The 115343-nt window shown below is 62.8% G+C and carries 97 protein-coding genes and 4 pseudogenes (2 of these 101 cut by a window edge); 23 read left to right on the top strand and 78 right to left on the bottom strand.

Going from position 1 to position 115343, the window contains the following annotated elements:
• Together HWX91_RS07505 and HWX91_RS07500 are read right to left on the bottom strand one after the other, a co-directional pair.
• Window positions 1-216 carry the 5' end (the start) of a GNAT family N-acetyltransferase gene (locus HWX91_RS07505; protein ID WP_028194521.1) on the bottom strand. It extends 312 nt beyond the left edge of the window, so 216 of the gene's 528 nt are visible here — the first part of the coding sequence; its start codon is at window positions 214-216; the stop codon falls past the left edge of the window.
• A gap of 12 nt (window positions 217-228) precedes the next feature.
• Window positions 229-801: a helix-turn-helix domain-containing protein gene (locus HWX91_RS07500; protein ID WP_028194520.1), complete on the bottom strand. Its 573-nt coding sequence runs from the start codon at window positions 799-801 to the stop codon at window positions 229-231.
• Window positions 802-1033: 232 nt separating this feature from the next.
• Here HWX91_RS07500 and HWX91_RS07495 point away from each other — a divergent pair, with 232 nt between their 5' ends.
• Window positions 1034-1741 (top strand): YceH family protein, encoded by a 708-nt coding sequence (locus HWX91_RS07495; protein WP_028194519.1) that lies wholly within the window; start codon window positions 1034-1036, stop codon window positions 1739-1741.
• Window positions 1742-1803: 62 nt separating this feature from the next.
• Here HWX91_RS07495 and HWX91_RS07490 read toward each other — a convergent pair whose 3' ends face one another.
• From HWX91_RS07490 to HWX91_RS07480, 3 genes are read right to left on the bottom strand one after another with little or no spacing between them, the layout of a single operon-like run.
• The gene (locus tag HWX91_RS07490) at window positions 1804-2670 is read right to left on the bottom strand and encodes a MipA/OmpV family protein (RefSeq protein ID WP_081832930.1); all 867 of its coding nucleotides are present in this window, start codon (window positions 2668-2670) and stop codon (window positions 1804-1806) included.
• Complete coding sequence (locus tag HWX91_RS07485) at window positions 2667-3554, bottom strand: alpha/beta hydrolase (RefSeq protein WP_028194517.1); 888 nt, start codon at window positions 3552-3554, stop codon at window positions 2667-2669. The genes HWX91_RS07490 and HWX91_RS07485 overlap by 4 nt, the downstream gene beginning before the upstream one ends.
• Before the next feature lie 3 nt (window positions 3555-3557).
• On the bottom strand, window positions 3558-4328 hold the full coding sequence (locus HWX91_RS07480) for a DUF4118 domain-containing protein (protein ID WP_028194516.1): 771 nt from the start codon (window positions 4326-4328) through the stop codon (window positions 3558-3560).
• 287 nt (window positions 4329-4615) lie between these two features.
• On the opposite strand from HWX91_RS07480, the gene HWX91_RS07475 reads away from it, so the two are divergent.
• Window positions 4616-5350 (top strand): class I SAM-dependent methyltransferase, encoded by a 735-nt coding sequence (locus HWX91_RS07475; protein ID WP_028194515.1) that lies wholly within the window; start codon window positions 4616-4618, stop codon window positions 5348-5350.
• Between the two features lie 19 nt (window positions 5351-5369).
• Here the strand turns inward: HWX91_RS07475 and HWX91_RS07470 are convergent, their stop codons facing one another.
• Window positions 5370-5888, bottom strand: coding sequence for an SLATT domain-containing protein (locus HWX91_RS07470; RefSeq protein WP_028194514.1), 519 nt, complete (start codon window positions 5886-5888; stop codon window positions 5370-5372).
• 106 nt (window positions 5889-5994) lie between these two features.
• Entirely contained in the window at window positions 5995-7056 is a 1062-nt protein-coding gene (locus HWX91_RS07465) for an LLM class flavin-dependent oxidoreductase (protein ID WP_028194513.1), read from the bottom strand.
• Window positions 7057-7231: 175 nt separating this feature from the next.
• On the opposite strand from HWX91_RS07465, the gene HWX91_RS07460 reads away from it, so the two are divergent.
• Window positions 7232-8206, top strand: a complete 975-nt coding sequence (locus tag HWX91_RS07460) for an aliphatic sulfonate ABC transporter substrate-binding protein (protein ID WP_028194512.1) — start codon at window positions 7232-7234, stop codon at window positions 8204-8206.
• A 204-nt stretch (window positions 8207-8410) separates the two neighbouring features.
• On the opposite strand, the gene HWX91_RS07455 is transcribed toward HWX91_RS07460, so the two are convergent.
• The 3 genes from HWX91_RS07455 to HWX91_RS07445 all read right to left on the bottom strand — a co-directional run bounded on the left by HWX91_RS07455 (window position 8411) and on the right by HWX91_RS07445 (window position 11448).
• Window positions 8411-9691, bottom strand: coding sequence for an acyl-CoA dehydrogenase family protein (locus HWX91_RS07455; RefSeq protein ID WP_028194511.1), 1281 nt, complete (start codon window positions 9689-9691; stop codon window positions 8411-8413).
• A 192-nt stretch (window positions 9692-9883) separates the two neighbouring features.
• Window positions 9884-10927 carry a rod shape-determining protein gene (locus HWX91_RS07450; RefSeq protein WP_028194510.1) on the bottom strand — a complete coding sequence of 348 codons (1044 nt, stop codon included), beginning with the start codon at window positions 10925-10927 and terminating at the stop codon, window positions 9884-9886.
• A gap of 122 nt (window positions 10928-11049) precedes the next feature.
• Window positions 11050-11448 carry a hypothetical protein gene (locus tag HWX91_RS07445; protein ID WP_028194509.1) on the bottom strand — a complete coding sequence of 133 codons (399 nt, stop codon included), beginning with the start codon at window positions 11446-11448 and terminating at the stop codon, window positions 11050-11052.
• Between the two features lie 256 nt (window positions 11449-11704).
• Between HWX91_RS07445 and HWX91_RS07440 the strand changes: the two genes are divergently transcribed.
• Together HWX91_RS07440 and HWX91_RS07435 are read left to right on the top strand one after the other, a co-directional pair.
• A complete protein-coding gene (locus tag HWX91_RS07440) occupies window positions 11705-12382 on the top strand; it encodes a heavy metal response regulator transcription factor (protein ID WP_028194508.1) in 678 nt (225 codons plus the stop codon).
• Window positions 12382-13974: a heavy metal sensor histidine kinase gene (locus HWX91_RS07435; RefSeq protein WP_028194507.1), complete on the top strand. Its 1593-nt coding sequence runs from the start codon at window positions 12382-12384 to the stop codon at window positions 13972-13974. Before HWX91_RS07440 ends, HWX91_RS07435 begins: the two co-directional genes overlap by 1 nt.
• Here the strand turns inward: HWX91_RS07435 and HWX91_RS07430 are convergent.
• From HWX91_RS07430 to HWX91_RS07420, 3 genes are read right to left on the bottom strand one after another with little or no spacing between them, the layout of a single operon-like run.
• Complete coding sequence (locus HWX91_RS07430; RefSeq protein WP_375792426.1) at window positions 13955-15439, bottom strand: efflux transporter outer membrane subunit; 1485 nt, start codon at window positions 15437-15439, stop codon at window positions 13955-13957. The genes HWX91_RS07435 and HWX91_RS07430 overlap by 20 nt on opposite strands.
• Before the next feature lie 27 nt (window positions 15440-15466).
• Window positions 15467-16798, bottom strand: coding sequence for an efflux RND transporter periplasmic adaptor subunit (locus tag HWX91_RS07425; RefSeq protein ID WP_028194505.1), 1332 nt, complete (start codon window positions 16796-16798; stop codon window positions 15467-15469).
• A gap of 19 nt (window positions 16799-16817) precedes the next feature.
• On the bottom strand, window positions 16818-20063 hold the full coding sequence (locus HWX91_RS07420; protein ID WP_028194504.1) for an efflux RND transporter permease subunit: 3246 nt from the start codon (window positions 20061-20063) through the stop codon (window positions 16818-16820).
• 291 nt (window positions 20064-20354) lie between these two features.
• On the opposite strand from HWX91_RS07420, the gene HWX91_RS07415 reads away from it, so the two are divergent.
• Complete coding sequence (locus tag HWX91_RS07415) at window positions 20355-20642, top strand: DUF4148 domain-containing protein (RefSeq protein WP_028194503.1); 288 nt, start codon at window positions 20355-20357, stop codon at window positions 20640-20642.
• Between the two features lie 98 nt (window positions 20643-20740).
• On the opposite strand, the gene HWX91_RS07410 is transcribed toward HWX91_RS07415, so the two are convergent.
• The 11 genes and pseudogenes from HWX91_RS07410 to HWX91_RS07360 all read right to left on the bottom strand — a co-directional run bounded on the left by HWX91_RS07410 (window position 20741) and on the right by HWX91_RS07360 (window position 33594).
• Window positions 20741-21502, bottom strand: coding sequence for a hypothetical protein (locus HWX91_RS07410; RefSeq protein ID WP_102857552.1), 762 nt, complete (start codon window positions 21500-21502; stop codon window positions 20741-20743).
• A 66-nt stretch (window positions 21503-21568) separates the two neighbouring features.
• On the bottom strand, window positions 21569-24049 hold the full coding sequence (locus tag HWX91_RS07405; protein ID WP_081832929.1) for a TonB-dependent siderophore receptor: 2481 nt from the start codon (window positions 24047-24049) through the stop codon (window positions 21569-21571).
• 117 nt (window positions 24050-24166) lie between these two features.
• Complete coding sequence (locus tag HWX91_RS07400; RefSeq protein WP_028194500.1) at window positions 24167-25171, bottom strand: FecR domain-containing protein; 1005 nt, start codon at window positions 25169-25171, stop codon at window positions 24167-24169.
• Between the two features lie 11 nt (window positions 25172-25182).
• Complete coding sequence (locus HWX91_RS07395; RefSeq protein WP_028194499.1) at window positions 25183-25695, bottom strand: sigma-70 family RNA polymerase sigma factor; 513 nt, start codon at window positions 25693-25695, stop codon at window positions 25183-25185.
• 105 nt (window positions 25696-25800) lie between these two features.
• Entirely contained in the window at window positions 25801-26703 is a 903-nt protein-coding gene (locus HWX91_RS07390; protein WP_028194498.1) for a metal-dependent hydrolase, read from the bottom strand.
• 73 nt (window positions 26704-26776) lie between these two features.
• Window positions 26777-26959 (bottom strand): annotated as a pseudogene (locus HWX91_RS41190) (SDR family oxidoreductase); the annotation flags it as partial.
• A gap of 170 nt (window positions 26960-27129) precedes the next feature.
• Window positions 27130-28002 carry a M24 family metallopeptidase gene (locus HWX91_RS07380; protein WP_028194496.1) on the bottom strand — a complete coding sequence of 291 codons (873 nt, stop codon included), beginning with the start codon at window positions 28000-28002 and terminating at the stop codon, window positions 27130-27132.
• A gap of 237 nt (window positions 28003-28239) precedes the next feature.
• Window positions 28240-29460, bottom strand: coding sequence for an MFS transporter (locus HWX91_RS07375; RefSeq protein WP_028194495.1), 1221 nt, complete (start codon window positions 29458-29460; stop codon window positions 28240-28242).
• Between the two features lie 22 nt (window positions 29461-29482).
• Window positions 29483-29590 (bottom strand): annotated as a pseudogene (locus HWX91_RS07370) (IS6 family transposase); the annotation flags it as partial.
• Window positions 29591-29724: 134 nt separating this feature from the next.
• Window positions 29725-32670, bottom strand: coding sequence for a putative bifunctional diguanylate cyclase/phosphodiesterase (locus tag HWX91_RS07365; protein WP_028194494.1), 2946 nt, complete (start codon window positions 32668-32670; stop codon window positions 29725-29727).
• Between the two features lie 129 nt (window positions 32671-32799).
• The gene (locus HWX91_RS07360; RefSeq protein ID WP_028194493.1) at window positions 32800-33594 is read right to left on the bottom strand and encodes an N-acyl amino acid synthase FeeM domain-containing protein; all 795 of its coding nucleotides are present in this window, start codon (window positions 33592-33594) and stop codon (window positions 32800-32802) included.
• Window positions 33595-34064: 470 nt separating this feature from the next.
• Here HWX91_RS07360 and HWX91_RS07355 point away from each other — a divergent pair.
• Window positions 34065-34691, top strand: a pseudogene (locus tag HWX91_RS07355) (thiolase family protein); the annotation flags it as partial.
• 216 nt (window positions 34692-34907) lie between these two features.
• Here the strand turns inward: HWX91_RS07355 and HWX91_RS07350 are convergent.
• Window positions 34908-35063, bottom strand: coding sequence for a hypothetical protein (locus tag HWX91_RS07350; protein ID WP_153141799.1), 156 nt, complete (start codon window positions 35061-35063; stop codon window positions 34908-34910).
• Window positions 35064-35652: 589 nt separating this feature from the next.
• Here HWX91_RS07350 and HWX91_RS07345 point away from each other — a divergent pair.
• A complete protein-coding gene (locus HWX91_RS07345; protein WP_028194490.1) occupies window positions 35653-36183 on the top strand; it encodes a hypothetical protein in 531 nt (176 codons plus the stop codon).
• Between the two features lie 108 nt (window positions 36184-36291).
• On the opposite strand, the gene HWX91_RS07340 is transcribed toward HWX91_RS07345, so the two are convergent.
• The 28 genes from HWX91_RS07340 to HWX91_RS07205 form a co-directional block, all read right to left on the bottom strand.
• Window positions 36292-37008 (bottom strand): immunity 52 family protein, encoded by a 717-nt coding sequence (locus HWX91_RS07340; RefSeq protein ID WP_028194489.1) that lies wholly within the window; start codon window positions 37006-37008, stop codon window positions 36292-36294.
• Between the two features lie 8 nt (window positions 37009-37016).
• Window positions 37017-37619, bottom strand: a complete 603-nt coding sequence (locus tag HWX91_RS07335; RefSeq protein ID WP_042273900.1) for a restriction endonuclease fold toxin 5 domain-containing protein — start codon at window positions 37617-37619, stop codon at window positions 37017-37019.
• Between the two features lie 59 nt (window positions 37620-37678).
• Entirely contained in the window at window positions 37679-38347 is a 669-nt protein-coding gene (locus HWX91_RS07330; RefSeq protein WP_052660626.1) for a GPO family capsid scaffolding protein, read from the bottom strand.
• A 386-nt stretch (window positions 38348-38733) separates the two neighbouring features.
• Complete coding sequence (alr, locus tag HWX91_RS07325; RefSeq protein ID WP_028194487.1) at window positions 38734-39930, bottom strand: alanine racemase; 1197 nt, start codon at window positions 39928-39930, stop codon at window positions 38734-38736.
• 19 nt (window positions 39931-39949) lie between these two features.
• A complete protein-coding gene (locus HWX91_RS07320) occupies window positions 39950-41800 on the bottom strand; it encodes a hydantoinase B/oxoprolinase family protein (protein WP_028194486.1) in 1851 nt (616 codons plus the stop codon).
• Window positions 41797-43920, bottom strand: coding sequence for a hydantoinase/oxoprolinase family protein (locus tag HWX91_RS07315; RefSeq protein ID WP_028194485.1), 2124 nt, complete (start codon window positions 43918-43920; stop codon window positions 41797-41799). Before HWX91_RS07315 ends, HWX91_RS07320 begins: the two co-directional genes overlap by 4 nt.
• Window positions 43921-43995: 75 nt before the next feature.
• A complete protein-coding gene (locus tag HWX91_RS07310) occupies window positions 43996-45165 on the bottom strand; it encodes a porin (protein ID WP_028194484.1) in 1170 nt (389 codons plus the stop codon).
• Between the two features lie 189 nt (window positions 45166-45354).
• Entirely contained in the window at window positions 45355-46188 is an 834-nt protein-coding gene (locus HWX91_RS07305) for an ABC transporter ATP-binding protein (protein ID WP_052660625.1), read from the bottom strand.
• Window positions 46178-47020, bottom strand: coding sequence for an ATP-binding cassette domain-containing protein (locus tag HWX91_RS07300; RefSeq protein WP_028194483.1), 843 nt, complete (start codon window positions 47018-47020; stop codon window positions 46178-46180). The genes HWX91_RS07305 and HWX91_RS07300 overlap by 11 nt, the downstream gene beginning before the upstream one ends.
• Window positions 47017-47988, bottom strand: coding sequence for an ABC transporter permease (locus HWX91_RS07295; protein ID WP_052660624.1), 972 nt, complete (start codon window positions 47986-47988; stop codon window positions 47017-47019). Before HWX91_RS07295 ends, HWX91_RS07300 begins: the two co-directional genes overlap by 4 nt.
• Window positions 47985-48920 (bottom strand): ABC transporter permease, encoded by a 936-nt coding sequence (locus tag HWX91_RS07290; RefSeq protein WP_028194482.1) that lies wholly within the window; start codon window positions 48918-48920, stop codon window positions 47985-47987. Before HWX91_RS07290 ends, HWX91_RS07295 begins: the two co-directional genes overlap by 4 nt.
• Window positions 48921-48927: 7 nt before the next feature.
• A complete protein-coding gene (locus HWX91_RS07285; protein WP_028194481.1) occupies window positions 48928-50493 on the bottom strand; it encodes an ABC transporter substrate-binding protein in 1566 nt (521 codons plus the stop codon).
• Between the two features lie 145 nt (window positions 50494-50638).
• Complete coding sequence (locus tag HWX91_RS07280; protein WP_042273897.1) at window positions 50639-51295, bottom strand: cysteine hydrolase family protein; 657 nt, start codon at window positions 51293-51295, stop codon at window positions 50639-50641.
• Window positions 51296-51503: 208 nt separating this feature from the next.
• Window positions 51504-52511: a LacI family DNA-binding transcriptional regulator gene (locus HWX91_RS07275; RefSeq protein WP_244144018.1), complete on the bottom strand. Its 1008-nt coding sequence runs from the start codon at window positions 52509-52511 to the stop codon at window positions 51504-51506.
• Window positions 52512-53025: 514 nt separating this feature from the next.
• Window positions 53026-53802: a GntR family transcriptional regulator gene (locus HWX91_RS07270; protein WP_028194478.1), complete on the bottom strand. Its 777-nt coding sequence runs from the start codon at window positions 53800-53802 to the stop codon at window positions 53026-53028.
• A 36-nt stretch (window positions 53803-53838) separates the two neighbouring features.
• Entirely contained in the window at window positions 53839-54225 is a 387-nt protein-coding gene (hpxZ, locus tag HWX91_RS07265) for an oxalurate catabolism protein HpxZ (RefSeq protein WP_028194477.1), read from the bottom strand.
• Window positions 54216-54911: a cysteine hydrolase family protein gene (locus tag HWX91_RS07260; RefSeq protein WP_028194476.1), complete on the bottom strand. Its 696-nt coding sequence runs from the start codon at window positions 54909-54911 to the stop codon at window positions 54216-54218. The genes hpxZ and HWX91_RS07260 overlap by 10 nt, the downstream gene beginning before the upstream one ends.
• The gene (locus HWX91_RS07255; RefSeq protein ID WP_028194475.1) at window positions 54908-56545 is read right to left on the bottom strand and encodes an ABC transporter ATP-binding protein; all 1638 of its coding nucleotides are present in this window, start codon (window positions 56543-56545) and stop codon (window positions 54908-54910) included. Before HWX91_RS07255 ends, HWX91_RS07260 begins: the two co-directional genes overlap by 4 nt.
• A gap of 3 nt (window positions 56546-56548) precedes the next feature.
• On the bottom strand, window positions 56549-57283 hold the full coding sequence (biuH, locus tag HWX91_RS07250) for a biuret amidohydrolase (protein ID WP_042273895.1): 735 nt from the start codon (window positions 57281-57283) through the stop codon (window positions 56549-56551).
• Between the two features lie 84 nt (window positions 57284-57367).
• Window positions 57368-58294: an ABC transporter permease gene (locus HWX91_RS07245; RefSeq protein ID WP_028194474.1), complete on the bottom strand. Its 927-nt coding sequence runs from the start codon at window positions 58292-58294 to the stop codon at window positions 57368-57370.
• The gene (locus tag HWX91_RS07240; RefSeq protein WP_028194473.1) at window positions 58287-59402 is read right to left on the bottom strand and encodes an ABC transporter permease; all 1116 of its coding nucleotides are present in this window, start codon (window positions 59400-59402) and stop codon (window positions 58287-58289) included. Before HWX91_RS07240 ends, HWX91_RS07245 begins: the two co-directional genes overlap by 8 nt.
• A 47-nt stretch (window positions 59403-59449) precedes the next feature.
• Window positions 59450-60547 (bottom strand): BMP family ABC transporter substrate-binding protein, encoded by a 1098-nt coding sequence (locus HWX91_RS07235; RefSeq protein ID WP_028194472.1) that lies wholly within the window; start codon window positions 60545-60547, stop codon window positions 59450-59452.
• 40 nt (window positions 60548-60587) lie between these two features.
• The gene (gene atzF / locus HWX91_RS07230) at window positions 60588-62459 is read right to left on the bottom strand and encodes an allophanate hydrolase (protein WP_028194471.1); all 1872 of its coding nucleotides are present in this window, start codon (window positions 62457-62459) and stop codon (window positions 60588-60590) included.
• A gap of 242 nt (window positions 62460-62701) precedes the next feature.
• Window positions 62702-63388, bottom strand: coding sequence for a TetR/AcrR family transcriptional regulator (locus HWX91_RS07225; protein WP_028194470.1), 687 nt, complete (start codon window positions 63386-63388; stop codon window positions 62702-62704).
• Window positions 63389-63472: 84 nt separating this feature from the next.
• On the bottom strand, window positions 63473-64390 hold the full coding sequence (locus tag HWX91_RS07220; RefSeq protein WP_028194469.1) for an ABC transporter permease: 918 nt from the start codon (window positions 64388-64390) through the stop codon (window positions 63473-63475).
• Window positions 64387-65505 carry an ABC transporter permease gene (locus HWX91_RS07215; RefSeq protein WP_028194468.1) on the bottom strand — a complete coding sequence of 373 codons (1119 nt, stop codon included), beginning with the start codon at window positions 65503-65505 and terminating at the stop codon, window positions 64387-64389. The genes HWX91_RS07220 and HWX91_RS07215 overlap by 4 nt, the downstream gene beginning before the upstream one ends.
• A complete protein-coding gene (locus HWX91_RS07210) occupies window positions 65502-67154 on the bottom strand; it encodes an ABC transporter ATP-binding protein (RefSeq protein WP_028194467.1) in 1653 nt (550 codons plus the stop codon). Before HWX91_RS07210 ends, HWX91_RS07215 begins: the two co-directional genes overlap by 4 nt.
• A 1-nt stretch (window position 67155) precedes the next feature.
• Window positions 67156-68133, bottom strand: a complete 978-nt coding sequence (locus HWX91_RS07205) for a BMP family protein (RefSeq protein ID WP_028194466.1) — start codon at window positions 68131-68133, stop codon at window positions 67156-67158.
• A gap of 208 nt (window positions 68134-68341) precedes the next feature.
• Here HWX91_RS07205 and HWX91_RS07200 point away from each other — a divergent pair, with 208 nt between their 5' ends.
• The 5 genes from HWX91_RS07200 (at window position 68342) to HWX91_RS07180 (ending at window position 73777) form a co-directional block, all read left to right on the top strand.
• Window positions 68342-69142: a cysteine hydrolase family protein gene (locus HWX91_RS07200; RefSeq protein WP_028194465.1), complete on the top strand. Its 801-nt coding sequence runs from the start codon at window positions 68342-68344 to the stop codon at window positions 69140-69142.
• Window positions 69139-70329: an amidase gene (locus tag HWX91_RS07195; protein WP_028194464.1), complete on the top strand. Its 1191-nt coding sequence runs from the start codon at window positions 69139-69141 to the stop codon at window positions 70327-70329. Before HWX91_RS07200 ends, HWX91_RS07195 begins: the two co-directional genes overlap by 4 nt.
• Before the next feature lie 10 nt (window positions 70330-70339).
• Window positions 70340-71926 carry a gamma-glutamyltransferase family protein gene (locus tag HWX91_RS07190; RefSeq protein WP_028194463.1) on the top strand — a complete coding sequence of 529 codons (1587 nt, stop codon included), beginning with the start codon at window positions 70340-70342 and terminating at the stop codon, window positions 71924-71926.
• 225 nt (window positions 71927-72151) lie between these two features.
• Complete coding sequence (locus tag HWX91_RS07185) at window positions 72152-72613, top strand: GNAT family N-acetyltransferase (protein ID WP_042273886.1); 462 nt, start codon at window positions 72152-72154, stop codon at window positions 72611-72613.
• A 120-nt stretch (window positions 72614-72733) separates the two neighbouring features.
• Window positions 72734-73777, top strand: coding sequence for a 2-dehydropantoate 2-reductase (locus tag HWX91_RS07180; RefSeq protein ID WP_028194461.1), 1044 nt, complete (start codon window positions 72734-72736; stop codon window positions 73775-73777).
• 46 nt (window positions 73778-73823) lie between these two features.
• On the opposite strand, the gene HWX91_RS07175 is transcribed toward HWX91_RS07180, so the two are convergent.
• Both HWX91_RS07175 and HWX91_RS07170 read right to left on the bottom strand, forming a co-directional pair.
• Complete coding sequence (locus HWX91_RS07175; protein WP_028194460.1) at window positions 73824-74159, bottom strand: YbjQ family protein; 336 nt, start codon at window positions 74157-74159, stop codon at window positions 73824-73826.
• A gap of 25 nt (window positions 74160-74184) precedes the next feature.
• On the bottom strand, window positions 74185-74610 hold the full coding sequence (locus tag HWX91_RS07170; RefSeq protein WP_244144017.1) for a MarR family winged helix-turn-helix transcriptional regulator: 426 nt from the start codon (window positions 74608-74610) through the stop codon (window positions 74185-74187).
• Between the two features lie 92 nt (window positions 74611-74702).
• On the opposite strand from HWX91_RS07170, the gene HWX91_RS07165 reads away from it, so the two are divergent.
• Window positions 74703-75866 (top strand): FAD-dependent oxidoreductase, encoded by a 1164-nt coding sequence (locus HWX91_RS07165; RefSeq protein WP_028194458.1) that lies wholly within the window; start codon window positions 74703-74705, stop codon window positions 75864-75866.
• 145 nt (window positions 75867-76011) lie between these two features.
• A complete protein-coding gene (locus HWX91_RS07160; RefSeq protein ID WP_028194457.1) occupies window positions 76012-77331 on the top strand; it encodes a cation:proton antiporter in 1320 nt (439 codons plus the stop codon).
• Window positions 77332-77434: 103 nt separating this feature from the next.
• Here HWX91_RS07160 and HWX91_RS07155 read toward each other — a convergent pair whose 3' ends face one another.
• The 6 genes and pseudogenes from HWX91_RS07155 to betC form a co-directional block, all read right to left on the bottom strand.
• Window positions 77435-77968 (bottom strand): cupin domain-containing protein, encoded by a 534-nt coding sequence (locus HWX91_RS07155; RefSeq protein ID WP_042273883.1) that lies wholly within the window; start codon window positions 77966-77968, stop codon window positions 77435-77437.
• A gap of 259 nt (window positions 77969-78227) precedes the next feature.
• Window positions 78228-79862, bottom strand: a pseudogene (locus HWX91_RS07150) (methyl-accepting chemotaxis protein).
• A gap of 272 nt (window positions 79863-80134) precedes the next feature.
• Window positions 80135-81532 carry an MFS transporter gene (locus tag HWX91_RS07145; protein ID WP_028194455.1) on the bottom strand — a complete coding sequence of 466 codons (1398 nt, stop codon included), beginning with the start codon at window positions 81530-81532 and terminating at the stop codon, window positions 80135-80137.
• 413 nt (window positions 81533-81945) lie between these two features.
• Complete coding sequence (locus HWX91_RS07140) at window positions 81946-83094, bottom strand: porin (protein ID WP_028194454.1); 1149 nt, start codon at window positions 83092-83094, stop codon at window positions 81946-81948.
• A 269-nt stretch (window positions 83095-83363) separates the two neighbouring features.
• On the bottom strand, window positions 83364-84317 hold the full coding sequence (locus tag HWX91_RS07135) for a choline ABC transporter substrate-binding protein (protein WP_244144016.1): 954 nt from the start codon (window positions 84315-84317) through the stop codon (window positions 83364-83366).
• Between the two features lie 62 nt (window positions 84318-84379).
• Complete coding sequence (betC, locus tag HWX91_RS07130; RefSeq protein ID WP_028194452.1) at window positions 84380-85927, bottom strand: choline-sulfatase; 1548 nt, start codon at window positions 85925-85927, stop codon at window positions 84380-84382.
• Window positions 85928-86078: 151 nt separating this feature from the next.
• Between betC and HWX91_RS07125 the strand changes: the two genes are divergently transcribed.
• From HWX91_RS07125 to purU, 4 genes are all read left to right on the top strand, one after another.
• On the top strand, window positions 86079-86993 hold the full coding sequence (locus HWX91_RS07125) for a choline sulfate utilization transcriptional regulator (RefSeq protein ID WP_028194451.1): 915 nt from the start codon (window positions 86079-86081) through the stop codon (window positions 86991-86993).
• Window positions 86994-87071: 78 nt separating this feature from the next.
• The gene (locus HWX91_RS07120) at window positions 87072-87371 is read left to right on the top strand and encodes a type II toxin-antitoxin system RelE/ParE family toxin (protein ID WP_028194450.1); all 300 of its coding nucleotides are present in this window, start codon (window positions 87072-87074) and stop codon (window positions 87369-87371) included.
• A gap of 3 nt (window positions 87372-87374) precedes the next feature.
• Entirely contained in the window at window positions 87375-87674 is a 300-nt protein-coding gene (locus HWX91_RS07115; protein ID WP_028194449.1) for an addiction module antidote protein, read from the top strand.
• A 171-nt stretch (window positions 87675-87845) separates the two neighbouring features.
• Window positions 87846-88721 (top strand): formyltetrahydrofolate deformylase, encoded by an 876-nt coding sequence (purU, locus tag HWX91_RS07110; protein WP_028194448.1) that lies wholly within the window; start codon window positions 87846-87848, stop codon window positions 88719-88721.
• 121 nt (window positions 88722-88842) lie between these two features.
• Here the strand turns inward: purU and HWX91_RS07105 are convergent, their stop codons facing one another.
• From HWX91_RS07105 to HWX91_RS07060, 10 genes are all read right to left on the bottom strand, one after another.
• Window positions 88843-89700, bottom strand: a complete 858-nt coding sequence (locus tag HWX91_RS07105; protein WP_028194447.1) for a glycine betaine ABC transporter substrate-binding protein — start codon at window positions 89698-89700, stop codon at window positions 88843-88845.
• Window positions 89701-89843: 143 nt separating this feature from the next.
• Complete coding sequence (locus HWX91_RS07100; RefSeq protein ID WP_028194446.1) at window positions 89844-91103, bottom strand: FAD-binding oxidoreductase; 1260 nt, start codon at window positions 91101-91103, stop codon at window positions 89844-89846.
• A gap of 33 nt (window positions 91104-91136) precedes the next feature.
• The gene (locus tag HWX91_RS07095) at window positions 91137-92447 is read right to left on the bottom strand and encodes an aromatic ring-hydroxylating oxygenase subunit alpha (protein WP_028194445.1); all 1311 of its coding nucleotides are present in this window, start codon (window positions 92445-92447) and stop codon (window positions 91137-91139) included.
• 73 nt (window positions 92448-92520) lie between these two features.
• The gene (locus HWX91_RS07090; RefSeq protein WP_028194444.1) at window positions 92521-93312 is read right to left on the bottom strand and encodes a drug:proton antiporter; all 792 of its coding nucleotides are present in this window, start codon (window positions 93310-93312) and stop codon (window positions 92521-92523) included.
• Window positions 93309-94487, bottom strand: a complete 1179-nt coding sequence (locus tag HWX91_RS07085; protein WP_028194443.1) for an electron transfer flavoprotein subunit alpha/FixB family protein — start codon at window positions 94485-94487, stop codon at window positions 93309-93311. The genes HWX91_RS07090 and HWX91_RS07085 overlap by 4 nt, the downstream gene beginning before the upstream one ends.
• Window positions 94488-94491: 4 nt before the next feature.
• Window positions 94492-96405, bottom strand: coding sequence for a (Fe-S)-binding protein (locus HWX91_RS07080; RefSeq protein WP_028194442.1), 1914 nt, complete (start codon window positions 96403-96405; stop codon window positions 94492-94494).
• 2 nt (window positions 96406-96407) lie between these two features.
• Window positions 96408-98471: an NADH:flavin oxidoreductase gene (locus tag HWX91_RS07075; protein ID WP_028194441.1), complete on the bottom strand. Its 2064-nt coding sequence runs from the start codon at window positions 98469-98471 to the stop codon at window positions 96408-96410.
• 51 nt (window positions 98472-98522) lie between these two features.
• Complete coding sequence (locus tag HWX91_RS07070; protein WP_028194440.1) at window positions 98523-99059, bottom strand: DUF5943 domain-containing protein; 537 nt, start codon at window positions 99057-99059, stop codon at window positions 98523-98525.
• Between the two features lie 44 nt (window positions 99060-99103).
• The gene (locus HWX91_RS07065; RefSeq protein ID WP_028194439.1) at window positions 99104-100075 is read right to left on the bottom strand and encodes a dipeptidase; all 972 of its coding nucleotides are present in this window, start codon (window positions 100073-100075) and stop codon (window positions 99104-99106) included.
• A gap of 18 nt (window positions 100076-100093) precedes the next feature.
• Complete coding sequence (locus HWX91_RS07060; RefSeq protein WP_028194438.1) at window positions 100094-101368, bottom strand: serine hydroxymethyltransferase; 1275 nt, start codon at window positions 101366-101368, stop codon at window positions 100094-100096.
• Window positions 101369-101799: 431 nt separating this feature from the next.
• On the opposite strand from HWX91_RS07060, the gene HWX91_RS07055 reads away from it, so the two are divergent.
• A complete protein-coding gene (locus HWX91_RS07055; protein WP_028194437.1) occupies window positions 101800-102795 on the top strand; it encodes a GlxA family transcriptional regulator in 996 nt (331 codons plus the stop codon).
• Window positions 102796-102913: 118 nt separating this feature from the next.
• On the opposite strand, the gene fdhA is transcribed toward HWX91_RS07055, so the two are convergent.
• The gene (gene fdhA / locus HWX91_RS07050) at window positions 102914-104113 is read right to left on the bottom strand and encodes a formaldehyde dehydrogenase, glutathione-independent (RefSeq protein WP_028194436.1); all 1200 of its coding nucleotides are present in this window, start codon (window positions 104111-104113) and stop codon (window positions 102914-102916) included.
• A gap of 252 nt (window positions 104114-104365) precedes the next feature.
• Here fdhA and betI point away from each other — a divergent pair, with 252 nt between their 5' ends.
• From betI to betA, 3 genes are read left to right on the top strand one after another with little or no spacing between them, the layout of a single operon-like run.
• Window positions 104366-104953, top strand: coding sequence for a transcriptional regulator BetI (betI, locus tag HWX91_RS07045; RefSeq protein WP_028194435.1), 588 nt, complete (start codon window positions 104366-104368; stop codon window positions 104951-104953).
• A gap of 44 nt (window positions 104954-104997) precedes the next feature.
• Window positions 104998-106467 carry a betaine-aldehyde dehydrogenase gene (gene betB / locus HWX91_RS07040; protein ID WP_028194434.1) on the top strand — a complete coding sequence of 490 codons (1470 nt, stop codon included), beginning with the start codon at window positions 104998-105000 and terminating at the stop codon, window positions 106465-106467.
• Window positions 106468-106479: 12 nt separating this feature from the next.
• Window positions 106480-108165 (top strand): choline dehydrogenase, encoded by a 1686-nt coding sequence (betA, locus tag HWX91_RS07035; RefSeq protein WP_028194433.1) that lies wholly within the window; start codon window positions 106480-106482, stop codon window positions 108163-108165.
• Window positions 108166-108180: 15 nt separating this feature from the next.
• On the opposite strand, the gene HWX91_RS07030 is transcribed toward betA, so the two are convergent.
• The 6 genes from HWX91_RS07030 to HWX91_RS07005 all read right to left on the bottom strand — a co-directional run.
• Window positions 108181-109599 (bottom strand): MFS transporter, encoded by a 1419-nt coding sequence (locus tag HWX91_RS07030; protein WP_028194432.1) that lies wholly within the window; start codon window positions 109597-109599, stop codon window positions 108181-108183.
• A gap of 219 nt (window positions 109600-109818) precedes the next feature.
• The gene (locus tag HWX91_RS07025; protein WP_081832928.1) at window positions 109819-110082 is read right to left on the bottom strand and encodes an SET domain-containing protein; all 264 of its coding nucleotides are present in this window, start codon (window positions 110080-110082) and stop codon (window positions 109819-109821) included.
• Between the two features lie 61 nt (window positions 110083-110143).
• Entirely contained in the window at window positions 110144-110800 is a 657-nt protein-coding gene (locus HWX91_RS07020) for a sarcosine oxidase subunit gamma (protein WP_028194430.1), read from the bottom strand.
• A complete protein-coding gene (locus tag HWX91_RS07015) occupies window positions 110790-113792 on the bottom strand; it encodes a sarcosine oxidase subunit alpha family protein (protein ID WP_028194429.1) in 3003 nt (1000 codons plus the stop codon). Before HWX91_RS07015 ends, HWX91_RS07020 begins: the two co-directional genes overlap by 11 nt.
• Window positions 113789-114115 (bottom strand): sarcosine oxidase subunit delta, encoded by a 327-nt coding sequence (locus HWX91_RS07010; RefSeq protein WP_028194428.1) that lies wholly within the window; start codon window positions 114113-114115, stop codon window positions 113789-113791. The genes HWX91_RS07015 and HWX91_RS07010 overlap by 4 nt, the downstream gene beginning before the upstream one ends.
• A 22-nt stretch (window positions 114116-114137) precedes the next feature.
• Window positions 114138-115343, bottom strand: the 3' portion of a protein-coding gene (locus HWX91_RS07005; RefSeq protein WP_028194427.1) for a sarcosine oxidase subunit beta family protein. The gene runs 39 nt beyond the window's last position; only the last 1206 of its 1245 coding nucleotides appear in the window; its start codon lies off the right edge, out of view; its stop codon occupies window positions 114138-114140.

Raw genomic sequence — 115343 nt, 5'->3', positions numbered from 1 at the left:
CTCGCCATGACGCGCGACGAACAAGACCAGCGCGCCCGCACGCAGCGACGGCAACACCTTGCCGCTCCAGAATGCCTCACTCTCCGCGACGCTGTGCGGCAACACAAAGCCCACGCTCGCGCCGTCATGGACGCAGGCACGCAGCAGCGCGCCGAGTTCGGGCAGATGCCGGACGAGGTCGTCGGCGGAGAAGGTCGTGATTTTGGGGGCGCTCATGGTAGCTGGAACTCAGACGATGAAGAGAATGTAGCGGGCCGCGCTGTGCGCGGGCGTGGCGAAAGCACTGGGGCCGAATAACTGATAGCGCAGACAGTCGCCGGCTTGCAGGTCGTGACTCCGGCCGTCGACGGTGATCTGCAATTGCCCTTCGAGCAGGATCAGATGATGTTCGAGGCCGGCTCGCGGCGATGCGTCGTAATCGATTCGCGCGCCGGCATCGAGTTCGCATTCCAGTGCCTCGCCGCTCAGCGCCTGAGCCGGTGGCGACACGGAGCGGCGCCGGAAGCCGATGCTCGCGTCGGTCCAGACGGCCTGCGCATTGCGCGGCACCAGCGGCGCGAAGTCTTCTTCGACCATGTGCATGAGGCGCGACATCGGCAAGCCGTAGGCGACGCACAGCTTGCCCAGCACGCTGGCCGTGGGGCTCACGGCGGCGTTTTCGAGGCGGGACAGCGTGGCGCGGCTGACGTTGCTGAGTTTCGCGAGATCGTCGAGGGACCAGTTGCGCTCGGCGCGCAGCGCTCGCAGACGCTGGGCAATGCGGCGGTCGATGGCGTTGTCGTCGGAGGGCGTGTTTTCCATATTCGGGAAATTATCTCCAATGTGGGAATTCGTCAACGAGAAAAAAACATCCGAGGGACGCGAACGCGGTCAGGGCGGCCGGTTCATCGCAGAGATTCGTACACCGCGCGTGGCCTGGACGTTTATGATGGTGCCCACCAACTAAAACCCGCCGCCCGGTTGCGCAACGGGGCTGTGCATCGATCACGCACACTGTCCACGAGACCCGGCGGCGCTTGCCGCGACATCCTCTATGAACTCCACTCCCGACGCTGTTTCCCGCCCCTCCATCCGCGCGTTGACCTTGCTTGAAGGGCGCGTGCTCGGCGTGCTGGTCGAAAAGCAGCACACCGTGCCGGACAGCTATCCGCTTTCGCTGAACGCACTGACCTTGGGCTGCAACCAGAAGACCGGCCGATCGCCCGTGATCAACGCGACCGAAGCCGAAGTGCTGACCGCCGTCGATGGCCTGAAGCGCCTGAGCCTCGTGATGGAAGGCAGCAGCAGCCGCGTGCCGCGCTTCGAGCACAACATGAATCGTGTCCTGGGCTTGCCGAGTCAGTCGGCGGCCTTGCTGACCACCTTGCTGCTGCGCGGCCCGCAGACCGCCGCCGAGTTGCGCCTGAACAGCGCGCGCCTGCATGGATTTGCCGACATTTCGTCGGTCGAGGCGTTCCTCGACGAACTGGCGGCCAACGATCCGCCGCGCGTAGTGAAACTGGCCCGCACACCGGGCGAACGCGAAAACCGCTGGATGCATCTGCTATGCGGCGAAGTCAGCGCGAGTGAGCTCGCGCAACCGGGTGGGGAAGACGAGGTAGTGCCGCTGTCGGCGTTCGAGGCGGTAAAAGCCGAGCAGAAACGGCTCGCCGACGAGTTGAGCCGGCTTCAGGCGGTGGTACGGCGCATGGCCGCTGAACTGGGCATTGAAATCGATCAACCGTCCGGCACGGAAGACTGAAGTCCGCTTGGCTGGTCGTGTGCTGCTCGCGCGCTGCGAGTGAGCGCGCGAGCAGCCGGAAACTAGAACTTGTAGTTCACCGAAGCGAGCGTATTGAGCTCGAATCTTTTTTCGGTAATCGGGCTATTGGCCGCGTCGTGTTCCAGCCGCCCGAAAGTCGCGGAAACCGAGCCATTCCAGTGTTTGGAAAAGTCGTACGTCACCATGGCGTTCATGTGGATGTCCCGTACGCCGGCGCTGGTGCTATACGTGGGCAATCCCGAGGCCGCGCTCTGCTGTCCGGATACGCCGAAGAAAGTCCGGGTATAAGTCCCGTTCGCCCACGTAAAGCCCGGGCCCACGGAGAACAGCCAGCCGCCAACCGGCGCGGACGCCACGAAATCCGTGCTGACCGTGGTCCCCTGATGATGGCCGGCGATATCCTGGTACAACGCCACCGAGCCGGTAAACGCCCACCACGTGTAGTCGGCGAAAAGCTTCAGTTTTGGGCCGCCATGCACGTCGCCCAGTCCATGCAAACGCGGGTCGTCGGACTCCTTGCGAGTCTGGAAGTCGAAACTGAACGCCGCGCCCACGTGATAGGCCGGACCGCGCAGCACGTTGACACCCAGCACGTCGGGACCCTGCGAGAAAATCCGGTCGTCGTAGGAGATATCCAGCGAGGGAAACGGGAAGAAGCTTAGCTGTCGCGAGCCCGGGTATTTGGGGGTGATCACGAGACCTGGCCCCACGCCGATTTTCCATTTGCTGTCGGCGGCCGCGCTAGTGCCCGCGTCAGGCGTCGCATTCGGACTTGCATCGTCCGCGTAGGCCGCGCGCGCGGCGCACAGGCCGAGAGCCGCGGCGAGCAGCAACGACCGGCGTGCGGTTTGACCGAATCTGCGCGTGCTGCGCCGCGACGCGCGTGTGGCCTTGGCCGGCGCGGTCATACGCGCTCCTTGCCGAGTGCCGCGAGTTGTCTGAGGCGCCGCGCCAGGGCCTTCGAGACCACCGGTTGCTTGCCGCTGTCGTCGCCGCCGTGGGCCACTTCACTCTCGCGCAGAAACAGCGCGGTTTCACGCGCGACGATTTCGCGCTCGTTGTCCGACGTAATCATGTGATACGAATCGTCCAGCCAGATTGTTCGTAAGAAGGCAGCGCCGATATTCGCGGCGACAAAGCGTGCATTGCGCGGGCTCGACGTCTCGTCGTCGATTGCATGAACAATCAGGCAATCGGTCTTGATGTCGCGCACCTGCGTGCGCACACTCGCGGCGAGGCGGCTTGCCTCGTGCAATGCCGGCAATGAAATCGTCGACGGACCGACTTCGCTGAAGTCGCTGCGCTGCATGGCGCGGGCGATCTTCGCCCTGAGCGCTTCGTTGCGCAAACCGAACGGTGCTTCCTCGCGGTAGCGCCAGCGTTTGCGTAGTGGCGTGAAGTACGCCCAGTTGAGCAGGAATCGATACCAGGGGATCGCCCAGCCGTCGTAAGAGAGCGTCAGCGACAACAGCACGAGCGAGCGCGCCGCGGGACGGCGATGCGCGAGCGCGAGCGCCAGCGCCGCACCGATCGACAGCCCGCAGATCGAGACGTGAGCAAAGCGCGCGGCCAGCGCGTCGTATTCGCGCACGGCGGCGTCGAGCCACGCTTCCATCGCCGCCTCTTCGGAACCGGCGCTATAGCCCGGCAGAACAGGTGCGCAAGTAGTGAAACCCTCGGCATTCAGATAGCGCGCGAGAAAGCGTAATTCGAGCGGCGAACTCGACAGCCCGTGCAGCATCAGCACGGCATGGTCGTCGCCGGGTAAGAACAGGCTCGTAGGCTGGCTCATGGATCAGTCTCCGATCCGCAGCACGAGGAATTCGCCGGCGTGCGTGGTGAAGCGTTCACACATGCACTCGGTCAGCCTCGACGCGCCGTCGGCGCCTTTCATGCGGACGCGATGACTGCCGGGCCACAGCGCCTTGCTGAGCCGCTGGATGTCTTCGGTATCGACGTCGGCAAAACGCGGACCCGGCGCAATTTCGTTGGGCAGACGCGGCAACAGGCCGGGCGTCCTGACGTCGTCCACTTGCTGCAGCGCATCGCGTTCGAGCGCCTGAATGAAAATGAAGGTCCGGTGATGGTGCGACAGATGGCGCAGCAGCCGGTGCGTTTCGTCGACGGCGCGGCGTGCGAGCAAGCGTTCGTTGTCGTGCCGCAGCAGCATTTCATAGCGTGACTGCGCGACCGAGGCGATCAGTTCGGCGCGAAACTGCGACCGGCGCAGACGTTCGATCAAGACGATGACGAGCAGCGTCACCAGCGGATACGAGATCAGCAGAAGCAGGTCGGCGCTATTGAATACGGTGATGGCTGCGTAGGGCGGGACGAACAGATAGTCGGCGATACCCAGGCCGAGCAGCATGACCGCGAGCGCTGGCGCCAGCCCGCAAAAATACTCGACCAGGGCCGCCGCGATGCAGAACGCGGTGCCCGGCATGATCGGTCCGAGTAGCGGATGGAGCAACATGCGCACACCGCTGGCGATCGCCAATGCGGCGGCCGCGGTGAGCCAGACGCGTGTTCCCCGTGGTGCCCAACGACGGGCGTTTTGGACTTCCATAATATTTTTTTTAGGGAGCGATTGCGCTTCCCGATTGAGTGTGGCAATGCGCTTTAAAGCGCAGGTCGGACAATACCATAATCGGAGCGGCGTGAAGGCCCCGAAAGAAGGGCCCCGACAGAAGTAAATACCGGCGGTCCCGGCGGTCGTATTGCGTTGCGAACCGCCGATCGAAAAACGTGCTCGCGAATAGGGGTTATTCTCACTGACAAATCGCACGTCGGCGGGTTTGGCAGGTATACAGCAGGCGGCGCCGTTGCTTCAATTGAAGTTAAGCCAATTTACAAATGGCACAGAACATTTACGACGACCCCATTTTCTTCGAGAACTACAGTCAATTGGGTCGCTCGACGCAAGGCCTTGCCGGCGCCGCCGAATGGCCGGCGTTGCGCGCGATGCTGCCGGAGATGCTTGGCCTGAAGGTGATCGATCTTGGCTGCGGCTATGGCTGGTTCTGCCGGTGGGCGCGCGAAGCGGGCGCAGCCACGGTGCTCGGCCTCGATGTTTCGCAGAAGATGCTGGAACGGGCGGAATCGTCGACGAACGATCAGGCGGTGACCTATGCCCGAGCCGATCTCGAACATCTCGACTTGCCGGAGGCCGGTTTCGATCTCGTCTACAGCTCGCTCGCGTTCCACTACATCGAAAATCTGCGCGGCCTGTTCGACACGGTGCACCGCGCGCTGGTGCCGGGCGGGCGCCTCGTGTTCTCGATCGAACACCCGATTTTCATGGCGCCGCGTGAGCCAGGCTGGTCGGTCGATGCGGATGGCCATAAGCACTGGCCACTCGACAGCTACCAGCTAGAAGGGCCCCGCGTGACGAACTGGCTGGCCGACGGGGTCGTCAAGCAGCACCGCACCATCGGCACCTTGCTCAATCACCTGATCGGCGCGGGCCTCACTATCGCCCATGTCGACGAGTGGGGGCCGACCGAGGCCGATCTTGCCGCGCGGCCTGAACTGGCGGAAGAGCGCGAACGGCCGATGCTGCTACTGGTGTCCGCGATACGCCAGTCTTAAGGCGACGGGGAATGGCCGGTCAGGCGTCGCGGCTTCTGCGCGGTTCGTCGGCGAGGGTTCGCTGCGTGCGGTAAAAGACGCGGGGCGGCACGTTCGGCGAATCTTCAGCGAGCCGGTCGAGTTCGTCGCGAATCGCGCTCAGATAGTGGCCGTCGCGGGCATCCGCGTCGCCGGCGTAGATCGCTTCAAGCTTGCGCCGCACCGCGCCATAGCGCGCGCCGGCCGCGCGATGCTTCTCGGCGCGCTCCGCGTAGCGGAAGAATGTTTGCAGCGCGGCGGAGACCGCCGCCGCCACGCTGACCGCGCCCACGGAAATCCTGAGCGCCGGTGACACAGCTGTCGCATTCAACGACGCAAACACGGCCGTGCCCACAAAGGCCGTCAATACGGTAACCAGCCAGCCGATGCCGCGCTCTCGCGCGCAGAGCAGGTCGGCCATGTCGTAATGGCTCATCTGGGATTCGCGCGCGCGCCGGATCCACTTCAGCAGAAGCTGGTCTTCGTCGACCGGGGGCTCGTAGGCAGTCGGGTTTTTCATGGGGCTCGTCGGGGCTATTCAGTGTCGCCAAGCGTAGCGCATGGGGTTGACGATACTGTGCCACATGCCGGCAACGAACTGATCGCCGCGTAACCGGCGTGGTGGATCAGCCGAGCAGGCGGCGCACCCGTGGAATAACTTCTTCGGCAAAAATACGCATATCGGTCTCGAATGGCTGGAATTGCAGCATGAACAGTTCGATTCCCGCGCGATGAAACGCGGCGATCCGCTGCGCGACGGTGTCGTAGCTGCCGACGAGGCCGGCGGCCGTGCCGCCGTTCGAGCCCACACGTGGGGTTTGCGCGAAGGTCTGGAACATCACCGCCTTCGGGTCGATGTTCGATTTCTGTTGCTCGCGCAACGGGGCGTCTTTCGCGGCCAACGTGAAGAGATGATCGAGGTGTCGATTGGCCGCCTCATCGCTTTGGCGCGCAATCACGAACGCTGACAAACCAAATCGCAACGGCTCGTGCGACTCAGGGCGCTTGCGCCCCGCGACATTCGCAATCAGCGCTTTGACATCGGCGAGGGGCTGGCCGTTGATGAACCAGACGTCGCCTTTGTCCGCGACCAGTTCCCGCGCCGGTTCCGATTCACCGCCGACATAGATGCGCGGACGGCTGCGAAACGGGTCCGCGGGCCGCAATAGATAGTCATCCACATTAAAATGCGCTCCGCGAAACCGGGTGCGTTCGCCACGCAGCAAGGAATCGACCACCGTAATCCACTCGCGCCCGTAGGCATAACGCGCGTCGTGCTCCGCGAAGCCGATGCCGGCACGCTCCAGTTCAGGGCGATTCCATGCGTTGACAAGATTGATGGCGAAGCGCCCACCGCTGATGTGCTCGATCTGCTGCGCCATCTTGGCCAGCACCACAGGGTGATACAGATAAGGCTTGATCGCGGCGATGATTTCGATGCGCCCGGTCAGTGCCGCGAGCGCGGCCGATGCAGTCCACGCTTCGAGTTGATCGAAATCGGAATTGTGCGGGTTGATCGTATGTTGCGCGACCAGCACGGAGTCGTAGCCGAGCCGTTCGGCCTCGAGAACGAGCGCCTTGTTTCTCGCCCATGACGCGTCGTACGGTTCATCGGGGTCCTGCAACGCGGCACGGCTGCCGTGAACCAATGCCCAGATGCCGAAGCGGGGAGGGAGTGCCGAGGTCATGCAGAAATCTCCACGGGAAAGCGTGTCCGTCAATTCGTATCAAACCTCGAATGATGAGCGATGCCGCCGTCACGCGTTCCAATTTCTGCCCATATCGATCGATGAAATCGGTCTTTGGGCGGGCGTCGTTCTTTTATATATTCGTCGATTCCCCCAAGCACTTGAACGTTGATCGATGCCATCCGTTTTCTCCCGCTCGCGAATCCTGCGACGCCTCTGCGTGTGCCTGACCTTGATTGGCGGCGTCCTGTCGGCCAGCGTGGCAAGCGCTAACGAAACCGTGTCGATCAGCTACCAGCGGTCGTCGACGCTGTTCATCCTGCTGAAACGAACCGGCGCGCTGGAAAAGAAACTCAACGCGCTCGGCTATGACGTGAGCTGGCACGAGTTTTCAACGGGCCTGCTGCAATCGCTGAACGCCGGCAGCGTCGATTTGCATGCGGATGTCGCGGATGCGTTTGCGCTCTTCACGCAGGCTGCCAACGCACCGCTTACGTACTACGCCGAAGAAACCTCCGCGCCCACCGCCCAGGCGATCATCGTGCCGCCGGATTCGCCGATTCATTCGGTAGCCGACCTCAAGGGCAAGCGCGTGGCGGTATCCAAAGGCTCGGGATGCAATTTCCTGCTGCTGAGCGCTCTGGCTAAAGCAGGGCTGACGATCAACGACATCCAGGTGCGCTATCTTGAGGCGCCCGATGCGCTCGCTGCATTCCGTGGCGGCAACATCGATGCATGGGCCATCTGGGACCCATTCCTCGCCGCACAGCAGCGTGATGCGCACGTTCGCGTGGTGGCGGACGGCAGCGGCCGGGTCGCCCAATACAACCGTTTTTACACGGCGACCACGGCCTTCGCCGACAAGCACCCGGACGTGCTGCGCGTCGTATTCGATGAATTGAACGCCACCGGCAAATGGGTCAAAGCGCATCCCCAGGAAGCCGCGCAGATTCTCGGCCCGGTGTGGGGCAACATTCCGGGGCCGACTGTCGAATTGGCCAATAGCCGCCGCAGCTATGAGATCGTGCCGGTGAAACGCGATCAGCTGGCTGAGCAGCAGCGCATCGCCGACACCTACCGCGCGGCCGGGCTGATTCCCGCCGCCTTGAAAGCGACGGACATCCGTATCTGGACGCCTCCGGCGAAGTGATCCACGTATCCGGACCGCGCCGTCGAGCCGAGCTTCGGTGTGGGATAAACCAGCGACGCAGCGCTTCTTCCAGGCCTTCGGTGGTGTTTTCTTCAGCGACCCCGGGCCACGCAGGCGTCCGGGCGGATCAGCATAGATTCCCCTCCCTCCCGCCAGCGCTCTTCAGGCCGCTTACGCGGCCTTAGTCGTTTTTGGTGCGCGCTTTTAAAGCTGCGTCGCAGCGGTGGCGGCTTCCGGATTCCGCGCCACACCGAACCTTTCCTGATGGGCTTTTCCGTTCAGGTAGAAGTCACCAATCGCGGCTTCGCGGGTGATCGCCGGGTTGTGCGATGCGAGCACTCGCGCATTGCGCCAGTAGCGATCGAAGCGGCGCGTTTCGCTGGTTGCCGATGCACCGCCTACTTCGAACAGCAGCGTTGCCGCCTGCAGGGTCTGCTCGATGACGATCTGCTGCGCCTGGAAGGTCTGGATATCGAGGCGGATATAGGTTTGCTCGTCGGCCCGGCCTTCCTGCCGCGCCACGGATACCGCATCGATCGAGCGGGCAAGCGATGCGCTGATACTTTGTGTCGAGTAAGCAAGGCTCGCGAGACGGCCGACGACACGATGCACCAATGGATTGTCGCGCGGGCTCGATTCACCGGGAACACCGAAGGTTCTCGTCCTGGCTTGCGTGAACGTCACGGCATCGCGCAGCGCCGCACGGCTGATACCGGCCAGATTGGCGATATGCAACGCCTGATAGTACGCGGTCAGCAGACTGTTGCGGCGAGGTTCGGCCGCGCTATAGCGGCGGTACAGATTGTCGAGCGAGACCGGCACATGCTCGAAACGCGCCGTGCCGCTGCCGGTCAGGCGCTGCCCGAAACCGTCCCAGTCGTCGATTCGCGAGAGGCCTGGCGTGTCGCTCCTGACGAGCACACGCACGTCGCTCTGTCCGTCGTGTGCGGTGACGTCGACCCAGTCCGCGTAGAGCGTGCCGGTGGTGTAGTACTTCTCGCCGTCCAGATACCAGGCGCCGTCGGTTTGCGTGAGACGCACGCTGTTGCTGGTGGTGCCGGTGCGCTCGGATACGGCGCCGCCGATGATCTGTCCTTGTGCGATGCGCGTGAACCAGCGGTCGCGCAGCGGTTCGTCGCTACTTTCCAGCAGCGCTTCGATGAACCCGCCGTGTACGCGCAGGATTTGCGGAAGGTTCGAGTCGGCCTCGCCAAGCCGCGTGACTAGCGCGAGGAACGCTGTAAATGTGACGCCTTCGCCACCGTACTTTTTCGGCACGCGCAGTCTGGTATAGCCGGCCTCGCGCAGCCATTCCACGGGAGCGTACGGAAGTTCGCGATTCTGCTCGCGTTCTACCGCGCCTTCGGCGATGCGGGTGAAGATGGGAATGAAACGCCGGGTCAGCTCGTCTTCAGCGAACAGTTCCGCTGCGTCTGCGCCAAGTTGATCTGGATTCTGGTTTAGCTGCGATTCGGATGCTGGCATGAGTCCTCCAATACGGGTCCGCAAACTGGGAACGGTACGGGAGGGGGGCAGGGACTAGCAACCAAGTATTTGGTCGTTTCTTAGAAGGTGGCGTGAAATGGGTTGTTCGCCGGTGCGCTGGAGCAGCACGGTGCGCTCGATGCGCCTGATGCAAGCAACGCAATGCGTGGCAAAGCAACTGCCACGCCCCTCTCACTCGTACGAAAACGCGCCGCCGAACTTGTCCATCCGCTCCAGCGCCATGCCCGAGCCGCGCACCACGCAGGTCAGCGGCGCCTCGGCGACGAACACCGGCAGGCCGGTTTCTTCGGCCAGCAGGCGATCGAGGTCGCGCAGCAGTGCGCCTCCCCCTGCGAGCATGATGCCGCGTTCGGCGATGTCGGCGCCCAGTTCCGGCGGCGTCTGTTCGAGCGCGATCTTTACCGCCGAGACGATCTGGTTCAGCGGGTCGGTGAGGGCTTCGAGAATCTCGTTGCTGGACACCGTGAAGCTGCGTGGAATGCCTTCGGACATATTGCGGCCCTTGACTTCCATCTCCTTGACCTCGGAGCCCGGAAAGGCAGAGCCGATTTCCTTCTTGATCGCCTCGGCGGTCTGTTCGCCGATCAGCATGCCGTAGTTACGGCGAATGTAGTTGACGATCGCATCGTCGAACTTGTCGCCGCCTACGCGCACCGAGCCCTTGTAGACCACACCGCCGAGCGAGATCACGCCCACTTCGGTGGTGCCGCCGCCGATATCGACCACCATCGAGCCGGTCGCTTCCGACACCGGCAAACCGGCGCCGGTGGCCGCGGCCATCGGTTCTTCGATCAGATAGACCTGCGAGGCGCCGGCGCTATGCGCGGCTTCCTTGATCGCGCGGCGCTCGACCTGGGTCGAACCGCACGGCACGCAGATGATGATGCGCGGCGACGGTGCGAACATTCGCGATTCGTGCGCCATCTGGATGAAGCGCTTGATCATCTGCTGGGTGATGTTGAAGTCGGCGATCACGCCGTCCTTCATCGGGCGGATCGCCTCGATATTGCCCGGCACCTTGCCGAGCATCTGTTTCGCTTCCTTGCCGACGGCCAGAATGATCTTCTTGCCGTTCGGGCCGCCTTCCTGACGAATCGACACCACCGACGGTTCGTCCAGCACGATGCCCTTGCCACGCATGTAGATAAGGGTGTTCGACGTGCCGAGGTCGATTGCCAGGTCGTTGGAAAAATAGCCACGCAGAAAACCGAACATTCAAATTCCTGTCTCGCTGATACCGGACGCGTGAGCGCGCCGCTTAGGAATGCCGCCCGGAGGCGGCAGGCGACCAGGTGGCGGTCGGCAGAGAGGGAAGAATAACAGTTTCGGCAGGCGGACTACCGGGGTGCGCGTACTCGCAGCGCGTTGCCGGCCTGCCATTTGATGCGTTCGCAATTGCTTTTGACCCGCGCCGCGAACTCCGCCGGGCTGTTGAGTTGCAGCGAGCGCATCTGGATCGTATCGCTATCGCCGCGCCGCCAGCCGTTCTGCCAGCGCGTATCGAACTGGCTGGCCTCGGTGAGCACCTTTCTCAGCTTCTCCTTGTATTCGGCCACCTCCTGCGCGGAGACGCCACAGAATTCCCGGTCGAAGCGGGCACGCTGGCCCGCGGCTTCCGCGCTGGCGTTGGCACTGTCCTCGCTGGCGGACGCGGGCCGTGGCTGGGCCAGCAGCAGAAGCGGTAGCAGGAGCACCAGCGCGAGCAGGGGACGGCGGCAAGATTGGTTTTTAGACACGATTGGCTCCTTCTGGCCGTATTCCGGCGCCGCAACGAGTCGCGGGGATCGCGCGAGTAGTGCGCGAGTAGGACGGCAGTAGCTGCTGCCATCCATCTTACCGTGTCTGGCTGGAGCTTCCACCGGCCGGCGCGGCCAGCCTGAAAACGGCGTTGTGCCGCACCGCGGCGTGCTGCCGCCAACATTACCGGATCGTAATCATCTCGCGCTTCGCTTGCCGGTATGATCTAGCGATCAAGCACAGCGGAGCACTCCCATGCGAATCCTGGTGATCGAGGATGAGCTCAAAACAGCGGCTTATCTGAAGAAAGGCCTGGAAGAATCGGGCTACGCGGTCGATGTCGCGAACGACGGCCCACAAGGGCTGATCCTCGCACAGGAAGAAGAGTACGACGTGATCGTGCTCGACGTGATGCTGCCCGGCATGGACGGCTGGACTGTCGTCAAGACCTTGCGCAGCACGCGGACCACGCCGGTGTTGTTCCTCACCGCACGCGACGATGTCGACGACCGCGTGCGCGGTCTCGAACTCGGCGCCGACGATTATCTCGTCAAGCCGTTCGCCTTCGTCGAATTGCTGGCCCGCGTGCGTACGCTGGCACGCCGGGGGCCGCCGCGCGAAAGCGAACTGATCAAGGTGGGCGATCTGGAAATGGACGTCAATCGCCGGCGCGTGAAACGCGGCGGCACGCGTATCGATCTCACGCCGCGCGAGTTTTCGCTGTTGCAGTTGCTGGCGCGCCGTCAGGGTGAAGTGCTGAGCCGCACGCAGATTGCGTCCTATGTATGGGACATGAATTTCGACAGCGATACCAATGTCGTCGAGGTGGCGATTCGCCGGCTGCGCACCAAGATCGACGATAACTTTCCCGTCAAGCTGATTCACACCGTGCGCGGCGTCGGCTACGTACTCGAACTGAAGGATACCGCTTGATGCGTGGCCGCTCGCTCGCCGCAACGCTCGCGCTTGCCTTCGGTGTCACCACGCTCGCGGTTTTCGTGCTCGTCGGGAGTTTTCTGTACCTTGCGCTGGAAAAACAGATCAAGGCGCAAGACGATCTCGACATCGTGCTCGCCGCACGCCACGCACGGCGGCTTGCTGAGGAGCTCGACGCGGCGAAGGGGATCCGCGAGCACGGCGACCGCCTGACCAGTCTCGTGCTGGGTAATGAAGCGATGTCGATGGAGGTGTTCGGTCCCGATGGGCATATGGCGATCGAACACAATGCCGGGGAAACCTTCCCGGCGCCGGGCGGCACGGCCGGCAGCGCGGTTTCGGCGGTTTCCGCTGTTTCCAGTGCGTCGAGTGCTCCCATAGCAGTGGGTGGGGCAAGCGAGCCGGACGACGCGAGCGCGACAAGCGATCTCCAGGATCCCGGCGAGACCGCCGAACCAGGCGGCGTCCAGACGCTCGACGCGTTGCCGCCGCTCAAGCGCATTGCCGCTTCTGCACGCATTACCGACGCGGACATCGGCGCCTGGACCGGCCGGCACGGTGCGCCGATCCGCGGCATTCTCGCGGATGCGCGCCTGCATGACGGCGACACGGCGACCGTGCTGATCGCGCGCAACATGAGCGACCGCTGGCGGCTGCTCGACCGCTACCGCGACAAGCTCCACATCGCCGGCGCGGTGGGTGTGATTCTCGCGGTGCTGCTGAGCTATCTGCTGATTCGCGCCGCGATGCGGCCGCTGCGCGATATCGCGGCGAGCGCGGCCGGTGTCACGGTCAATCGATTGAATACGCGAATCGCGGTGGCGCGCGTCCCGAGCGAACTTGAAGCCCTGGTGAACGCACTCAATGCGATGCTCGAACGCGTCGACCGCGGCTTTCAGCACCTGTCGCGCTTCACCGCCGATCTCGCGCACGATATGCGCACGCCGCTTGGCAATATGCGTGGCGCCACCGAAGTCGCGCTCGCCCGGCCACGCTCCACCGAGGAATACGAGTCGCTGCTCGCATCGAATCTGGAGGAATGCGACCGCCTCGCGCGAATGATCGAAAACGTGCTGTTTCTTGCCCGTGCCGAGCATCCGCAATTCGTCAAACATATGCGCGAGTTCGATGCGGGGCAGGAGTTGACGCGGATCGCCGAATACTTCGAAGGTATTGCCGAGGAAGCTAATGTCAGCGTGCAGGTTTCCGGTTCCGCGATGCTGACGGCGGATCTCGAACTGTTCCGCCGCGCCGTCAGCAATCTGCTTGCCAACGCGATTCGCTATACGCCACGCGGCGGCGAGATCGCGCTCGATGTCCACGCTTTCGCCGACAGGGTACGCGTCACCGTATCGAACCAGGGGCAGCCGATTGCCTCCGAGCATCTCGAACGGATTTTCGACCGTTTCTATCGCATCGATCCGTCGCGCAGTGCCTTGCCTTCGTCCGGCGTATCGCAAGGCTCGCCGGGTTCGACGGGGCTCGGGCTTGCCATCGTGCGCACGATCATGGAATTACACGGCGGCACCGTGCATGCGGAAAGCGACGCGCAGAGCACGCGCTTCGTGCTTACGTTCCGGCGGGTTTAAGGGCGGGCAGCGTCCCGCCCAGCGCCTTTAACAACAACACGCTCGCCTCCAGCCGTCGCGCCGCGATCTGATCCGCCATGCGCTGATTCGTCAACGCAATCGTCTGCGCCGTCACCACGTCGAGATAACTGACCGCCCCCGCATTGAAGCGATTCGTCGTGAGCCGCAACGACAGATCGGCGGCCGTGGTCGCGCGCTGCTGGCTGGCGGCTTCGTCGGCGAGCGAGTGCAGGGCGGACAGATTGTCCTCGACCTGCTGGAAAGCCACCAGCACCGATTGCCGGTAGTCCGCGACCGCGCCGTCGTACTGCGCCGTCGCGCCATGCAGGCTGGCGGTGCGCTTGCCGCCGTCGAACAGCGTGCCGACCAGTTGCGGGCCGAGCGACCAGAACAGGCTCGGTGCGCTCAACCACGGCGCGAAGAAGGTACTTTCCAGGCCCGCGCTCGCCGACAGCACCAGATCGGGGAAGAACGCCGCGTGCGCCACGCCGATCTGCGCGTTCGCCGCCGCCACACGTCGTTCGGCGGCTGCAATATCAGGCCGGCGTTCGAGCAGTTGCGACGGCACGCCGACGGGAATCGCCGGCGGCGTCGCGGCCGAGCCGTTCGGCGGCAGCGTGAAGCTCGAAGCCGGCTCGCCGATCAGCGTGGCAATCGCATGCTGCATCTGCGCGCGGGTGACGTCGATGTCGGTGTCCTGCGTGCGGGTCGCTTCGAGTTGGGTGGTGGCCTGAGCGACCGCGGAGGCGTCGATCGCGCCGTCTTTTAGTTGCTGCTCCAGCAGCTTCAGGGCGGCGGCGTAGGCGGTTACGCTGTCGTCGAGCAGCTTCTTTTGCGTGTCGAGCGAGCGCAGGGAGAAATAGTCGACCGCGAGATCGGCGCTCATCGACAGACGCACGGCTTCGAGATCGGCCTCGCTCGCAGCGGCATCGGCCCGCGCGCCGGTCACGCTGTCGCGCACGCGGCCGAACAGGTCAGGTTCCCAACTCGCCGATACGCCGGCCGAATAGTCCGGTACGGTCTTGCCCGCGAGTGATTTGCCCTCGACGTTCTGTGAGGTCCGGAAACGGTCCTGCGCGGCACCGGCCGTGATTGTCGGGAAAAAACCGGCGCGCTGATAATCCACCATCGAACGTGCCTGCTCGACCTGTGCAACCGCTTTGCGCACGGTCTGGTTCGAGACGTCGATGCGGGCTTCGAGTTGATTCAGCACCGGGTCGTTGAAAATCGTCCACCAGGGGCCACGCGGCGCGGTGTCAGCCGGCGCGGCCTGGGCCCAACCCGGCGCCGTGCCTGCGTACTGCGAGGGCATCTGGACGGCGGGGCGCTGGTACGGCGGCAACGTCGAGCAGGCGCTCAGCAGCGCGCCGATCAGCACGGCCACCAACGAGCGGCGTAACAGCGGACGTAATTGCAGACGCAACAGCGGACGCAACGGCGGGCGTGACGGCGAGTTTGAAGACATTAGGCTCATCCTTTCCATGACAGGCGCTCAGCCATGCGCGGCCGGCGCGATCTGCACGAGCTGACCGGTACTCAGCGAATCGCCGGGGTTGTCGATCACTCGGTCGGTCGCGGCGAGGCCCGTGGTGATCTCCACATGCGTGCCGAAATCGCGGCCGATGTGCACCGTCCTGAGCGCTGCACGGCCATTGCCGTCGACCACGGCAACCGTCACGCCATCCGGACGAAACAGCAGCGCGCTCACCGGCAGATCGAGCGCCGGAGTGGTCGATTGCAACTGCAGATGCACCTGCGCGTAAGCGCCCGGCAGCAGCGCGCCGTCCTTGTTGTCGACGTCCACTTCGACGCGCAATGTGCGGCTCGCCGGATCGATCGAGCCGCTCGTGCGCGCTACCCTCGCCGCGATGTGCCGCCCGGGATACTGCTGGACGCTCAGATACACGCCGGTGTCGGGCGTGACGTAGGGCGCGTCGTTCTGCGGCACGTCGACGAACACGCGCAGCACGCCCGTCTGCTGAATATGAAACAGCTCGCCCGACATACCCGGCGTGCCGGGCGTGCCGCCCGCCGTCACCAGGCTGCCGACATCGACATTGCGCGCGGTGATCGTGCCGTCGAACGGCGCGGTGATCTTTTCGTAGGACACCAGCTCGGCCAGATGCGCGACGTTGGCCTGCGCCGACGCCAGCATCGCGCGCCGCGCCTCCATGTCGCTAACCTTCGTATCCGCATCCTGCTGCGCGACCGATTGGGTTTTCAGCATCTCCTGCCAGCGCTGCGCCGTGGTTTTCGCGAAGTCGAAGTTGGCCTGCGCGGTGGCTTCGTCGGCACGCGCCTGACGCAGTTGTGCGTCCAGATCGGGGGCGTCGATCGTGGCGAGCGTCTGACCGGCTTTCACCTGGGTGCCGATGTCGGCGCTCCAGTGCGCCACGTAGCCGCTCGTGCGCGCGTAGATCGATGCTTCGGCGAAGGGCGTCACCGCGCCGGGCAGCAGCAATTCGTGGACAGCAGGCGCGGGGCGCGGTAAGACCACGGACACGCTGAGCGCGCTTTGCGCTTGCGTCTGTTGCGTGAGCGCGGCGCTGGCATGCAACCGCGGCACGATGCCGGCGATCAGCAGCGCCGCGGCAAGGCCGGTCAATGCCAGCGGCCACATGCGGCGGCGAGGCTTGAGGCTGGTGGGCAAACCGGCGGCGCGTGGGTCCTCGCTGGCGCTCGCCGGCCGGGCCGGCTCGGCGGCATGCGCGGTGTCGGCTGCGCGTGACGCTTCGCTGCCCTCGGCAGCCGTGGCGGCGCGATCAGCCTCGCGGGCCGGTTCAAGCCCGTCGCCGAGATCGGGTGGAAGTGATGAGTTGTTCATGAGCGGGCTCTCGTCGGAGTCAAAGTGTGCGGGCGGGAACGCGGGATTCCTGGGCGGCGGTGCGAGCCGCGCGGCGTTTGTCGAGCCATGCATGCACCGTCCCGTAGACGACGGGAACAAACAGCAGCGTGGATACCGTGCCGAGCGCGAGGCCGCCGATGACGGCGCGGCCAAGCGGCGCATTCTGTTCGCCGCCGTCGCCGAGGCCGAGCGCCATGGGCAGCATGCCGATCAGCATCGCGAGCGCGGTCATGAGTACTGGCCGGAAGCGGCTGAAACCCGCCTCGAGCGCAGCTTGCAGCGGTGGTTTGCCGCCGTGGTGGAATTCGCGCGCGGTGTTGATCACCAGAATGCTGTTGGCCGTGGCAATGCCAATGCACAGGATCGTGCCGGTCAGCGCCGGCACGCTCAGGCTCGTGCCGGTGCTGAACAGCATCCATGCAATGCCCGCGAGCGAGCCCGGCAGGCCGCTGATGATGATGAGCGGATCGAGCCACGACTGAAAATTGACGACCATCAGCAGATAGACGAGCGCGATCGCGAACACCAGACCGCTGGCGAGTCCGCTGAAGGAATCGTGCATCGCCTGCACCTGGCCGCGCATCACAATCGACGCACCGGGCGGCAATTGCGGGCGGATCTGATCGACCAGCCGGGTTACGTCCGCCGCCACGCCGCCGAGATCGCGCCCTTGTGCCGACGCGAAGATATCGAGCACCGGTTGCACGTTGTAGTGCGAGACGACGGCCTGCTGCGTGACGCGCGTCAGCGTGCTCAGCGCGCCGAGCAGGTTCTGCGGCGCGGGGCCGTTGCCGGTCGGCGCAATGGACGCTGCCGTCGCGCCCGTACTGGCAGCGCCGCTCTGTGCAACAGGAATATTGGCGAGCGCCTGCAGCGAGTTGATGTCGTACTGCGGCATCATCGCCATCAGCGGATAGCTGACGCCGTTCTTCGGATCGAGCCAGAAATTCGGCGTGGTTTGCGAACTGCCGGAAAGCGCGATCAGCAGATTCTGCGAGACGTCGCGTTGCAGCAGGCCGGCCTGAATTGCCCGGGTACGGTCGACATTGACGTTGATCGCGGGTTCGTCACCCGGTTGCTGGATGCGCGCATCGACGAGCCCGCGCACACCGCGCAGTTGTTCGAGCAGGCGGTTCGCTACGACACGATTGGCGTCGAGCTTGTTGCCGACGATCTGGATATCGATCGGCGCGGGCAGCCCAAAGTTCAGAATCTGGCTGACGATGTCGGCGGGCAGGAACGCAAACGTAACGCCGGGAAAATCTTTCGATAGCACGGTGCGCAGCGTCGTCACATAGGCGGCCGTGGGTTTGTGGCCGGCGGCGAGCGTGATCATTACCTCGGCGTCTTCCGGGCCAATCGGGTCGGAGGAATCGTAGGTCAGGTTGATGCCGCTCACCGGCACACCGATGTTGTCGAGCATGGCCGCGAGCTCCTGTTTCGGGATCACGCTGCGCACGCGGGCCTCGACTTCATCGGTGATGCGCGCGGTGTCTTCGATGCGCGTGCCGGTCGGCGCACGCAAATGCAGGCGAATTTCGCCGGTATCGACGGCAGGGAAGAAATCGCGGCCGGCGAATGGCACGAGCACGAGCGAGCCGATACACAGCAACAGGAAGATGGCGATGAAACGGCGCGGCGTCGCGATCGCCGAGCCAAGTACGCCGCGATAGCGTTCGCGCAACCGCTCGAAGCGATGTTCGAAGGCGGCCTGGAAGCGGATCAGGCGCGCGATCGGGCCATTACCCTTGACCGGTGCGTTGCTGCGCGCACGCATCAGATACATCGCGAGGGTCGGCACCAGCGTACGCGAGAAGAAATACGACGCGATCATCGCGAATACCACCGCTTCGGCGAGCGGCACGAACAGATAACGCGCCACGCCGGAAAGCAGGAACATCGGCACGAACACGATGCAGATAGACAGTGTCGAGACGAACGTCGGCACGGCGATTTCGCCGGAGCCGTTCAGAATCGCGTCGTGCAGCGGCTCGCCGTTTTCCAGATGATGGGTGATGTTTTCGATCGCGACCGTGGCGTCGTCGACGAGAATCCCCACCGCGAGCGCGAGCCCGCCGAGCGTCATGATGTTGATGGTCTGGCCCAGCGCGGACAGCGCGATCAATGAGGTCAGCACCGCAAGCGGAATCGACACCGCGATGATCAGCGTGGCGCGCCAACTGCCGAGGAACAGCAGGATCATCAACGCGGTCAACGCGGCGGCGATCACGGCCTCGCGCGCCACGCCCATCACCGCCGACTTCACGAACACCGATTGGTCGGACAACGCGGTGATATGCAGCGCGCTCGGCAAACCGGCGGCGATATGCGGCAGCATCGCCTTGACCTGCTGGATGATGGTCAAGGTCGACGTGCTGCCGGATTTTTCGATGGTGAGGAGCGCGGCGCGTTTGCCGTCGCTGCGCACGATGTTGGTTTGCGGCGCGTAGCCGTCGCGCACATGGGCGACGTCGCGCACGTACACCACGCCGCCAGCCACGGTCTTGACCGGCAGGTCGTTCAGCGCGGCCACCGTGTCGGTGCTGCCGTTCATCTGGACGTTGTATTCCTTCGTGCCGATCTTGGCGGTGCCGCCCGGCAGGATCAGGTTCTGTGCGTTGACGGCGTTAACCACGTCGAGCGGGGCAAGACCTTTGGCTTGCAGCGCGCGCGGATCGATATCGACCATGATCTGGCGCACCTTGCCACCGAACGGCAGCGGCACCGATGCGCCTTGCACCGTCGCCAGTTGCGTGCGGATCTGGCTGTTGCCGAGGTCGTAGAGCTGCTGTTCGGACAGCGTATTGCTGGAGAGTCCGAGTTGCAGGATCGGCACTGTCGACGCGTTGTACGTAATGATGTTCGGCGGCAGGGTGCCGGGCGGCAGCACGCGCAGGATCGACGCGGAATTGGAAGCCGCCTCGGCGATCGCGCGATTGATGTCCGCGCCCGGGTGGAAAAAGATCTTGACCACCGAGACGCCATTCAGCGATTGCGACTCGATGTGCTCGATATCGTCGACGTCGGAGGTCAGCGCACGTTCATAGTTCGACGTGATGCGGTTGGCCATGTCCTGGGCGGAAAAGCCGTTGTACGTCCAGACGATGCTGACCACCGGGATATTGATGTTCGGAAAGATATCGGTCGGCGTGCGGAGTATCGTGAGCGGCCCAACGATAAAGATCAACACCGCGAGAACCACGAAGGTATATGGGCGGCGCAGCGCGAGCTTGACGATCCACATGACGGTTTCCTGAAAAGAGGCAGAGGGAGGCGAGCGTCCTGCTGGAGCGCCTGGCGGCACGCGACGCGGGCTTCTTGATGAGTCAGGAGTGTGGAGAAGAGGCGCTTACCGGCGACGGTCCGCTAGATTACGGTTCTGTTATCTGCCGTTCTTCTTTGAGGTCTTTTGTTTAAGCGCGACGTATAGATAACAAAACGGTAATCCGCGGGTCAGTGCTCCGACAGCTGAAATGACAAGAATAGGAAACGTGGTTCAGACCACTCATTTCTTGCACTTCACCGGAGAGACATCATGAAACTGCTTACCGCTATTGCTGTTGCCGCGCTCAGTTTGCCGTTCGGAGCGAATGCGTTTGCGCAATCCAATCCGTCGGGACTCACACGGGCTGAGGTTATGGCTCAGTTGAAACAAGCTCAGGCCGAAGGGCTCGTGCCGACGCCCAATAACGACTATCCCCCTACCGCGGTGGAGATTGCGCGTAATCGGGAGATTTATGACATTCAGCATCACACGGATGGCGCTGGCGCGGTCAAGACGGCTGGCGTACCGGCCGCGGATGCGGGGGCGGCTTCTAACTGATGCCCGGTCTGCTTTCCGACGGGAACTGACGACGGACTACAGCGCGAGGCAAGGTTTTATTATCGCCCAGCGTTCAACGTGAATGGGCAAGGCCTCATTCAGGCTAAACCGAGCGCCCAATCCACGGCCGCATCAAACAGACTGTTACCCGCCGGCGAGAGGTTGCCGAAGGTGTCGTTGTTCAGGAAGAACATCACGCGCCGGGCCGGCGCCAGCGACTCGTAGTCCATCGTGGCGCCTTTCTCATAGGCGAAGATCGCCGCCTTTTCAGGCTGGCCATACAGCGTTGCGATGGTCGTCGCGCCCAAGCCCGGTTTGCCCCAGCTCATCGCGGCCTGCTTGACGTAGACGTTCGTCACGCCCGCCGGCAAGCCGGCCGCAATGGGGTGGGGCGCGTTGACCAGCCACAGGTAACGCTCCTTTTCCGCTTCGCCAAAATCGACGTCGTGACGCTTGCCCGTCATCGCGAAGTCGTCGAGCAAATCGTTTTCCCATGTCAATAACGGCTTGGCCAGGTAGCGCCAGCCTCCCGCCACCTGTTTCGATGAGACCGTCGATGAAATGACGACCAGATCCGCGTCGCCCACCGCCTCGGGCGGTTGCGCCTGATCCAGCATGCGTACGCTGTAGCCGCGCGCGGTCAGGTGCGCCGCGATCTTCTGGTCGACGGCCAGGCTCGGGCCATTCAGTTGCACGAGCATCACGACTTTCTTGCCCGCGCGCGGATCGCTCGATGCGGCGCGCGCGGCGGGTGTCGCGACCGCCAGCACCGCACCGAGGCTCGCCGCGGTAGTGAGAAAGGTCCGGCGTTTGCGGGCGGGCGCCAGACCCTTGTTAGCGCGACGGTTCCAGAGTTTCATCGTGACTCCCATATCCTGTTGATCCATTGAACCCACATATCGTGCGTACGGTGTCCGTGCGCACGCCTAGAACTCGAGCGTCGACAGCAAGGAGACCTGGCGCGCGTCGCCAACCGCGACGAAGTAGCGGTTCGCGCTCGACGGGTAGTAGGTCTTGTTGAACAGATTCTTCACGTTGAGCTGGAACGACAGATGGCGATTGCCGAGTTTTGTTTCATAAGTGGCGAAGGCATCGGCGACGGTGTAAGCCGGCAGCGTGAAGCTATTGGCCGAATCGCCGGGGCGTGGGCCGACATAATGCGCGCCGGCGCCCACCCGCAACTGGTCGCCGCCGAAGATCGTGCCGAAGTCATAGACCGCAGCCAGCGATGCCGTATTCTGCGGCGCATTCCACAGGCGCTTGCCGGCATACAACGGGTCTTCGGTGGTTTTCGCGTCGATGTACGCGTAGCTTGCGATCACGCTCCAGTGCTGGCCGATCTGCCCGGCCACATCGAGCTCCACTCCGCGTGAACGTGCCTTGCCGGCCGTGCGCCAGTCGGTCTGTTTGGTGGCGTCGTTGTACTGCTGCACCAGCACGTTTTTCTTGTCGATGTTGAAAAGCGCCAGCGTGCCGCTGAGGCCATTGGGCATCGCAATCTTGGCGCCGAGCTCCCACGACGTGGCTTCTTCAGGCTGCACCGACGAATCGATCACCACGCCGGTGGCAAGCGGCGCGATCGTCGAGGTCGGCTTGAGCGACTGGGTATAGCTGCCGTATAGCGAGACCGTGTCGGTCCATTTGTAGACCACGCCCGCGCGCGGCAGCCATTTGCTGCCGTTGATGTCCGTATTGACGACAAACGGCCGACCCTTTCCCGCGATCTGGTTGTAGCTCAGAAAACGCGCGCCGCCGATCAGAATCCACTTGTCGGTGAGATGCAAATTGTCCTGGAAGAAGAACGAGCGGTCGTGCAGCGTGTCGGTCTGATCGCTGTCGCTTGCGGACACGGTGGTCGACGGGCTCTCGCGTCCGTAGATCGGATTGAAATAGTTGAACGGATATTTCGTGGCCTGGCGCAGCAGGTCCTTGCGATAGATGCGGCGGTACTCGCTGTCGACACCGACCTGCAAATCGTTGCGCAAACCCGCCAGGTTGAAATGACCGTCCACGTATGCGATCGCGTAGCTGTCCGTGCTGAGCGCGCCATGCGTCGCGTCGTTGCTGCGCGACACCGCGCCGGTCGTGCTGTTGATACCCTGCACGCGCAACTGACCGGCGTCGTAGGTCTCGCGGTTGTAGCTATAGCCGAAATGAGCCTTCCAGTTCGCGTTGATCTGGTGATCGACGCTGATTTGCGCGAGGTTCGATTCGCCGTCCATTTCGTTGAACGGTTCGTCGAGACGTTCGCGGCTCGAAATCGCAAGCGGCTGGTTGGTCTTCGGATCGAGCGCGGTGCCGCGGTCGAACGGATAGAGAAACTTGCGATATTCGTACGACACCACCACCTGGGTATCGCGTCCGTACCACGCGAGCGACGGCGCCACGAGCGTCTCGCGGTGCTCGCCGAAGTTGCGCCAATACTGCTCGTCGGTCTGATCGACCACGAGCCGGTAGGCGAGACCGGAGTCGCCGATCGGCCCGGTTGTATCGAGCGTGGCGCCGGCGCCGTTGCGGCCGTGTCCGTAGGTCGAACCGAGCACGGAGATCGCGTGATAGGGCTGAAGCAAGGGCTGCTTGCTCACCACGTTGACGACGCCGCCCGGGTCCATGATGCCGTACAGCAGCGAGGTCGGGCCTTTGAGCACTTCGACACTGTCGGCCGCCGCGTTCAGCGCGCGCCCTTGCACCAGCGGCATGCCGTTATGCATGATCGAACCGTCGCGATTGCCGCCGAAGCCGCGCTTGAGCAGGGTGTCCTGCGTGCCGGCCAGCGTATTGCCTTGCACGATGCCGCTCACGTTCGCAAGCGCATCGTCGAGATTACGCGGACGCTGGTCATGCAGCACCTGGGACGGCACGATGTTGACGGCCTGAGCGGTGTCGAGCACCGGCGTGTCCGAACGCGTTACCACCGAGTCGGCAGGGGGCCGGTAGCTGCCGGCTTTCACCATTGTCGAACTGACCGTGACGGCGGGGAGGGTGGTGCCGTGCGGGTCGCCGTCGTCCGCTGCCGCCTCAGTGCGCGGGACGAGCGTATAGCCGCCATTGGCCTGCTGCGTCGCGCCGAGTCCTGTGCCGCGCAGGATTCGCTCGAAGCCTTGCCTGACGTCGTAATCGCCGTGCAGGCCTGCGCTCGTGCGCCCGTCTGTCAGTGCCGCCGGAAAGGACAGTAACAGCCCGCTTTCGCGCCCGAAGCGATTGAGCGCCGCTTCGAGCGGCCCGGCCGGAATGTCGTAGTTCTTGCGCGCTGGCGCCTCGGCGGAAGACGGCGCATCGGCCGCCAGCGCCACGTTGAACGGCAGTCCGGCGGAGATCAGTGCGGCCGTTGCAATGTGCCGCGCGCGCATCGCGCCACGACTGCCACGGCGGCTATTGCCGGGGCGGGTGTTTCGATACTGTCCCATGTTCAAAGCTCGCTGGAAGGGTGACGATGTGTTGCTCTCATCTCCCTTGTCACGCGAGATTCGAAAACAGCTCACAACAGACGAAAAAAATTTCAGCGATGCCAGGGCTCGCCGGTTTCAGGCACGCGCTGCGCGCACGGTGCCCCAGTAGCGCGTAATGAATACGACCTTGACCGGCAAGGTTGCGGCCAGGGTGTCGAGCACACGCTCCGTGTCGGCGAGCGGGAAGGTGCCCGAGATCCGCAAATCGGCCACGGACGGATCGCAACCCAGATGTCCCGCGCGATAGCGATCCAGTTCGGCTACGAAATCGCCGAGCCGCATGCCGCTCGCGACGATCAGACCATCCGTCCAGGCCGCGTCGTTCTCGCTGAGCGGCTCGACCGCTCCGACGGTGTCGTGCGTGAAGCGGACGCGTTGTCCGGCACGGACCACCGGCGCAAGGCCGGCTGCGTCGCGCGGGCTGACCCGCACCGCGCCCTCGAATACATCGAGGCGGCTAAGCGCACTCTGCTGCCTGACGGCGAAGCGTGTCCCCAAGGCTTGCAAACGCCCTTGCGCGGTCTCGACAATGAACGGCCGTTGTTCGCCGGCGGGATGGCCGGTCGCGATCATGATTTCGCCTTTGATCAGGCGCACCTGCCGTTCGGTGCTGTTGAAGCCGATATCGATGGCGCTGTCGGTGTTAAGCGTGACGCGGGTGCCGTCGGCAAGTGTGAGGGTGCGGCGCTGGCCGGGCGCGGTGTGCGCATCCGCACTCCATGCGCGCCACGGCAGGTGTTCACCGGCGAGCCATGTCGCGCCGCCGGCGAACAACAAGGTCGCGAGGACTTTGACGCTCGCGCGGCGCCTGGCCGATCCGGTACGCGTCAGCGCCGCGCGAGCGGCCGCTGCGCCGCCTGCGTCCACAACGCCCGTGCCTGCTTCGGTGAGTCCCCTGAAGCGACTGCTGACGCTGCAGATGTGCTGCCACGCGCGTTCGTGATCGGGATGCTCGGCGCACCAGCGCGCCAACGCGAGTTGCTGGGCGCGCGTGTCTTTACCGGATTGCAATTCCATCCACCACTGCACGGCGCGCATGGCGATGTGTTGCGGAATATCGGGTCTGGCGCTCGCGTTCATCCGTCGATCCGTCAGGCCACGTTCAGCGCAAAGAAACACTGTGCGCCGGCGCGCACCAGATGACGTTTCACGGTCGAGATGGAAAGCTTCAGTTGTGCGGCGATCTCGGCGTGGGTCAATCCGTCGAGCTGGGCCAGAAGGAAAGCACGTTTGACGGCGAGCGGCAGCCGTTCCAGCAGGCTGTCGATCTCGCACAGCGCTTCCAGAAGCAGCGCGCGCTCTTCAGGTGAGGGCGCGAAATTCTCGGGCACGAGCGCCAACGCTTCCAGATACGCACGCTCGATCTGCTCGCGACGCCAGTAATTGGCCATCACGCGTTGCGCGACCGTGGTTAGAAACGCGCGAGGCTCTTGCAGACCCAGCGGTTCATCACGGGCGAGCAAACGCAGGAACGTGTCGTGCGCGAGGTCGGCCGCACGATGCGCACAGCCGAGCTTCTTACGCAGCCATGCGTGGAGCCAGCCGTGATGATTGCTGTAGAGCGCCTGCATCTCGTGATGCAGGGCCGATTCGTTTGCCGCCATGGCCCACCGGGCGCGTCAGATCCGTGGATGCGACGCTTTTGTAAATGAGAATGATTCGCATCATAACATGTCAAAATGTAAGGTGGAAAGGCGTCAACTCACGCATTAGCCTGCTTTACGAACCCAGTTGCCCCCGTGAGCCGCGGCTCGCGCTGCCGGCGAGGTCGCGAGATAAGCCAGCGCCTGTTCAGTGGAGCCTTCGTGATGGGGCGTGTAGCGTGGATTGAAATAGCGCAACGCCGCCGCAATCATTTTCCAGAACGACGGCAGACAACGGCGCCGCGCTCCGGCGCGCCACGCGAGAATAAAGCCGTAGTACCTGCCGGCAGCAGGATCGCGTTGATGCATGAAGCGTGCGCCGCGCGTCAGGAAGTACAGCAGAAGCATGACGGTCGAGAGCATATGGAAGCAGCGTTCGAAATAGGTGCCGCCCATATGCCGGAAGATGTCGAAGGCCACCGTGCGATGTTCGACCTCTTCGGCACCGTGCCAACGCAGCAGGTCGAGCATGGTGGGGTCGGCGTGGGCTGCATCGAGCCCGTCGGCATTCAGCACCCAGTTGCCGAGATAGCCGAAAAAGTGCTCCAGCGCGGCGATCACGCCAAGCTGCTGGCGCAGCCAGAAGCGAGTTTTGCCGATCTTCAGCCCAAGCGGCTGTTCGCCGAGCAGCTTGCCGAACAGCCAGTCGAGTTGTTTCGTGAAGGGCTGCGTATCGATGCCGTGTGCCTTGTAGTAATGCGTGAGCACACCGCCGTGCGAGCGCGAATGCACTGCTTCCTGACGGAGAAAACCCTCGGCGTCGTCGCGCAAGGCCGGGTCGGTAATGAGCGGCAGCGCCTTGTTGTAGACGCGGCAGAACCATAGCTCGCCGGCTGGGAACAGCAGGTTCAGCACATTGATGATGTGCGTGCTCGACGGATCGCCCGGAATCCATTGAATCGGTGTTTGGCTCCAGTCGAACTTCACGTGGCGGGCCTTGATCTTGTGCTGGGTTTGCTCCTGGTTCATAACGGTCTCCGACGTCTGATTGGTGAGCCCACTGAGTTCAGCGCGGCATCATGCTGATGCGGGCGATCGCGCGGGTGAGCGGCACCTGGTGCCGTGCGGTCAGTTCACGGCGCCGGTACTTCGGCACCCATCGCGAGAGATCTTCGGATAGCGCCGGACTGACGTATTTGTCCAGCGTCGGCACGATCGCCTGGACTGGGGCGTGCGCGTAATGCTTGCGCGGCATGAACAGGCAGCGGATGAAGTTGGCGCGGTACGGGTAGCCATGCACGAGGACCACGGTCGGCCGGGCGGGGCCGCCCCATGCGCTGGCGGCCAGGGTCACGTCGCCCGGGCGCACCGCGAAACTCGTGCGATGCATCGCGGGCGGCGCCTCGTACAGCGTGAGCGGCACGGGTTCGGTCAAAAGCTGCATATGCGCCTCCGTCATGCCGCGGCCAACGCCCGTCCGCGCTGCGCCCAACGGCGCACATGCGGCAGGTCGTCGTCGAGCCAGTAGGCGTCGTCTTCGGTGATGACGAGCAGTTCTTCGAACTTGGCGCCCACGCCCTGAAAGCCGAGATGCGGCTCGACGGCCCACAAGCCGGGCGTCGGTGCATGATCGGAACGGCGATCGATCGACCACAGCGGCGACCAGCCTTCTTTCCTGCCGGCGCTCACCTGGTCGAGGACCAGATTGCGCGTGGCGTTCAGACCGAAGCGCGCCACGAAGCGCGGCTTGGCGGGGTTGTGCAGTTTCGCGACACGATGCGCCAGCACCTTGAACGGATAGGCCTTATGGCGCGGCTCCACGCCCTGTTGCCTGCATAGCAGGTCGACCGCGCGCGCCACGTCGGCAAGTGTGCGCCGTTGCTTGACCATACTGACGATCAGTTCGCGGTGTTCCGCGAGATCGTCTTTCAGTTGCTCGAGAATCGGATTCGTACCGACGCAGGTGGCGTAGCCGACATCGGCGATCACCCCGTTCAACACGGGTGCCACGTCGAGAATGATCGGCATGTTTTCTTCCAGACGGCGTGAACCCGGGAAGAAGGCGAGATTGAAGCCCGCCATGTGCGACAGCCCGGAGAAGCCCTCAAAAGCGGTACGGTCACCAAACCAGGCGAAGGGTTTGTGCAGCCAGTCATGCACGCCATGGTCCTGTAACCATTCGCTCAGCAGCCGGGCGGCGTCCTTTTCCGTCATGCCCGGTCGAAGCAGGTCGCCGATGCTCTCGACGCACCGGTACGCCAGTTGCTGGACTTCGCGGAATTGCGCCAACTCGTCCACGTTGACGTGTGGAATGGCCTTCTCGCCCATGCCTGCCTCCCAATATGCTGTCCGACAGGCGTACAGCAGCCCAGCACGATGACATTTTTTATTGTTACATTGAATGATGTAACGATTGGATGCTACACCATGAAAAAGACCAGTCCACTGGTTTTTTCCCTGGTGGGTCGTCGGGTGGGGAGGAGTGCGCTCCGGTCGGGATCGCGTCCAGTCGACTGAACTGAAGTCCGATCACCGACTGAAAGCGGGGGCACGCTCGACAGGACGCTAAACGGCCGGTCGATCAAGGTCGCGGGGTATGGATGCAGTCGCGATGGCGGCTATGATTGAAGCGATGCCGGCCATCACGAACGTCGCGGAAAGGGAGGTCGTGATCACCATCCCCGCAATGGCCGATCCCAGCGGAAAGCCGGCGAGATTCAGGCTCATCGAGATGGACAGCACCCGGCCGAGCTGACGCGGATCGGTGCGCCGCTGACGCAAGGTTAGCAGCGCGACGTCGATTGGACCGGACGCCACCCCGGCAAGCATCAAACCGATGGCTAAGCCGCCAAAGCCGAATTCCGCTGCAACCGGCCATGCGGCCAGGGCGGTGACGATCATCCCGGCCGCCATGATGAGGCGTTCACGGCCCGTGGTCCGCAGATGGCCGGCGAGAAGCGCTCCCAGGCCACCGGCCATACCCATCGCGGCCCACAGCAAGCCGGTTACTGAACTGCCCACCGCGCTGGCGTAGTGGTTAGCCACGAATACCGGAACCACCACAACGAGAACGCCCCAGGTGGCCTGATACAACGAATAGGAAATGGCGAGTCCCCGCAGCGTCGGCTGACGCGCGACCATCTGGATGCCCTCGATCGTCTGGCGCAGCAGAGATGTCTGGGTGGAGGCGAGGCCGGGCAGATTCTGGACGTAAGACAAACAGATCGCCGCACCCGCGTAAGCCACGGCGATGACGGACAGCGCGGACTCAGGTCCGAACGAAGCAACGATCAGCCCGGCCAAACCGGGTCCCACCACGTCGACCACGGCGTAGACCGCGGTGTCCAGCGCATTGGCCCGATCGAGCGCGTGGGCCGGCACCAGACGCGGCAGCAGGGTTCGCGTTCCCGCCGCGCCCAACGGACCGGTAAGCGAGAGCAGCACGACCAGCACAAACAGAACCGGTATGCTGGCCCAGCCAACCCAACTGGTCATGCTGATGGCGGCGATGTAGATCGCGCTCGCGATCAGATCGATCCTCAATGCCGTTGTCGGGCCCATACGGTCAAGCAGCGCACCCGCGATGGGGCTTACGACCAAGCCTGGGACAATCGCGGCGAATGTCAGCCATCCGGCCAACGCCGGCGACGAAAATCGCGTCAGCACGAACAGCACTAATGTCAGGGTGAACATGCGCCCGGCGAGGCGCGACAGAGTCGCCGCAAGAATGAGCGAAGACAGGCTGGGGATCTTGAGAAGAGCACGATAGGAATTCTGTTGTTCCATGGTGGCCTGTTGGTGGAGCCGGCTCGACGTCGCGCAGACTCAGGCTGAAACGGAAATACCACCGAACCGCGCACCTGATGACGACGGCAGGGAAGCGGTGACCGTGATAAAGCGATTTCGTTTTCTTCACCACTTCATTCTACCGTCGCCGCTTCATCAACCTGCCAGCGCCGCGAGGCCACCTCGGTTGTATAGAGCCGCCACCCCTTACGCGGCACGGCGAAGAATGCGAACGCGCCAGTGGTCTGGGCGTGGCCAGCCGCTTCAGGCCGCGCTTTCACGCTCCATGCGCTGTTCATCAGCGCCGCCGCGCTGTGTCTGCTGCGCATTCAGATAGCGTGTGAGGTCGGTATTAGTCACGAAGCTAGCGGCCGAGGAGGCCGTGAGAATGTCCTCGGCCTCTTGCGGTTTCGCGATCGCGAAACCTTGCACGTAGTCGACGCCCAGTTCATTCAGCGCGCGCAAGGTCTCGAGGTCTTCGACCCATTCAGCAATGCTGCGCATGCCGAGATTGCGTGCCAGGCTAATGATCGCCTCGACGATCGCGACGTCGGCCGGATGGTTACACATTGTGCGCACAAACTCGCCGTCGATTTTTAGTGCGTCGGCCGACAGCTTCTTGAGGTAACGAAGTGAGGTCTGACCCGCGCCGAAATCGTCGATCGCGATCTTTGCACCCATGTCGTGGACGCGCGCGATGAAGCGCTCCGTATGCTCGAGATCGTGCAGCGCGACGCTTTCGGTGATTTCGATGCACAGGTAATGAACGACGTCTTCGTGACGCGAAAACAGCCCGAACAGCTCGTCGAGAAATTGTTCGTCGTTGAGCGAACCGCCGCTCAGGTTCACGCATACGAAGCGAGTGGTGGAGAGCGACGCGCGGTTGTCCCTGAGCCATGCGAGCGTCGTCGAGAGTACCCATCGGTCGATCGCGGTGATGGTACCGGAGTCCTCCGCGGCGGCGATCAGTTTCGCAGCGGTCGCGACCGAGCCGTCCGGCATGCGCAGACGCAGCAGCACTTCAAAGTCGAGCGCTTCTGTCGGTGCGCGCATCGACATGATCGGCTGCATCACGAGGAACAGCCCCTCGGGTAACCGGCTCTGTCCCAGCGCCTCGATCAGGCTGATCTCGGCGGCGCGCTCCTCAAAGGCCGGCGCGCCCTTGCGCAGTGCGACGAGCCGCGCATTGCCGCCGCGTTTTGCAGCGCGACACGCACGGTCGGCATAGGCGAGGGCGTCGAGGACTCGCTCACCTTGCGAGCACTCGACTACGCCGACCGATCCTCTGATCTGGAACGCTCGCGTGTCGACATTAACCGGTGCGGAGTTTAGCGCCGAGACGAGTTCTCGGCAGCGCGCGACCGCATCGTCGATTTCCATGTTCACGAGCACGCAGACGAATTCGTCCCCGCCGATTCGCCCGATCGGCACGTCGGAACCGAGGCGCTCGACGAGGCGCGCAGCGACATGCCGCAGTATCTCGTCGCCGGTCCCGTGGCCGAACAGGTCGTTTAACAGCTTGAAGCGGTCGAGATCGAGATACGCGAGCGCCCACGGACCGTTTTCGCCGCTTTGCCGGCTGATTGCATGCTCGATACCGCGACGGTTCAGGAGACCGGTGAGTGGGTCGTGCTCGGCCAGGAAGTGCAGCCGCTCCACAGCTTTCGAGCGGTCCGTCACGTCCTCGAGCGAGCCTTCGATGAAGCCGTTCGCGCGAATCGCTCGCAACGAGTAGCGCCGCGCCTCTGTCTTCGTGCCGGCTGTACCCTCGATCTCGATCGACGCCGAGTCGTCGCGCTCCAGGAGTTCAGCGAGCGCGCGCTCGGCGCCCGGGGCGAAATAGTCGGCCCAGCGATGCGCGCCGTGGTGCTGTTGAGGCAGGCCCAACATCGAGTGCAGCGCCGGATTGGCGCGAAGGAAGGCGCTGTCCCCGCTCAGCGTGAAGAGGCCGATCGGCGTGACGTCATACGTGTTGCGCAGTTCGATTTGCATTTGTCGGCGCCGCTCTCGCTCTTCGCGCATACGTTCCGCAATAGCGAACGCACAAAGCATGCTCGACGACAGTGCTGTCACCACGGGGCTCAGCGCGCCGGCCAGCGCCTTCACGCCGAGCGCGGCGGCGAGTACTTGCGACAGCGTCGCGAATAGCACGATGCCCATTGACGCGACATACCAAAGCACGGTCCGTGAGCGGGCCTTGATGAACAACTGTACGAGGAAATAGGTCAGCACCAGTATGCAGAAGCTGGCGCACGCCCAGAGCACGGGAATGAAGTGCGCGTAGCTCAGCGTACATGCGGCGATCATCAGCAGGCAGCCGCCATACCGCACGGCGTGCAGGCTCCAGCGCAGGCCGATTGCTTTCAGCTCGCGGCGAAAAAGCTCCACAAAGAGCGTCGTGGTCAGCACGTAATAGGAAGCGAACGTGAATTCCCGCAACAGTGCGATATGGTCAGGCGGAATGAGCCAGCCCATCCATTCGGTATCGAAGCCCATTGCGTTGGCGCTCAACCGGAGATTGCCGACGAGCCAGGCGGCAAAGATCACGTAAGTCCATTCGCGATTGATGATTGCTGTAACGAATACGAAGATCGCGAGCGTCAGCAGGCCGCCAGTGATCAGCGACGCGCTCTGGGTAAAGTCGAGGGCGGATACCTCGAGCTCCTCGGCGTTCGTTGCGGATGCGGTGATATACGCGGGTCCGGAGAAGGTGCCTCGGCACAAGATCTGCGTTTGAGCGGCGTGCTCGTCGAGCCTCAGCGCAAAGCCGGCCTTGTTGGCGCGCATCTCTCCGCTCGTGCCTTGGCGGTTGGCCGCGCCGAGCAGCGTCAGGACGGGGCCGGTCCGCCAGCAGGACAGCGCCTGTGCGTGCCGCGACGGCAGGTCGATGAATGTCGGGCCTGCGCCGCCCAGAGCAGGCGCGGTGAGCATGAACCAGAAGGGTGTTTCAGCGAGATGGGTACTAAAACGTGCAGTGGGCGCGGCGTCGCGTAGGCGGGCGATGGCGGTGGCGGGTGACAGTGTCGCCGACGGATCCGGAATCACGGGAAAGCTGAGCGCGACCATTCCTGTCGTGTCAAATTGGCGCGGCGCCCAGAACACGACTGCGATGCTGCCGAGCACAATCACAAATGGCGCTACGTATACCGAGAACCGCTGAAAAGCCCAGCCGGTCAGTCGGTCCCGGAGCGCCCACTTAACGCGTGTCATTTGCTGCCCTTCCCCAATGACTTCACTTTGGTTTCATTGTGATGCTGCGATAGTCAGTCGCGAAAGCACGACTGCGCTGACGCGACCGATCTCCTGTCCGCCCGGATTTCTTCGGACGGACATCTTGCTTTACGTTTCGCTCAGCGGCCACAGATGACCTGAGGCGCTGCCCGTCAGGCCACCGCAATCAGCCTCATGGCCCGCTGCGCTCTGATTTGATGCGCTGGTGATGTCGATGTCAATGTGATCCGTTTCAAAAAAGAAGCCGTAGAACGGGTGATTAACCTTCGCCCAACGCTGACGGACCAAAGCAACCGGTTTCGCCATTACGCGATGTGGCAACCCTCCAACGTGCGCCATCGGAAGGAATTCGTTGTGGCCGTACACATCGCCGAATAACATCGCTTCATATTCCCGATCGAGCGGTGAGCGCGCCGTAATTAACATCCAGTCGACCCCATTCTGCGCACAATACATGAAGAACGCTTTGCACAGCGCCACCTTCACCATGCGACCGATCGAACCGCGCGCGACTCCAAGCCTCGTCGCCTCAGCGAGGCTTGCCTGACTCAGCCAGTCCGGCAGACGGACCGATTGTTCGACGGCTAGCGGACCGAATGTATTGGTCTGGACCCGCATGGTGCCGAGCGGGCCACCATCCAGACGCGATTGCGCGAGTAGCACAACGGTGCCGGGCGCGCGGTCCAACGTCTCGACGACCATGGTCTCGGCGAATTCCGGCACGTGACGTCGATAGGCGGCGCGACGCATCTCGACGGCTTTGTCGAGGTCAGCCAGGTTACTTGCCACCTGTACCGTAAACGGCAACCTTTCCGTTTTCTTTACGGTGTTCTGATTGAATCGTTCTTCGAGCGACGTGTAGCCCGTATTTTGCGTTAAAACAACTGAATCGATGCGGTCCATTTCAACCTCGTAGACGGATGAGAAGAAAAGTCTGTCGCCTTGGAAGCGATGGAGTTGCTTCCAAGGCGACAGACTAGATTCTCATGAACGCAAACGAGGTGACTTAAACGGCGGGGAAAATTTGGAGAGGCGGGTTTTGGTGGGAAAGGTTTGGAAACCCGAGAAAATTAGCGCCAACGGTGAGGCGCGGGTGCGCTGCGCTTGCAGCGCGCTGACGGCGCGCGCTGCCCCACCGCGAAATGTCATCGGTCAGGCGCGCCGCCGGCATGGGCACGGATCGCAGGATGTCGATCGCGCGGACCACCGCGGCGGCCTGCCGGGTCCGGCTGGCCGTCTCATCGCCCATCGCGACACAACCCTTTTTCGTACGGCAAGGATTGCGAGACTCTTTTTTAAAATACGGATGGCTGCTGGTCCCGCAGGCGCAAGGCCGGCTGAATCTCTGTCAATCAATCGCAACTGAAGTCATTGTGAGCAAGCGTAATGTAGTGGTGCTGGGCGCGGCCCGGTCGGCGATCGGAACTTTCGGCGGATCTCTTGCCGACATCGACCGGCGGAATTGGCCGGTACGGTCATGAAAGAGACGCTCACGCGCTCCGGCGTCGACCCGGCGGCGATCCATTCCGTGACCGTCGGCAACACGATCCTCACCGAGTCCCGCTTTGCTTACCTGGCGCGGGTGGCGTCTATCCAGGCCGGTCTTCCCATGGATTCGGTGGCGATGTCGGTGAATCGTTTGTGTTCGTCCGGCCTGCAGGCCATCGTGACGGCAGCGCAGAATATTTTGCCAGGCGATTGCGACTATGGCATCGGCGAAGGGGTCGAAGTGATGAGCCGCGGCGGCTATCTATCCACCGCCATGCGCAACGGCGCGCGCTCACCGCCGGGCTGCGCAGGCGATCGCCGAAGGGCGTTTTAATTCGCAAATCGTTCCCATCGTCAAACAGACGAAGAAGGGCGAAGTGAGATTCGACACCGACGAGCACGTGAAGCCCGGCACGACAATGGAGACGCTCGGGAGGATGAAGCCGGCGTTCAAAAAAGACGGCACGGTGACCGCGGGCAACGCATCGGGTATCAATGACGGCGCGGCCTTTTTCCCGATGCGGCAGTGGCCACCGCTGCCAAGGTGTTGGATGCCGTGGACATGGAGGTCGACTGGTCGCTGGGGGAGCCTGAGCAGGCGTCAACTCCGCTACCATCGCCTGGCATGTGAATCCGAAATCAGTAGCTCAAACCCGCCAGTTCTCTTCGGAGCCTGGCGGGTTTTTCCTTGCCTGCGGGGCGCGTGCTACATACGGCGGTGGAGTCGCTCAACCGTTTAGTTGCGATTCGACGTTCAGGACGATCCGTGCCACCGGATTGTTGTCTGCCGATTGCGGAGCGAACTTGATCTGGGCGAAGGTAACAATACCGAGAGCGACGACCAGGAGTGCGCCAGACGCGGCGATACGGGTAAGGTATTTCACAGGGACCTCATTTTGATGATGTAGACAGAAACTGGACGTAGCTGACAGGTGCGGCGACTCAACTTCAGCGGCATCTCGGTCCGCAACCCGGCAACGCCGGACGCGGCTGTCGGATCGCGCTTGCCGATCGGACGAAGTTTGTGCGGTGCAATATAACACAACCATCGGATCACATCTACCGGTCATACGGGCTTGTGCGGTGCACTATAAATGGTTTATCCATATGCCCGGTGCGACATCCCGTCGCGAGCGGATGCTTAATTGCTTGAGCATTTCTTATGTGAAAGTTTTCTGTAAGTCGCAATGGGCCGTCATGCTATGTGGGTGATTCTTGCAGGCATGGACACATGGCCGCCTCCGGAATCTCGCAACGGACCGACCAGCATGCCAGCATTCAAAAACACGACATTTCTATCTGGCTAGAACACGACATTTACATAAAGCTGCTACACACGATTTGTTGATAATTTATATTATGTCAAACCTACTCGCTAACACCCGATCCCCATTTCTTACAATCTTCAACCTATTTAGCGAGATTAATGTGTACGTTAGATTGCGCGCCCTTCAGACTTCAGAGGGTTCTCAGGTGTTCGCAGAACAACGACATGGCGGTCTGCACGAGTTTCTGGCGCTGACCGACGGTCTTTCAATCGCCGAAGTCGCTAGGAAACTGCGCTGTTGCTCGCGAACGATCCGCAACTATGTCGCCGGCCGCTCCCCGATCCCGTGGCACCGCATCGAAATGCTACGCCTGCTTGCGCTTGAGACTAGCGCGGCGCGCGGTAACACCAGCGATGCAACGCCTTCCGCCGAAACTCGCGTAATCCCCAACGTCGAGCCCGATCCGGCGGCTCCGGACGTTCCACCGGCCGAATTGCTCGCGTGGGTCGGTGTTCACGCTCCGCATTTCCTTTCGAGCAAACGCAGCTTCGCGTTGTATGTGCGTGGCTGGAACGTGGTCGACAAAATCCGGCGGGCCAAGCGCGAAGGAACATTCTCGACCGTGCTCGCGCGCTGGCACGCGCTGGCAGTTGAGTTGCCGCGAATGTGGCGCTCAGGTCGAATGTTTGCGGGTATCGGGCCGCCTGCATACGTGCATGGCGAGCGAGAGTCATAACCCGCCACTCGCGGGTTTATGTCACGCGCCTTCCCTACTTCCGCTAGTCCGATCGCGGAGAAGCACGATCGCTTTGCGAACGAATCTTTGGTGCCGAGTCCGCCGCCGTTAAAGGTCAACGTACCTAGGTAAAAGATCTTGGTCGACGAGTCTGATTTCGATGCGGTTAGCCGTCTCTACGTGTTCAGGGTTGTCTGTTGAAAAAGGGCCGTCCGTCACGCTAACGATGATAGTGCCGGCCTGTTTTTTACCCTTCTCAGGGACAGGAAGCAGGGCGTGAGCTTCGGGAACCTGCTGCGCCGTTATGACTTTCGGCAGATACAGCATCCAGCCGACACCAGGCTTGTCGTCGAAGACTTGTTTCGTTGAGTATGCATCCAAGGTTACTTCGACGAGCAAAGGGCTAAAAACCGCAACTATTTCCGAGACAACATCCACGATTGCTGTATACGTGCGCCAAGCGTCCCCATCGATGCGAACGCTAAGGGTGTCGGGAAAGTGTTTGTCCCCAACGTGGCACGAGATAGAAGCACCATCATTGGTTTCGAGATTTCCGTCCCACATTGCTACGTATGTAAAGTCATCCTTACCGCGAAATTCTTCGCGAAGTACCGCAATTGCCGCCGGCGTAGCACTGCCTCCACTATCGTAGACGTGATACATGGACGCTTCTTGCTGCGTGTCACCTTTGAGCATCCAGTTTTCATAGCGCAGGGAATCGTCACGCGTTGTGAGTGCATTGATGATCTTTGAAATGCGCGCGAGGATTTCAGGGAAGTCGCTCGCGCTTAGCGACGGATCGCGGAAGCTAGCAGTGATATTCATTGAGTGTCTCAAGGTTGAAGCACGGAAGAAATACCCAAACGGCGTAATGGCATGGCCATGCGTTGCTGAGCGAGCGGAGTCTGGAAATACCAGATCAAGCGAGCCGGAGGGTTTGCACTCACCGCACGTCCTTGCCGCACTGCCGTTGCCTCCATTGATTCGAATCCCTTGAAAAACTTGTCAGCTTTTGGGATCGAACCGTCCAAAAATTGATCGTAGTTGCCCTTGGTTTCTTGCAGCAGACAGTCGGCCGGTTGAAAGCCGTCAAAATCGATGCCAAGCCAGTTCCATTCATCACTCCACAGGCATTCTTCCACGTCAAATGCAAACCCGGTTATACGGGCCTGGTACCTATAGGCGGGCCAGTTGACACCGTGATTTTTGCGCAGCTTTACCCCGCCTTCTGGCGGGAATTTCTTGCAGCTCTCATCGGTGCGCGGCAGTGCGCGCGCGACAGGTGCGGTCTTGCTGTCGTCTTTCGACGTGTCGCCCGAGACACTAGCTGTTCCCGCTACGGCCGCTCCGCCCAACAAAGCTGTGCCAGCGCGCGCCAAAATCGGCCCAAGTTCCGCGACCGCTCCTTCCACCACTGGAACCAGTATCCCCGCCATTCTGAAATCCCCCCTTGAATTCTGGATGCTCGATGCGCCAACGCATCACACGTAGATAGTCATGAAAACGCTCGTCGGCTGAGCGACCCGGTCAGCTCCGCGACGGTTTGCGTGAGGGCGGCGACGGCGTCGGCCTGTTGCTTGCCGTGCGCTGCGAGCGTCTCGACGGCCTGGCGTACGTCAGCGAATCGCGTTTCGTCGCTCGCGTCTTTCTTCTTCGACATGCCGAGCAGTTCGGCGACGCGTGAGAACAGCACGCCTATGCCCGGCGTCGTGGCGGATTCATCCAGCTCGATCGTCGCCAGCTCGGCCGCCGTGAAGAGGTTCGCCGGCGACAGCTTGCGACTTGCAAATGGCGAGGCGGCCGGGTTCTGAGCTGCGAAGGAAAGAATCCGTGTGCCGAGGCTTGCGGGGCTATTCGAATGTTCCAGCGACCGGATATGCAGGCGCCTCAGTTGGCGCCGCCACCACAGTTCGCACTTCGCACGCAGCACCTGTTGCGCCGGTTCTTCGAATGCCGGCATTGGCACACCATATGCCGCGCAGGCGCGGGCCGCGACTACGGGCGCCTGATTGGCGTCAAGTCCGAGCGCACGAAGTACAAAATCGTTGGCGAGCGTGCGCGCCTTCATGCAGATTTCGTAATCGGATGCATCGGGACGCACTGGCATGGAATCGGGCGCGTGTTCGCCCACAAACGCGGCCATGGTACGCGCGGCGGCATTCATGTCGAAAAGATTCGGCGCACCGTTCTTGCGAGCGCTCTCTCGACCGGCGCCCTCGGCCGTGCGCTATGCTCGGCGATACCATTTGTATGGGAGGCGCTTACGTGCCTTCTGCACATCGGGCAGCTTCGGCAGTTCAGTCGCAACGGCGTTGGCGTAGATTCACATCTCTTGCTTGCCGCGCGCTCAGGCAGGTTTGCCGTTCAGCCACGCCACCCGGCGGGCCGCTTCTTGTGGTGAACCGTGATCGGATTCCGGACGGCACTCGCCGGACGTCCCTGCTCGACCTTTCTCGGCCGTCGGGCGCGTGCGATTCCTACGACTGGTTTCTACGGCGGAGCGGTCATTCGTTTAGTCGCTCAGACGACAACTGTTCCAAAAACCGGTATTCAAGCTTTGGAAGGCCTGACAGGCCTTAAATGCCCGCCTACATCCGTCGCTTCAGCGTCAACGTGCGGCAAGCTCCTCGCCAACCGCGGTATCAATTCCATGACGGGCAGCCGCAACGATGCCGCGAGTTCGTCAATCGTTATCGCGTGATCGCCGTCCCGTCCCAGCAATGTCACAACGCTTCCGGTACGGGCTCGCACGTTCTCCGTTATATCAACGACGGTATGCTGGAAAGAGCGGCGCCCGAGGATACGCGCGGTCTGTCCGTGCACCAGCACACGGCCCAGCGGCGGCACATGATTCAGCCCGTCCCAGAAGCCGATCGGCACCACGCCGATGCGCACAGCGCGCTCGAGCCGGATTGGCTCCGCGTAGCCAATCCCGAGCACGGATCCGGCCGGATGCTCCTGAACGTGAATGATGCGGCCGCGAACAGCCCGCAACATCGGCCGCAGCGGCGCGCGCGCCATCCAGTCGGCGTCGAGCGCGCCGTATAGAAACCGACCAGGGTCGACCGCCCGATACGCCAGATGTGGATGCGCAAGCATAACCCGCGAGCTCGCTAGCATTGTCGTCAAGCTATCGAATCCTGCCGCGCGCGCGTCGGCCAGCGCGGCATCGAAGACGTCAGCCTGAGTGCGCGTCACATCATCGCTTTCTGGCGAACTCAGATGCGTGTACACGCCTTTGAGCCGCACGGTCGATTGATGACGCAGCGCCTCGAATGCGGCTTGCCATTGAGACGGCAGAAAACCGAAGCGCCCGAAGCCCGGATCGATCTCGAGGAACGCATCGACGGAGACGCCGGCATCGATAAACGCGCGCAGACTTTCGTGACTCTGAATTGTCACCGTCAGTCCCAGCGCGGCGACCTGCGCCGCATCCTCCGGCAAGGTCGCGGCGAACAGCAGAATCTCGCGATCGACGCCGGCGTTGCGAATCGCCATGCCCTCTTCCGGACTGCCGACGCAAAAGCCGTCGACACCCGCTTGCGCCGCGAGGCGCGCTACCTTCGCGGCACCGAAGCCAAAACCATCGCCCTTGCAAACGAAGTAGATTTTCGTGGCCTGTCCCACCATCTCACGCGCAAGCGCCAGATTCGCCGCGATGGCGCCGTAGTCGAGCTCGGCCCAACTGGGACGCAGCAAGCGCACGCGTTGCGTCTCAAAGTCTGGCTCGATATTTGAAGCGGACATAGATAACGCCCCGTCGTGGTCAGAGTTTGCCGATAGCCGCGGCATCGGCCCCGGTCGATTGCAGGAATAGCGCCTCCTGCTTCCCGACGCGTTCCTGCCCGGAAAGCGTCTGGAGCCACTCACGCACCTCGGCGGTGCGCCGCGCGTCGATGTCGCGCCCCGCGCCTTCGAGCACGACGCCGTAGACTTCGCGCGCCATCTGCTCCGTGATGCGGTCGTCCAGCAGATCCTCGCGTACGGCTTGCGGCGAGCGCATCAACGGATCGCCATGGCCCGCGCCGCCCGCCGCGATATGGCAGAAGCGGTCGCCCTTGAGAAGCGCGGTCACGGTGCTCGGCATGGTCGGCAACAACGTGCTTCGACCGTCGCGGGTCAGCAGATTGAGCGATGGCGATCCACTCAACCCGCCATGCGAACCCGACGGCCGATGCGCGCGACGGTCCGAGCGCAGCCCGAGCAACGCGTGGTCGCTGCGCAGCTCATAAGCGCGGCGCATGGCGAGGCCGCCGCGCTGCCGGCCCGCGCCGCCCGAGTCGGTGACGAAACCGTACTCGGTGATCTTGAGCGGCAGACGTGCCTCGATCAGTTCGACCGGCTGGTTCGACAGATTGCCGAGCGGATTCGCAATGCCTTCGCAGCCGTCGTTGCGACCGCCGCCCCAACTGCCGAGCACGCCGTCGGTGATCAACCAGTTGCCGCCACGCGCGCCGCCCTCGCCATCCGGATTACGCCCGGAAATCGACACGACCGACGGGCCGCCCTCACCCAGCGCCGGAATCGTGTCCGGCACGATCTGCGCGAACGCGCCTTGCAATACGTCGAACATCCGGTACGCGATAATCCCGCGCGCCGCGCAGGCGGCCGGCTCCACCGGATTCACAATCGAGCCGCTTTCCGCGTAGACCTGAACGGGTCGCGAAAAACCTTCGCAGTTCGGCACATCGACGCCGATCGCGCAGCGCACCGCCGCATAGGCGACCGACTGCGTAGTCGCGAACGGACCGTTGATCGCGCCCTGCACCTGCGCATCGGTGCCGGTCCAGTCGATGCGGATCGTGTCGCCCGCCACCGTCACCTTGACGCGAAACGCGATCGGCACGGGCGTGTCGCCCAGGCCGTCGATGAAATCCTCGTAACGGTATTCACCATTCGGCATCGTGCCGATGGCCTGGCGCGTCAGCCGCTCCGCGTAATCGTGCAGCGCTTCGACCAGCCGGCCGAAACCGTCCGTACCGTATTTGTCGAGCAACTGCACGAGTCCGCGCTCACCGGCCTTGCATGAGGCGACCTGTGCGCGCAAATCGCCGCGCAACTGGCCCGGCATGCGCGAGTTCGTTTCCAGCAGCGTGACGAGCGCGTCGTTGACAGCGCCGGCATCGGACAGCTTCATCAACGGAATGCGCAAGCCCTCCTGATAGATTTCCGTCGCGCCGATCGCCATGCTGCCCGGCGCCATGCCGCCGATATCGGCGTGGTGAACGATGGTCGCGACATACCCCTCGATACGCGCTTCGTAAAACACCGGCTGAATCAGATACACGTCCGGCAGATGCATGCCGCCCGATGTATACGGATCGTTCATGATGTAGATGTCGCCTGGCTTGCCGGCCGTGCCGAAGCGGCGCACCACGTTGTCCATCGCGGCCGGAAACGCGCCGAGGTGAATCGGCAAGGTCAGACCCTGCGCGATCACGCGGCCGGCGCGGTCGAACACCGCGGTGGAAAAGTCCATCGAATCGCGCACGATCGGGGAATACGCCGTGCGCAGCACGACGAGCGCCATTTCGTCGGCGATCGAGCCGAGCGCGTTCTTGACGATTTCAAGCGTGATGGCGTCGGTGCCCGCCGAAGCGGCCTGCTGGGTAGTCATACGGGTTGCTCCAGAAACGTGATGACGATGTTTTCGTAGGCATCGACGCGCGCGCCGGCATTCGGCGGCACGACGCAGGTCGAGTCGTATTCTTCGACGATCAACGGGCCGCTCATCGGCGCGGCGCGCAGATCGGCGCGCGCGATCACCGGGGTGTCGATAAAGCCGTGAGTCTTGCCGAAATACGCCCTGCGCCACACCGGCGTGCGCGCACCCGATGAACGCGCCCGGCTTCCGCCGGCGCGTTGCGCGTCGTAAGCGCGGTCTTTCTGCGAGCGCAGCGACCCGACCGCGCGCAGATTGACGAGCTCGATCACCTCGTCCGCGGAGGCGTGGCCGTAGGTGCGTTCGTGTTCCGCGTGAAACGCGGCAGTGATCGGCGCGATATCGAGCGGTTGACCGGCCCGCCATTCGATCGGCACGGTCAACTCGTAGGCCTGTCCCGTGTAGCGCAAATCCAGCGCGCACGTCACGGCGATATCGTCGAACGCGTTACCCTCGGCCGTCATATCCGCGGTGGCGCGCGCCACCAGGTCTTCGAGCGTGTTGGCCAATTGCACTGCGGCCGAATGATCGAGGCGGCAGAACATCGTTTGCATGAACTCGTGTTGTGTCGACGAGAACAACAAGCCGAGCGCGCTGAACACGCCGGGGCTCGGCGGCACGATGACCGTCTTCATGTCGAGCAATTCGGCGATTGCATGAACGATCACCGGCCCGTTGCCGCCGAAAGCGAACAACGCGAATTCCCGCGGATCGCGGCCGCGATACGTCGACACGGCTTTCACCGCGCGCGTCATCGTGGAGGCGGCAATCGAAAAAACGCCATAGGCGGCTTCGTAGAGATCCGTGTGCGTGGGCTCGGCGATCTGCGTGCGCACGGCCTCGAGCGACTTCTGCTGGTTGATGCGCAGTTCGCCACCGGCAAGGAACGCCGGATTCAGATAGCCGAGCGTCAGCACGGCGTCGGTGAGCGTCGGAATCGTGCCGCCCGCGTCGTAGCACACGGGCCCGGGCACCGAGCCCGCCGAATCCGGGCCGACCTTCACTAGCCCGCCCGCGTCGATACGCACCAGACTCCCGCCGCCCGCGCCGATCTCCGAGACGTCGATGAACGGCAACTTGACGGCGTGCCCGCCGCCCTTGACGAGCTTGCTGCTGACATTGATGCCCGCTCCGACCTCGTATTCGGTGGTGCGCGCCGGCTCGCCCTTTTCGATGATGGCCGCCTTCGCCGTGGTTCCCCCCATGTCCACCGTAATGCAATCGGCGTACCCCGACGCGGCGGCCACCGAGGCGCCCGCGATGACACCCGCTGCCGGCCCGGACTCGATGATCGTGGCCGGCTTCTGCATCACCATGGCCGCGCTCATCACGCCGCCGTTCGAATGCATGATCTGCACCGGGCCGGTCATGCCGATGCCGCGCAGCTTGTCGATCAGCGAATGCAGATAGCTGACCACCACCGGTCCGAGATACGCGTTGACGACGGTCGTGCTGGTGCGTTCGTATTCACGGATCTCCGGCAGGATTTCGTGCGAGCAGGTCAGATAGACGGCGTCGCCCAGCACGCCGCGCAGCAGATCGCGAATGCGGATCTCATGTTCGGGATTCGCGTACGCATGAATCAGACTGATCGCCACCGCTTCGATTTTCTCGCCGGCGATACGTTGCGCGATGTCCAGCACCTGCGCGTCGTCGAGCGGCGTGTCGATCGAACCGTCGGCGAGCAGCCGTTCGTCGACCTCGTAACGGTGCCGGCGTTTCGCGAGCGGCTCCGGCTTCCGATACGCGAGGTTGTAGAGCATCGGCACGCGCAGGCGGCCGATCTCGACCACGTCGCGAAAACCGCGCGTGGTGATCAGCGCTGTGCGCGCGCCTTTGCCTTCGAGCACGGTATTCGTGGCGATGGTGGTTGCATGAACCAGCTCGGTGATCTGGCGCGGTTGCGCGTCGAGCGACGCGAGCAATGCCTGCAAGCCCGCGACGATCGCAATGCCATAGTCCTGGGGCGTGGACGAAACCTTCCTCGTATGAATCACGCCGTCATCACCGATCACGACGATATCCGTGAAGGTCCCGCCGATATCGACACCGGCCCGGTAAAGTCTTTCAGTCATTACACACCTTGCTTGTTAGTCGATGCGGCGCAAACGCGTGGCCCGTTTGCGCCGGTCAATACAGCGCTGCCAGAGCTAGAACTTGTGCACGAGTCCGACGCTGACCACGGCCTGGTTCTGTCCCGAGGACGGCAACATGGTCTGAATCTGCGAAGCCAGCATGCCGTTCGAAGTCGCCGGCAACGGTCCGCCCGTGGGCCGCGGAAAGCCGCCGCCCGCCGCGCGCAGATAGATCACCTCGGTATAGATGGAAGTCCGTTTGGAGAGGAACTTGTCGACCAGCAGATTGACCTGATGCCAGTGCACTTGCGTGGGCCCGCCAGGACCGCCGGTGATGTTGTCGCTCGTGTACGTGTAGGCCATGCCGAAGAACAGCGTCGGATCGAGCGTGAAGCGCGCATTCGCTTCATAGTTGTTGAAGCGGTAGTTGATGCCGCTTGTCAGCGTCGTGCCCACGTTGTTGTAGATCGCGTTGCTGTACATCAGGCTCAGCTTGGCCGGTCCGATCACATACGACACACCGATGCCCGCAATCTGCTCGCGTTTGGACGTGATCGGCGCATCGCAGCAGGTGATCGCGCCGTTCGTATTCACGTTCGCCGTGGTGTTCACGCCCGGTTGGTCATAGAGCGAATATGCCGCCGCAATCGAAAAAGCGCCCTGCGAATAGATGCCGCCCACCGACCACATGCGATTGTTCGCAAAGGCGTCGGGCGCGTTGCTGAACGCGTACATCGCCGTGCCGGTGAAGCCCTTCAGATTCGGCGAGACGTATTTGATCGAGTTGTTGACGCGCAAATAGTCGTCGGTGTTGTCGTTGTCGTACGGATGCGAAAACATCACACCGCCCCACGCACCGTTGGATGTCATCGTCTGCAAAGTGCCGACAATCGCGTCGTATTGGCGGCCGAACGTCAGCGTGCCGTAGTCCGGATTCGAGAAACCCACGAACGCCTGGCGTCCGAACATGCGGTTGTTCTGACCGAGCGCGCCGTTGGTCGGGTTAAAGCCATTCTCCAGCGTGAAGATCGCCTTGGTGTTGCCGCCGAGGTCTTCCGCGCCTCGCAGTCCCCAGCGGCTGCCGTACTCGCCGTTGCCGGTCAGCTGCACCGCGCTATGGCCGCCCTGATTCGACGAGTAAGTGACGGCCTCGTTGATGATCCCGTAAAGCGTGACCGAACTCTGCGCATGAACGAAACCGCTGCCGCCCAGCAGAGCCGCCATGATGAATAACTTTTCCTTCACCGCTCTTCTCCAAACAAGGAATCGCGACACCCCGGTCGGCTAGCGATCGATTGATGATAGCAAATGAATCGATTCACCAATGGTTCAAAAAAAGTATCCAAGGTGGGCCGGCTCACTGCTTGATCCGGATCTTCTTCTTTACTGCTCGGACCGCCTCTGCTGTGTCGACCAGAATTAGCGCTTTGGCACTTACTCTGGTGCCACCCCTATGCGGTGCCGGCCGATGCCTTTCGGGATCGCCGCCAGCAACTCCATCGTGTAGCGCTCGCGTGGTTCGAACAGTACCTGATCCACGGCTCCCGCTTCGACGACGCGCCCTTCCCGCATGACCACCACCCGCTCGCACAGCTCGCTGACCAGCGCCAGATCGTGGCTGATCACGACCAGCGACACACCGGCGCTCTGGTGAAGTTCGCGCAGCAGCCGGATGATCTCCGCCTGGATCGATACGTCGAGCGCGGACGTCGGTTCATCGGCGACGACCAGTTCTGGACGGCGCGCAAGTGCCCGAGCGATGCCCACGCGTTGGCGCTGACCGCCCGACAGCTGATGCGGGTAGCGCGCCAGCACGAAGGCCGGCAAACGCACCATGTCGAGCAATTCCCGCACCGGCACACCGTCGTTGCCGATCGCTTCCGCCAGCGTCGTGGCAATCGTCTTGCGCGGGTTCAGCGAATTCGTCGTGCTCTGGAACACCATCTGCACGCGCTGACGAAACGTCGCGTTCTGCGCCCGCGTCATCGTGTTCAACGCGTCGCCTCTGAAACAGATCGAGCCGGCAGTCGGCGCAGTGAGGCCGACCATCATGCGAGCGACAGTCGATTTGCCGCTGCCGCTTTCGCCGACGATAGCGAGCGCCTCGCCCTTCGCCACCTCGAGCGTCACGCCGGACACCGCATGAAAGCGGCGCCGGTTGAACATGCGCTCGAGCGGGGAACGCGCCAGCGCATAAGATTTGCCGACTTCCTGCAGCGCGAAGATCGGCTGCGCGGCCAAGGTGGCGTTCGGCACGTTAGCGGACATTGCGCGGCTCCTCAGGTTGATGTCGGCGCGCGGCACGAGTAACCGGCAAACGCGGAATGCTCGCGATCAGATGCCGCGTGTAGTCGTGCGAAGGCCGCAGAAAGATATCCTCCACCGGCCCCGCCTCGACCACGTATCCCTGCTTCAGCACGACGGCGCGTGAACACAGTTCCGCCATCAGGTCGAGGTTGTGCGTGATGAACACGAGGCCGAGATCCATCTCGTCCACCAGCGTTCGCAGCAACTCGACGATCTGCGCCTGCACGGTCACGTCCAGCGCGGTGGTGGGTTCGTCCGCGAGCAGCAGCGCCGGCTCGCAGACAATCGCGGCGGCAATCATCGCGCGTTGCTTCATGCCGCCGCTCAGTTCGTGCGGATAGGCGCGCTCCGTGGCGCGCGGGTCTTTGAAACCGACGCGTGCGAGCACGGCATGCACTTCGTCGCGTATCGCGCGGCCGCGCAGCAGACGGTGCGCGCGGATCACGTCGGCGAGTTGCGCGCCGATCGTGAAGGCGGGGTTGAGCGCCGTTGCTGGATCCTGAAAGATCATGGAGATGCGCCGTCCGCGCAATGCCCGCATGCGCGCCTCCGACGCATGGCTCAAGTCTTCGCCGTCGAGCACGATCCGCCCGCCGCTGATGCGCCCCGCGTTGCCGAGCAAGCCGAGCACCGCCAGCGAGGCTACGCTCTTGCCCGAACCCGATTCGCCGACGAGACCGACCGCCTCGCCGCGTCCCACCTGCAAATCGAGCCCATGTAAGACTTCGGTCTGCGTCTTGCCCGAACCGAAGGCGACGCGCAGGTTTTCAATAGACAGCAGCGCTTCGTTCATAGAGACGCCCCCGGTACATTGGCCGCCTGCGCATTGCGCCGCCGCGGATCGAGAATCGTGCGCATCGAGTCGCCGAACAGATTGAAGGCGAGCACGCTGACGAACACCGCCGCGCCCGGAAATGCCGAGACCCACCAGTTGTCGGTGAAAATCAGTGCGCGCGCGTCGGAGAGCATCGCACCCCAACTCGGTGTAGGCGGTTGCACGCCGAGCCCGATGAAACTGAGCGACGCTTCCACGATGATCGTCACGCCGAGCAGCAGCGTCGCCTGAATCAGCACCGGCGAGATGATGTTGGGCAGAACGTCGGAGAACATGATGCGCGCCCCGCTCGCGCCTTGCAGAACCCGTGCGGCGACATACTCCGCTTGCGACTCGGCCTTCGCGAGACTATGGGTGAGCCGCGCGAGACCCGGCGCGTACAGCACGCCGATCAGCAGCACCAGTTTGGTTTCATTCGAAATCGCGAGCATGCCGAGATGTAGCGTGTCAGTGCCGGTAATGCCGACGAGCGCGATCGCCCAGATCAATAGCGGAATCGACGCGAGCACTTCCATCGCTTTCATCAGCGTTTCGTCGAGCCACGAGCCTGCCTTGTAGCCTGCCACGAGGCCGATGCCCATGCCGAGCACGAGGCCGATCGCGACCGCGCACAGTCCGATGGAGAGCGATGCACGAGCGCCCCAGATCGTGCGGCTCAGAATGTCGCGGCCCACCTGGTCGGTGCCGAGCCAGAACGCCGCGCTCGGTGCTTCCAGTCGATGTTCGATATAGAGTTGCAGCGGATCTTTCAAGGGCAGCCACGGCGCGCACACTGCGATCACGACGAGCAGCACGATCGTCACGAGACCGATCGCACCGGTCGGTTCGTGCATCAGCGCGCGCAGCAAGCGGCCGGCCGATGCGAGCCATGTGCCGAGCGTATGCGGTTTGTGTTGCACGTTCGGGAGAGATGAATCAGCCATCATGTTCTATTCGCCTTCGGGTCGAGATAACCATGCAGTACGTCGGCGCAGGTGTTAGACGCGATGAAGATCGTCGTGATCACGAGCACGATGGCCTGCACCGTCGGATAGTCGCGCTGGAAAATCGCCGTGAGCAACGCACGCGAGACGCCCGGCAAATTGAAAATCTGCTCCACGATCAACGCCCAACCGAACATGTAGCCGTAACTCATCGCGGCCGTGCTCACCAGCGACGGCAACGCGTTCTTCAGCGCATAGAGGCGAATACGCGACGGCGATAAACCGAGCGCTCTGGCGGTTCGCACATAATCCTGCGATAGCGCGTCGACCATGTTCGCCCGCACGAGACGGCTCAGAACGGAGATGTAGTACACGGACATCGTCAGTACGGGCAGCACTAGCGCGAGCAGATGCGACGCCATGCCGTCGGACCAAGGCGTGAGCCCGCCCACCGGAAACCACCCGGTCTTCAAAGCGACATAGCGGATCAACAGCAACCCCAGCCAGAACGACGGCACGGATAAGCCGACAATCGCCACGGCTCGCAGCAAATGGTCCGTGCCGCTGTTCTCCTTCAATGCAGCGACGGTGCCGAGCACGATCGAGACGACGATCGTGAACACGAACGACAGCGTGACGAGTTCGACGGTATTGGGCAACGTATCGGCGATTTGCGGGCCGATCGGGTTGCCGGTCGCGTACGACTTGCCGAAGTCGAGCGCGAGCGCACCGTTCAGCCACCTGCCGTATTGCGCGGCGACAGGCCGGTCCAGTCCGTATTGATGATTGAACGCGGCAATCTGTTCGACGCTGGCGTCGCTGCCCAAGGTCAGACGCGCGGGCGACACGGGCGTCGCGCGGCACATCGCGAACAGCAGCGCGCTCACCACCAGCAGCACGAGCACAGACGAAAACAGCCTCGAAACGGCTCTCATATCGATCTCATGCCTTCGCGAGATAAACGTTGTCGAGCTTCAACGAGAAGCCGGTGTTCACCTGGAAATCCTTCACTTTGCTGCGCCACAGATTTTGCACTTCCAGCGCGCCGATCCAGACGGCCGGACAGTCATGCGCCAGCACCTGCTGAATTTTCGCGAGGATCGGCTTGAGCGCGGCCGGATCGTCGACCAGATAGCTGTCGTCGATCAGTTTCAGCAGTTCGGCGCTCTCGTAGCCGCTCGCTTTCCAGAGACTCTCGCCGGGTCTGAAGAGCGCGTTGAGCAGATACGTCGGCTCCGGCGGCGCGATGAAACCGGTCAACGCCGCCGCGTGGTTGCCGACCAGCACCTGCGAGATCATCTGCCCGAAATCGAGCGGACGCAGATTGACGCGCACGCCCAGCGACGCCAGTTGCGCCTGAATGAAAAGCGCCGTCGACGATGTATCGATCAGATACGCAGGCTGCACGTACAGCAAATCGAACGATGCGCCGCTCGCATACTTCGAGCTTTTCAACACCGCTCGCGCCTGCTCCAGATTGAACGCCAGGCTTCCAGCCGAGCCTGCGTCGTACCAGGAGGACTCCGACGCAAACGGCATGCTGCTCGCTTTGACCGCGCCGTAGCACAGATCGCGGCAGACCTTGACCCGGTCCAGCACGAGCGATACCGCTCGGCGAAACGCCGGATCGTCAAACGGCGCCTTGCGGTTGTTCAGACACATCATCAGCGGGCTGGTCGGCGAGGGACGGCTGTCGCCCGCGAGGCCCGCCGACGTGCGGATCTGCGCGAACGTCTGGGCCGGCGGCGCACTGATGATCTGCGTCTGGTCTGACATCAGCGAGGCAAGCCGCGACGACTCTTCAGGGATGATGCGAAACACGATCTTGTCCCAATGCGGCTCGCCCTTCCCCCAGTAAGCCGGATTGCGCTTCAGTTCGACGAAGTCGTTAGCCTTCGACTGCACGAAAATGGCCGGGCCGGTGCCGACACCGGTCGGCGTCTGCTTGAAGTAGTCGGCCGGATGCTGCTCGCGGCTGCCTACTGGAAAAATACCCATGTACTTCGACATGTAGTCGAGTAGCGGTCGGTAAGGACGCTTGAGGCGGATCACCGCCGTGTGCGCATCCGGTGCGCTCACCGATTCGATCACGGTCCAGAACGGCCGGCGGAACGCCTTGTTCACGGGATTCAGCACGTAGTCGAAGCTGTATTTCACATCGGCGGATGTGAACGGCTGACCGTTCTGAAAACTCACGCCGCGCTGCAGATCGAACGTGTACGTCAATTTGTCCGGCGAAATCGTCCATGCGCGCGCCAGTTGCGGCACCCGCTGACCGCGCGCGTCAATGCCGACCAGATTCTCGAAGATCAACTGATTGATCGCCATCACGTCGTGATTCGGCTGGTTGATCGGATCGAGCGTTTGCGGATTGCTCGGAATGGCGACCGACAGCACGCCTGCCTCAGCCGCGAACCCGCGGCCTTCGAATGCGAACGGCAGGGAAAGGCCCGCGATGCCCGCGACGCCCGCACGGAGAACTTGTCGTCGCCTGCTGCTGAAAGTCATGAAATCCTCTGTTTTTTCAATGCCGCCCGATTCTCTGTGGTTTAGTGAATCGATTCACAGACAATAGTGAGGTTGGCGCGGCGAGTCAACGTTTTAAGAATATCGGAAACCCTGGCTAGCGGGTTCAGAACGCTCTCTGGCGCGCCTAGGCGAGCAGCAACGAGGCATCGGCGAGTGACAGCACCGTCGTGCGCGAATCGAATGCCGTGGAAAAAAGATGATCGTGCACGACCTGGTCCGGGTCGTAACAGCAATCCTTGACGGTGTATAAGCGGAAGTCCGCGTCGCTCGCATAGGCGACCGACGACAGCACGACACCCGTCGACGCGATGCCGAGCATGATCAGCGTGTCGATACCCTGCGCGGAAAGCCGCGCCTGCAGGTCGGTACCGAAAAACACGCTTACCCGATGCCCGACGATGAGCGGTTCGCCGGCCCTCTGACCGAGCTCGGGGGCGATTTGGTCGTCGATGAACAGGCCGAGCTGCTTGAGCCCTTGCCCGTTCTTGTTCAAAGGACTGACTTCCGGATAACCCGGACTAAACTGGATCTTGGCGAAGTAGACGCTGACACCTTTGGTCCGCGCCGCATCGCACAACTTGCGCGTGTTGGCGAGCAGAGTGGGCGCGACCGACGGAAAGAGCCCCAGAATGTCGGTCTGATAATGCATGACAACAAGCGCCGTTTGCGCCGGCACGATCGCCGGAATCTGCGTATCCACGCTCTGCGCGGACGCGGCGCTGATCCCGCCATCTCCGCAACCATCAAGACCGAGTCCGGTCGCCACCGCGCCGGCCAGCATGCCTGCCCTTTTTATAAACCGTCGACGGCCTGCACGGCCGCCTTCCTCGCTGTTGCCCTGCCTCGACTGTAACCCGGTTTTTCTGTCACCCATATCACGCCTCGAGTTTGGTGAATCGATTCATTTACGGTAGGTGTGCAATGTCGGCGACGAAAAATCCGCTGTCAAGCAACTTTGCGGTCGGACAAACCCTGAGAATCGAATCTGGCTAGCGCTTTTTGCGGCGTGCCAGGCTGGAAGGCGCGCCGCACGACTCGCGCACGATCATCCGCATTGGATGTTTTGAGCGGCGAATGCCCGACGGCGCGGAACCTTCGATCAGTTGCAACATCATGTCCGCTGCTTCGCGGCCCACGTCGCGCGGGTTTTGCGTCACCACGGTCAACGCAGGTGACGCGATGCCCGAATACTCATGCTCGCCGATGGAAATCACCGACAGGTCAGCCGGAATCGACAGCCCGGTTTCCCGCACCACTTCGAGCACGATGGCCACGTCGTTCAGCGTGGCAATGATGGCCGTAGGCCGCCCGGGACCCGTGAGCAGCGCGCGGCAGACGTCCTTGTTAAATGCGCTGGTACGCAGCACGAGCGCAGGATCGAGCGCGATGCCGGCGACCTCGCACGCGGCCTGATAGCCACGCACCATCTCGCGGCCTACCCACGTGTTTTCGTGTCCAGCCACGAGCGCAGTCGCGCGATGCCCGAGTGAAGCGAGATAGCGCACAGCCTGACGGCAGCCGTCGGCGTGATCGGTCAGCACCGAATTGAATTCGCCTTGTGCATCGCGCTCCCACAGCACGACCGGCATGTTCAGGGTATGCAGGAAGTTGAAATAGGAAGGCGTCTCGTCGTCGGAAATCGCGCCGATGAATCCGTCGATGCGGCGCTGCTTCAGGCTCGACAGAATGGCCCGCTCGCGCTCGAGATCGTAGTGCGAATTAGCGATCAGAATCTCAAAACCCCTTGCCCGCAGGCGCTCTTCGGCGGCACTCACCATCTGGGCGGCGGTGTGCTGCGTGATGTCGGAAATCAGGCAGCCAATCGCGCTCGAACTGCCTTTGCGCATGCTGCGCGCCACCACGTTCGGCACGAAATTCAACTCTGCTACCGCGGCGCGCACGGCCTCCTGAATGGCCGGCGCCACATTCTCGCGGCCGTTGAGCACTCGCGACACCGAGCCGACCGACACCTTCGCGAGACGCGCGACGTCTTGCACGGTGGGTAAGCCCTGCGGGGATTTTCGGCTGCGCAACGCAGGCTGAACGTGTTTGCTGGCTCTTTGTTTAGGCATGACGGAAGGCGGAAGGTGGTCGACCGATTTTCAATGAATCGATGCATCCGGCCGATTATAGTGCGTCCCGGCTCTACCCATATCGGCGCGAGCCGGCCGTTGTCGGCGCAGCGGAAAAACGACCATAGGGTATGCGAAAAACAGATATGGCAGGATTCGTCAGCATCAACTCGGGCAGAAAATAGCCTGGCGCCGTATCCGACGCCGCGACGCCGCGACGCGCACAGTCCCTTGGTGATTTTACGGTGGGAATTCCGCTTCCTATTGGCTAGAAATACAGCTGGGCGATGAAGCGGAAAAAATGAAAATCTATTCAATATCGAATACCGGCACTGGTATTTTTCCGGTCAAATTTGCATGCGTCGCCCACAAATTCCGCAAGCCATTCGCACAGGCGCTCCCCCCAATAGCCGCACCGTCCACGATTTGCCGAACTCACTCACGACACAAACGGCAACTTGCTATCGCGCGCGGCGGCCAGCATGGACAGCGTGATCTTGCGCACTTCGAGTTTGCTCTGCGTGATATGCGCACGCAGCAGAATGATCGCCTCTGTTAACCGGTTGCGCTCGATCAGATTTAGCATGGTCGAGTGTTCGTCGTAGGTGGCGCTCGTACGGTGCGGCTTCAGAAAATCCAGTCGACGCACGATGCGAATGCGCTCGGTAACTTCGTTATGCACGCGCAGCATCTCCGCGTTGCCCGTCGCCGCGACCAGTTGACGGTGGAAGTTCTCATCCATGCCGAACATCTTCACCGGATCGCTCTCACGCAATTCGGGCTCGACGCACCATATCGCCTTCAGCGCTTCCACGGCCGCATGGGCGACGTCGCCTCCCACCCCCACCCGTTCGACAGCCGCCACTTCCAGCACAATGCGCAAATCGTAGAGCTGATCGAGTTGATCGAAATTGATCGGCGCAACTTTCCAGCCGCGCCGGAAACCGACTTCCAGGTAGCCCTCGCGTTGCAAACGAAACAGGCCATCGCGCATCGGCGTGCGCGACACGCCGTAGTGCTGCGCGATGCCGTTTTCGGAAAAGCGGTCGCCGGGAAACAGGCGGAAGCTGAAGATATCGTTCTTCAGTTGCTGGTACACCTGCTCGGCGAGCGGATTGGCGGCGGCCGGCACGCCAGGCATGCCCTGCGTTCCCGCAGCGCCCGGCGTTTCAGGCCCTGCGGGGGGCTCGAGCAGATTCGTCGTATCGTCGTTCATTGATGCCTCATCCCTCTTTTTCTTATTATCGGCGTTTCATGGCATCGCGATAAGGCTGACATGAGCCGCGACGATTTTCCAGCCGTCGGCGGGACCGAGCCTCGCCCATGTCTGCATCTGACGGCCGAGCAAAGGCGTGGCGTCGCTGGTGAATTCAGTGCTGACGGTGGCGAAGTCATTACCGAAGGTCGTTACCACGGTGCGATGCAGCTTGCGCGACTTCGGCACCGGATCGCAGCGCTCACGCCATGCACGGATCGCTTCGCCGCCGTGCTGGATTTCGGCAATCCCATAGCGGACCGTCTCCGGCGTATGCCAGAAAAGCGCGTTCATTGCCGCGACGTCGTTGTCGACCAGCGCGCGCTCGTATTCGACAAAGGCCGCCTGCACTTGAGCGACCACTTCCGGCTGATTTATCTCCATGCGGGAATTGCCTCGTCGAGTTTCGTCAATGATGAAAACGGCGCGGTCCAGCCGACAATGCCGCCTTGCGAGCTAATCATGTCGAGTGTCGCCTGTTTGAATGCGGGGAAATAGCTGGCGGTTGCGTCTTCGATCAGCAAACTGTCGTAGCCGCGGTCGTTGGCTTCGCGCATCGAGGTCTGCACGCAAACTTCAGTGGTCACGCCCGCGAACACCAGATGCGTGATGCCGCGTATCGCGAGCTCTTCGCCGAGCCGGGTGGCGTAGAACGCACCCTTCCCCGGTTTGTCGATCACGAGTTCGCCGGCTAGCGGCGCGAGCGGTTCGATGATCGCATTGCCCGGCTCGCCGCGAATCAGGATGCGTCCCATCGGTCCGGCATCGCCAATGCGGGCATTGGGCGCACCTCTGAGCCGTTTCGCCGCCGGGCAGTCGGACAGATCCGGTGCATGCGATTCACGCGTATGCACCACGAGCCATCGATGCCCGCGCGCGAAAGCGAGCAATGCGGCGACAGTCGGCACGATTTCGGCCAGCAGCGACACGTCATTACCCAGCGATTCGCCGAAGCCGCCCGGTTCGATGAAATCGCGCTGCATGTCGATTACGATCAGCGCGGTTTTTGTGGAGTCCAAGGTGAAGGGACCCGGTTGGGCGTCGATTGTCAACTCGGTTTGCTGGGTCATCCGATGGCTTCCTTCATTCGTTCCGCGGGTACGGCGTCATGCGCCGCGGTATCGCCGTGCCCTGCCATATGCTGACCGAGCACGGCCCGATCCGCGCGCGCCGCCGGCGTCTCGAACACCAGCCTGCCCTCCGCGATCACCACGATACGGTCCGCCAGTTCGAGCAGTTCATCGAGATCCTCGCTAACCAGTAGCACCGCCGCGCCTGCATCGCGTGCGGCCATCAGACGGGCATGAATATCGGCGACCGAAGCGAAATCCAGACCGAACACGGGATTCGCGACAATCAGCACATCCACCGGCTGCCCGAGTTCGCGCGCCAGCACCGCGCGCTGCACATTGCCGCCCGACAGCGTGCCGATGGCGCGTTCGGGTAGCGGTGGACGCACATTGAACTCGGAGATCAACTGTGCGGCACGCTCGCGCACAGCACGCCGGTCGAGCCACCAGCCGCCGCGCCGCAAGGGCTCGCGATCGAAGTCGCGCAGCGCGAGGTTCTGCGCCACGCTCATCGCGGTGACGCAGGCGTTTTTCAGAGGCTCCTCGGGAATCGCGAACACGCGCCTTCGTGTCATCTCTTCGCGCGTTGCATGGTAGGCCTTGCCCGCCACTTCCATGTCGCCGGTTTTCACACGGCGCTGACCGACCAGCGCTTCCACCAGTTCCTTCTGTCCGTTGCCGGAAACGCCCGCCAGCCCGAGGATTTCGCCCGCCCGCACGGACAGCGTCGCGTGCCTGACCGCCGTGTGGCCACGATCGTCTTCCACTGATACGTCGCGCAGTGCAAGACGCACTTGCGCCATGTCGTCGACGGGTTTGCGTGGCAGACGCTCGACGGTCACCGCGGCCATCAATGACGCTTCGTTTTCCGAATGGATTTCGTTCGGCGCATGACTGGCGACGGTCCCCATCATCCACGCCGCGAGTTCGTCGCGGCTTGTGTCGGCAACCGCGCTCGTGCCCACTTGCCTGCCCTTGCGCAACACGGTGACATCGTCGGCGTAGGCCATCACTTCGCGGAACTTGTGCGTGATCATCAGCACCGTCAACTCGCCGCGTGAGCTCAGATCGCGCATCAGGCCAAGCACTTCGTCTGCTTCTTGCGGCGTCAGGACCGAGGTGGGTTCGTCGAGAATCAGGAAACGCTGCTGCAGATAGAGCTGCTTCAGGATCTCGAGTTTCTGCTTTTCACCCGCAGCGAGAATGGCCACCGGCGCGTCGAGCGGCAAGCGAAACGGCATGCGTTGCATGAATGCGGCAAGCGCGGCACGCTCGCCCTTCCAGTCGATTTTCCACGGCATGCGTCCGCGCGCGAGCAACAGGTTTTCTTCGACAGACAGGCCGGACGCCAGCGTGAAATGCTGATACACCATGCCGATGCCGAGCGCCTGTGCATCGCGCGGCGACGCGATATGGACCTCGCGACCGTCGGCGGCGATCTGTCCGCTGTCGAGTACGCCATAGCCGACCAGCCCTTTCACGAGCGTGCTCTTGCCCGCCCCGTTCTCGCCAAGCAGCGCATGAATCGTGCCGGCCTTGACCTTGATCGAGACGCTATCCAATGCGCGAAACGCACCGAACGATTTGCTTGCGTTCAGCACTTCCACGCCCAATGCCTTCGGCGCCGTGGTCATGATTTATCTGCCTGAAATGGCGAGCGCCGCTGCCGGCGCCGTCGTCGTGGCCAGTAACGTGGCGAGCAACGCGTGCGAGTCCGATACCGTGCCGAATACGCCCCCTTGCATGGTGATCATGTGCAACGCGGCGTCGTGATTGCGCTTGTCGGTCGCGCCGCAGCAATCGGCCAGCACCGTGCATTCGAAGCCGCGATCGTTGGCTTCGCGCATCGTCGTGTGAACGCAGACGTCGGTGGTGATGCCCGTCAGCACCAGATTGACGATGCCGCGGGTGCGCAGGATCAGTTCGAGATCCGTCGCGCAGAAGGAGCCCTTGCCGGGTTTGTCGATGATGATTTCGCCTGGCAGCGGCTTCAGTTCGTCGATGATTTCCCAGCCCGGCTCACCGCGCACGAGGATCCTGCCGCACGGGCCGTCGTCGCCGATGCCTACGCCGTCGGTGCCCGCGCGGCGGCTGCGCCAGCGTTTATTCGCGGGCAGGTCAGAGAGGTCCGGGCGATGCCCTTCACGTGTGTGAATGATCGTGAAGCCCGATTGGCGCATGAGTTGCAGGACGCTTTTGATCGGCTCGATCGGCGCGCGCGTCAGCGACAGGTCGTAGCCCATTTTGTCGACATAACCACCGTGGCCGCAAAAATCCGTCTGCATGTCGATGATCACCAGCGCTGTGTTGTCCGCGCGCAGGTTGCCGTCGTAGGGCCACGGATAGGGCTTCGCTTCGATGAATCGGTTCATGGTGGTGAGGTCCTCGTTGGGTTCCTGATAAGGTTCCTTGATGCACGCAAAAGCGCACGCAAAAACGCATGCACAAGCGCACGCTCAGCGCGTCAGGCTCAACTCGCCCGGCGCGCCCGCCAGCGTGCGATCCGGACGGCAGTTGACGATCATGATCGCGAGAGTCAGCACATACGGCGCCGCGTTGTACAGGTAATAGCCGCTCGTCACGCCGATCGCCTGCAACGCGGGGCCGAGCGCGCCGGCCGCGCCGAACAGCAGGGCTGCCCACAGACAACGCAACGGCTGCCAGCGCGCGAAAATCACCAGCGCGACCGCCATCAGCCCTTGCCCGCTGGAGAGTCCTTCATTCCAGCTGCCGGGATAGACGAGCGACAGATACGCACCACCGATGCCCGCGAATACACCGCCCACCGCCGTCGCCGCGATACGCACGGACGTGAGCGGGTAGCCCATGGCACGCGCCGTTTCAGCGTGATCGCCGACGAGCCGCAGCACCATCCCCCAGCGGGTATTGCGCAAACCCCATTGCAGAACGAAGGCCAGTGCAACGCCAATCACGAACAGCAGGTTTATATGCAGAGCGTTGTGTAATTGCGGCGACGAGGTCCACATCCCCAGATCGATAAACGGCAGCATCGGCGCCTGCGGTTCGATAAAGGGCTTGCCGAGATAGAACGCGAGCCCGGTGCCGAGCAGCATCAACGCGATGCCGAAAGCGATATCGGACACGCGCGGCAAGGAACACACGAGGCCATGCAGGCAACCGAGCAGCAAACCGGCGATGCCGGCGATCAGCACGCCGGCCCATGGCGAGCCGGTCAAAAAAGCGCCCGCATAGCCGCTCATCGCGCCCGACACCAGAATGCCTTCGAGGCCGAGATTCACACGGCCGCCTTTCTCGGTCAGACATTCGCCAAGGCTGACAAACAGATAAGGCGTACTGACGCGGATCGCACCGGCGAACAGCGACAGCAGCAGGATCGCGATGGGCGAGTGCATATCAGGCATGGGTCTGCTCCAGTTGCACGGGAAGGTCGGTCTGCGCGACGGCCTGCAATTTGACGCGCCACGCGGCGATGCGCCCGCCAAGCGCTTCCCACGCGAGCAGGTTCGCGAACAGGAGGCCTTGAAGGACGAGCGTGGTGGCGTCGGGAAGATCGAGCCGCCGCTGCAGCAGTGACCCACTCGCCTCGATGCCGCCGATCATCAGCGCACACGCGATGATCGCGAGCGGATTCTGGCGCGCGGCGAACGCGACGAGGATGCCCGCATAGCCGTAACCCGCGAGCAAGGACGCATTCGCACTGCCCTGCACCGCCGCGACTTCGAACATGCCGGCGAGTCCGGCAGCAGCGCCGCCCAGGATGCATGCGGTCAAGGCCAGCAGATTGACCGGCAAGCCGACCAGGCGCGCGGCGCGATGACTGCCGCCCACCACGCGCATCGCGAAGCCCTTGGTGCTGAACTTCACGAACACCCACGCCGCGAGGCAGGCCATGACGCCCCAGAACAGCCCCCAATGCGTGTCGAGTCCGGGGATCGAGCCAACCATCATCGCATCGGGTACCGGATAGGTGGACGGCTTGTTCAGGCTCGCGGGATCGCGCAACGGCCCTTCCACCAGATGCTTGAATAGCGCGATCGCGATATACGACATCAACAGGCTGCTGATGGTCTCGTTGACGCCGCGCCATTGCCGCAACGCGCCGACCGCGCCGATCCAGACGCCGCCGGCCAGCATGCCGGCCACCGCCATCAAGGGCGTGGCGACGAGCCACGGCGTGCCGTGCGGCAGTATCTGCGGGACGATTGCCGCGCACATGCCGCCGAGTGCTAGCGCGCCCTCGCCGCCGATCACGATCAGTCCGACCTGGGCCGGCAGCGCGACGCATAGCGCCGTCAGCATCAGCGGCGCCGCACGCAGCAAGGTGCTCTGCCACGCGAACGACGAGCCGAAAGCGCCCTCGAAGATCAGCCCGATCGCATCGAGCGCCGGCTGTCCCTGCACCAGCAGGAACAGCGAGAACAGCAGCAGCGTGCCGACCACCGCCAACGCGGTCGGCAGCGCGGGCAAGAGTGACAGGATCACTCTCGCAGTAGGGGCATTGGGACGCATCACGGCTCCTTCGCGCATGCACACTCACTCAATCGCACAGGCCGTCGTCAGATCTGACCGACGACACCCGCCACCAGATAATTCATGCTTTCGAGCGTGTAGTCGGTCTGTATATGGCTCGTGCCGGAGGCGATCACCGTGCCGCCTTTGTTGTCCTTCATCGGCCCCTTGAAAATCACGAAATTGCCGGCCACCATGCTGCTTTTGATCGCGTCGGCGTTCTGCTTCGCCTGCGCGCTGACTTTCGCGCCATACGGCGACATCTTCACAAAGCCTTCTTTCAAGCCGCCGCGCAACACGTTCGGCTGCGCGGTGCCGGCCTGTGCGCCGGTGACCAGTTGCCTGTACGGCGTCGCCCAGTCCCATTCCGCACCGGTCAGATAGCCCTTCGGCGCCAGAGCCGCCTGGCTCGCGTGGTAACCGCAGCTCATCGCGCCGCGTTTTTCGGCTGTCTCGACGACGACCTTCGGACCGTCGACGTGGCAGGTCAGCACATCGCAACCCTGATCGACGAGACTATTGGTGGCTTCGGCTTCCTTCACGGGCATCGACCAGTCACCCGTGAAAATCACCTGTGTGGTGATCGACGGGTCGACCGACTGCGCGCCGAGCGTGAACGAGTTGATGTTGCGCAGCACCTGCGGAATCGGTTTGGCGGCGACGAAGCCGAGCTTTTTGCTCTTCGTCATATGACCCGCGACCACGCCGTTCAGGTACTGGCATTCGTCGATGTAACCGAAGTAGCTGGTGATGTTCGACGGATTGCCCTGCTTCCACAAACCGCCGCAATGCGCGAAACGCACCTTCGGGTATTTCGCCGCCATCTTCAGCACATGCGGATCGAAGTAGCCGAACGAGGTCGCGAAAATCAGCGTGGCGCCGTCCTGTTCGATCATCGCTTCCATGGTCTTCTGCACGGCGATGGTTTCGGGCACGTTCTCCTCTTCCACCACCTTCACATCGGGCATCTTCTTGATGACGGCGGCAGCGCTCGCCTGAGCCTGGTTGTAGCCGTAGTCGCTACGCGCGCCGACGTAGATCACGCCGACCGTCGTCTTCGGCGCGGCAAATACCGACTGAATCGGCAGGATATTGCCGAGCGTGAGCAGACTGGCGCTCTTGATGAAATTGCGGCGACTGGTCATGGTGTCCAATTCCTTGTGGAGAGGTGAAGAGCGTTGGCCCTTAGTCGACGTTCAGGCTGTCGAGATAAGCGAGCCAGCCGCCAAACGAGGTGATATCGAGTGCGCCACTGCCGTTGCAGATCGCCGCCGGCTCGCAGATGAAGCCCTTCACCGCGAGGCCGCCGGCGAGTTGCACGGTGCCGATGCCGAGCGGCGCGGGCACGTCGGCGACGAATTTGCCGAAGTTGCGCAGCGGCACTTCCCAGACTTCCACGGCGATCGGTGCGCCTTGCCGGTCGGTGACGCGCACGAGGCCCGGTTTCGGTGGCTGCGTATTCGCAAGCGCGTAAAGCGTGTAATCGGCGGCGGTATGCGTCGCCATAACGAAACGCGCGCCGGCTTCCTGCAGTTGCCAATTCAGCGGCTGGCCGCGCAGATGCGCGCCGACCACAGCGAGCGCAACAGTCGGCTCCTGAAACGGCAGCGGTTCGAGTGCGTTCGCCGCTGTCGCGATTCGCGTTGTCGGCTCGGCAACTGCGGCAGTCTCGCTTTCGCTCGGGAGTTCGTTGCCGCCCGCGAACAGCGCCTGGATCCGGGCGCCCAACTCGGCGAGACGCCGGTCCGCGCCGCTCGGGGCAATCAGCGTGATGCCGGCCGGCAAGCCGTCATGGCGACGCTGGCACGGCACGGCCAACGCGCACAGATCGAGCAGGTTGACGAAATTCGTGTAGTAGCCGAGCTGGCTGTTCAACTCGACCGGATTGGCCTGTACATCGGCGATCAGTGGTTGCGTAGGCGCGGTCGGAACGATCAGAACGTCAATCGCCTCGAAAAGCTGTTCGGCGTGGCGTTTCAGCTCGACTAGCGCGTACTGGCCGTTGAACGCGTCGACGGCGCTGTAGCCGTCGGCTTTGCCGATCACCGCGGCCACGACCGGATCGATCGCTTCATGATGCGTGTCGAAGAACGCACCGAGCGCGGCGCGCCGTTCGGCCACCCAGGGACCGTCGTAGAGCAACGCGCAGACCTGCTTGAGCGGCTGAAAATCGATCGGCTTGGGCTCGAGTGACAGACGGGTCGAGAGCGTATCGAGTGCGGCGCGGAACGCCTGACTCGCCGCCGCGTCGCCGAAGAACTCCAGATGATCCGGCACGCCGATCCGCGGCGCGCCACGCAAGAGACCGAGACCTGGCACCTTGCGCGAGTAGCCGTCGAGCGGATCGAAGCACGCGATTTCGCTGAACACGCGCCAGGCATCGTCGACGTCGTGCGCGAACACCGAGATCGTGTCGAGGCTGCGGCAAGCCGGCACGACGCCGCGCTTGCTGACGAGGCCGAGCGACGGTTTCAGCCCGACAAGCCCGTTGAACCCGGCCGGCACGCGGCCTGAGCCGGCCGTGTCGGTACCGAGCGAAAAGGCCACGCAACCCGCGGCTACCGCAACCGCGGAGCCTGAACTCGACCCGCCCGACACATACTGCGGAAATTCGGTGTTCCGCACCGCGCCATAAGGCGAACGCGTGCCGACAAGGCCGGTGGCGAACTGATCGAGATTGGTCTTGCCGATCAGGATCGCGCCGGCGTCGATGAGACGTTGCACGGCGAACGCCGAGGTGTCCGGCGTCGTGCTGAACGACTCGCATGCGGCGGTGGTCGGCAAGCCGGCGACGTCGATATTGTCTTTGACCGCGAACGGTACGCCGAATAGCGGCATCCGTTCGAAGACGGCGCCCCCCTGCTCTTCGTAAAGCGCTTCGAGCGCGCGGGCGCGGGCCTCGAGATCCGCTGCGGGCACACGCAGAATCCAGACTTCCGGCCGGTCGATGTCGGCAATGCGAGCCAGCGCCGACGCCACGACCTCTGTCGGCGTAAGACGTTTGGCGGCGTAGGCCGAGAGGAGACCGCGGACCTTCAGGAGCGAGGGGACAGACACAGGTTTTTCCTTGAGTTCAATCTTGAATACAAGTTTGAACTCAATAAGCACGCGCTATGCCAAGTGGGTTCGAGACTCAGCTTAACGCGCTGTCAGCGTTACCCGGCCTGGTTTTGCGACGATTTCCCGGAGCCTCGGACGGGCCGCGCTGCAGCCCTTCGATCATCGCGTCATGGTGCAGCGCTCCCCAACTCGGGGCTCCTGCGCCCCGCATTCGAACCTGGCGCACAGCGCGGCAGGCGTTACGTCGCACCAGCAGCGACAAACGCGCGCACCATCTCATGTGCCTGCGCCTTGTGATCTTCCTGCCACTGCGTGGCGAGCATGTCGGTGTTGAAAATTCGCGACAACGTAAAAGCGTTCGACTTGTGAAACGAACACAGACTCACCAGAGCGACATACAGATGAAGCGGGTCCATGCCCTTGCGCAACGAGCCGTCGTCTTCGCCACGCGCGATCACCGTACGCAGCAGGCTCAACACCGGCGATGACATTTCGGGAATCGCGCTCGAACGCTTCATCACCCGGGCGCGGTTCAGATTTTCGAACGACAGGAGCTTCGACAGTTCGGGATGGGTCGCGAAGTGCCCCTCGATGAAATCGTAAAGCTGCACGATGGCCGTGACGGGCTCGATCTGGTCGACATCGAGCTTGAGTTTGAGTTCGGCTTCCCGCAGGCGCCCCAGCACGAACTCGAGCACCTCCAGATAAAGCGCCTCCTTGCCGCCGAAGTAGTGGTAAATCATCCGGATGTTGACCTTCGAGCGGCTCGCAATCGTCTCCACGCGCGCGCCGCTTAGCCCCTTGTCGGAAAACTCGGCGATCGCAATCTTGAAGATGCGTTGACGGGTCGCCGCGGCAAGCTTCTGACGCTGGGTCGTGGGCATGGCCGATGCAGCGGAGGTCGATCGGGCGGAAGCACGTTTCATATCGGTGAAAAGCCTGGCGGTGGCTGGGTTGCGTCAAGAGGATGCGTCAGGGTTGCGTAACTTCACGGGATTGTAAGCGCGGCGTCAGCGCCGGAACGGCTGGGTTAGCGCAAGCGGCGCGGTTTGCCGGCCGATCAGCCCCGCCACCGCGATCAGCGCAAGCAGATAAGGCAGCATCGCCAGCAGCGCGGTCGGCACATGCACACCGATCAAGGGCAACTGAAACTGCAACGCGCTCGCGGCGCCGAACAGCAAACACGCACCGACTGTGCGGCCGATCTTCCAGTTGCCGAAGATGATCGCCGCGATTGCGAGGTAGCCAGCGCCACCAGTCATCCCTTCGGTGAAGGTGTGAATGTCGCCGATCGAAATGAAACAACCCGCAGCACCCGACATAACGCCTGAAAACAGCACGGCGCCATAACGCAGCCGTGTCACCGACAGCCCCGACTGATCGACCGACCTCGGCGCGGCGCCCACCGCATGCAGCGCCACACCGAGCGCGGTCCGCCGCATCACGAGCGAGGTTGCCAGCAGAATCGCGAGGCCGAGATAGACGAGCCACACCTGATGGAACACGGGCTCGCCGATCACCGGAATCGCACCTAAACCGGGCGGCGACCAGCGCGCGAGGCCGGGAATCACCGCGCTCGAGCGTTCGCCGAACAGTTCGCGATAAGCGAGCGTCGTCGCGCCGAGCGCCAGGATGTTGATGCCGATGCCCGTGACGATCTGATTGGCGCGCAACGTCACGCTCAGGAACGCTTGCAGCAAAGCGATCGGCAGCACGCCGAGCATGCCGATCGCCAGACCCAGCGCCGCATTGCCGGTCGCCCATGCGCCCGCCGCGCCGAGAAATGCGCCCGACAGCATCATGCCTTCCACGCTCATGTTGAGCACGCCGGCCCGTTCGCTGATCAGTTCACCGGTCGAAGCCAGCATCAGCGGGGCGGCAAACCGGATCGAGGAGCCGACGAAAACCGCTACGAATTCCGCGTTCATCGACGTGCTCCTTGCGGCTCGAGCCACAGCGATCCGCCGGCCAGCGCGACGATCACGACGCCCTGCACCACCAGCACCAGCGCGGACGGCACGGATGCGACCATTTCCATATTGATGCCGCCCGAGCGCAGAAAGCCGAACAGCAACGCCGCCGCGCACACGCCGGTTATCGAGCCGCGCGCGAGCAAGCCGACCACGAGACCGTCAAAACCATAGCCCGACGAGAAGCCGGCTTTCAGCGAATATTGATCGCCTTGCAGCATCAGTGCGCCAGCGAGACCGCCGAGCGCACCGGCCAATGCCAGCGCGCCGACGATGGTCGACGTGATCGGCATGCCGGCGCGGCGCGCCGCCAGTGCGTTCAGGCCGACCGCGCGCAGATACATGCCGAAGCGGCTATACACCAGCACCAGCGCCACTACGATGCACAGCACGAGCGTGATCGGCAAACCGATATGCAGCCCCGTGGAGCTTGCACTCGACAGCAGCGGAAGTTTGGTCGAGTCGGGAATATCCAGCGACTCGGGCAGCGTGGCTGCGTTGGTCATCGGCTGGCGCAGCAGCGCTTCGGATTGCACGCACCAGTAGAGAAACCACACCGCAATGAACGTCAGCAGCAAGGTGCTGATCACCTCGCTGGTGCCGGCGCGCGCTTTCAGCCAGCCCGGAATCGCGCCCCATGCCGCGCCGGCCAGCGCGGCCGCCAGCATCGGCATGATGAACGACATGCCGAGCGGCAAGTGCGCGACGTGCCCATAGAGGCTGACCGCAGTGGCGGCGATGCCACCCATCGCGATCTGCCCTTCACCGCCGACGTTAGTCAGCTGCGCGCGGTTCGCCAGCACGAAGCCGCTGCCGACCAGCGCGAACACGAGGCTGCGATTGATCGATGCGCCGATCGCGTAAGGCGAGCCCCACGCGCCGTCGGCGAAAGCGGCGAGCGCGTCGCCGAGCGGCACGTGAACGATTGCGATCAGCGCGAGCGCCGCTGCAACCGCGAAGAGCGCGGCACCTCCCAGCACGGCCGCGGTTCGCACGCGCCGCGAACCGTGCCATGAGACCAGAGACAAAGAAGTCGACGAGGTTGAAGAGGTTGAAGAGGTCGTGGGAGTCATGCTGTCTGGCCTGCCATCCATGCGCCAATGCGCTCGCGTTGAAGATTGACTTGCGACGCATCCGGCACGCAGGTGCCCATGATGCGGCCGCGATACATGACGAGGACGCGGTCGGCCACCGCCATCAGCTCGTCGAGTTCGGACGAGATCAGTAACACGCCCACGCCCCGGTCGCGCGCGGCGCGAATGTGCTCATACACCGCCGCGACCGCTCCGACGTCGAGGCCTCGCGTGGGCTGCGCCGCCACCAGCACGGCGAGCCCTTCGAGCGTGAGCTCGCGCGCCAGCACCGCTTTTTGCTGATTGCCGCCCGACAGGCCGCGAAACGCGACATCGGGACTCGCGGCACGCACATCGAAACGCTGCATCAGCGCGCGGGCGTCGCGCCGCATCGCGCGCCGGCGCATGAAGCCGCGTCGCGTGTAATCGTCGAGGCGGTTGAGAAAGAGGTTTTCCGTCAGACTCATGTCGGGCACACAACCAACCGCGTGCCGGTCCTCCGGCACCACGCCGACACCCGCCTTCGTCAACGTCTGCGGCGCAGCCTGTGTGCAATCTTTGCCCTGCACGAAAAAGCGCCCGGCACTCGCGCGCTGCAAGCCGGCCAGCACCGCACCGAGTTCGCTCTGACCATTGCCCTCCACGCCGGCGATGCCGACGATCTCGCTGCGGTTGACCACCAGCGTGCAGTCTTCAAGGCGCGTGACGCCGCTGGCATCGCGCACCGTAAGACCGTCGATCTGCAAGGCTTCATCGGCGAGCGGCCGGCCGTAGGGTGACGCGCTGCGGCTTTTCAGCGGCGCGGGGCTCGCAGTTTGATTCGCGCTGTGCCCAGTGCCGTGTTCCTCAGTCCCCGGCCGTTGAATCATGGCCCGCACGAGCGTATCGACATCGGCTGACGGCGTGCTCGAACGGGCGACCACCCGGCCACTTTGCAGCACCGTCGCACGGCTTGCGATTCGACGGATCTCCGCCAGCTTGTGCGTCACCAGTACAACCGCGCAACCGCGCGCGACAACCCGCGCACAGGTGTCGAGCAACGCATCGATTTCAGCCGGCAGCAGCACGGCGGTCGGCTCGTCCAGCACGAGAAGCCGAGGCTCACGGATCAGACACTTGACGATCTCGACGCGCTGTTTTTCGCCGACCGACAGATCCGCGACCCGCGCATCGGGATCGAGTGCCAGACCCAGATCCGCCACCAGCGCGCGCACCCGTTGCGCCTCGCGTTTGCGGTCGAGCCAGCCGCGGACCTGGCCGAGCAGCAGGTTGTCGAGCACGCTCACGTCTTCGACGAGACTGAAATGCTGATGCACCATCGCGATGCCGTGCGCAAGGGCGTCGCGCGGACTGTGAGGCCGATACGGCGCGCCGTCCAACCACATGGAGCCCGCATCGGGCTGATGCACGCCGAACACCACATTGCACAGTGTCGATTTGCCGGCGCCGTTCTCGCCCAGCAGGCAATGCACTTCGCCCGCGAAGAGTTCGAGCGAGACGTCGCTCAGCGCCTGAAACTGGCCGAAGCGCTTGTCGATGCCGTCCATGCGCAGGACCGCGGTGCGCGGCGCGTCGTGACTCGCGTGGGCCGTGGCGCCCTCACCGGCCAACGCCGTTGCGCGAGCGGCAGAAGCTGGAGTGACGTCCATCTCAGCCTTCCGAGACCTTGATCTTGCCGCTCTCGATGTCCTGTTCGATCTGCCTGATCTTCGTCGACATCTCCGGCGTCGGTTTGCAAACCACCATGCCCGACGCTTTCGGCCCCATTGCCAGGCCGAACGCCTTATAGCCCGGTTGCCACGTGCCAGCCGCCATCTGGTCGATTGCATACTGAACCTGATAGCCGACGCCGGTAATCGAATACGCGATATACAGCGGGTCCGTGCCGCAGCGGTCGGTGTAGCTGCCGATCACATGTGTGTGCTTTTCGTTGGCTGCCTGCTCCATGCCGCGCAAGCCGAGATTGAGGATGTGATAGTGAACGTCCGCGCCCTGGGAGATGGCCGCGAGTGTCGCTTCCTTCGCCTTCGAGACGTTATCGAAATCGCCCGTGTAGCTCTCGAAGTACTTGATCTTCGGATTGATCGAGCGCGCGCCGTTGCCGAACTCCTTGCCGGCGTTGACGATTGACGGAATCTCCATGCCGCCCACGTAGCTGACCGCGCCGTTCTTCGACAGCATCGCCGCGGCCGCGCCGGCGACGTATGCGATTTCCGCCTGCTTGACGTCATAGCCGGCCACGTTCGGCGGCATGTCCTGCCCCTTGTTGCCGCCGACGATCGCGAACTTCACATTGGGGAAGCGCCTGGCGATCTTCAGCACCGACGCCTGGGTCTGCCCGCCCACGCCGATCACCAACTGGTTCTTCGACGCGAGGTTGGTCAGCGCCTGCTCCATGTCGGCGTAATTGATGTTTTCGATCATCTGCGTCTTGAGCTTCGGACCCAGTTCCTTCTGCGCGGCAACGAGCCCGTCATAGCCGGACTCCATCCAGCCCTTGTCCGATTTCGAGCCGGGAATCAGCACGCCGACCCGTAACGGATCGGCAGCGAAGGCATGAACCGCGGTGGTGGATACGGCGAGCGCCACGACGCAGGTGGCGAGGGTTTTGAATCTGCTGATCGACATTCTGGCATTCCTCTTGCGTTTGGTTTCGGTAAGTAGGTTATTCATGAACGAAACAGATGCAACTTCGATGCCATGCCGTGCTTTTGAGCGGCGCCGGACTTCGTTCCGATCTGCTCGAAACAGCGGATTGTTCAGCGCAGCCGCACCGTGCGGCAAGGTTCTGGCAGCACCCTTTTTATGGCGATTCAGACACGATGGAGAACCTCCGATGAAACAGCACGACGCATATGGCACAAGCGTTTCCGGCCAGCTGGGCCGCGACGGCCGCTATCGCTGGAGTGCCAGCGAGAAACTGGTCGACATGTCGTTACCTCTGCCCGAACCAATCGTCGCGACACTGTCGTGCGAACCGCAAAATGTGCGCATCGACCTGCGTAGCACGGCGATCGTCGTGATCGACATGCAGAATGATTTCTGCACCAACGGAGGGTGGGTTGCCCAGATTGGGGGAGATTTCGAGGTTGACCGCGCACCGATTGCACCATTGCAGCGCCTGCTGCCGGCGCTGCGTGACCGCGGCGTGCCGGTTATCTGGGTCAACTGGGGAAACCGGCCCGACCTCGCCAACATGCCGCCGAACCAGTTGCATCTATATAAACCGACCGGAACCGGCACGGGCCTCGGCGAACCGCTCGCGAGCAACGGCGCGCATGTGCTTGAAAAGGATTCCTGGGCGGCCGCGGTAGTCGACGAACTCAAGCCCCTGCCCGAGGACATCTGCGTGGACAAGTACCGCATCAGCGGTTTCTGGGACACGCCGCTCGACAGCATCCTGCGCAATCTCGGCATTCGCACGGTGATGTTCGCGGGTGTGAACACCGATCAGTGCGTGCTGCATTCGCTGACTGACGCCAACTTTCTCGGCTATGGCTGCGTGCTGGTGGAAGACTGCTGCGCGACGTCGTCGCCGGCGTTCTGCACGGAGGCCACCGTCTGGAACGTGAAGAAGTGCTTTGGCTTCGTCACCGATTCGACGCGTATCGTCGATGCCCTGGCGGAAGCCGCATGAGTGCATTTATCCCTGGCCCTCGCGTACGGGTGGCTGCGACGGCGACCGGGCCACTCGACGGTCTGCGCTTTGCGGTGAAGGACCTGATCGACGTCGCGGGCGTGACGACAGGTGGCGGCAATCCCGATTGGCGGCGAAGCCACGAGCCGGCGCGTTGTCATGCGCCTTGTGTCGACGCGCTGCTGGCGGCCGGCGCGACGCTCGACGGCAAGACGATTACCGACGAACTCGCCTATAGCCTGGAAGGCGCGAACCATCATGACGGCACGCCGCTCAATCCGCGTTGGCCGCATGCGTTGCCGGGCGGCTCGTCGAGCGGCTCCGCGTCGGCAGTGGCCGGCGGTGAGGTGGACTTTGCGTTAGGCACCGATACCGGCGGCTCGGTGCGCGTTCCCGCTGCGTTCTGCGGATTGTCGGGCATGCGACCGAGTCACGATGCGATTTCGCTTGAGGGTGTGTTGCCGTTCGCGCCATGTTTCGACACGGTCGGCTGGTTCGCGCGATCAATCGATGTGCTTGCCGCGGTGGGTGACATACTGCTGCCGCAAGCGCCTCCGTCTGCTTTCCCGTCCGGGCAGCCGACGCGCCTGGTTCGTATCGCCGAGGCGTTCGCCGCGCGTGCGCGCAACGAGCCCGACGATGCTTTACGCCTTGACGCGCTAGCTGAATCGTTAGGCGCGCACACGTCGCTCGAGCTGTTCGCGGGGAACGAGGCGAGTTGGCTCGCGTGTTATCAGGCCGTACAGGACCTTGAAATCGACGCCTCGCTCGGCGACTGGATCCGTTCGGCGCGGCCGCGTTTCGGCCCCTCCATTGCGGCCCGCTTTGCGCGGCTGGAGACGCTCGATCGAAAGCGGGCTGTGCAATGGCGCGCCGTGCAATACGAACTACGCCGCGTGCTCGACGCGATGTTAGCGCCCGATGCCGTGCTGCTCATGCCGACCACGCCCGTTGCGCTGTTGCCGAAAGACGTATCGGGCGCCGCAATCGGCCGCTTCTATGACGATGCGCTCACGATGAACTCGATCGCGGCGATTGGCGGCCTGCCGCAAATCACGCTCCCCTTCACCGACGAAATCGACCGTCCGCTTGCGCTGTCGCTCATCGGCGCGCGCGGCAGCGACCGCGGGTTGCTTGCCCTCGCGCGCGATCTATACTCGCAGCGCACCTTGGCGAATCTTCAGTAGCGGAACATTGATGCACAATCTGAAACTCGCCAGCAGCACGCGTGGCATGGTCACCAGCCCGCACGCCGCTGCTAGCGCCGCGGGTCTGGACGTACTGCGTGCGGGCGGCAACGCGATCGAAGCCGCGATTGCCATCGGCGCGGCGCTGTGCGTGACCTATCCGCATTTCACGGGACTCGGCGGCGACGCATTCTGGGTGATCGGCGACCGGCAACGCATGTTGCGCACGGTATCGGGCATCGGCCAGGCCGCGGCGCAACTGCCGCCGTACGGCGGCGCCATTCCTTTGCGCGGCGCTGCGTCAGCGATCACCACGGCGGCAACCGTCGACACGTGGCATCAGGCTTATCAAATCAGCCGGACCTCATGGGGCGGGCAGCAATCGTGGGCATCGCTGTTCGATCGCGCGCTCGGCTATGCAGCGGAGGGGTTTCCCGTCACGCCTTCGCAGCATTTCTGGCACACACTGCGCGCGAACGAATTGCGTTCCTTGCCAGGCTTTGCGGCAACTTTCGCACCGCACGGCCGTATTCCTGCCATTGCCGAGCGTTTCGCGCAACCGGCGCTGGCGAAGAGCATCGAGCGGATTGCCCGCTTCGGCGCGCGCGAATTCTATGAGGGCGAGCTGGCAGAGCGGATCGCACGGGGTTTGCGCGAGGCCGGTTCGCCGCTGACGTTGAACGATCTGGCGCGAACGCAGGCACGCGATGAGGCGCCGCTGCGTGTGGCCTATCGTGGCGGCGAACTGGTCAGCATGCGGCCGCCGACGCAAGGGGTGACGACCCTGCAGATTATGGGCATGCTCGATCGTTTCGACATCGCGCAAATCGCCGAGGGCACGGCCGACTACTACCACTTGCTGGTGGAAGCGGTGAAGTGCGGGTTCGTAGAGCGCGACCGCTTCGTGTCCGATCCTGAGTTCAACGCCGTGCCGGTCGACGACATGCTTTCGCCCGCCGTGCTCGACGCGCATGCGCGCTCGATCAACTTGCGTGAAGCGCGCCCATGGCCTCATGTGTTCCGCCCGGGCGACACGGTGTTTATCGGCGCGACGGATAGCGAAGGCCGCAGCGTCAGCGTGCTGCAAACAGTTTACTTCGACTGGGGCAGCGGTGTGGTGGCAGGCGATACAGGAATTCTCTGGCACAATCGCGGCGCGTCGTTCAGCACGAATCCCGCGCATCACAACGTCGTGCAACCGGGCAAGCGGCCGTTCCACACGCTCAACCCGGGCATGTACCTGAAGCATGGCCGGCCACACCTGTTATTTGGCACGCAAGGCGCCGACGGTCAGCCGCAAACGCTGGCCGCGATTCTCACGCGCGTGATCGACTACGGAATGGACCCGCTCACTGCCCTCGCCCGTCCGCGCTTTCTGCTCGGCAAGACCTTCTCCGATACGCGCGATGCCCTGAAGCTCGAAGAGGACGCCGGCACCGACGTGTTCGCCAAACTCGCTGCACGCGGACATGAGGTGAGCGTCATTCCGGCGCAGAGCCCATTGGCGGGCCACCCGGGCATGATCCGCATCGAATCGGACGGTGCCGCATCGGGCGCGCACGATCCACGCAGCGACGGCCGTGCGCTCGGGGTGTGACGCGCTCGAGCGTAAAACTTCGGTGGCCCCGGTGAGACGGCTTTTGTCGAGATCCAGCTTCGTTACATAGGCCGACTACCCAGGATCGCATATCGCCGGGATGAAGCGCGCAAGGCAACGTCAATGTCGCGCGGCTGCTTCCGTGTCCTCCATCCCATCAAAAAACCTCGCTATGCATGCTCCGTGCAACAATCTGGTTTTTCCGAGTGAGAATCGACTTGAGCCATGACTGACCAGAGCCGCAGCAAGTTGGAAATTAGAAGACTATCGCCGCCGGAATGGATGCACGCATACCCTGTCATCACTCAACTTCGGTCCCTTGAAGAAGCCGAATTCATAGAGCGAGTCCGCCGCCAATCGCATTCGGGCTATGAGCTTGTAGCCGCGTTCGATGACGGGAAGATTGTCGGGGTAATGGGCATGCGGCCCGTTCACACTCTGGCGCGCGGGGCGCATCTGCATATCGATGACCTCGTGGTCGATGCGGCGGGCCGAGGGAGCGGCGTCGGTCGATCCTTGATGGAATATGCCGAAATCGACGCCCGTGCTCGCGGTATGAGCGCGATTTTTCTCGACGCGCGGCCAGACGCCATTGCGTTCTATGAGCGCGAGAGCTACGTACTACACGCGGCGCCATCAATGAAGAAAGCTCTGACGCCGCCACTTCCTCCACCCGGGGCGGATTGACGACGTCGATGCGTCCATTGCCGGCACTCATCGACTGCCCGGTGACAGAGAAAAGTACTTGCCACGACTCGCTTCCTGTAGCGATTCTGCTGTAATTGGACGGATCACTCGAGAATCCACATGGCAAAAATTTGCATCTACGGGGCGGGGTCCATTGGCTGCTATATCGGCGGACGGTTGCTTGCCGCCGGCAGCGAGGTGGATTTTGTCGGGCGTGCCCGTATGGCCGACCTGTTGCAGCAGCAAGGCATCACCCTGTCGCACTACGACACTCGACACTGGTTCGTACCGCCAGAGCGGATCCACGTATCCACGCAGGCAGTAAAGGCAGCCGCAGCCGACCTCGTGCTGGTGACCGTCAAGTCCGCCGCGACACCCACCGCCGCGGCGGAACTGGCGAGCGTGCTTCGTCCGGGCGCCGTGGTCGTCAGCTTCCAGAACGGCGTCGGTAATGCGCAGGTGCTGCGCGCGGCGCTGCCGCATCAAACGGTGCTAGAGGGGATGGTGCCGTTCAATGTTGTCGAACGCAGCCCGGCTGCGTTTCATCAGGGCTCGGCGGGGAAACTGGAGATCCGGCAAACGCCGGCCTTGCAGCCGTTCGTCGACGATTTCAGAAATGCAGATCTGCCGCTGATCCAGCACGCCGACATGTTGCCGGTGCAGTGGGCCAAGCTGCTGCTCAATCTCAACAACGCGATCAACGCGCTGTCCAACCGGCCGCTGAAGGAAGAACTCTCGCAGCGCGCCTACCGGATCTGCCTCGGCATGGCGCAGAAAGAAGCACTCGTGCTTCTGAAGCTGGCCAACATACGGCCGGCCAAAGTGACGCCACTTCCCGCCACCTGGCTACCGCGTGTTCTCGGCCTACCTGATGCGTTGTTCGAACGGCTGGGCCGCGCGATGCTGACGATCGATCCGCTCGCGCGCTCGTCGATGTCCGACGATCTGGCCGCGGGCCGCACCACGGAAATCGACTGGATCAATGGCGAAGTCGTGCGCCTAGCTGATCGCCTTGGCCGGACGGCGCCGGTGAACGAACGGCTATGCGAGCTCGTGCGCGAAGCCGAGCGAAGCGACGTGCGGCCGTCATGGTCGGGCGAAGCGCTGCTGGCCCAGATGCGGGCCGCAGCGGGTGCCTCTTCGGTACGGCACGCCGCGCGCTAAATATGACCGCGTGTCGGGGCCGTCAGCCTCGCTCGTCACATGCGCTTCAATCCAGCACGGTTGCATGGACTGCGGTCCCGTAACACAGCACCTCGGTAATACCCCTCGCAATCTCGGTCGCGTCGTATCGCATGCCGATGATGCTGTTCGCCCCCAGATCCGCGGCCTGGGCAAGCATCCGTTCATAAGCATCCTGCCGCGTTCGCTCACACAGCGACGTGTACAGCGAGATGTTGCCGCCGAAAATTGTCTGCAGCGATGCGCCAAGCGAGCCAACGATGGATCGGGACCGAACGACGATCCCACGAGCGACGCCGAAGGACCGCTCGATCCGGTGCCCCGGAAGCTCAAACGCTGTGGTAACCCTATGCCGTTCTATCATCGTCCTCTCCCGATACGTCTGCGTATCAGCCATTATCCCTATCGATGAGCGACCGTTCCAGATTGGCGTCGATTCTCAGCAACAACTCCAGTAATTGCGTTCGTTCTTCGGACGTAAAGCCGCTCAAGGCTGTTTCGCAAACCTCGTCCATGACCCGCTTGCCGTTGGGCATCTGCTTCGCGGCATGGGGAGTCAGCGAGATGAGCCGGCTTCGGCCATCAGCCGGATCGGGCACGCGTTTGACTAAACCGTCGCGTTCCATCCGGCTCAGCAGTTGAGCCATGCTGGACTGCTCAACCTGCGTCGTACGCGCCAACTCTGCCTGAGACAGGGCGCCGGCTTTTTTCAGCGTCACCAGAACGGGCAACTGGCCATACGCAAATCCCAACTGACGCAGCGGCGTGTCGACCAGCCTCGCGAAGCTTCGATACACCTGGCCGATCAGCCTCATGGGCCGACTCGGATCTTCGGTGTGCGATTCGCTTGACATATCAATAGGCACCTATATATATTGCATAGGTACCTATATTAATGAAATCTCTCATGAATGCAAACCCCAGGATTGCCATTGTCGGCGGTGGACCCGCGGGACTCACGCTTGCACGTCTGCTTCATCTTCAAGGGATTACCGCCACGATATTCGAGCGCGATACGCATCCGCTCGAACGACCGCAAGGCGGCACGTTGGACCTGCACGAAGAGTCCGGCCTGCTGGCACTGCAACGCGCCGGCTTGACCGATGCATTCCAGGCGGTCGCCCGCTATGAGGATCAAGGCACACGTCTGCTAGACAAACACGGGCAGGTACTTTTTGAGGACCCCGACACCGCGAGCGGAAATCGGCCCGAAGTCGACCGCACGGCTTTGCGCGCCATGCTGCTCGATGCCCTGCCGGACGGCATGGTTCAGTGGAACCGGCCGCTGCGCGAAGTACTGGACAATGGCGACGGACGCTGGAACCTGCTGTTTGACGCCGGCATTGAAGGTCCATTCGATCTTGTGATCGGCGCCGACGGCACATGGTCACGGGTGCGGCCGCTGCTGTCGCCGTACATGCCTCAATACAGCGGTCTGTGTTTCGTCGAATTCGGCATCGACGACGTCGACCGCTCTCATCCCGTTCTGGCGCGCCTGGTCGGTCGCGGCAAGATGGGCGTGGAAAGCGACGGCAAGGGGCTGATCGTCCAGCGCAACGGTAACGCGCATTTGCGCGGCTATGCGATCTTCCGCGTTCCGCTCGGCTGGGTGGAACGGCGCTTCGATTTCACGTCGCCGAAAGCGGTCCGGGAAGGCTTGATACGCGAATACTCGGGCTTCGCCGAAGGCATCCTGGATCTGTTTCGCGCCAGCAACGATCAATTTGCCGTTCGGCCGATTTATGCCCTGCCTGTAGGGCATTGCTGGACGCACCGCACTGGCCTCACGCTGATTGGTGATGCGGCGCATGTGATGTCGCCATTCGGCGGCGAAGGCGTGAACAATGCGATGCTCGACGCCGCCGAACTTGCGCGGCTGCTGGCTGCGCACTCATCGTGGGACGACGCTGTTTCGGAGTATGAAACATTGATGTTCGCGCGTGTCATCGAGTCCGCCGAAGCTTCGGCCGAAGGCGCGGCGACGTTTCTGTCCCACGACGCCGAAGCGCTGACAATCGAAATGTATCGTCGTCACCGGACAGAATCCGGCGTGCTCACCGGTGGCAGTTGAGCAGCCGTAGATCTGCTATCCCCTCGCTTCGCCTCACCTCACCTCACCTCACCTCGCAGAAGCTTTGCAACGCTCGGGTTGCTCGAACAAAGCCCGGGCATAGGCATTGCACGTACCGCTGACACGATCACCCCGGTTCAGCGGCATGCACGAAACAGCGTCATTTCTGATCGCCGGCGGCATCTTCGTCGTCATGGGCATTGCGAGTTCAATGTTCGAGCGCCTGCCATGCAGCACGGCGATGTTTTATCTGGCTGCCGGCTTCGTGCTCGGCCCGGCAGGCGTCGGGCTGCTTGCGCTGTCCCTTCCCCACGACGCCGCCCTGCTGCGCATCCTCACGCAGATCGCGCTGCTGGTGTCGCTGTTCGCGATCGGCTTACGGCTGAGGGTGCCGGTGCTCGACGCGATGTGGAGCCTGCCGCTGCGGCTCGGATTCCTTGCGATGATCGTCACCGTGCCGCTCCTGACCCTGGCTGGCGTCGGCATATTGAAGCTTGGCTGGGGACCGGCGCTGCTGCTTGCCGCCATTCTGGCGCCGACCGATCCAGTGCTGGCGCATGATGTGCAAGTCCGCCATTCCGGCGATCTCGACCGGGTGCGCTTCGCGCTCTCCGGCGAAGGCGGTCTGAACGACGGTGTTGCTCTACCGTTCGTACTCGCCGGCCTCGCGCTATGTTCAGACCCACGAGCAGGCGTCGAGCAGGTGTTTTCGTTCGGTTTTCTGGGCATGACGATATGGGGTATCGGCGGCGCAATAGCCGTGGGCGCCCTGCTGAGCTGGACGACGACCCACGCGGTCACCTGGCTGCGCACTCATCACGCCCAGGCCCTTGGACTCGAAGGTTTCTTTGCGCTTGGTCTGATCGCACTTTCTTACGGCGCTGCGCAACTGCTCCACACGTTCGGATTTCTCGCCGTGTTCGCGGCGGGTGTCGCGATGCGCCGGGCCGAACACCGCGCGAGCGGCAAGCGGTCGGCGCCCGCCGCAATCGGGGCCGTCGATCCGGGCGACATCCAGGCGACCGCCGCGCATCCGCGCAAAGCACATGCGTACATGGCGGAATCGGTGCTGGGTTTCACGGTTGAACTCGAGCGGATCGCCGAACTGGCCACGATGATGATCATCGGCAACGTCCTTGCGTCGCTCCCTGTGGCGCTCTTCACCTGGTCGAACGCGGCGCTGATCGTCGTATTGTTTGTGCTTGTGCGGCCGCTCGCCGTCGAAGCGTCGTTGATCGGCTCACCGGCCTCACCCGCGCAGCGGCGCTTGATGAGCTGGTTCGGGATTCGCGGGATCGGCTCGTTTTACTATCTCGCGTACGCACTCGAGCATGGCCCGCGCGCCGACGTGCTGCCGCTCGTGCCACTCGCACTGGCGGTGGTGACCGCTTCCGTGGTCGTGCACGGTATCTCCGCAACGCCGTTGATGAACTGGTATCAGCGTTTGCGTGGCGTGGCCCGCTGAGTGGTCAGCGTCCGTCCGTTGCCATCGCGCGAAATCCTTTTCTGCCGCGCGATCTCCGGCATGTCGCGCTCCTTCCGGGGAGACTGGCGCAAGACCTGTCGGTTCAAGCCATGCCGAGCCATTGCTCGACAACGGGACCACGCTCACCCAGCACCGGATCGCTGGGGGGAAACGGCAGCGACTCCATTGCGGCGAGTTCTTCCGGGGTCAGCTTGTCGCGCCTGATGTCCCATTGTTGCCCCGCCGGGTACGCGCCCACCACGCGCAGATTGCCGTTGAACGCCTGCAGGCAATGTCCGGTGCCGGCAGGCAGCAGCAGCGCATCGCCCGGATGCAGGGTGGCCACGCTTCCGCCCGGGCCGCCAATGATGACATCGGCCGAACCCGACGCGACGCCCAGCACTTCGTGCGCGGTCGAATGAAAATGATGGTAGTCGAAGATACCGTCGCGCCATTGCGGCGGCCACTGGTTATGCTCGAAAAGCGCCTCGAATTCGGCGGCCAGATCGCCGCCTGCACCCGGTATCGCCGTTCGATAGATCGCTACGGCGAGTTTGCTGTTGTTCGGCACCCAGTCGCGTGGCGCCAGCGTGAACGCTTCGTAGTATCCCCGTTCTATCTGCCGCTCGTATCGCATATGACTCCCTGCTTGCGAAGCTGTGTGCCCGCAAGCATCGTCTTGCTCGACGATGCACGATGAACCTCGGCGGAAAACCTTACATCGCTGCGCGCATCATTTACAAACGCCGACGCGCTGCGGGCACGGACTCGTGAGCGTTTGTCATGCAGCCCTTCTCTACCGAGAAGGCGCCGGCCACAGTGCAGCCCAGGACACAGGACTTACGCTGGCGTGGTTTACCAACACGCGAAGCACGTCCTGTGCCGTGCCGCCGCAATCATGACACTGCCGACAGCCCGCGCGACGCCCTGTTTTCCGTCCGAACCTTCATCTCCGGCCGACTTAACCCACCAGGCGCTTCCCGCAGATGAAATTTATCTGTCGAGACATGCAGCAGTTGCGCCAGCTCCGTCAACGACTGCGCCGCTGCTGCCGCCTGTTCGACCAGCGCGGCGTTTTGCTGCGTCATGCTATCCATCTGCGTAACGGCAATGTTGACCTGATTGATGCCGGCGCTTTGCTCCTTGGCGGCCGCCGTGATCTCGTGTACGACCCCGGACACTCTCGCGATCGCATCGCGCGCAGCCTCGATTGTCTGCCCGGTTTTATCGACGAGTTCAACGCCGCTCTGCACCTTTCCCACCGCGCGATTGATCAGAACCCGAATTTCTTTTGCCGCACTCGCACTGCGCTGCGCCAGCGTACGCACTTCGCCGGCCACGACAGCGAAACCGCGCCCCTCGTCTCCGGCTCGCGCCGCTTCCACCGCGGCATTGAGCGCGAGGATATTGGTCTGAAACGCAATGCCTTCGATTACTGAAATGATCTCCACCATCCTGTGCGATTCGCTCGACACCTCCTGCATGGTCGACGCCGCTGCCGTGGCCATCTCGCCACCGCGATTGACGACTTCCTCCGCATTCGCCGTCATTTCACTTGCCGTTTGAGCGTTCTCGGCCGTCTGTCTGACCATCGCGGTCATTTGCTCCATGCTGGCAGCGGTTTGCTCGAGCGAGGCGGCCTGATTCTCGGTACGCGCGGACAGGTCGGCGTTGCCCGCGGCAATCTCGCCCGCGCCCATCGCCACCTTGCTGGCGGCGTCCTTGATCTGTCCAATCGTGTCGGCGAGCCCGTCGCGCATACGCTGCATCACATGCAACAGACTGGAATCGTCGGTCCGGCGGGTATCGATGTCGATGGCGAGGTTACCCAGCGTGATCTCACCGGCCACCTGGGCTGCCTAGGCCGGGTCTCCGCCTATCGTGCGTTGAATGCTGCGGTTAGTGAACGAGACCAGCGTCGACAGCAGTACCGCGAGTCCGGCAAATATGCCGCCCACGAGATAGAGCGACTCTTTGAACGCCGCGTCGATATCGTCCACATAAGCGCCCGTAGCGATAATCCAGTCCCACGGCGCATATCGCACGACGTAGCCGATCTTGTCGACCGCCGCATTGGCCGGATCGTGTGGATGGGGAAACACGTAATCGACGAAACCACCGTTCGGCGCCTGCGCGACCGAAGCGAACGTCACGTAATGATGGCGGCCATCGGCATCGGCGGTTCCCGCGAGGTCTTTTCCATTCAATGCGGGTTTCATCGCATGCATGACCATCCTCGGTTTGGAATCGATGACGAGAAAATAACCGTCTTCGCCATAGCGGATATTGCGCAGCCGCTCGAGTGCCTGTTTGCGGGCATCCGCCTCGGCGAGCGCGCCGCTCTGCGCAAGTGTCGCGTATTCCTTCACGATGCTGAGCCCTACATGGGCGACATTGACCAGATCGTTCTTACGCTCTTCGATGCGAGTCTGACGGGACAACCATGCCGCCGACACGGACACCACGAGGAGTGCCATCAGACTGACGATCAGAGGCAGCCAGAGCTTTTGCGTGAAACTGAATCGGTGCATGCACGCTCCACAACGCTATCGAGGGTTCGCCCCAGGTCTCGTTACGGCCGTGCTGCTGCGACCCGGGGATCGGCGAGCCGTTGCCTGAACACGGCTACCCGCTCTGTTTATCGACATGGACGGTGCGGATATGTCTAGAGACAAACCCTTGCGGACACATTAAGCCGTGCAAGAGGATCGACCGGCGTGGCAGTGAGCCGATCGCGGCCGGCCAACGCCTACGCCGCGCGCCGGCGCAGGCGATGCCGTTCCCAAAGAAAGGTGCCCGAAACTCAGTGACTGATCGCCTCCAAAGCCAGCCCGCGAGTAGGCGGTCCGAGCAGAATCATGCAGATCGCGACGATCATCGAGATACCGATAAAGACCGCGACGCCGGGTACGCCATAGCCGTGCAGCAAAACCCCGATCGCAAGACCGGCGAAAGCCGCGGAAATCCGGCTCCACGAGTAGACGAACCCGATGGCGCGCGCGCGCACCCGAGTCGGGTATAGCTCGGCCTGGTAGCCGTGATACGCGTAGGACATGATGTTCGACGACAGCGTGAACAGAACGCCGAGCGCAATCAGCAGCCAGGGCTCGGAAGCTTGCGAGAACACCGCAATCACCACGCCCATGACGACAAGACCGCCAATGATCTGAACCTTGCGTTCCACCCGGTCTGCAAACCAGGTACCGAGCAGTGGGCCAAAGGGGTTGGCAATGGCAATGACGAAGGCGTAGCCGAGGCTGGCAGTCACATGAATGCCGCGGTGAATCAGCAGCGTCGGCACCCACGCCGCGAAGCCGTAGAAGCCGATCACCTGGGCCATGTTGAAAATCGACAGAATGATCGTGCGGCGGCGATACTGGGACGTAAAAATTTCTCGCAACGTGCCCGCCGCCTGACTCTCCGGCATGACGGCCTGCGGTGCGGCGAGTTGAATGCCTTTTTCCGCGACCACGCGGCGCTCGATATCCGCAACGATGCGCTCGGCTTCGTCGACCTTGCCATGCCGCGCCAGCCAGCGCGGGCTTTCAGGAATGTGGCGCCGCAGGATCCAGACCACGATTGCACCTACCGAGCCAATCAGGATGACGACGCGCCAATAGTCGAGCCCTAGCGGCCGGGTGCCTTTCAAGACGAAGGCAAGGAACGCCACCACCGGCACAACGGAGAACGTGATGAACTGATTGACCGCGTAAGCGCGTCCACGCTGGCCGCTTGAAATCAGTTCGGAAATGTAAGTATCGATAGTCACCAGCTCGACCCCGATCCCTATTCCGGCAATGAAGCGCCAGATATCGAGGCCCAGCCCGGACGACTGGAAGGCCATGATTATCGTGCACACCATGTACCAGATCAGCGACCACGTGAAGACCAGACGGCGGCCAAAGCGGTCGGCGACATAACCGAATACCAGCGTGCCCACCCACAGACCGGCAAACGTCGCGAACACGAAGGTGCCAAAGCCGGACACGGCCAGCGGTTGAAGCGACGCGAGAAAGCCCAGCGATTCAGGCTTGAAAAGCCCGGACTCGTTCATACCCGGCGCAACGTAACCCGTAAAGAACAGGTCGTAGAACTCGAACACGCCGCCAAGCGAGATCAGGATCACCATCGTCCAGATGGTGCGCGATGGCGGCAAACGGTCGAGCCGCGCGGCAATTTCGGCTGCTTTCTGCTGGGACATAGGATTCCTCGCTTTGCGTTATCCGCGCCGTCGGCGTTGGTATCCCGGCACTTTCGGGTAAGGCTGCGGCAACCGGTCCGCAACGCGATTCTTTGCCGGGATCTGGACGGCAATCTCGCACATGTTCACGAGCGGGCGCAATGCGTGTCAGTACCGAGAGGGGCGCAGCTCGGCGGGCACGCTCAGTGCGTTGCCGCGTGCGAGAACTGGAACACGTTGAGCGCATAGCGCGGGCTTTGCGCCAGACAAGACGCGATCGATTCGCGGCGGTCGGCTGCATATCGGCGCGCGGCCGGATTTCTGGAGTAAGGAAAACGCGGATGCATAACGGCGGCCGCCTCGATGGCCGCCGAAACGACAGCGGGCGGCTCCCGCTATCCGGGAAGCCGCCCGCGTCAATTCGCTGAAAACCCTTAGAACGAATGCCGCATGCCGATCCGCACGTCAGACTGCGTATTCGACGTCGACGGTGCGAAACTGTAGCCGATCACCGCGTTCACGCCATTCGAGGCTCGCAGGTAGTCGCCGGAAACGTAGACATCGGTACGTTTGGACAGCAGGTAATGCAAGCCGAGCGAGCCCTGGTTCCAGTGATTGCCTTCGAAACTCGTGTGCTGATAGCCGCCGTAAAGCGACAACGCCGGCGTGAAGTTATACGACGCGCCCGCTTCGTACACCTGCATATGCGAGGTCTGTCCGAAGCCCTTGATCGTCGTGTACGTGAAGTCGCCCGTGAGCATCAGGTTGCCGATCGTATAAGCGGCGCCGACCGCGAACGCACCCTGCTTATCCACCGGAAATGCCGACGCGCTATACAGATCGGTCACCGCGCCCGTGGCCGGATCGACGGACACGGTCGGTTGGCCGAGGAAAGTCCGCGTGCCGATCATCGCGTACGGGTCGAAGGCATAGATACCATACGGATTGTTCAACTGCGTATACGCGAGGCCCATGTTGAACGGACCATGGTCATAGTGCGCGCCGACGCTCCATGCGCTCTTCTGATGGAAGTCGCCGGCGGTGTTGCCGAACGAGTACATGCCGCCAAAGGTGAAGCCGGAGAAATCGTTCGACAGGAACTTCACTGAATTCGGCAGACGATCGCCGTTCATCCGGTCGAAGTCGCCCTGGTGGATCGCGTAACCGCTCGCCCATGCCGAAATGTTGTACAGGTAGACGAACTCTTCCGTCATATCGAGCTGATTGCCGAACGAGAAAGTACCCCAGCCGTTCTTGATACCCACGTAAGCCTGGCGTCCGAATTCAGCACCGCCGAATCCCAGTTGGCCATTGCCCAGGTGAAAACCCGATTCGAGTACGAAGACCGCCTGCAAACCGCCGCCCAGATCTTCTACGCCTTTAAAGCCGATCCGGTTGCCGTAGGAAATGCCGTCGTCGAATTTGAACTGGTGTGCGCCCCCGGCATTGTTCACGTAGGTGATGCCGGCATCCAGAATCCCGTACAGCGTGACACTGCTTTGCGCATGGGCCACCGTTGGCGCACATACCGCGCTTGCCGCGAGAGCAAGTCCCGAAAGACTAACGGCATTTCTCTTCTTCATCTAATTCTCCCCTGCTCTTTGCCTGCGTATTTCGTTGGATAAAGCGATCTCCGCTGCGCGTTGTCTTGCAACGCACCGCGCTTCTCGCATGACGGGCAGTTCGAAATCGGCTGAGACTGGTTGAAACGAATTGAAGCTATCGGCGATGCATGTAACGATTTGTCATGTTTGCATCGACGGCTAAAGAATACGAGTCCAGATTTATGAAGATTCGACCGGATGCGACATGAATCTGTCGAGTAGCGACCTCGATGTGTGAAACGCCACGCTTATTTCACGCCCAGTGCGGTTTGCACGGCTTGCAGGCCGTTGGCGCCGTTGACTGTGTTCACGCCGTCGAGCCACGATTTCAGCAATTCCGGGTGGCGCTTGAGCGCCTCGGTGGCGGCCGCATCGATACCGGTCTTCTTTTCCAGCACCTCGGTGATCACGCCGTTCTCCAGATCGACATTGAACGTGAGTTGCCTGAACAGGCGGCCCACATTCGGACACTGCTCGGCGTAGCCGTTACGCGCAACGGTATTGACCGTGGCGCCGCCGTAGTTCGGCCCGAAGTACTTGTCGCCGCCGTCCAGGTACGTCAGCTTGAATTTCGTATTCATCAGATGCGGCTCCCATGCAAGGAACACGATCCATTTCTTGTCCCGCACGGCGCGCTCGACCTGCGTGAGCATGCCGGTCTCACTCGATTCGACCAGCTTCCAGTTGCCGAGCCCGTACGCCTTGTCGTCGACCATCTTCTTGATGTTCTGATTGGCCGGCGCGCCCGGTTCGATGCCATAGATCTTGCTATCGAACTTGTCGGCGTTCTTTGCGAGGTCCGCGAACGAATGCACCCCCGCAGCCGCGACGTAGTCGGGCACGGCGAGGGTGAACTTCGCATTGCTCAGGTTCGGATGCACGACTTCGATCGACTTGTCATCTTCGAACGGCTTGACTAGCGGTGCCTGAGCCGGCATCCAGTTGCCGAGAAACACGTCAATCTGCCCTTTCTTGAGGCCCTGGTAGGTGATCGGCACCGACAGGTTCGCCACGTTCTGATGGTAGCCGAGCGCCTTCAGCAACACGCCGGTCATCGCATTGGTGGCGTCGATGTCGGTCCAGCCAGGCCCCGCCATGTTCACCTGCGTACAGGATTGCGGCTCGGCCGCCACGGCGAAGGTGGCCGCCGCGCATAGCAGCGCAACGCCGGATACAGCCTGTTTGAAGAGCTTTTTCATCATGTCGGCTTCCTGTAGCTGAGAGGGTGTTGGGAGGATAAGTGGCTTGAACCGTAAGTGGAGAATCAACGCGTTACAGCGGGAAAACGGGCCATTGCTTCGAGCGTGTCGAGGTCGATGTGATTGCGCATATAGCGCTGGCTCGCATCGACATGCGGCTGCCAGTCCCATGATGCGACGGTGCCTTGTGTCGTGGCCTCGAAATGGAACCGGCGGCGGCGCTGGCTTCGGAGTACTTCGTTGTGCAGCGCGGCGAGATCCCAGCGCCGCGCGACTTCCTCGCGCAACGCCGCAACCTGGCTGGCGTAGGCGGCGTGTGTCGCGAGATTCTCGCGTTCGAGCGGGTCCGCTGCCACGTCATAGAGCTGGTCAGGATCGGCCGGTGTATGAATGAACTTGAAGCGCCCGCGCCGCAGCATCACAATCGGCGCAATAGCGCCTTCCGCCAGGTATTCGCCAATCGCTTCGTCATGCCCATCATGGGTGCCTTGGGTACCGCGCAGATGCGGGACGAGACTTTGACCGTCGAGCGAATCCGGCCAACGCGCCGGTTGTCCGCCGCGCGCCAGTTCCACCAGCGTGGGCAACAGATCGAGATGCGAGACCGACTCGCGTACCCGATGCGCGTCGAACTGCTGCGGCGCATGCACGATCAGCGGGACCCGGCAGCCGCCTTCGAAGAAAGTCATCTTGTACCAGAGTCCGCGCTCGCCAAGCATCTCGCCGTGATCCGACGTCACCACGATGATGGTATTTTCGGCAAGCCCCGCCTGTTCGAGCGCTTCGAGAATCGCACCGAACTGGTCGTCGACGTAGGAAATCGCGCCGTAGTAAGCACGCCGTGCATCACGGATCTGCTGCTCGGTCGGTGGCGTGCGGTCGGTTTCGCATACATGCCGCAAACGCTTCGAATGCGGATCGGCTTCATCGAGCGAATCGCGATGCGTGGGCAATGCGATGTCTTCATCGGCGTACAGGTCCCAGTATTTCTGAGGAATCGCGTAAGGGTCGTGCGGATGCGTCAGCGAAGCGACGAGGCAGAACGGCCGTTCGTCTTTGCCTGCATGCCGCTCACGCGCGATATCGAACAGCTTCTGGCGCGTGGTGAAGGTGACTTCATCGTCGAAATCCAGCTGATTAGTACGCACGCAAGGGCCGGCGTCGATCACCGAACTCATGTTGTGATACCACGTAGGACGTGTTTCGAAATCGTCCCAGTTCGGCGTCCAGCCGAAATCGGCGGGATAGATATCGGTGGTGAGCCGTTCTTCGAAACCATGCAACTGATCGGCGCCGCAGAAATGCATTTTGCCGGACAGGATCGTGCGATACCCAAGGGCGCGAAGATAGTGCGCGAACGTCAGCGTTTGCGACGGAAATTCTGCTGCATTGTCGTAGGCGCCGATCGCGGACGGCAGCTTGCCGGACAGAAAAGAAAAGCGCGACGGTGCACATAGAGGACTGGCGCAATACGCCGAGTCGAATACCACGCCCTGTTTGGCGAGGCGATCGAGATTGGGGGCCTTCGTCAGACGGTGTCCATATGCGGCCAGCGCAAACGGCGTCATCTGATCGGCCATCAGAATGAGGATATTCTGTTTCGTTTCAAGCATTGGGGCGCGCCTCGAATAGAATCGCAAATGCGGATGCAGGTGTCGTTGCAAGCGGAATAGCCGGCACGCCGGCCCCGCATGAACACCACTATTGCCGTCCAATTCGAAGCTGTGAAGACGGCAAATCGTTATGTGCCTATAAGGGGGCCTTATGTCGAGGCAGGATCGTTTGCCGCCAATGCAGGCATTGACAATGTTCGAATCCGCCGCGCGGCTTGCGAGTTTCACGGCGGCCGCGCGTGAACTGGGCTCGACGCAGCCGGCGGTCAGTCAGCGTGTGGTGCAACTCGAAGAAGCCGTAGGCGCACCGCTTTTCGAACGCGGCCATCGTGGCGTCACGCTGACGGAAGACGGCGTATGCCTCTTCGAAGCAGTGCGCAACGCGCTCGACACCATCCGCGTGGCCACCGCCGAGATTCGCGCACGGCGCACGCCGCAAACCCTCACGCTCTCCACCGATTTCGGCTTCGCCACCTATTGGCTGATGCCGCGCCTGTCGCAATTCAAGGCGTTGATGCCGGACGTCGACGTCAAGATCATCACGTCGCAAACCGTATTCGATCCCTCGCACGATCAGGCGGACGTTGTGATTGCGTTCGGCGACGAGGATGCGGACTGGACCGCGCGAGGCGCGCTCAAGCTATTTCCGGAACGTGTCACGCCGGTGTGCAGTCCGGCATTTCTGGCGGCGCATCCGCAGTTGCGTAAGCCGTCCGATCTGACGAGCTTGCCGCTGCTGCATCTCGAACCCACCCAGCCGGCGCGCTGGCTGTCATGGGCCGACTGGTTCGCGGCGCAGGGGCTGGATGCGCCCGCCGCGCATCGCGGCATCACCTTCAACAGCTTTACGCTGGTCGCCCATGCAGCGATCATGGGCCAGGGTGTCGCGCTCGGCTGGGCGCCGCTGGTCGACGAATTGCTCGCCACCGGCCAACTCGTCGAGCCGTTCGACACGCCCGTGGTCACGGAGCGCGGCTATCTGCTCGTCACACAGCGCGCGGCGACACCGGCGGTCAGCGCATTCCGCCAATGGTTAATCGGTGAGTGCGGGCTCGACGCAGAATGAGGGCCGAGCATCGGAGAGCCGGAAGCGAAGTGTGAACTGCGGTTGACACATGTGTAGTCCATGGATTACACTTTCTGAATGTTGAAAATCCGCACCACCGAGACATTTGACGCCTGGTTCGACGGCTTGAAAGACCGGATCGCGAGGCGCCGCATTCAGGCCCGCATCGACCGTCTGGCGATGGGCAACCCCGGCGACACGAACTCCGCCGGTGCGCCAATTATCGAACTGCGGATCGATCACGGTCCCGGCTATCGCGTCTACTACGTGCAGCGCGGCGCAGTGCTGGTGATCCTGCTGTGTGGTGGTGACAAGTCGACTCAACCCGCAGATATCAAAGCCGCACACAAGATGCTGGCGAACCTTGAATCGGAGTGAACAATGGGAAAAATCAAAACCCGGCCATGGGATTCGGCCGAACACCTGAAGACCGAAGCGGACATGGCAGAGTATTTCGAGGCCTGTCTGGTCGAAGGCGGCGACGATCCTGCATTCCTCGCGCATGCGTTGGGCGTGATCGCGCGTGCGCGCGGCATGGCGCAACTCGCCCGCGATACCGGGATCTCGCGCGAGGGCTTGTACAAGGCACTCTCCGAAGATGGCAACCCCAGCTTCGCGACGATCATCAAGGTGATCCGCGCTCTTGGTCTGGAGTTGCACGCGGCGCCTGCTCACGCCTGAAATTGAGCTGTGCCCGGGGCGCTCCGGGCCTCCGCCGCCCCGCCCGCCTCTGACGCTCCCATTCCAGCGCGACGGCGTTTAGCTTCTATCCCCGTACCCCGCCGATTTGCTCTACTGCGATGATGCATACCGCGCCCCGCGGTGTGCCCCATAGCCCCCAGTGGAGTGCGCATGTCCGTCGATTCCCGTCCCGATCAACTGGTTCTCACGGTCGCCTGTCCGAGTGCGGCGGGCCAAGTTGCCGCCGTCGTCGGCTTTCTCGACCGGCATCATTGCTATATCGACGAATTGACCGTTTTCGACGACGACCTCAGCGAGCGCTTCTTCGTACGCTGCGTGTTTCATGGCGTCGATCCCAATGAGACCCTGCACATCGCGGCACTCAAGCGCGAATTCGAAGCGATCGCCGAACGTTTCCGGATGACCTGGGCGATGCATGACGTCGGCACGCGGCCGAAGGTGCTGATCATGGTGTCGAAACTCGAACATTGTCTCGCCGATCTGCTGTTCCGTTGGCGAATGGGCGAGTTGAAGATGGATATTGTCGGTATCGGCTCGAACCATCGCGATCTGGAACCGCTCGCGCAACAGCACGGTCTGCCTTTCCATCATTTGCCGATCAGTGCCGATACCAAACCGCAGCAGGAGGCGCGTCTGCTCGATCTGTTCGACACTTCAGGGGCCGAATTGATGATCCTTGCCCGCTACATGCAGATTCTTTCCGGCGAGACGAGCCGCGCGCTCACGGCCCGCGCGATCAACATCCATCACTCGTTTCTGCCCGGCTTCAAAGGCGCGAAGCCCTATCACCAGGCGCATGCGCGCGGCGTGAAGCTGATCGGCGCCACCGCGCACTTCGTGACCGACGATCTCGACGAAGGTCCGATCATCGAACAGGTCGTGGAGCGCGTCGATCACTCATACAGCCCGGAGCGCCTGCTTGCGACAGGACGCGACGTCGAATGCATCACGCTTGCACGCGCCGTGAAGGCATTTATCGAGCGACGGGTATTCATCAACGGCGATCGGACCGTGGTGCTGCAATAGCCGAAATAGCCGCGCGAGCCACCATAGCCGCCAAATAGAACGCCGCTAAAAGAGCGGCGTTCCTTGACGAAAAAAAACGCCGCTCGATGTGAGCGGCGTCTCTTTCATACAAAGCACGAAATCACTTCAGCCAGCTATCCACACGATCCCCATGCGCGCTGATCCAGGCATCGGCGGCGGCTGTCGGTTTCTCGCCGTTTTGCGCGGCAAGCATCACGCTGTCGATCTCGCCCGGTTTCCATTGAAACTTCTTGAGGAACGCGACAACCGTAGGCGCCTTCGTCTCCAGTTGAGGATTGACGACGCTATCCACATGCTCCGCTTCGCCGAACACCTTCTTCGGATCGTCGAGGAATTTGAGCTTGTACTTGGCGAACATCCAGTGCGGCTTCCACCCTGTTACGATGATCGGCTTGCTCGCCGCCTCCGAACGAGCCAGCTCCGCAGTCATCGCACTGCCGGAACTCGGCATCAATTGATAGTCGAGCCCGTACGCCTTGATGGCTTCACTGGTTTTCTGCATCACGCCCGCGCCGGCATCGATGCCGACGATACGCGAGCCGAATTCCGCCTTCTTCGCTTCGAGATCCCCCACGCTCTTCACGTCGGCGTTCTCCGGCACGATCAGGCCGATCTTCGCATCGTTGAAGTTGGCGCCGAGGTCGACGACCTTATCCTTGAAGTTGTTCCAGTACGCGCCATGCGTGACCGGCAACCATGCGGACAGCGTCGCGTCGAGGTCGCCGCGCGCCACACCTTGCCACATCACACCGGCCGCGACCGGCACGAGCTGCACCTGATAGCCAAGGCGCTTTTCGATCACGCGCGCGGCCACGTTCGAGGTTGCTACGCTGTCGTCCCAACCCTCCACGTAACCGATCTTGATGGTCGGCTTGGTATCGGCCGACACGCTTACGCTGCTTGCCGCCAGCGCCGCGCTCAACACGCTCAACATCAATATCTTTCTGACCAGTCTCATCGCCCTTCTCCCGTTTGCCGTCCAAACAACCTGTACCCATTGAGCATTTAGAATCCCCAGCCAGAATTGCCAGGTAGCGTCGTTTTCCGACATCCAGTTGTCCGCAGGCGACCTTGGGCGGGGGCCCGGGGCCTGCTCTCGTCTTACTTATCGACAACCAGATCGCTCAGTGGTTTGCTGCAACACAGCAGCACCATGCCCTGATCGATTTCGCGCTGACGAATGCCGCCCGCGTGTTTCATGGCGACTTCGCCCGACACCAGCTTGACCTTGCAGGTGCCGCACATGCCTTGCGTGCACGAAGCTGCGAGCCGCACGCCCGCCTTTTTTGCCGCATCCAGTACATGCTGCCCGCTGCCGCATTCGATCTCGCGGTTGCTTTTGACGAAGCTCACCTTGAATTTCGTTTCCGTCTCGAGCGGTATTTCTGCCGGCGTGAATCCGGCCGCCTGTTCACGTGTTTCGGTAAAACGCTCAGCGGCGACTGTCGGTGCCTGTAACGCATCCGCGACATGCGCGGTTGTCAGTTGCGCGGCCACCTCGCTGATCGTCTCAAACGAGAAGCTTTCCTCGTGATAATGGCTGCGGTCGAAACCGCCTTCGGCGAGCAGGTTCCGGACGGCCTGCATATAAGGCGCGGGACCACAGGTAAAAATCTCGCGTTCCAGAAAATCCGGCGCAATGAGTTTAAGCAAGGGCAAGCTCAGAAAGCCGGTGATGCCTGGCCAATTGGTCCTCGCGCCAAGCCGTTCACAGACGAAGGCGGTGCGAAAATTGGCCTGATTCGACGCAATCAGATCGAGCTCGCGCGCAAAGATGATGTCGTCCGGGGTCCGGGCGCTGTGCACGAACACGATGTCGCTATCTTCGCCGAGTTCATGATGCGCGCGGCTCATCGACATCAGCGGCGTCACGCCCGATCCCGCCGACAGAAACAGAAACTTACGCGCCGGATGCCGGGCACAGGTGAACTCGCCGGACGGCCCCAGCACGCGAACCTGCATGCCCGCATGCAGATTGTCGTGCAGCCAGTTCGACACCTTGCCGCCCGGCACCCGCTTCACGGTGATGGAAATAGTGTGCGGACGGGTGGGCGGCGACGAAATCGTATAGCAGCGATTCACCGCCTCGCCGTCGATCTCGAGTTCCAGCGTAATGAACTGCCCCGGTTCGAACACAAACGCGCGTTCGGACGGTGCACGAAAGAAAAAGCTCTTGACGTCGTGCGTTTCCTGGCGGACGAGGCAACACACCAGCGTGTCGTCGGTATCGCTGTTCCAACGCGCCGGCAAGGTCTCCCAGAACCGCGGCTGCGTCACGCGGCTTGACGTCCCGCTGCCTGCAAGCTCACGATTCGCAACCAGCTCGGGACTGAGCTGAAGCGTCGCCTGATCGCGCATCATTGTTTTCTCCCGCTCCTGGTTGCGGTATCGCGCTCAGCGCATAAAAGACACGACTTTTTCGCCGTGCGAAACCGGCGCATCGCCGGCATCATGGGTTTGGGGTGCATTGCTGTACTCCGCAATGCGGCCGATATACCACTCGCAGAATTTCTCGACGAGGCCTTCGGTGAAAGGCGAATACGGGCCCGGTTCGTAGGCGCTGCTGGTCGCACCGCGTTGCGAGTACTCCACGAGCGCACGGTCCTGGTCATTGGTGGCGCGCCACACGGCCGTCAGATTGTTCACGTCGTAATCGATGCCTTCGCGCGCATCCTTGTGGACGAGCCACTTGGTACGCACGAGCGTTTTACCCGCCGACAGCGGAATCACCGAGAAGCTGACGATATGGTCGCTCATGAAGTGATGCCACGAATTGGGCTGCGTCCAGAACGAGAGACCACCGAGATCGGCCTGCTCAAAACCGCCGAGCAGTTTCTTCGACGCCACCTTCGCGTCCATCGTCTGCGACTCGCCGTCGCGATCGAGCGGCAGGCGTTGCGTGCGGAAACCCGTCACCAGATCCGCCAGCCGGTCGATCTCCGCCGACGGCAGCTTCATCGCCTCCCACTGCGCGGTACGGCGCGCCACGGTGGCTTCGAACGCGGCCATGCCTTCTTCGTTGGCGGGCGTGCGTTGATAGCCGAAACCGTATTCGTAAAGCGAAATCGTCAGCTCCGGATGATTCGCGACGCAGTGGTAGCACTCGCGGTTGTTCTCCATCGTGAGCTTCCAGTTACCCTCTTCGATGATGTCGATCGATGCCGCGACCTTGCAGCCGGCCAGATCGTGCGGCAACAGGTACGGTTCCATTGCGGCGCGCATTACGGCGAAGTCGGCGGGCGGCTCGTCCGCGAGACAAATGAAGATGAGCCCGGCCAGGTTCTCGACATGCACCGCTTTCAGGCTGTGCTTGCAACGATCGAACTGATCGCCCATATGCTCGGCGAACATCAGATCGCCGTTCAGGTTGTAGGTCCAGCTGTGATACGGGCAGACGATATTGCCGAGCGAGCCTTTATCCGTATTGCACAGACGTGCGCCGCGATGGCGGCAGACGTTATGGAACGCCCGCACCTGCATGTCGTCGTCGCGCACGATCAGAATCGAGTCGCTGCCGATTTCCACTGTGATGTAGTCGCCCGGTTCCGGTACGTCCGGTTCCACCGCGACCTGGATCCAGTGCTTGCGGAAAATCGCCTCCATGTCGAGCGCGAAAATTTCCTCGCCCGTATAGAACGGCGCTTCCAGCGTGTGATTCCTCTTGCGGCGTTCGATCATTGCGCGAACGTCTGCCGAAACTTTCATTGTGTGCTCCGTTGCATGTCACGTCTGGCGCCGCGCCAGGCCCTCCTGGTCGCATGCTCGCCCGAACCGGAAATCAGTAATCCACGAGTTGATGCTCGCGCAAATACGCAAGGATCACTTGTGCTTTTTCGACGCAACTCCCTTCAATTACGACGCTGCCGCCACGGCTCTCCGTGGTCGTCGCCGAGAGCATGCGGGCATGGCCCGAGCGCTTCTCGGCGGCGGCGAGGCGCACCGGTTTGGCGGTCGCGGGACGGGTCGTCCAGGCGAGAGCGTCGGCATTGGCAGTGTCCGGGCTTGCCGGTGTTTTCTCCACGACCGGACGGATGGTGCCTTCGCGCAACCTCGCATAGGCGTAGGTCGGCGCCGCGTTGGCCATCGGGTGCACCGCGATCAAAGCCGGCAGCCGCACTTCGACGCGCCGGCGCAGACCTTTCGGCATGAATTGCCGGACTTCCGCGCAACCGTCGCGCAGTGTCAGATCGACGGCGGCACCGACCAGGGGCATCTCCAGCGCACTGGCGACGCGATACGGCAGCATGCCGCTGTCGAATGCGCCTTCGGCACGAGTGCCGGTCAACACCAGGTCGTAACCGCGCAGCCGCGCGGCGAGCGGCGCTGCCGCATCGCCTGGCAGTCCGGCAGAAGCAGGCACTTCGAGCACTTCGACCGCATGGGCGCCCAGCGCGAGGTATTCCTTCAACGCCGGATTGGACGCATCGCCCGCATGCAGTATGTCGAGCGTCGCGCCGTGTGTTCTGGCGAGCGAAAGCGCCATTGTCAGCGCGGCGGCGTCGTTACGGCTGTAACGCGCAGTGCCGCTGACCGGGTGCCGCCCCACCGAAACCAGTACGGCGATCTTCATGCCAGTGCTCCTTCCGCAACAGCCGGTGAATTCAATATCGCCGCACCGGTGCCGCGTGCGCTACGCGCAGCCGCCGCGGCTTCATTCAGCGCCGCGATGATTTCTCCCGCGTCGCCGATAACGGTCAGATTCGCGCGTTTGGCGATCGGCGCACTGGCGTCGAGATTCACGGCGATCACATGCCGGCAATCCTTGATGCCCTGCAGATGCTGCACCGCGCCGGAAATACCGAACGCGATATAGACGCTCGCCTCGACGGTCTTGCCGGTCGCGCCGATCTGCTTGTCGCGGCTGAACTTGCCGTCGTCCACGGCAACGCGGCTTGCGCCAATCGCGGCGCCTAACGTAGCCGCCAGACGTTCGAAGGCCGGCACATCGCTAACCCCATTGCCTGCCGAGACGATGAAATCCGCTTCCTCGAGCGCGAGCTGCGCCGCGTCCATCTCCTCGATGCCGAGATCGCGCACGATGCCTTTCGAGGAAGCCGCTTCGCCATCGAAACGCCACACCACCCGCTCGCCCGCGCCGACGAACGGCAACTTCGGATCGACCGCATTCGGCGCGAGCAGCACGACCTCGGGCAACGCACGCACGGCGAACGCCGTATTCGTCTGAATATAAGACGCGACATGTGCGGCATCGATTTCAACCACGTGCGTCGCGACGCTCGCGTTCGCGGCTGCCGCATAGCGGCGGCCGAGATCGCCGTCGCCGGTGACGTTGTCGGGCAGGAAAATGTGCGCTGGCGCATAGGCCGCGACGCACGCGGCCAGTGCGTTCAGTTCGTCCAGAGGCGCAAAGACACGACGGTCGAACATGGGTAGTTCGATCAGCTTGTCGGCACCGAGCGCGGCGGCATCGCCCGCGAATTCGCCGAATACGAGCAGTACGACTTCGGTCGTTGGGTTCGCGATCAACGCGGCCGCGGCGAGAGCCTGGCGCGCGTGATCGTCCAGCGCGCCGCGATCCGCGTGCGCGGCCACCAGCAGCACGCGCTGCGCTGCCGCGGTTGTGCGGCGCGGCTTCGCATGCTCGCGATGCGCCGGCCCCGAGGCGCCATGCACCGCGAATTCCGTCGCGCCGGCGACGCCCGTCATGCCGAGCGTAATGCGCCTGAGTCCGTCGGCTGTGATCGTGAACGGCCGGCGCGGGTCGATTCGTTTGAGCATGTTCATGGCGTTACTCCAGCGCTGCCGCAACCAGTTCGGCGACGTCCAGCACTTCCGGACGGGGGCCGACCACGCCTTCGAGCATCGCCGTGCAATTCGGGCAGCCCACCGCAACGATCTCGGCGCCTACCGTGCGGGCGTCGTCGATACGGATGTCCGGAATGCGTTTCTTGCCGGGGATGTCGGTCAACGGCGCACCGCCGCCACCTCCGCAGCACCGCCCGCGCAAGCCGTTGCGTTCCATTTCGACCACCTTGATGCCGATGCTCTTCAGCAGCCGGCGCGGCGCTTCGGTCTCGCCGTTATAACGGCCCAGATAGCACGGGTCGTGATACGTGATCTTGCGGTCCGCGAACGCGGCAACCGCCTTCGGCGACAGCTTGCCGCTCGCCACCAGTTCTTCGATCAACGCGGTATGGTGCTGCACCTCGTAGAAACCACCGAGTGCGCGATATTCGTTACGCAGGCTGTGCAGCACGTGCGGATCGGCGGTGACGATCTTGCGGAATGCGTACTGCGAGAGCGTGCCGATCAGCTTCGCTGCGAGTTGCTGGAAGGTGGCTTCATCGCCCAGACGCCGGGCCGTGTCGCCGGTATCGGTTTCGACGCCGCCGAGCACCGCGTAGTCGATTCCCGCCCGATTCAGCACCTTGACCAGCGCGCGCAGCGTGCGCTGATAGCGCATGTCGAACGCACCTTCGCCGGCGATCAGCAGCACGTCGACCGGGCGCCCGGGTTGCGCGACCTGTACCTGCAGATCGACGGCCCAGTCGTAACGCGCACCGATGTCATAACCGTTCGAACTCCCGGTCTCGCGCAGATTCGCGAGTGTGATCGGGCCTTTGCCAGGTACGCTGCCTTCGACCAAGGTCTGGTTGCGGCGCATATCCACAATCGCGTCGACGTGCTCGATCAACATCGGGCATTCCTGCACGCAGGCACGGCAGGTGGTGCACGACCACAGGGTATCCGCTTCGATCAGGCTCGATACGAGCGGCTTGCCCGGCGCACCGCCGTGTTTGCCCACTGGAATGCCGGGGGTCGGACTGCCCGCGTAGGCTTCGTCCGTGCCGCCGACCATGCCCGTGACCAGATCCTGAATCAGCTTCTTCGGATTGAGCGGCTGCCCGGCGGCAAACGCGGGGCATGCCGCTTCGCACTTGCCGCACTGCACGCAGACGTCGAAGCTCAGCAACTGGTTCCAGCGGAATTCGACCGGCTTGCCCACGCCGTATTCCTTCGCGTCGAGCAGCGGCACTTTCAATGCGGTCGGCGGCACGAGGTCGTTGTCGTTACGCTCGGCAAAGCGCTCCTGACGCGGGTGAAACGCGAGGTGCAGCAGACCGGCGAGCGCATGCTTCATCGGGCCGCCGCGCGCTGCGCCGAAGGTCATCGTGAACGCGCCCACCGCGATCAGCAGCGCGACGATAATCGCAAGCGCCCCCGACATCGCCGCGGCCGGCAGCGCGATAAACAACGCCAGACCAAGCGCGAACGACCCGAGCAGCAGCGGCAGATGATCCCACGGTCCGCGCGAGAGTCTTGCCGGCACGGCCTTCGCACCATGCCGCCGGCGCCAGACGAACACTGCGCCGACCAGCATCACCAGCGCCGCCAGAAAGATCAGCTTGTCGAGCCACGGCGAATAGATCGCGAGACCATAGTTGACGAACACCAGCGCCATCGCCAGGATCGCACCGCCCGCGGTCGCCACGTGGGTCTTCGCGATGTACGGGTCGCGCGCCACCACATGATGCAGATCGACGAAGTAACGCTTCGGAATGGCCAGCAGATTGGTCCAGCCGTACGCGCCCGCCGCCGTGGCGCGGCCTTCGCGCCAGTACGCGGCGCGCTTGACGAGCGCGAACGCCAGACCCGCCACCGACAACCACAACAGGACGGTGATGACAAACACGGGGCTCATCGTCAGAAATCCTTGCAAAGGCGCAGCGCGTCGTAGATCGCGCCGTGAATGTTGTGCATGGAAATGCAGTCGCCGACGCGGAACAGCAGGAAGCGGCCGTTGCCAAGTTCTTCGCTGAGCGACGGTTGCGGCTCGGAAGCGAAGAGCTTGTGCACGTCCACCTGGCCGCGATTCACCGATTCGGGCTTGAGCGCCCAGTAGAGCTGGTCGTTCGGCGTGCTGCCGTTCTCGATCACCACCTGATCGACCGCGCGCTCTTCCTGCTCTTCGGTGTACTCGTTGCGGATCACGGCGATCTTCTTGCCGTCTTCCTCGTAGACCTTGTCGAGCCAGTAGTTCGGCGTATGAATCACGCCTTGCGCGTAGAGGCGTCGGTAGAAGATCGGGAACGTGGTGCCGCCGACGTCATCGGCAACCTTCACGTCAGGCGTCACGATCTCGACGTTCGAGCCGCGGCTCGACATGAAATCCGCCACGCCCGCACCGGCGTGCGTGCTGACGCCGTCATACACCAGCACGTTCTTGCCCGGCTCGACCTTGCCCGACAGCACGTCCCACGAACTGACCGCGAGCCCCTCTTCGACACCCCACGCCGCGACTTGCGACGTGAACGACGAGCCGCCCGTGGCCAGCACGACGATGTCCGGTTTCTCGGCCATGATGGTTTTTTCGTCGGCGGCAACCCCGAGGCGGCGATCGACGCCGAGGCGCTTCGTCTCCATATCGAACCAGCGCACAATGCCTGCCATCTGCTCGCGTTGAGGCGCTTTCGCGGCCAGCATGATCTGGCCGCCCACGTAGTCGTTCTTCTCGAACAGCACCACGTCGTGACCGCGCGATTTCGCCACGCGCGCCGCTTCCAGTCCGGCCGGACCCGCGCCGACCACGACCACCTTGCGCTTCGGACCGCGCGTCTTCGCGATCACGTGCGGCATGGTTTCTTCGCGCGAGGTCGCCGCGTTCTGCACGCACAGCACATCGAGCCCGTTGTACTGACGGTCGATGCAATAGTTCGCGCCGACGCATTGCTTGATTTCGTCCTCGCGGCCATCGCGAATCTTGATGACCATATGCGGATCGGCGATCTGCGCGCGCGTCATGCCGACCAGATCGACCATGCCGCTCGCCAGCAGACGCTCGGCCTGCCCCGCGTCGCGGATACTTTGCGCGTGCATCACCGGCAGCTTCACGACCGACTTGATCCCCGCCGCGAGATGCACGAACGGTTCGGGCGGCAGCGCCATCGGCGGCATGCAGTTCGCCAGCGTGTTGTGCGTATCCGCGCCGGAACCGATCACACCGAGGTAATCGATCAGGCCGGTTTCGCTCATCGCCTGAGCGATTTCTTTCAGTTGTTCGTGATCGAGACCGTCTTCATGGAACTCGTCGCCGCACATGCGCAGACCGACGCAGAAATCGGCGCCTACCGCTTCGCGCACGGCCTTCAATACTTCGGTGCCGAAACGCAGACGGTTCTCGAGCGAGCCGCCCCATTCGTCGGTGCGGAAATTCGTGCGCGGACTCCAGAACTGATCGATCAGATGCTGGTGGGCCGCCGAAATCTCGATGCCGTCCATCCCCGCGTCCTTCACGCGCTTCGCGGCGGCGGCAAAGTCCGAGATGATGCGGCGAATCTCTTCGACTTCAATGATCTTGGCGTTGCCGCGGTGCACCGGCTCGCGCACGCCGGAGGGCGACATCAGATGCGGCCAGTGCTCACCGTGAAAGGCCGACCGGCGGCCCATATGCGTCGCCTGGATCATGATCTTCGCGCCGTGCCGGTGCATCGCTTCGGCCAGCCGCGCGAGCGGATCGACGATCTTGTCGGTCGAGAGATTCACCGACTTCCACCAGCCTTGCGGGCTGTCGATCGACACCGGACTCGAGCCGCCGCACACGGCGAGGCCGACGCCGCCCTTGGCCTTCTCTTCGTAGTAACGGATATAACGGTCGCCGGGCAGACCACCCGGCTCCGCATACACCTCCGCGTGCGCGGTGCTGACAATGCGGTTGCGCAAGGTCAGCTGGTTCAGCGTGAGAGGCTTGAAAAGGTTCGGGTAACGCATCGAGATCGACCTCGGAATAAAGTGCTGTGTACGGCCTGGCGCGCGTTGCGCTTACGACGCGAGCGGCGACACTTCGAACACGCAGTAATCGTGGCCTTCGGCCGCGCAGCGCGCTTCCTGCGAATGGGACGGCGGACCCTTGCGCTGTCCAGCCGGCGCGGTATCGTTCACCCAGTCCATCGCGCCCGCGAACCAGCCCGCGAACATGTAGCAAAGCTTGCCTTCCTTGCCCGGTTGCGCGAGCACGAACGACGAGTGGTGCAATTCGATGCGGGCCCGCGAGCTGGACGGATCGGCTTCCGTGATCGTGAAGAGTCCCCAGCCGCGTTGCGACAGGCGGTTCAGGTAATGTTCGAATACCGCCATGCCGGCAATACCGTGCTGTTTTGCTTCCTTGTCGCACCAGAAATACGCGGACTTGTAGCCGGCCTTATAGAGAATCTCGGCATACGCGTCGCGGCCTAGTGCTTCCTCGACGGCCGTGTGATTGTTCGTGAAGAAATGACGCGGCACGTACAGCATCGGCAGCGCATCGGTGGTCCAGACGCCGGTGTTCGGATCGACGTCGATCGGCAGTTGGGGTTGCATGTGGGGGCTCCGTTTTTATGGGTTCAGGTTCGGTGAATGAAGAATCAGACCGTCCAGACTTCGCCGAACACCCGCACCCAGTTTTCACCCATGATCTTTTTGATGCGGGTCTCGCTCCAGCCGGCGCGCTCCATCGCGGCCGTCAGGTTCGGGAACTCGCCGATCGTGCGAATGCCTTCCGGGTTCACCACCTTGCCGAAGTTCGTCAACTGGCGATAACGGCCCTTGTCGTGCGTGATCCAGTCGAAGAACTCGGTGCTATAGCCTTGCGTGAAGTCCGTGCCGATACCGACCTGATCTTCGCCGATCAGATTCACCACGTATTCGATTGCTTCGATATAGTCGTCGACGGTCGCGTCCGGGCCGCGCTTCAGGAACGGGGCGAACATCGTCACGCCGACGAAGCCGCCCGCATCGGCGATCTCTTTCAGTTGTTCGTCGCTCTTGTTGCGCGGATGTTCTTTCAATCCCGACGGGCAGCAATGCGAGTAGCACACCGGCTTTTTCGACGCTGCAATCGCCTCGGAGGACGTCTTGCCGCCCACATGCGAGAGATCGACCATGATGCCGACGCGGTTCATCTCCTGAATCACCTCGCGGCCATAGCCCGACAAACCGCCGTCACGTTCGTAGCAACCCGTGCCGACCAGGTTCTGCGTGTTGTAGCAAAGCTGGACCACGTTCACGCCAAGGTCCTTGAAGGCCTCGATATAGCCGAGGTTGTCTTCGAACGCATGCGCGTTCTGAAAACCGAAAATGATGCCGGTCTTGTTCTCTTTCTTCGCGCGCAGGATGTCGTCGGTCGTGCGCACGAGCGTCAGGATTTCGCCGAACTCGCGAATCTGCTGCTTCATCTCGGCAATGTTGTCGACGGTCTTCTGGAAGCTTTCCCAGACCGACACCGTGCAGTTCACCGCGGTCACGCCGCCCTTGCGCATGTCTTCGAACACCGAGCGCTCGAACTTCGAAATGTTCAGACCGTCGATGATGATGCTGTTGTCGTGCAAAGTGCTCATCGTTTGCTCCAGGCGTGCTTAGTAGATGGGAAAGCGTTCGCACAGCGCGAAAATCTCGCGGCGCACGCGTTGTTCGGTGGCGGCATGGCCTTCCGGGTGATCTCGCAGCGCGTCGAACACCTCGACGATCAGCCGCCCGACTTCGCGGAACTCGCTCACGCCGAAGCCGCGCGTCGTGGCCGCCGGCGTGCCGAGGCGAACGCCGGAGGTGACGGTCGGCTTCTCGCTGTCGAAAGGAATGCCATTCTTGTTGCAGGTGATGCCCGCGCGTTCCAGCGCCTGCTCGACCTGATTGCCCTTGAGGCCCTTCGGACGAAGATCGACCAGCAGCAGATGGTTATCGGTGCCGCCTGTCACCAGATCGACGCCGCCCGCCTTCAGCACTTCGCCCAGCGCCTGGGCATTCGCGAGCACGTTGTCGATGTAGGTCTTGAAGCCCGGTTGCAGCGCCTCGCCGAACGCCACCGCCTTGCCGGCGATCACATGCATCAGCGGGCCGCCTTGCAGGCCGGGGAACACAGCCGAGTTGATCTTTTTGGCAATGTCTTCGTCATTGGTCAGTACAAAGCCGCCGCGCGGACCGCGCAACGTCTTGTGCGTGGTCGACGTGACGACGTGTGCGTGCTCGACCGGATTCTGGTGACGCCCGGCCGCGATCACCCCGGCAATGTGCGCCATATCCACCATCAGCTTCGCGCCCACGCCGTCGGCGATCGCACGCAGCCGGGCGAAATCCAGCGCGCGCGGATAAGCCGAGAAGCCGGCGATCAGCAGCGCCGGTTTATGCTGCTGCGCGAGTTCCTCGATCTGCTCGTAATCGATCAGCATCGTGTCGCGATTCACGCCGTACTGGACCGCGTTGAACCACTTGCCCGACATCGCCGGCTTGGCGCCGTGAGTCAGGTGACCGCCGGCATCGAGCGACATGCCGAGGACCGTGTCGCCCGGCTTCACCAGCGCGAGCATCACGGCGCCGTTAGCCTGAGCGCCCGAATGCGGCTGCACGTTAGCGAATTTCGCGTTGAACAGTTGCTTGATCCGGTCGAGCGCCAGCGTTTCGATCACGTCGGCGTATTCACAACCCCCGTAGTAGCGCTTGCCCGGATACCCTTCCGCGTACTTGTTGGTGAGCACCGAACCCTGTGCTTCGAGCACCGCGCGCGACACGATGTTTTCAGACGCGATCAATTCGACTTGCGACTGCTGGCGCTCCAGCTCTTTCAAAATGGCGCCGCGCACCGCCGCATCACGCGTGGCAAGCGATTCTTCGAAGAAAGGATTCGGGTTCGACATGGTAGGTCCGTGAGGAGGTTGGCGATGGGCCGCAAGCGGCTGCCGGGCGGGCTAACAAGCCCTGCTGCCACCGCTCTGCATTGGGTCTATTCTTGACGTTAGCCCCGCGCGCCAATTTACGAATTCAGACGCGTTCTTTGCCTTTTCCGCCATTCGCGTCCTTTTTCGACAAGTCGCGATGACAGGTTTCGAACGGTCGTTAGCGATTCGCGTTTTTGCTGCACTGCAACTGATCGTCGTGCGCGCTTCGGGTGCGCAGGCAGGCGCTGACGGCTCCGTTCTGGTGCCGTTTGTTTAGCTATCCCTCTTTATTGACAAGCAACTGAGGGTTTAGCCTGATGGCACGTTAGTTGCGCCCGTCCTCAAAATTGCAGCAGTCGCTGCTCCCCACGGCGACGCGATATTACAGATTCGAAGGAATCATTTCCCCCATGTCCACCGATCGCACGGCGTCGTTGTCGCACTTTGCATTCATGCCGGTGCCGAACTTCACGATGATCGCGTTTACCAACGCGATCGAAGTTCTCCGCATGGCGAACTACCTGACAGGGCAAACGCTTTACCGCTGGTCGATCGTGAGCCCCACCGGCGGCCCGGTGACGGCGAGCAACGGCCTCGCGGTCGGTACCGGACCGGTCGAATGCGTCGGTCAACCGGATATCGTATTCGTGGTTGGCGGGATCGACGTGCAGCGCGCGACCACCGCCGACCATCTGATCGCACTGCGCCGCTTCGCCCGCATGGGCAGCGTGCTCGGCAGCCTGTGCACAGGCACTTATGCGCTGGCGCGTGCCGGCTTGCTGGCCGGTTATGCGTGTGCGATTCACTGGGAGAACATGTCGGCGCTCAAGGAGGAGTTTCCCGACACGCGCTTTCTGAAAGAACTGTTCGTGATCGATCGCGATCGCGTGACGTGCACGGGCGGTGTGGCGCCGCTCGACATGATGCTCAACCTGATCGCGCCGCGCGTCGGCACCGCACGGGTCACGCAGATCGCCGAGCAGTTCATCGTCGAACATGTGCGCGATACGAGCGCACAACAGAAAATGCCGCTGGTGGCGCGGCTCGGTTCGGCCAACAAGTCGCTCTTCGAAGTGATCGCGCTAATGGAGAACAATATCGAAGAGCCGCTTTCGCGCGAAGAACTCGCACGGCTCGCCGGCATGTCGCAACGGCAATTGCAGCGCCTGTTCCGCGAGCATCTGGGCATGACGCCCACGCATTACTATCTGACGCTGCGCCTGCGGCGTGCCCGCGAATTGCTGCTGCAGACCGACATGTCGATCATGCATATCACGATGGCCTGCGGCTTCCAGTCGGCTTGCCACTTCTCGAAGAGCTATCGCGACGCGTTCGGCACCGCCCCGACTCGCGAGCGGCGCAAGCAGGCCCCCTCCCTCGCCGCCGCGCCTGTCATGGCGGCGTGATTCGCGGTCGGCGCTTCAGTTAAAGGCAGCACGGCGGGCCAGACGTACGCGCTGGATCGTATCGCCGTCGTTGTGCATGCGTTGAAGAACAAACAACGCATGCACCGCGATGCCGACGTCAGGCCGCTTTCAACAGCCCATGCGGGTCGATCACAAACTTCTTCGGCGCACCGCCATCGAATTGCCGGTAACCGTCCGGGGCCTGGTCGAGCGAAACGACCGTCACGTTGACGATGTCCGCAATCGGCAGGCGGTCCCACAAGATCGCCTGCATCAGATTGTGGTTGTACTTCATCACCGGTGTCTGCCCCGTGTGGAACGAGTGCGACTTGGCCCAGCCGAGACCGAAGCGGATGCTCAGACTGCCTTTGCGCGCAGCGGCGTCGGTGGCGCCCGGATCGTCCGTCACGTACAGGCCCGGAATCCCGATCGCACCCGCGGCCCGGGTGATTTCCATCAGCGAATTGAGCACGGTGGCCGGCGCTTCTTCATGCGAACCGCTGCTGCCGTGACCGTGCGCCTCGAAGCCGACGCAGTCCACCGCGCAGTCCACTTCGGGCTTGCCGAGAATCTGCTCGATCTGCTCGCCGAGCGTCGCGTCCTTCGACAGGTCGACGGTCTGGAAACCCATCTTGCGAGCATGCGCGAGCCGCGCCTCGTTCATATCGCCAACGATCGTGCAGGCCGCGCCCAGCAAACGCGCGGAAGCGGCCGCCGCCATACCCACCGGCCCGGCGCCTGCTATGTAGACGGTCGCGCCGGGCTTCACGCCTGCCATCACCGCGCCGTGATAACCGGTCGGCAGAATGTCGGACAGGCATGTCAGGTCGCGGATTTTCGACATCGCCTGCGCGTAGTCAGGGAATTTCAGCAGATTGAAGTCCGCGTACGGCACGAGCACGTACTCGGCCTGGCCGCCGATCCAGCCGCCCATGTCGACGTAGCCGTAGGCCCCGCCGGCCCGTGACGGATTCACGTTGAGGCACACGCCGGTATGCTGCGCCTTGCAGGTCGGGCAGCGTCCGCAAGCCACGTTGAAGGGCACCGACACCAGATCGCCCACCTTCAAGGTTTCGACGTCGCGGCCCACCTCGATCACCTCGCCGGTGATCTCGTGACCGAGCACGAGGCCGATTTCGGCCGTCGTGCGGCCGCGCACCATGTGCTGATCGGAACCGCAAATATTCGTGCTGACCACTTTCAGGATCACGCCATGGCCGATCGACCGGCCACGCGGATCGACCATCTTCGGAAAGTCGATCGATTGCACTTCCACCTTGCCCTGCCCTAGATACACGACGCCGCGATTGCTGCTCATTTGCCTGTCTCCATGTTCTGTGAGCGGCGCGCCCGCTTCGATGTGGCGTGCCGTTCAACGAGCGTAGCGCCCGCTGAAACAAAGGACATGCACCGAACGCGACACGGGTTTGGCTGGAACCGACACGCCGGGCGCAACCCGTGTACGTGCTGATGCAACCCGTTTTTTATTGATTGACCGTTCAATATAAAAAAACTAACATGCGCCATCGAACACTTGGGCGGCCTGCCTGCGCCCGCCGCCTCCAGCACCATGCCCAAACTCGGAATGCGCGAAATCCGCCGCGCTCAACTGATCGACGCCACCCTGCTGACCATCGACCAAACCGGTCTGGCCGGCGCCACGCTTGCGTCGGTGGCGCAGCGCGCGAGCATTTCCACCGGCATCGTCAGCCACTATTTCGGCGACAAGGACGGCTTGCTCGAAGCCACCATGCGTCATGTGCTGCGCGATCTGTGGCAGGCCACGTCGAGGCGGCGCAGTGCGGCAAAGGCGGATCCCCGCTCGAAACTGCGCGCGGTCGTCGCGGCGAATTTCGACGCCGAACAGACCAGCGGCCCGGTCATGAAAACCTGGCTCGCGTTCTGGTCCGAGAGCATGCACAAGCCGCAGTTGCGGCGGCTTCAATACGTGAACACCCGGCGCCTGAATTCGAACCTGTGCGCGGATTTTTCCAAAGCGTTGCCCCGTCCGGCGGCGCGCCGCGCGGCAAGCGGCCTCGCGGCGCTGATCGACGGGCTATGGCTGCGCGGTGCGTTGTCCGGCGAGCCCTTCGACACCAAGGCCGCGCTGCGCGTGGCAAACGACTACATCGATCTGCTGCTGGAAGCACGCAATTAGCACGCGTCCAGAGCGGCGGCATTTTCAGAAAAAGGAGCAAAGTCATGGCGGTATTCGCAACGCAACGTCTTTACATAGGCGGCGCCTACGTCGACGCGACCGGCGGCGAAACTTTCGATACGGTCGACCCCGCCACCGGCGAAACGCTCGCGATCGTGCAACAGGCCTCGGCGGCCGACGTCGATTGCGCGGTGCAAGCCGCACGTGCCGGTCAACGCGAATGGGCCGCACTCACGGCAATGCAGCGTTCGCGCATTCTGCGCCGCGCGGTCGAACTTCTGCGCGAACGCAACGACGAACTGGCCATGCTCGAAACTCGCGACACCGGCAAGGCGATCGCGGAGACCCTGGCGGTCGACATCGTCACCGGCGCGGATGTGATCGAGTACTACGCGGGGCTGGCTACCGCGATCGAAGGGCAGCAGATTCCGTTGCGGCCGTCGTCGTTTGTTTATACGCGGCGTGAACCGTTGGGCGTATGCGCCGGCATCGGCGCGTGGAATTACCCGATCCAGATCGCGTGCTGGAAGTCGGCGCCGGCGCTCGCGGCCGGTAACGCGATGATCTTCAAGCCAAGTGAAATCACGCCGCTGTCGGCTCTGAAACTCGCTGAGATTTATACCGAAGCCGGCGTACCGGCGGGCGTCTTCAACGTCGTACAAGGCGACGGACGCGTCGGTGCCATGCTCGCCGCGCACCCCGACATCGAAAAGATCTCGTTCACCGGCGGCGTTGAAACCGGCAAGAAAGTGATGTCGCTAGCGGGCGCCTCGTCGCTCAAAGAGGTGACGATGGAGCTGGGCGGTAAATCCCCCCTGCTCGTCTTCGACGACGCCAACCTCGAACGCGCCGCCGACATCGCGATGAGCGCCAACTTTTTCAGCTCCGGCCAGGTGTGCACCAACGGCACGCGGGTATTCGTGCAGCGCAGCGTGCTGGAACGGTTCGAAGCGCTGGTGCTGGAGCGCGTCAAGCGGATTCGCGTGGGCGCACCCACCGACGCCGATACCAACTTCGGTCCGCTGGTCAGCGCCGCGCAACTGCAGAAAGTGCTCGGCCACATCGAAAGCGGTGTACAGGAAGGCGCGCGGCTGCTTGCCGGCGGCAAGCGGCTCACACAAGGCCATTTCGGCAACGGCCAGTATGTCGAGCCGACGGTTTTCACCGGCTGCCATGACGAGATGCGGATCGTGCGTGAAGAAATCTTCGGCCCAGTCATGAGCATCCTCGTTTTCGACGACGAAGACGAGGCGATCTCGCGAGCCAACAACACCGCCTACGGTCTTGCCGGGGGCGTCGTCACCGAGAACCTGGCGCGCGCGCATCGCGTGATTCATCGTCTCGAAGCAGGTATCTGCTGGATCAATACGTGGGGCGAGTCGCCGGCGGAAATGCCGGTGGGCGGCTACAAACAGTCGGGCGTGGGCCGTGAGAACGGCATCACCACGCTCGAACACTACACACGCATCAAGTCCGTGCAGGTCGAACTCGGCCCGTATCAACCGGTGTTCTGAGGAGAAGTGGCGATGGCTTCGAACGAATACGACTACATCATTGTCGGCGCGGGGTCGGCGGGCAACGTGCTCGCCTCGCGGCTGACCGAAGACGCGGACGTGACCGTGCTGCTGCTCGAAGCAGGCGGCCCCGACTACCGCTTCGATTTTCGCACGCAGATGCCCGCGGCCCTCGCCTACCCGTTGCAAGGGCGGCGCTATAACTGGGCGTACGAAACCGATCCCGAGCCGCATATGAACAACCGGCGCATGGAGTGCGGGCGCGGCAAGGGGCTCGGCGGTTCGTCGCTGATCAACGGCATGTGCTATATCCGCGGCAATGCGCTCGATTACGACAACTGGGCAGCACGTCCCGGACTGGAAAACTGGACCTATCTGGATTGCCTGCCGTATTTCCGCAAAGCCGAGACACGCGATGTCGGCGCAAACGCGTATCACGGCGGCGACGGCCCGGTCTATGTAACGACCAGCAAGCCCGGCAACAATCCGCTGTTTGCCGCGATGGTCGAGGCCGGGGTGCAGGCGGGTTTCCCGCGTACCGACGATCTCAACGGCTATCAGCAGGAGGGCTTCGGTCCGATGGATCGCACGGTTACGGCCAACGGCAGGCGCGCCAGCACCGCGCGCGGCTACCTGGATCGTGCGAAGGCGCGTCCCAATCTGACCATCGTGACGCATGCCATGACCGATCGCGTGCTGTTCTCGGGCAAGCGTGCGATTGGCGTGGCGTATCTCCATCATGGCAATGCCGTCACTGCGCACGCGCGCCGCGAAGTGCTGGTATGCAGCGGCGCGATCGCCTCGCCGCAATTGCTGCAGCGCTCAGGCGTTGGCCGCTCGACGTGGCTGCGCGAACTCGACGTGCCGCTGGTGCACGATCTGCCAGGTGTCGGCGAAAATCTGCAAGATCATCTGGAGATGTACATCCAGTACGAATGCAAGGAACCGGTCTCGCTATATCCCGCGTTGCAATGGTGGAATCAGCCCGCCATCGGACTTGAATGGATGCTTAACGGCACAGGGATCGGTGCGAGCAACCAGTTCGAAGCGGGCGGCTTTATCCGTACCCGCGACGACGATCTGTGGCCGAACATCCAGTATCACTTCCTGCCTGTGGCGATCAACTACAACGGTTCGAACGCGATCAAGATGCACGGCTTCCAGGCGCATGTCGGTTCGATGCGCTCGCCGAGCCGTGGCCGCGTGAAGCTCAAATCACGCGATCCTGCCGCGCATCCGAGCATTCTGTTCAACTACATGGCCGATCCGCTCGACTGGCGTGAATTCCGCGACGGCATCCGCATTACGCGCGACATCATGCGGCAGCCGGCGCTCGATCGTTATCGCGGCCGCGAGCTGAATCCGGGCGCGGACTTGACCACCGACGAGCAGCTCGACACGTTTGTGCGGATGCGGGCGGAGACGGCATTTCATCCGTCGTGCTCGTGCAAGATGGGTTATGACGATATGGCCGTGGTGGATGGCGAGGGCCGCGTGCACGGGATGGAAGCGCTGCGCGTCGTCGACGCGTCGATCATGCCGCAGATCACAACGGGCAATCTTAACGCGCCGACGATCATGCTGGCGGAGAAGATCGCCGACCGGATTCGCGGGCGCGACGCGCTGGCGCGGGTGGAGACGCCGTACTTCGTGGCCCGCGGCGTGGCGTCGAGAAAACGCGAAGCGGCGGCGGTTTAGTCCCCGCCAGGACAATCACTCGCGCGCAGGACTCAACACCCCCTGCGCGTCCGCCTCTACAGCTTCGGACACCAGCGTCTCCAGGGCCAGCCCACGCGTCTCGATGCCCATGATCCACACCGCCGCAGCGGCGATCACAAAGCACATCGCGCCAAGCGAGAATACGCCACCTTGCCCGAAAATCGGCAGCACCACGCCGACTACATAAGGGCCGATCAGCGACCCCACGCGTCCAATCGCCGATGCAAAGCCCGAACCTGTCGCCCGCGCTCCCGTGCCATAAAGCTCCGGCGTATAGGTGTAAAGGACTGCCCACATCGCAAACATAAAGAACTGCATCGCCAGGCCGGCACAGATCAGCAAGGTCGGCGTTTGCGCATGCAGCGCGGTTTGTCCATAGACATAGGCCATCACCGCGCTGCCGGCCAGCGACGCGATACAGGTCGGTTTGCGGCCCCAGCGTTCGACCAGCCACGCCGCGCAGATAAACCCGGGAATCCCGCCGAGCGAAATCAGCACCGTATACAGCACCGACTTCGTCACCGCAAAGCCCGCTTGCTGCATCAACGCGCCGAGCCACGAAGTCAGCCCGTAAAAACCGAGCAATGCGAAAAACCACAGCGTCCACACCATGATCGTGCGACGCCGGTAGGCCACGCTCCAGATCTCGCGAAACGCGCTCGTGCCCTTCGCGGCCGGCGGTTCCTGCAACATGACCGGCGCGCGCAACTGGCTCAGGCCGGCCGCTTTCATAACCTTTGCTTCGACCTCGGCGAGGATCTTGTCCGCTTCGGCAAGGCGCCCCCGATGTTCCAGCCAGCGCGGCGATTCCGGCACGACGCGGCGCACGATCAGAACGAATACCGCGGGAATCGCCAGCAAGGCGAACTCCGTGCGCCAACCGAACGCCGGCAACACGAAATACGACACCACGCCCGCCGTGATGAAACCAAGCGGCCAGAAGCCATCCATCAGCGCGATCAGCCGGCCTCGCGAGGTTGCCGGCACGAACTCGGACAACAGCGTCTGCGCAATGGGAAACTCCATGCCCATGCCGAAACCCAGCAGCACGCGATAGAAAATCAGCGCTTCGACGCTCTGCGCGGTCGAGCACAGATATGACGCCAGGCCCCACAGCACCATGCTCCACTGGAACACCGGACGCCGCCCGAAGCGATCCGCCAGCAATCCGGCGACGGCCGCGCCGATTACCATGCCGAAGAAGCTCGCACTCGCAACCAGCCCCGTCGTCGCACTCGACAAATGGAATTCGCTTTTGATCGAACCGAGCACGAAAGTCATCGTGCCGAGATCGACGGAGTCGAAAAAGAATGCGATCGCGATGATGATGAAGATGGTCCGGTGGTATCCGGAGAACGGCAGTCGCTCGAGTCTGGCGGCTGCGCTCGCGCGAGGCTGAAAAGCGGTAGACATGTCATCCCCTCGTTGATGCGGCAGTTGCCGCGTGGACGTTCCGATCAGTGCATTTTCAGTAGACGCCGACATAATTCGGCCACATAGAAGAAATACGTCATCGGGATGGAACGGGGGCGTCGTTCGCTTTATGCGGGGGTTCAATGCCTGGGTTCAATGCGTGCGTTCAGCCACGCGGGCGCAGGCGCGCGTTTGGCCGAGCGGGCGCAGGCGCGCCGCTTACGACCGAAGCCGCGCCCTCGCTGCGGCGGCAATGCGCGCGAGCACGTCCGCGCTCAGGCGGGCGGCGATTTTCTCGACGTATTCGTGATGCCGCGACTGCAGCGGCGCACCCAATTGCTGCGCGAGGAGATAACGGATCAAGGCGATGCGCCGGTGCCGCAACTCGATGCTCTGATCGAGCAGCGCGAGTGCGGCATGGGCATCGCCCTGTTGACACGCGCGCTCGGTGAGACGCGCGGTGGCTAGACGTGTCGACGTCATGTCAGTCGGTGGCCGGAAGAGCCGCGAACGGTGCCATAAGAAGACCCCCGTTCGCCGCCTGTCACGACATGAGCGGCTCAGCCGCGTCGAGCATCATCTTGACGAAATAGTCCGCGAAGCTGCGGCGCACAACGATGTCGAAGCTGTCGGCGCCGGTGGGCAAAAGCGTCATCGATGCCTTGAAATAGTGGCTCTGCGCGCACTGTCCGACACCGAATAGTTTCGGATGCAGATCGAGCGGACAACCGCGCGCCAGCACTTCACGCGAACGCGTGCCGCTGATTTCGAGCACCGTATAGCCGCTGCCGATATCCACCGCCGACGCGAACACGCCCGCGAATGCCGCGCCGAGCTTCGCGAGCAAAGGCGCGGGACGGGTCGCGTCGTGCGCCGTCGCCGACCGCACCAGCCACTCGTCCGGGCCGAGCCACAGCATGTCGTAGCCATTCCCGCGCGCCAGGGTGTTCGCCTTCTCGGGCGGCCGGCAGCCGAGCACGCTTTCCACCGCGCTCACGAACGCCGCGTCGCGCGTGTCGCCGCGCACGTTCACCAGCTCCAGGAACGGCCGCTCGTTCAGGCGGAACGCAGCCGACGCCGTCGCCTGATGCTTCTTCAGCAGCGCATCCACCCCCACCAGCGGCGACTCCTGCCACACGCCCGTTTGTTCGCCGACAGCGCGGTTCACCGCCGCCACCGTCCCTCTTGTTTCATTCCACATGTTGACGTGCTCCTTCGCTGTCGTAGAACACCGAGCTGGTGATTCTGGCCGCAATCTGCTTGCCGCTCGCGAGCGGAATCGTGACCGTTTCGCCCATCTTGTCGAGACCGCCTTTCACCACGGCCATGGCAATCGAGCGTTTCAGGATCGGGCTGTAGTAGCTCGACGTGACATGGCCGAGCATCGGCGCGGTATCGCCCTGGAACGGACCGGCGACGATCTGCGAGCCTTCGGGGATCACAAACGAGGGGTCGTCCGGAAGCAGCCCGACCAGTTGCTTGCGCCCCGCCTTCGCGGTGTCCGTCCGCGTCAACGAACGCTTGCCGAGAAAGTCTTTCGACTTCGCGACCAGCCCACCCATCCCCACGTCATACGGCGTCATCGAACCGTCCGTATCCTGGCCCACGATGATGTAGCCCTTCTCCGCACGCAGCACGTGCATGGTTTCCGTGCCATACGGCGTGATGTCGAACTCCGCGCCGGCGGCCATCAGCGCTTCCCACACCGCGCGGCCCACGTTCGCGGGGACGTTCACTTCATAAGCCAGCTCGCCGGAGAAACTGATCCGCATGACGCGCGACGCCGCGCCCGCCACGGTACCTTCGCGATAGCTCATGAACGGAAAGGCCGCGTTCGCGAAGTCGATGTCCTGACACACCTTCTGCAAGACCTTGCGGCTGTTCGGACCGACCACGGCAAACGTCGCCCAGTGGTCCGTTACGGAAGCGAGCCGCACGCGCATGTCCGGCCACTCGGTTTGCAGCCAGCGTTCGAGCCACGTGAGCACGCGTGCCGCGCCGCCGGTGGTGGTGGTCATCATGTAGTGCTGGTCGGCGAGTCGCACGGTCACGCCGTCGTCGAAAATCATGCCGTTTTCGTCGAGCATCAGACCATAGCGGCACTTGCCGACCTCCAGCTTGCTCCACGGATTCGTATAGACCCAGTTCAGCAATTTCGCCGAGTCGGGCCCCTGAATGTCGATCTTGCCGAGCGTCGAGGCGTCGAGAATCCCCACGCTCGTGCGCACCGCCAGCGATTCGCGCGCCACGGCGGCATGCATGTCCTCACCCGGTTTCGGGAAGTACCACGGGCGCTTCCAGTTGCCGACGTCCTCGAACGCCGCACCGTTCTCCACGTGCCATTCGTGCACTGCCGTCTTGCGTACCGGATCGAGAAACTCACCCAATTCGCGGCCGGCAAATGTGCCGAACGTCACCGGCGTGTAGTTGGGACGGAACGTTGTCGTGCCGGTTTCGGGAATGGTCTTGCCGAGCGCCTGCGCGAGAATCGCCATGCCGTTGATATTGCCGAGCTTGCCCTGATCGGTGCCGAAGCCCATGGCCGTGTAGCGCTTCACGTGTTCGACCGATTCGAAGCCTTCGCGCGCAGCCAGAAAAATATCGGCTGCCGACACGTCGTTCTGGAAATCGACGAACTGCTTCGGTCCGCGCGTTGCGAGCTCGCGGCCGCCGACGAGCCACAGCGGTTGCATCTTCGCTTCGGTAATCTCGGCGATCTGCAACGGATTCGGCCGCGCAACGATATGACCCGCCGCCCGCGCAGCCTCGACACCCGCGTCGACGGCAAAGCGGATGCCCTGTGCCAGCGTAAAGTCGCCCGCGCATGCACCGACGCTCGTCTCCGCCTGCATCGCCTTGCCCGGCACGAAGCAGGCCTTGTCGTCATGCCAGTGCGCCTTGCCGCCGGACTGGGCGAACAGGTGCAGCACCGGGCTCCAGCCACCGGACATCGCCAGCAGATCGCAAGGCAAATCGCCCTGCTTCGCGCCTACCTGTCCGTTCGAATACGACGCCACCTCGACCGAGGCGACCCGCAGCTTGCCGTGCGCCGCGGTCACGGCCACACCGTTCATCACCTTGACGCCGTAGCGGCGCGCGAGCGCGGGCAACGAGCCCTTCGATTCACCCGGGCGCGGATCGACGACCGTCACCTGAGCGCCGGCTGATTTCAGATCGAGCGCGCATTGATAACCGTCGTCGTTGTTCGTGAACACGACGGCATTGCGGCCCGGCAGTACCGCATAGCGATGCAGGTACGTCGACACCGCCGAGGCCAGCATCACGCCCGGCAGATCGTTGTTGCCGAACACGATCGGCCGCTCATGCGCGCCCGTCGCGAGAATCACGCGTTTCGCGCGAATCTTCCACATCAGTTCGCGCGTGCCCTTTCTCTGCGACACCGGCAGATGTTCCGTGAGCCGCTGCGTGACGGTGATGAGGTTATGGTCCTGGTAACCGAACGCCGTGCTGCGGCACAGAATCTTCACGTCGGGCATCTGCCGCAGTTCGTCCTCGATCTTGTGGACCCATTGCAGCGCCGGCTTGCCGTCGATCTCCGCGCGGCACGACAGCAGCGAGCCGCCGAGCTCCGGCTGATCGTCGACGAGCGTCACGCGCGCGCCGGACAATGCCGCCGCATGCGCGGCCGCCAGACCCGTCGGGCCGCCGCCGACCACCAGCACGTCGCAATGCGCAAAGCACTTGTCGTATCGATCCGCATCGGTTTGCTCGGGCGCCTTGCCGAGGCCGGCCGCATCGCGGATCACCTCTTCGTATTTCGGCCAGAATTTGCGCGGCCACATGAAGGTCTTGTAGTAGAAGCCCGCCGGAATGAAGCGAGCGAACTTCTGGTTGATCGCCATGCGGTCTTTCTCGATGCTCGGCTTCGCGTTCACGCTGGTCGCGACGAGTCCCTGATACAGCTCCACTTCGGTTGCGCGCGCGTTCGGCACCGTGTAAGCACCGGTTTCGAGCTGCACGATCGCATTCGGCTCTTCCACACCCGCCGTCACGATGCCGCGCGGCCGGTGATACTTCCAGCTGCGCGCCACGAAGTGCTCACCGTTCGCGAGCAGCGCGGAGGCGAGCGTGTCGCCCTGGTAGCCCTGGTATTTGCGCCCGTTGAACGTGAAGCTCAGGACGATCGCGCGGTTGATACGGCCGCCGCTGGGGAGTCGGTCTTTCTGGCTCATGGTGCCTTACCCTCGTTTGTCTTGCCTTGTGCGTTTGCCTCATTGGCGTCCAGCGTGAGCAGCGGACGCTCGAAGGTCTCATAGCCCTGAATCTCGTAGCTCACCGTGTCGCGCTGCGCCTTGAACCAGCGGCGGCATCCTTGCGTGTGCATCCATTGCTCGCGATGCACGCCGCGCGGGTTCTTGCGCATGAACAGGTAGTCGCCCCATTCCTTGTCGGTGAGTTTTTCCGTATCGAGCGGACGGGCGATATCCGCTTCGCCGCCGCAGGAAAATTCGGTTTCGGCGCGCGGCCCGCACCATGGGCATTCGATCAGCAGCATCTGGTTTTCCTCGGCGTGAGCGTTAGTGGGCAACAGCGGCAGCGCCGTGTTCGTCGATCAGGTGGCCGGTGTAGAAGCGGTCCAGCGAGAACGGCGCATTCAGCGGATGCGGTTCATCTTTCGCGATCGTGTGCGCATAGGCCCAACCCGACCCTGGTGTCGCCTTGAATCCGCCCGTACCCCAGCCGCAATTGAAATAAAGCCCCTTGACGTCGGTCTTGCTGATGATCGGGCATGCATCCGGCGACACGTCCACGATGCCGCCCCACTGGCGGTTCATCCGCACGCGCGAGAACACCGGGAACATTTCGACGATCGCTTCGAGCGTGCCTTCGATAATCTGGAAACTGCCGCGTTGACCGAAGCCCGTGTACTGATCGACACCCGCACCGATCACCAGATCGCCCTTGTCGGACTGACTGATGTACGCATGCACCGCGTTCGACATCACCACCGTATTGACGACCGGCTTGATCGGCTCCGACACCAGCGCCTGCAACGGATGGCTCTCCAGCGGCAAGCGGATGCCGGCCATGTCGGCGAGCGTGGACGTATTGCCTGCCGCCACCACGGCGACCTTCTTTGCCTTGATGAAGCCCTTGGTGGTATCCACACCGACCACCTGGCTGCCGTCGCGGCGAATTCCCGTGACCTGACAGTTCTGCACGATGTCGACACCATGCTGATCCGCTCCGCGTGCAAACCCCCAAGCCACCGCGTCATGCCGGGCCACACCGCCGCGCCGCTGGATCGACGCTCCGAGCACCGGGTACCGGCTATTCAGATTGATGGTCGGCTCGATTTCCTTGATCTGCTCCGGCGTGAGGAACTCGGCGTCCACACCGTTCAGCCGGTTTGCGTTCACTCGCCGTTCCGTGTCGCGCACGTCCTGCAGCGTATGCGCAAGGTTCATCACGCCGCGCTGGCTGAACATCACGTTGTAGTTGAGGTCTTGCGACAGCCCCTCCCACAGCTTCATCGCCTTCTCGTAGAGCGCGGCCGATTCGTCCCACAGGTAGTTCGAGCGCACGATCGTCGTGTTGCGCGCGGTATTGCCGCCGCCGATCCAGCCTTTCTCCAGCACGGCGATATTGCGCACGCCGTGCTCTTTCGCGAGGTAATAGGCAGTGGCGAGACCGTGCCCGCCGCCGCCGACGATCACGACGTCATACTCGCGCCTGGGCTCCGGGCTCTTCCACTGACGCTCCCAGTTCTCGTGATACGACAT

The sequence above is a fragment of the Paraburkholderia fungorum genome, assembly GCF_902833645.1.
In the GTDB taxonomy this organism is placed as follows: Bacteria; Pseudomonadota; Gammaproteobacteria; order Burkholderiales; family Burkholderiaceae; genus Paraburkholderia; species Paraburkholderia fungorum.
Note: the sequence above shows the minus strand (reverse complement) of the source record. Positions and strands in the feature narration are given on the sequence as shown.

Bases quoted from the DNA above. Each gene is read 5' to 3' on its own strand.
- HWX91_RS07500 (WP_028194520.1), bottom strand. From the start codon at position 801: ATGGAAAACACGCCCTCCGACGACAACGCCATCGACCGCCGCATTGCC.
- HWX91_RS07495 (WP_028194519.1), top strand. From the start codon at position 1,034: ATGAACTCCACTCCCGACGCTGTTTCCCGCCCCTCCATCCGCGCGTTG.
- HWX91_RS07490 (WP_081832930.1), bottom strand. From the start codon at position 2,670: ATGACCGCGCCGGCCAAGGCCACACGCGCGTCGCGGCGCAGCACGCGC.
- HWX91_RS07485 (WP_028194517.1), bottom strand. From the start codon at position 3,554: ATGAGCCAGCCTACGAGCCTGTTCTTACCCGGCGACGACCATGCCGTG.
- HWX91_RS07480 (WP_028194516.1), bottom strand. From the start codon at position 4,328: ATGGAAGTCCAAAACGCCCGTCGTTGGGCACCACGGGGAACACGCGTC.
- HWX91_RS07475 (WP_028194515.1), top strand. From the start codon at position 4,616: ATGGCACAGAACATTTACGACGACCCCATTTTCTTCGAGAACTACAGT.
- HWX91_RS07470 (WP_028194514.1), bottom strand. From the start codon at position 5,888: ATGAAAAACCCGACTGCCTACGAGCCCCCGGTCGACGAAGACCAGCTT.
- HWX91_RS07465 (WP_028194513.1), bottom strand. From the start codon at position 7,056: ATGACCTCGGCACTCCCTCCCCGCTTCGGCATCTGGGCATTGGTTCAC.
- HWX91_RS07460 (WP_028194512.1), top strand. From the start codon at position 7,232: ATGCCATCCGTTTTCTCCCGCTCGCGAATCCTGCGACGCCTCTGCGTG.
- HWX91_RS07455 (WP_028194511.1), bottom strand. From the start codon at position 9,691: ATGCCAGCATCCGAATCGCAGCTAAACCAGAATCCAGATCAACTTGGC.
- HWX91_RS07450 (WP_028194510.1), bottom strand. From the start codon at position 10,927: ATGTTCGGTTTTCTGCGTGGCTATTTTTCCAACGACCTGGCAATCGAC.
- HWX91_RS07440 (WP_028194508.1), top strand. From the start codon at position 11,705: ATGCGAATCCTGGTGATCGAGGATGAGCTCAAAACAGCGGCTTATCTG.
- HWX91_RS07435 (WP_028194507.1), top strand. From the start codon at position 12,382: ATGCGTGGCCGCTCGCTCGCCGCAACGCTCGCGCTTGCCTTCGGTGTC.
- HWX91_RS07430 (WP_375792426.1), bottom strand. From the start codon at position 15,439: ATGTCTTCAAACTCGCCGTCACGCCCGCCGTTGCGTCCGCTGTTGCGT.
- HWX91_RS07425 (WP_028194505.1), bottom strand. From the start codon at position 16,798: ATGAACAACTCATCACTTCCACCCGATCTCGGCGACGGGCTTGAACCG.
- HWX91_RS07420 (WP_028194504.1), bottom strand. From the start codon at position 20,063: ATGTGGATCGTCAAGCTCGCGCTGCGCCGCCCATATACCTTCGTGGTT.
- HWX91_RS07415 (WP_028194503.1), top strand. From the start codon at position 20,355: ATGAAACTGCTTACCGCTATTGCTGTTGCCGCGCTCAGTTTGCCGTTC.
- HWX91_RS07410 (WP_102857552.1), bottom strand. From the start codon at position 21,502: ATGAAACTCTGGAACCGTCGCGCTAACAAGGGTCTGGCGCCCGCCCGC.
- HWX91_RS07405 (WP_081832929.1), bottom strand. From the start codon at position 24,049: ATGGGACAGTATCGAAACACCCGCCCCGGCAATAGCCGCCGTGGCAGT.
- HWX91_RS07400 (WP_028194500.1), bottom strand. From the start codon at position 25,171: ATGAACGCGAGCGCCAGACCCGATATTCCGCAACACATCGCCATGCGC.
- HWX91_RS07395 (WP_028194499.1), bottom strand. From the start codon at position 25,695: ATGGCGGCAAACGAATCGGCCCTGCATCACGAGATGCAGGCGCTCTAC.
- HWX91_RS07390 (WP_028194498.1), bottom strand. From the start codon at position 26,703: ATGAACCAGGAGCAAACCCAGCACAAGATCAAGGCCCGCCACGTGAAG.
- HWX91_RS07380 (WP_028194496.1), bottom strand. From the start codon at position 28,002: ATGGGCGAGAAGGCCATTCCACACGTCAACGTGGACGAGTTGGCGCAA.
- HWX91_RS07375 (WP_028194495.1), bottom strand. From the start codon at position 29,460: ATGGAACAACAGAATTCCTATCGTGCTCTTCTCAAGATCCCCAGCCTG.
- HWX91_RS07365 (WP_028194494.1), bottom strand. From the start codon at position 32,670: ATGACACGCGTTAAGTGGGCGCTCCGGGACCGACTGACCGGCTGGGCT.
- HWX91_RS07360 (WP_028194493.1), bottom strand. From the start codon at position 33,594: ATGGACCGCATCGATTCAGTTGTTTTAACGCAAAATACGGGCTACACG.
- HWX91_RS07340 (WP_028194489.1), bottom strand. From the start codon at position 37,008: ATGAATATCACTGCTAGCTTCCGCGATCCGTCGCTAAGCGCGAGCGAC.
- HWX91_RS07335 (WP_042273900.1), bottom strand. From the start codon at position 37,619: ATGGCGGGGATACTGGTTCCAGTGGTGGAAGGAGCGGTCGCGGAACTT.
- HWX91_RS07330 (WP_052660626.1), bottom strand. From the start codon at position 38,347: ATGAATGCCGCCGCGCGTACCATGGCCGCGTTTGTGGGCGAACACGCG.
- alr (WP_028194487.1), bottom strand. From the start codon at position 39,930: ATGTCCGCTTCAAATATCGAGCCAGACTTTGAGACGCAACGCGTGCGC.
- HWX91_RS07320 (WP_028194486.1), bottom strand. From the start codon at position 41,800: ATGACTACCCAGCAGGCCGCTTCGGCGGGCACCGACGCCATCACGCTT.
- HWX91_RS07315 (WP_028194485.1), bottom strand. From the start codon at position 43,920: ATGACTGAAAGACTTTACCGGGCCGGTGTCGATATCGGCGGGACCTTC.
- HWX91_RS07305 (WP_052660625.1), bottom strand. From the start codon at position 46,188: ATGTCCGCTAACGTGCCGAACGCCACCTTGGCCGCGCAGCCGATCTTC.
- HWX91_RS07300 (WP_028194483.1), bottom strand. From the start codon at position 47,020: ATGAACGAAGCGCTGCTGTCTATTGAAAACCTGCGCGTCGCCTTCGGT.
- HWX91_RS07295 (WP_052660624.1), bottom strand. From the start codon at position 47,988: ATGATGGCTGATTCATCTCTCCCGAACGTGCAACACAAACCGCATACG.
- HWX91_RS07290 (WP_028194482.1), bottom strand. From the start codon at position 48,920: ATGAGAGCCGTTTCGAGGCTGTTTTCGTCTGTGCTCGTGCTGCTGGTG.
- HWX91_RS07285 (WP_028194481.1), bottom strand. From the start codon at position 50,493: ATGACTTTCAGCAGCAGGCGACGACAAGTTCTCCGTGCGGGCGTCGCG.
- HWX91_RS07280 (WP_042273897.1), bottom strand. From the start codon at position 51,295: ATGCTGGCCGGCGCGGTGGCGACCGGACTCGGTCTTGATGGTTGCGGA.
- HWX91_RS07270 (WP_028194478.1), bottom strand. From the start codon at position 53,802: ATGAACGACGATACGACGAATCTGCTCGAGCCCCCCGCAGGGCCTGAA.
- hpxZ (WP_028194477.1), bottom strand. From the start codon at position 54,225: ATGGAGATAAATCAGCCGGAAGTGGTCGCTCAAGTGCAGGCGGCCTTT.
- HWX91_RS07260 (WP_028194476.1), bottom strand. From the start codon at position 54,911: ATGACCCAGCAAACCGAGTTGACAATCGACGCCCAACCGGGTCCCTTC.
- HWX91_RS07255 (WP_028194475.1), bottom strand. From the start codon at position 56,545: ATGACCACGGCGCCGAAGGCATTGGGCGTGGAAGTGCTGAACGCAAGC.
- biuH (WP_042273895.1), bottom strand. From the start codon at position 57,283: ATGAACCGATTCATCGAAGCGAAGCCCTATCCGTGGCCCTACGACGGC.
- HWX91_RS07245 (WP_028194474.1), bottom strand. From the start codon at position 58,294: ATGCCTGATATGCACTCGCCCATCGCGATCCTGCTGCTGTCGCTGTTC.
- HWX91_RS07240 (WP_028194473.1), bottom strand. From the start codon at position 59,402: ATGCGTCCCAATGCCCCTACTGCGAGAGTGATCCTGTCACTCTTGCCC.
- HWX91_RS07235 (WP_028194472.1), bottom strand. From the start codon at position 60,547: ATGACCAGTCGCCGCAATTTCATCAAGAGCGCCAGTCTGCTCACGCTC.
- HWX91_RS07225 (WP_028194470.1), bottom strand. From the start codon at position 63,388: ATGAAACGTGCTTCCGCCCGATCGACCTCCGCTGCATCGGCCATGCCC.
- HWX91_RS07220 (WP_028194469.1), bottom strand. From the start codon at position 64,390: ATGAACGCGGAATTCGTAGCGGTTTTCGTCGGCTCCTCGATCCGGTTT.
- HWX91_RS07215 (WP_028194468.1), bottom strand. From the start codon at position 65,505: ATGACTCCCACGACCTCTTCAACCTCTTCAACCTCGTCGACTTCTTTG.
- HWX91_RS07210 (WP_028194467.1), bottom strand. From the start codon at position 67,154: ATGGACGTCACTCCAGCTTCTGCCGCTCGCGCAACGGCGTTGGCCGGT.
- HWX91_RS07205 (WP_028194466.1), bottom strand. From the start codon at position 68,133: ATGTCGATCAGCAGATTCAAAACCCTCGCCACCTGCGTCGTGGCGCTC.
- HWX91_RS07200 (WP_028194465.1), top strand. From the start codon at position 68,342: ATGAAACAGCACGACGCATATGGCACAAGCGTTTCCGGCCAGCTGGGC.
- HWX91_RS07195 (WP_028194464.1), top strand. From the start codon at position 69,139: ATGAGTGCATTTATCCCTGGCCCTCGCGTACGGGTGGCTGCGACGGCG.
- HWX91_RS07190 (WP_028194463.1), top strand. From the start codon at position 70,340: ATGCACAATCTGAAACTCGCCAGCAGCACGCGTGGCATGGTCACCAGC.
- HWX91_RS07185 (WP_042273886.1), top strand. From the start codon at position 72,152: ATGACTGACCAGAGCCGCAGCAAGTTGGAAATTAGAAGACTATCGCCG.
- HWX91_RS07180 (WP_028194461.1), top strand. From the start codon at position 72,734: ATGGCAAAAATTTGCATCTACGGGGCGGGGTCCATTGGCTGCTATATC.
- HWX91_RS07175 (WP_028194460.1), bottom strand. From the start codon at position 74,159: ATGATAGAACGGCATAGGGTTACCACAGCGTTTGAGCTTCCGGGGCAC.
- HWX91_RS07170 (WP_244144017.1), bottom strand. From the start codon at position 74,610: ATGAGGCTGATCGGCCAGGTGTATCGAAGCTTCGCGAGGCTGGTCGAC.
- HWX91_RS07165 (WP_028194458.1), top strand. From the start codon at position 74,703: ATGAATGCAAACCCCAGGATTGCCATTGTCGGCGGTGGACCCGCGGGA.
- HWX91_RS07160 (WP_028194457.1), top strand. From the start codon at position 76,012: ATGCACGAAACAGCGTCATTTCTGATCGCCGGCGGCATCTTCGTCGTC.
- HWX91_RS07155 (WP_042273883.1), bottom strand. From the start codon at position 77,968: ATGCGATACGAGCGGCAGATAGAACGGGGATACTACGAAGCGTTCACG.
- HWX91_RS07145 (WP_028194455.1), bottom strand. From the start codon at position 81,532: ATGTCCCAGCAGAAAGCAGCCGAAATTGCCGCGCGGCTCGACCGTTTG.
- HWX91_RS07140 (WP_028194454.1), bottom strand. From the start codon at position 83,094: ATGAAGAAGAGAAATGCCGTTAGTCTTTCGGGACTTGCTCTCGCGGCA.
- HWX91_RS07135 (WP_244144016.1), bottom strand. From the start codon at position 84,317: ATGATGAAAAAGCTCTTCAAACAGGCTGTATCCGGCGTTGCGCTGCTA.
- betC (WP_028194452.1), bottom strand. From the start codon at position 85,927: ATGCTTGAAACGAAACAGAATATCCTCATTCTGATGGCCGATCAGATG.
- HWX91_RS07125 (WP_028194451.1), top strand. From the start codon at position 86,079: ATGTCGAGGCAGGATCGTTTGCCGCCAATGCAGGCATTGACAATGTTC.
- HWX91_RS07120 (WP_028194450.1), top strand. From the start codon at position 87,072: ATGTTGAAAATCCGCACCACCGAGACATTTGACGCCTGGTTCGACGGC.
- HWX91_RS07115 (WP_028194449.1), top strand. From the start codon at position 87,375: ATGGGAAAAATCAAAACCCGGCCATGGGATTCGGCCGAACACCTGAAG.
- purU (WP_028194448.1), top strand. From the start codon at position 87,846: ATGTCCGTCGATTCCCGTCCCGATCAACTGGTTCTCACGGTCGCCTGT.
- HWX91_RS07105 (WP_028194447.1), bottom strand. From the start codon at position 89,700: ATGAGACTGGTCAGAAAGATATTGATGTTGAGCGTGTTGAGCGCGGCG.
- HWX91_RS07100 (WP_028194446.1), bottom strand. From the start codon at position 91,103: ATGATGCGCGATCAGGCGACGCTTCAGCTCAGTCCCGAGCTGGTTGCG.
- HWX91_RS07095 (WP_028194445.1), bottom strand. From the start codon at position 92,447: ATGAAAGTTTCGGCAGACGTTCGCGCAATGATCGAACGCCGCAAGAGG.
- HWX91_RS07090 (WP_028194444.1), bottom strand. From the start codon at position 93,312: ATGAAGATCGCCGTACTGGTTTCGGTGGGGCGGCACCCGGTCAGCGGC.
- HWX91_RS07085 (WP_028194443.1), bottom strand. From the start codon at position 94,487: ATGAACATGCTCAAACGAATCGACCCGCGCCGGCCGTTCACGATCACA.
- HWX91_RS07080 (WP_028194442.1), bottom strand. From the start codon at position 96,405: ATGAGCCCCGTGTTTGTCATCACCGTCCTGTTGTGGTTGTCGGTGGCG.
- HWX91_RS07075 (WP_028194441.1), bottom strand. From the start codon at position 98,471: ATGCGTTACCCGAACCTTTTCAAGCCTCTCACGCTGAACCAGCTGACC.
- HWX91_RS07070 (WP_028194440.1), bottom strand. From the start codon at position 99,059: ATGCAACCCCAACTGCCGATCGACGTCGATCCGAACACCGGCGTCTGG.
- HWX91_RS07065 (WP_028194439.1), bottom strand. From the start codon at position 100,075: ATGAGCACTTTGCACGACAACAGCATCATCATCGACGGTCTGAACATT.
- HWX91_RS07060 (WP_028194438.1), bottom strand. From the start codon at position 101,368: ATGTCGAACCCGAATCCTTTCTTCGAAGAATCGCTTGCCACGCGTGAT.
- HWX91_RS07055 (WP_028194437.1), top strand. From the start codon at position 101,800: ATGTCCACCGATCGCACGGCGTCGTTGTCGCACTTTGCATTCATGCCG.
- fdhA (WP_028194436.1), bottom strand. From the start codon at position 104,113: ATGAGCAGCAATCGCGGCGTCGTGTATCTAGGGCAGGGCAAGGTGGAA.
- betI (WP_028194435.1), top strand. From the start codon at position 104,366: ATGCCCAAACTCGGAATGCGCGAAATCCGCCGCGCTCAACTGATCGAC.
- betB (WP_028194434.1), top strand. From the start codon at position 104,998: ATGGCGGTATTCGCAACGCAACGTCTTTACATAGGCGGCGCCTACGTC.
- betA (WP_028194433.1), top strand. From the start codon at position 106,480: ATGGCTTCGAACGAATACGACTACATCATTGTCGGCGCGGGGTCGGCG.
- HWX91_RS07030 (WP_028194432.1), bottom strand. From the start codon at position 109,599: ATGTCTACCGCTTTTCAGCCTCGCGCGAGCGCAGCCGCCAGACTCGAG.
- HWX91_RS07025 (WP_081832928.1), bottom strand. From the start codon at position 110,082: ATGACGTCGACACGTCTAGCCACCGCGCGTCTCACCGAGCGCGCGTGT.
- HWX91_RS07020 (WP_028194430.1), bottom strand. From the start codon at position 110,800: ATGTGGAATGAAACAAGAGGGACGGTGGCGGCGGTGAACCGCGCTGTC.
- HWX91_RS07015 (WP_028194429.1), bottom strand. From the start codon at position 113,792: ATGAGCCAGAAAGACCGACTCCCCAGCGGCGGCCGTATCAACCGCGCG.
- HWX91_RS07010 (WP_028194428.1), bottom strand. From the start codon at position 114,115: ATGCTGCTGATCGAATGCCCATGGTGCGGGCCGCGCGCCGAAACCGAA.